106 protein-coding genes and 3 tRNA genes are annotated in these 113166 nt (G+C 62.8%); 72 read left to right on the top strand and 37 right to left on the bottom strand.

Features of this window, described 5'->3' with window-relative positions:
* Positions 1-139: 139 nt before the first annotated feature.
* A complete protein-coding gene (locus YY7_RS0108225; protein ID WP_028162826.1) occupies positions 140-1639 on the top strand; it encodes a bifunctional ADP-dependent NAD(P)H-hydrate dehydratase/NAD(P)H-hydrate epimerase in 1500 nt (499 codons plus the stop codon).
* A gap of 109 nt (positions 1640-1748) precedes the next feature.
* On the opposite strand, the gene YY7_RS0108220 is transcribed toward YY7_RS0108225, so the two are convergent.
* Entirely contained in the window at positions 1749-2834 is a 1086-nt protein-coding gene (locus YY7_RS0108220) for an enolase C-terminal domain-like protein (RefSeq protein WP_028162825.1), read from the bottom strand.
* Between the two features lie 18 nt (positions 2835-2852).
* Entirely contained in the window at positions 2853-4148 is a 1296-nt protein-coding gene (locus tag YY7_RS0108215) for a multicopper oxidase family protein (RefSeq protein WP_028162824.1), read from the bottom strand.
* 149 nt (positions 4149-4297) lie between these two features.
* Between YY7_RS0108215 and YY7_RS0108210 the strand changes: the two genes are divergently transcribed.
* The 3 genes from YY7_RS0108210 to YY7_RS0108200 all read left to right on the top strand — a co-directional run bounded on the left by YY7_RS0108210 (position 4298) and on the right by YY7_RS0108200 (position 6777).
* Positions 4298-4382 (top strand) — tRNA-Leu (locus YY7_RS0108210).
* A 156-nt stretch (positions 4383-4538) separates the two neighbouring features.
* Entirely contained in the window at positions 4539-5900 is a 1362-nt protein-coding gene (gene tig, locus YY7_RS0108205; RefSeq protein WP_028162823.1) for a trigger factor, read from the top strand.
* Positions 5901-6141: 241 nt separating this feature from the next.
* Positions 6142-6777 carry an ATP-dependent Clp protease proteolytic subunit gene (locus tag YY7_RS0108200; RefSeq protein ID WP_028162822.1) on the top strand — a complete coding sequence of 212 codons (636 nt, stop codon included), beginning with the start codon at positions 6142-6144 and terminating at the stop codon, positions 6775-6777.
* Between the two features lie 2 nt (positions 6778-6779).
* Here YY7_RS0108200 and YY7_RS60130 read toward each other — a convergent pair whose 3' ends face one another.
* Complete coding sequence (locus YY7_RS60130; protein WP_155255081.1) at positions 6780-7028, bottom strand: hypothetical protein; 249 nt, start codon at positions 7026-7028, stop codon at positions 6780-6782.
* Positions 7029-7207: 179 nt separating this feature from the next.
* On the opposite strand from YY7_RS60130, the gene clpX reads away from it, so the two are divergent.
* The 4 genes from clpX to YY7_RS0108175 all read left to right on the top strand — a co-directional run bounded on the left by clpX (position 7208) and on the right by YY7_RS0108175 (position 11989).
* A complete protein-coding gene (gene clpX / locus YY7_RS0108190; RefSeq protein ID WP_024506813.1) occupies positions 7208-8482 on the top strand; it encodes an ATP-dependent Clp protease ATP-binding subunit ClpX in 1275 nt (424 codons plus the stop codon).
* A gap of 307 nt (positions 8483-8789) precedes the next feature.
* Positions 8790-11213 (top strand): endopeptidase La, encoded by a 2424-nt coding sequence (lon, locus tag YY7_RS0108185; RefSeq protein ID WP_028162821.1) that lies wholly within the window; start codon positions 8790-8792, stop codon positions 11211-11213.
* A 111-nt stretch (positions 11214-11324) separates the two neighbouring features.
* Positions 11325-11729 carry a GFA family protein gene (locus tag YY7_RS0108180; RefSeq protein WP_028162820.1) on the top strand — a complete coding sequence of 135 codons (405 nt, stop codon included), beginning with the start codon at positions 11325-11327 and terminating at the stop codon, positions 11727-11729.
* A gap of 183 nt (positions 11730-11912) precedes the next feature.
* Positions 11913-11989 (top strand) — tRNA-Val (locus YY7_RS0108175).
* Between the two features lie 124 nt (positions 11990-12113).
* Here the strand turns inward: YY7_RS0108175 and YY7_RS56410 are convergent.
* Together YY7_RS56410 and YY7_RS0108165 are read right to left on the bottom strand one after the other, a co-directional pair.
* Positions 12114-12557: an NUDIX domain-containing protein gene (locus YY7_RS56410; protein WP_051396597.1), complete on the bottom strand. Its 444-nt coding sequence runs from the start codon at positions 12555-12557 to the stop codon at positions 12114-12116.
* A gap of 229 nt (positions 12558-12786) precedes the next feature.
* Entirely contained in the window at positions 12787-13149 is a 363-nt protein-coding gene (locus tag YY7_RS0108165; RefSeq protein ID WP_035689585.1) for a hypothetical protein, read from the bottom strand.
* A 183-nt stretch (positions 13150-13332) separates the two neighbouring features.
* On the opposite strand from YY7_RS0108165, the gene YY7_RS0108160 reads away from it, so the two are divergent.
* A complete protein-coding gene (locus YY7_RS0108160) occupies positions 13333-13623 on the top strand; it encodes a hypothetical protein (protein ID WP_028162818.1) in 291 nt (96 codons plus the stop codon).
* The gene (locus YY7_RS0108155; protein WP_028162817.1) at positions 13623-14483 is read left to right on the top strand and encodes a class I SAM-dependent methyltransferase; all 861 of its coding nucleotides are present in this window, start codon (positions 13623-13625) and stop codon (positions 14481-14483) included. The genes YY7_RS0108160 and YY7_RS0108155 overlap by 1 nt, the downstream gene beginning before the upstream one ends.
* A 178-nt stretch (positions 14484-14661) precedes the next feature.
* On the opposite strand, the gene YY7_RS56405 is transcribed toward YY7_RS0108155, so the two are convergent.
* The 5 genes from YY7_RS56405 to YY7_RS60125 all read right to left on the bottom strand — a co-directional run bounded on the left by YY7_RS56405 (position 14662) and on the right by YY7_RS60125 (position 17107).
* Complete coding sequence (locus YY7_RS56405; protein ID WP_028162816.1) at positions 14662-15231, bottom strand: hypothetical protein; 570 nt, start codon at positions 15229-15231, stop codon at positions 14662-14664.
* 52 nt (positions 15232-15283) lie between these two features.
* Positions 15284-15415: a hypothetical protein gene (locus YY7_RS64345; protein WP_283806993.1), complete on the bottom strand. Its 132-nt coding sequence runs from the start codon at positions 15413-15415 to the stop codon at positions 15284-15286.
* Between the two features lie 339 nt (positions 15416-15754).
* Entirely contained in the window at positions 15755-16159 is a 405-nt protein-coding gene (locus tag YY7_RS0108135; protein ID WP_028162814.1) for a hypothetical protein, read from the bottom strand.
* Positions 16160-16161: 2 nt separating this feature from the next.
* Complete coding sequence (locus YY7_RS0108130; RefSeq protein WP_028162813.1) at positions 16162-16644, bottom strand: hypothetical protein; 483 nt, start codon at positions 16642-16644, stop codon at positions 16162-16164.
* A gap of 289 nt (positions 16645-16933) precedes the next feature.
* Positions 16934-17107, bottom strand: a complete 174-nt coding sequence (locus YY7_RS60125) for a hypothetical protein (protein ID WP_155255080.1) — start codon at positions 17105-17107, stop codon at positions 16934-16936.
* A gap of 414 nt (positions 17108-17521) precedes the next feature.
* Here YY7_RS60125 and YY7_RS0108120 point away from each other — a divergent pair, with 414 nt between their 5' ends.
* Positions 17522-17812: a DUF1330 domain-containing protein gene (locus YY7_RS0108120; protein WP_028162812.1), complete on the top strand. Its 291-nt coding sequence runs from the start codon at positions 17522-17524 to the stop codon at positions 17810-17812.
* A 167-nt stretch (positions 17813-17979) separates the two neighbouring features.
* Here the strand turns inward: YY7_RS0108120 and YY7_RS0108115 are convergent, their stop codons facing one another.
* A complete protein-coding gene (locus YY7_RS0108115; RefSeq protein ID WP_028162811.1) occupies positions 17980-18348 on the bottom strand; it encodes a winged helix-turn-helix transcriptional regulator in 369 nt (122 codons plus the stop codon).
* Between the two features lie 126 nt (positions 18349-18474).
* Here YY7_RS0108115 and YY7_RS0108110 point away from each other — a divergent pair, with 126 nt between their 5' ends.
* A complete protein-coding gene (locus YY7_RS0108110) occupies positions 18475-19059 on the top strand; it encodes a glutathione binding-like protein (protein WP_028162810.1) in 585 nt (194 codons plus the stop codon).
* A gap of 437 nt (positions 19060-19496) precedes the next feature.
* On the opposite strand, the gene pepT is transcribed toward YY7_RS0108110, so the two are convergent.
* The 3 genes from pepT to YY7_RS0108090 all read right to left on the bottom strand — a co-directional run bounded on the left by pepT (position 19497) and on the right by YY7_RS0108090 (position 21651).
* Positions 19497-20768 (bottom strand): peptidase T, encoded by a 1272-nt coding sequence (gene pepT / locus YY7_RS0108100; RefSeq protein ID WP_028162809.1) that lies wholly within the window; start codon positions 20766-20768, stop codon positions 19497-19499.
* Positions 20769-20906: 138 nt separating this feature from the next.
* Positions 20907-21206: an HU family DNA-binding protein gene (locus YY7_RS0108095; RefSeq protein ID WP_027580650.1), complete on the bottom strand. Its 300-nt coding sequence runs from the start codon at positions 21204-21206 to the stop codon at positions 20907-20909.
* A 368-nt stretch (positions 21207-21574) separates the two neighbouring features.
* Positions 21575-21651 (bottom strand) — tRNA-Asp (locus YY7_RS0108090).
* Between the two features lie 363 nt (positions 21652-22014).
* On the opposite strand from YY7_RS0108090, the gene YY7_RS0108085 reads away from it, so the two are divergent.
* A complete protein-coding gene (locus YY7_RS0108085) occupies positions 22015-23382 on the top strand; it encodes an O-antigen ligase family protein (RefSeq protein ID WP_028162808.1) in 1368 nt (455 codons plus the stop codon).
* Positions 23383-23411: 29 nt separating this feature from the next.
* Here the strand turns inward: YY7_RS0108085 and YY7_RS0108080 are convergent, their stop codons facing one another.
* From YY7_RS0108080 to YY7_RS0108060, 5 genes are all read right to left on the bottom strand, one after another.
* Positions 23412-23612, bottom strand: a complete 201-nt coding sequence (locus YY7_RS0108080; protein ID WP_028162807.1) for a hypothetical protein — start codon at positions 23610-23612, stop codon at positions 23412-23414.
* Between the two features lie 96 nt (positions 23613-23708).
* The gene (locus YY7_RS51020) at positions 23709-24290 is read right to left on the bottom strand and encodes a haloacid dehalogenase-like hydrolase (RefSeq protein ID WP_051396595.1); all 582 of its coding nucleotides are present in this window, start codon (positions 24288-24290) and stop codon (positions 23709-23711) included.
* A gap of 49 nt (positions 24291-24339) precedes the next feature.
* On the bottom strand, positions 24340-25959 hold the full coding sequence (locus YY7_RS0108070; protein ID WP_155255079.1) for a hypothetical protein: 1620 nt from the start codon (positions 25957-25959) through the stop codon (positions 24340-24342).
* Positions 25960-25967: 8 nt separating this feature from the next.
* The gene (locus YY7_RS51015; protein ID WP_051396594.1) at positions 25968-26957 is read right to left on the bottom strand and encodes a UbiA family prenyltransferase; all 990 of its coding nucleotides are present in this window, start codon (positions 26955-26957) and stop codon (positions 25968-25970) included.
* Between the two features lie 357 nt (positions 26958-27314).
* A complete protein-coding gene (locus YY7_RS0108060) occupies positions 27315-27515 on the bottom strand; it encodes a hypothetical protein (RefSeq protein ID WP_028162805.1) in 201 nt (66 codons plus the stop codon).
* A 534-nt stretch (positions 27516-28049) separates the two neighbouring features.
* On the opposite strand from YY7_RS0108060, the gene YY7_RS0108055 reads away from it, so the two are divergent.
* The 26 genes from YY7_RS0108055 (at position 28050) to YY7_RS0107930 (ending at position 55013) form a co-directional block, all read left to right on the top strand.
* Positions 28050-28415 (top strand): NADH-quinone oxidoreductase subunit A, encoded by a 366-nt coding sequence (locus YY7_RS0108055; RefSeq protein ID WP_028162804.1) that lies wholly within the window; start codon positions 28050-28052, stop codon positions 28413-28415.
* Positions 28406-28996 (top strand): NuoB/complex I 20 kDa subunit family protein, encoded by a 591-nt coding sequence (locus tag YY7_RS0108050; protein WP_028162803.1) that lies wholly within the window; start codon positions 28406-28408, stop codon positions 28994-28996. Before YY7_RS0108055 ends, YY7_RS0108050 begins: the two co-directional genes overlap by 10 nt.
* Positions 28997-29007: 11 nt before the next feature.
* Positions 29008-29625 carry an NADH-quinone oxidoreductase subunit C gene (locus YY7_RS0108045; protein WP_028162802.1) on the top strand — a complete coding sequence of 206 codons (618 nt, stop codon included), beginning with the start codon at positions 29008-29010 and terminating at the stop codon, positions 29623-29625.
* 2 nt (positions 29626-29627) lie between these two features.
* Positions 29628-30824, top strand: coding sequence for an NADH-quinone oxidoreductase subunit D (locus tag YY7_RS0108040; protein ID WP_028162801.1), 1197 nt, complete (start codon positions 29628-29630; stop codon positions 30822-30824).
* Positions 30824-31783: an FkbM family methyltransferase gene (locus tag YY7_RS0108035; protein ID WP_028162800.1), complete on the top strand. Its 960-nt coding sequence runs from the start codon at positions 30824-30826 to the stop codon at positions 31781-31783. Before YY7_RS0108040 ends, YY7_RS0108035 begins: the two co-directional genes overlap by 1 nt.
* Before the next feature lie 11 nt (positions 31784-31794).
* Positions 31795-32406, top strand: a complete 612-nt coding sequence (gene nuoE, locus YY7_RS0108030) for an NADH-quinone oxidoreductase subunit NuoE (RefSeq protein ID WP_028162799.1) — start codon at positions 31795-31797, stop codon at positions 32404-32406.
* 41 nt (positions 32407-32447) lie between these two features.
* Complete coding sequence (locus YY7_RS57855; protein ID WP_165420951.1) at positions 32448-32612, top strand: hypothetical protein; 165 nt, start codon at positions 32448-32450, stop codon at positions 32610-32612.
* Positions 32613-32631: 19 nt separating this feature from the next.
* Complete coding sequence (gene nuoF, locus YY7_RS0108020; RefSeq protein WP_028162798.1) at positions 32632-33957, top strand: NADH-quinone oxidoreductase subunit NuoF; 1326 nt, start codon at positions 32632-32634, stop codon at positions 33955-33957.
* A 5-nt stretch (positions 33958-33962) separates the two neighbouring features.
* Positions 33963-34451: a hypothetical protein gene (locus tag YY7_RS0108015; protein WP_028162797.1), complete on the top strand. Its 489-nt coding sequence runs from the start codon at positions 33963-33965 to the stop codon at positions 34449-34451.
* Positions 34452-34455: 4 nt separating this feature from the next.
* On the top strand, positions 34456-36531 hold the full coding sequence (nuoG, locus tag YY7_RS0108010; RefSeq protein ID WP_028162796.1) for an NADH-quinone oxidoreductase subunit NuoG: 2076 nt from the start codon (positions 34456-34458) through the stop codon (positions 36529-36531).
* A gap of 10 nt (positions 36532-36541) precedes the next feature.
* Positions 36542-37612, top strand: a complete 1071-nt coding sequence (nuoH, locus tag YY7_RS0108005; RefSeq protein WP_028162795.1) for an NADH-quinone oxidoreductase subunit NuoH — start codon at positions 36542-36544, stop codon at positions 37610-37612.
* Positions 37613-37619: 7 nt separating this feature from the next.
* Positions 37620-38108, top strand: a complete 489-nt coding sequence (nuoI, locus tag YY7_RS0108000; protein WP_027575308.1) for an NADH-quinone oxidoreductase subunit NuoI — start codon at positions 37620-37622, stop codon at positions 38106-38108.
* A gap of 59 nt (positions 38109-38167) precedes the next feature.
* Complete coding sequence (locus YY7_RS0107995) at positions 38168-38806, top strand: NADH-quinone oxidoreductase subunit J (protein WP_028162794.1); 639 nt, start codon at positions 38168-38170, stop codon at positions 38804-38806.
* Positions 38803-39111: an NADH-quinone oxidoreductase subunit NuoK gene (gene nuoK / locus YY7_RS0107990; RefSeq protein ID WP_028162793.1), complete on the top strand. Its 309-nt coding sequence runs from the start codon at positions 38803-38805 to the stop codon at positions 39109-39111. The genes YY7_RS0107995 and nuoK overlap by 4 nt, the downstream gene beginning before the upstream one ends.
* 7 nt (positions 39112-39118) lie before the next feature.
* Complete coding sequence (gene nuoL / locus YY7_RS0107985) at positions 39119-41188, top strand: NADH-quinone oxidoreductase subunit L (protein ID WP_028162792.1); 2070 nt, start codon at positions 39119-39121, stop codon at positions 41186-41188.
* Positions 41188-42699: an NADH-quinone oxidoreductase subunit M gene (locus YY7_RS0107980; RefSeq protein WP_028162791.1), complete on the top strand. Its 1512-nt coding sequence runs from the start codon at positions 41188-41190 to the stop codon at positions 42697-42699. Before nuoL ends, YY7_RS0107980 begins: the two co-directional genes overlap by 1 nt.
* Positions 42700-42710: 11 nt before the next feature.
* A complete protein-coding gene (gene nuoN / locus YY7_RS0107975; protein WP_028162790.1) occupies positions 42711-44147 on the top strand; it encodes an NADH-quinone oxidoreductase subunit NuoN in 1437 nt (478 codons plus the stop codon).
* Positions 44148-44960 (top strand): biotin--[acetyl-CoA-carboxylase] ligase, encoded by an 813-nt coding sequence (locus tag YY7_RS0107970; RefSeq protein WP_028162789.1) that lies wholly within the window; start codon positions 44148-44150, stop codon positions 44958-44960.
* On the top strand, positions 44960-46630 hold the full coding sequence (locus YY7_RS0107965) for a ribonuclease J (RefSeq protein ID WP_028162788.1): 1671 nt from the start codon (positions 44960-44962) through the stop codon (positions 46628-46630). The genes YY7_RS0107970 and YY7_RS0107965 overlap by 1 nt, the downstream gene beginning before the upstream one ends.
* A 55-nt stretch (positions 46631-46685) precedes the next feature.
* A complete protein-coding gene (gene mce, locus YY7_RS0107960) occupies positions 46686-47090 on the top strand; it encodes a methylmalonyl-CoA epimerase (protein WP_028162787.1) in 405 nt (134 codons plus the stop codon).
* Positions 47091-47196: 106 nt separating this feature from the next.
* On the top strand, positions 47197-47472 hold the full coding sequence (locus YY7_RS0107955) for a DUF1467 family protein (protein WP_028162786.1): 276 nt from the start codon (positions 47197-47199) through the stop codon (positions 47470-47472).
* A gap of 259 nt (positions 47473-47731) precedes the next feature.
* Positions 47732-49627, top strand: coding sequence for a sigma-54-dependent Fis family transcriptional regulator (locus YY7_RS0107950; RefSeq protein ID WP_028162785.1), 1896 nt, complete (start codon positions 47732-47734; stop codon positions 49625-49627).
* A 276-nt stretch (positions 49628-49903) separates the two neighbouring features.
* Entirely contained in the window at positions 49904-50692 is a 789-nt protein-coding gene (locus YY7_RS0107945; protein ID WP_028162784.1) for an SDR family NAD(P)-dependent oxidoreductase, read from the top strand.
* A 144-nt stretch (positions 50693-50836) separates the two neighbouring features.
* The gene (locus tag YY7_RS0107940) at positions 50837-51898 is read left to right on the top strand and encodes a hypothetical protein (protein ID WP_028162783.1); all 1062 of its coding nucleotides are present in this window, start codon (positions 50837-50839) and stop codon (positions 51896-51898) included.
* Positions 51899-52046: 148 nt separating this feature from the next.
* A complete protein-coding gene (locus YY7_RS0107935) occupies positions 52047-53123 on the top strand; it encodes a 2,3-butanediol dehydrogenase (RefSeq protein ID WP_028162782.1) in 1077 nt (358 codons plus the stop codon).
* Positions 53124-53210: 87 nt separating this feature from the next.
* Positions 53211-55013, top strand: a complete 1803-nt coding sequence (locus tag YY7_RS0107930) for an NAD(P)/FAD-dependent oxidoreductase (RefSeq protein ID WP_028162781.1) — start codon at positions 53211-53213, stop codon at positions 55011-55013.
* 111 nt (positions 55014-55124) lie between these two features.
* Here the strand turns inward: YY7_RS0107930 and YY7_RS0107925 are convergent, their stop codons facing one another.
* Positions 55125-56363, bottom strand: a complete 1239-nt coding sequence (locus YY7_RS0107925) for an ABC transporter substrate-binding protein (protein ID WP_035689541.1) — start codon at positions 56361-56363, stop codon at positions 55125-55127.
* A 178-nt stretch (positions 56364-56541) separates the two neighbouring features.
* Between YY7_RS0107925 and YY7_RS0107920 the strand changes: the two genes are divergently transcribed.
* The 3 genes from YY7_RS0107920 (at position 56542) to YY7_RS0107910 (ending at position 59478) form a co-directional block, all read left to right on the top strand.
* Complete coding sequence (locus YY7_RS0107920) at positions 56542-57366, top strand: phytanoyl-CoA dioxygenase family protein (RefSeq protein ID WP_028162779.1); 825 nt, start codon at positions 56542-56544, stop codon at positions 57364-57366.
* A complete protein-coding gene (locus YY7_RS0107915; protein ID WP_028162778.1) occupies positions 57367-58392 on the top strand; it encodes an alpha/beta fold hydrolase in 1026 nt (341 codons plus the stop codon).
* 123 nt (positions 58393-58515) lie between these two features.
* Positions 58516-59478, top strand: coding sequence for a GntR family transcriptional regulator (locus tag YY7_RS0107910; protein ID WP_210164685.1), 963 nt, complete (start codon positions 58516-58518; stop codon positions 59476-59478).
* A gap of 8 nt (positions 59479-59486) precedes the next feature.
* Here the strand turns inward: YY7_RS0107910 and YY7_RS0107905 are convergent, their stop codons facing one another.
* The 4 genes from YY7_RS0107905 to YY7_RS0107890 all read right to left on the bottom strand — a co-directional run bounded on the left by YY7_RS0107905 (position 59487) and on the right by YY7_RS0107890 (position 63590).
* Positions 59487-60521 carry an ABC transporter permease gene (locus tag YY7_RS0107905; RefSeq protein WP_028162776.1) on the bottom strand — a complete coding sequence of 345 codons (1035 nt, stop codon included), beginning with the start codon at positions 60519-60521 and terminating at the stop codon, positions 59487-59489.
* Between the two features lie 11 nt (positions 60522-60532).
* Entirely contained in the window at positions 60533-62035 is a 1503-nt protein-coding gene (locus YY7_RS0107900; RefSeq protein WP_028162775.1) for a sugar ABC transporter ATP-binding protein, read from the bottom strand.
* 9 nt (positions 62036-62044) lie between these two features.
* A complete protein-coding gene (locus tag YY7_RS0107895; RefSeq protein ID WP_028162774.1) occupies positions 62045-63067 on the bottom strand; it encodes a sugar ABC transporter substrate-binding protein in 1023 nt (340 codons plus the stop codon).
* A gap of 118 nt (positions 63068-63185) precedes the next feature.
* Entirely contained in the window at positions 63186-63590 is a 405-nt protein-coding gene (locus tag YY7_RS0107890; protein WP_035689539.1) for a globin, read from the bottom strand.
* 438 nt (positions 63591-64028) lie between these two features.
* Here YY7_RS0107890 and YY7_RS0107880 point away from each other — a divergent pair, with 438 nt between their 5' ends.
* The 8 genes from YY7_RS0107880 (at position 64029) to YY7_RS0107845 (ending at position 72779) form a co-directional block, all read left to right on the top strand.
* Complete coding sequence (locus tag YY7_RS0107880; protein ID WP_035689538.1) at positions 64029-64409, top strand: DUF2946 domain-containing protein; 381 nt, start codon at positions 64029-64031, stop codon at positions 64407-64409.
* Between the two features lie 87 nt (positions 64410-64496).
* The gene (locus tag YY7_RS0107875) at positions 64497-66890 is read left to right on the top strand and encodes a TonB-dependent receptor (RefSeq protein ID WP_028162771.1); all 2394 of its coding nucleotides are present in this window, start codon (positions 64497-64499) and stop codon (positions 66888-66890) included.
* A gap of 47 nt (positions 66891-66937) precedes the next feature.
* Complete coding sequence (locus YY7_RS0107870; RefSeq protein WP_155255087.1) at positions 66938-68128, top strand: sialidase family protein; 1191 nt, start codon at positions 66938-66940, stop codon at positions 68126-68128.
* Positions 68125-68628 carry a TlpA family protein disulfide reductase gene (locus YY7_RS0107865; protein WP_028162769.1) on the top strand — a complete coding sequence of 168 codons (504 nt, stop codon included), beginning with the start codon at positions 68125-68127 and terminating at the stop codon, positions 68626-68628. The genes YY7_RS0107870 and YY7_RS0107865 overlap by 4 nt, the downstream gene beginning before the upstream one ends.
* Before the next feature lie 31 nt (positions 68629-68659).
* Complete coding sequence (locus YY7_RS0107860; RefSeq protein WP_028162768.1) at positions 68660-69187, top strand: copper chaperone PCu(A)C; 528 nt, start codon at positions 68660-68662, stop codon at positions 69185-69187.
* A gap of 210 nt (positions 69188-69397) precedes the next feature.
* Positions 69398-70717: a proline--tRNA ligase gene (gene proS / locus YY7_RS0107855; protein ID WP_028162767.1), complete on the top strand. Its 1320-nt coding sequence runs from the start codon at positions 69398-69400 to the stop codon at positions 70715-70717.
* 74 nt (positions 70718-70791) lie between these two features.
* Positions 70792-72072 carry a lipoprotein-releasing ABC transporter permease subunit gene (locus YY7_RS0107850; RefSeq protein WP_028162766.1) on the top strand — a complete coding sequence of 427 codons (1281 nt, stop codon included), beginning with the start codon at positions 70792-70794 and terminating at the stop codon, positions 72070-72072.
* An 8-nt stretch (positions 72073-72080) separates the two neighbouring features.
* On the top strand, positions 72081-72779 hold the full coding sequence (locus YY7_RS0107845; RefSeq protein ID WP_028162765.1) for an ABC transporter ATP-binding protein: 699 nt from the start codon (positions 72081-72083) through the stop codon (positions 72777-72779).
* Positions 72780-72844: 65 nt separating this feature from the next.
* On the opposite strand, the gene YY7_RS51010 is transcribed toward YY7_RS0107845, so the two are convergent.
* Together YY7_RS51010 and YY7_RS0107835 are read right to left on the bottom strand one after the other, a co-directional pair.
* Complete coding sequence (locus YY7_RS51010) at positions 72845-73138, bottom strand: DUF3551 domain-containing protein (protein ID WP_035689537.1); 294 nt, start codon at positions 73136-73138, stop codon at positions 72845-72847.
* A 139-nt stretch (positions 73139-73277) separates the two neighbouring features.
* Positions 73278-73574, bottom strand: coding sequence for a DUF3551 domain-containing protein (locus tag YY7_RS0107835; protein WP_028162764.1), 297 nt, complete (start codon positions 73572-73574; stop codon positions 73278-73280).
* A gap of 304 nt (positions 73575-73878) precedes the next feature.
* Between YY7_RS0107835 and YY7_RS0107830 the strand changes: the two genes are divergently transcribed.
* From YY7_RS0107830 to lpxB, 16 genes are all read left to right on the top strand, one after another.
* Positions 73879-74628, top strand: a complete 750-nt coding sequence (locus tag YY7_RS0107830) for an outer membrane protein (protein ID WP_028162763.1) — start codon at positions 73879-73881, stop codon at positions 74626-74628.
* Between the two features lie 766 nt (positions 74629-75394).
* Positions 75395-78841, top strand: a complete 3447-nt coding sequence (gene dnaE / locus YY7_RS0107815; protein WP_028162762.1) for a DNA polymerase III subunit alpha — start codon at positions 75395-75397, stop codon at positions 78839-78841.
* Positions 78842-79174: 333 nt separating this feature from the next.
* A complete protein-coding gene (locus YY7_RS0107810) occupies positions 79175-80173 on the top strand; it encodes a 30S ribosomal protein S2 (protein WP_028162761.1) in 999 nt (332 codons plus the stop codon).
* Between the two features lie 126 nt (positions 80174-80299).
* A complete protein-coding gene (gene tsf / locus YY7_RS0107805; RefSeq protein WP_028162760.1) occupies positions 80300-81223 on the top strand; it encodes a translation elongation factor Ts in 924 nt (307 codons plus the stop codon).
* Between the two features lie 66 nt (positions 81224-81289).
* Positions 81290-82006 carry a UMP kinase gene (gene pyrH, locus YY7_RS0107800; RefSeq protein ID WP_028162759.1) on the top strand — a complete coding sequence of 239 codons (717 nt, stop codon included), beginning with the start codon at positions 81290-81292 and terminating at the stop codon, positions 82004-82006.
* Between the two features lie 152 nt (positions 82007-82158).
* Positions 82159-82722, top strand: coding sequence for a ribosome recycling factor (frr, locus tag YY7_RS0107795; protein WP_028162758.1), 564 nt, complete (start codon positions 82159-82161; stop codon positions 82720-82722).
* 13 nt (positions 82723-82735) lie between these two features.
* A complete protein-coding gene (locus tag YY7_RS0107790; protein ID WP_028162757.1) occupies positions 82736-83494 on the top strand; it encodes an isoprenyl transferase in 759 nt (252 codons plus the stop codon).
* On the top strand, positions 83491-84339 hold the full coding sequence (locus YY7_RS0107785) for a phosphatidate cytidylyltransferase (protein ID WP_028162756.1): 849 nt from the start codon (positions 83491-83493) through the stop codon (positions 84337-84339). Before YY7_RS0107790 ends, YY7_RS0107785 begins: the two co-directional genes overlap by 4 nt.
* Positions 84340-84343: 4 nt before the next feature.
* Entirely contained in the window at positions 84344-85567 is a 1224-nt protein-coding gene (gene dxr / locus YY7_RS0107780; protein WP_028162755.1) for a 1-deoxy-D-xylulose-5-phosphate reductoisomerase, read from the top strand.
* Positions 85568-85609: 42 nt separating this feature from the next.
* A complete protein-coding gene (rseP, locus tag YY7_RS0107775; protein WP_028162754.1) occupies positions 85610-86761 on the top strand; it encodes an RIP metalloprotease RseP in 1152 nt (383 codons plus the stop codon).
* Between the two features lie 175 nt (positions 86762-86936).
* Positions 86937-89516 (top strand): outer membrane protein assembly factor BamA, encoded by a 2580-nt coding sequence (gene bamA / locus YY7_RS0107770; RefSeq protein WP_028162753.1) that lies wholly within the window; start codon positions 86937-86939, stop codon positions 89514-89516.
* Positions 89517-89548: 32 nt separating this feature from the next.
* Positions 89549-90616, top strand: a complete 1068-nt coding sequence (lpxD, locus tag YY7_RS0107765; protein ID WP_028162752.1) for a UDP-3-O-(3-hydroxymyristoyl)glucosamine N-acyltransferase — start codon at positions 89549-89551, stop codon at positions 90614-90616.
* On the top strand, positions 90616-91074 hold the full coding sequence (gene fabZ / locus YY7_RS0107760; protein WP_028162751.1) for a 3-hydroxyacyl-ACP dehydratase FabZ: 459 nt from the start codon (positions 90616-90618) through the stop codon (positions 91072-91074). Before lpxD ends, fabZ begins: the two co-directional genes overlap by 1 nt.
* A gap of 156 nt (positions 91075-91230) precedes the next feature.
* Positions 91231-92028 (top strand): acyl-ACP--UDP-N-acetylglucosamine O-acyltransferase, encoded by a 798-nt coding sequence (lpxA, locus tag YY7_RS0107755; RefSeq protein WP_028162750.1) that lies wholly within the window; start codon positions 91231-91233, stop codon positions 92026-92028.
* 19 nt (positions 92029-92047) lie between these two features.
* Complete coding sequence (locus YY7_RS0107750; RefSeq protein ID WP_028162749.1) at positions 92048-92905, top strand: LpxI family protein; 858 nt, start codon at positions 92048-92050, stop codon at positions 92903-92905.
* The gene (gene lpxB / locus YY7_RS0107745; protein ID WP_028162748.1) at positions 92905-94092 is read left to right on the top strand and encodes a lipid-A-disaccharide synthase; all 1188 of its coding nucleotides are present in this window, start codon (positions 92905-92907) and stop codon (positions 94090-94092) included. Before YY7_RS0107750 ends, lpxB begins: the two co-directional genes overlap by 1 nt.
* Before the next feature lie 103 nt (positions 94093-94195).
* Here the strand turns inward: lpxB and YY7_RS0107740 are convergent, their stop codons facing one another.
* Complete coding sequence (locus YY7_RS0107740) at positions 94196-94750, bottom strand: TetR/AcrR family transcriptional regulator (protein ID WP_028162747.1); 555 nt, start codon at positions 94748-94750, stop codon at positions 94196-94198.
* A 90-nt stretch (positions 94751-94840) separates the two neighbouring features.
* Between YY7_RS0107740 and YY7_RS0107735 the strand changes: the two genes are divergently transcribed.
* Positions 94841-95248, top strand: a complete 408-nt coding sequence (locus YY7_RS0107735; protein WP_155255077.1) for a hypothetical protein — start codon at positions 94841-94843, stop codon at positions 95246-95248.
* 491 nt (positions 95249-95739) lie between these two features.
* Positions 95740-97083 carry a carbohydrate porin gene (locus YY7_RS51000; protein WP_080663621.1) on the top strand — a complete coding sequence of 448 codons (1344 nt, stop codon included), beginning with the start codon at positions 95740-95742 and terminating at the stop codon, positions 97081-97083.
* A 95-nt stretch (positions 97084-97178) separates the two neighbouring features.
* Here the strand turns inward: YY7_RS51000 and gltA are convergent, their stop codons facing one another.
* On the bottom strand, positions 97179-98483 hold the full coding sequence (gltA, locus tag YY7_RS0107725; protein ID WP_028162745.1) for a citrate synthase: 1305 nt from the start codon (positions 98481-98483) through the stop codon (positions 97179-97181).
* 163 nt (positions 98484-98646) lie between these two features.
* Positions 98647-100071: a glutamate--tRNA ligase gene (gene gltX, locus YY7_RS0107720; protein WP_028162744.1), complete on the bottom strand. Its 1425-nt coding sequence runs from the start codon at positions 100069-100071 to the stop codon at positions 98647-98649.
* Positions 100072-100335: 264 nt separating this feature from the next.
* Here gltX and YY7_RS0107715 point away from each other — a divergent pair, with 264 nt between their 5' ends.
* A complete protein-coding gene (locus YY7_RS0107715; RefSeq protein ID WP_028162743.1) occupies positions 100336-102027 on the top strand; it encodes a glutamine--tRNA ligase/YqeY domain fusion protein in 1692 nt (563 codons plus the stop codon).
* A gap of 11 nt (positions 102028-102038) precedes the next feature.
* A complete protein-coding gene (locus YY7_RS0107710) occupies positions 102039-102431 on the top strand; it encodes a YybH family protein (RefSeq protein ID WP_028162742.1) in 393 nt (130 codons plus the stop codon).
* Positions 102432-102454: 23 nt separating this feature from the next.
* Here YY7_RS0107710 and glnA read toward each other — a convergent pair whose 3' ends face one another.
* Together glnA and YY7_RS0107700 are read right to left on the bottom strand one after the other, a co-directional pair.
* Positions 102455-103885 carry a type I glutamate--ammonia ligase gene (glnA, locus tag YY7_RS0107705; RefSeq protein WP_028162741.1) on the bottom strand — a complete coding sequence of 477 codons (1431 nt, stop codon included), beginning with the start codon at positions 103883-103885 and terminating at the stop codon, positions 102455-102457.
* A 115-nt stretch (positions 103886-104000) separates the two neighbouring features.
* The gene (locus YY7_RS0107700) at positions 104001-104183 is read right to left on the bottom strand and encodes a hypothetical protein (protein WP_028162740.1); all 183 of its coding nucleotides are present in this window, start codon (positions 104181-104183) and stop codon (positions 104001-104003) included.
* Between the two features lie 251 nt (positions 104184-104434).
* Here YY7_RS0107700 and YY7_RS0107695 point away from each other — a divergent pair, with 251 nt between their 5' ends.
* Positions 104435-104797, top strand: coding sequence for an SPW repeat domain-containing protein (locus tag YY7_RS0107695; RefSeq protein WP_063623362.1), 363 nt, complete (start codon positions 104435-104437; stop codon positions 104795-104797).
* A gap of 153 nt (positions 104798-104950) precedes the next feature.
* Here YY7_RS0107695 and YY7_RS0107690 read toward each other — a convergent pair whose 3' ends face one another.
* Positions 104951-106279, bottom strand: coding sequence for an MFS transporter (locus tag YY7_RS0107690; RefSeq protein ID WP_028162738.1), 1329 nt, complete (start codon positions 106277-106279; stop codon positions 104951-104953).
* A gap of 400 nt (positions 106280-106679) precedes the next feature.
* Here YY7_RS0107690 and YY7_RS0107685 point away from each other — a divergent pair, with 400 nt between their 5' ends.
* Positions 106680-108968, top strand: coding sequence for a ComEC/Rec2 family competence protein (locus tag YY7_RS0107685; RefSeq protein ID WP_028162737.1), 2289 nt, complete (start codon positions 106680-106682; stop codon positions 108966-108968).
* A gap of 9 nt (positions 108969-108977) precedes the next feature.
* Here YY7_RS0107685 and YY7_RS0107680 read toward each other — a convergent pair whose 3' ends face one another.
* From YY7_RS0107680 to YY7_RS0107660, 5 genes are all read right to left on the bottom strand, one after another.
* Positions 108978-109199 carry a hypothetical protein gene (locus YY7_RS0107680; RefSeq protein WP_028162736.1) on the bottom strand — a complete coding sequence of 74 codons (222 nt, stop codon included), beginning with the start codon at positions 109197-109199 and terminating at the stop codon, positions 108978-108980.
* Between the two features lie 140 nt (positions 109200-109339).
* Complete coding sequence (locus YY7_RS0107675) at positions 109340-109765, bottom strand: hypothetical protein (protein WP_028162735.1); 426 nt, start codon at positions 109763-109765, stop codon at positions 109340-109342.
* Positions 109766-110058: 293 nt separating this feature from the next.
* Entirely contained in the window at positions 110059-110760 is a 702-nt protein-coding gene (gene lexA / locus YY7_RS0107670; protein WP_028162734.1) for a transcriptional repressor LexA, read from the bottom strand.
* 201 nt (positions 110761-110961) lie between these two features.
* Positions 110962-112173 (bottom strand): molybdopterin molybdotransferase MoeA, encoded by a 1212-nt coding sequence (locus tag YY7_RS0107665; protein WP_028162733.1) that lies wholly within the window; start codon positions 112171-112173, stop codon positions 110962-110964.
* Between the two features lie 9 nt (positions 112174-112182).
* The gene (locus tag YY7_RS0107660) at positions 112183-112812 is read right to left on the bottom strand and encodes an HAD-IA family hydrolase (RefSeq protein ID WP_028162732.1); all 630 of its coding nucleotides are present in this window, start codon (positions 112810-112812) and stop codon (positions 112183-112185) included.
* Between the last annotated feature and the right edge of the window lie 354 nt (positions 112813-113166).

The raw sequence follows: 113166 nt of genomic DNA, 5'->3' as shown, positions 1-113166 counted from the left end.
CAAGGTTGGACCGACCGCCACATGATACCGAAGCCTGAAAAATAGGCAAACGGATGAATTGGTGTGCATTCATCGGCGGAAGATCGACGCGTGCCGGGCGAGATGCCTGCCGAAAAGGCTGATAGATCGAGGATTCAGCATGGAAGTCCTGACCACGGCTGAAATGGAACGCGCCGATCGGCTGACCATTGCCGGGGGCACACCTGGCTTTTCGCTGATGATGAGCGCGGGGCAGGCGGTCGCCGAAGCGGCCATGGACCTGCTCGAGGAGGGACCGATCCTGGTGGTGGCCGGCCGCGGCAACAATGGCGGCGATGGCTTTGTCGCCGCCGCCGAACTCGCCGCCCGAGGGCGGGAAGTCTCGGTCATCCTGTTGTGCGAGCGCGACAGCCTGAAGGGCGACGCGGCGCTGGCTGCACGCGGCTGGAAATATCCGGTGCTGCCGTTCAACCCGCAGGCGATCGGCAAGCCCGCGCTGATCATCGATGCGCTGTTCGGCGCCGGGCTCGACCGTCCCGTCAAGGGCGAACCCTATGACATGATCGAGGCGGTCAACGCGCATGACGTGCCGGTGCTTGCCGTCGACCTGCCGAGCGGCATCAACGGCACCACCGCTGCTCCGATGGGGATTGCGATCCGCGCCACCGAGACCGTGACCTTCTTCCGACGCAAGCCGGCGCATCTGCTGTTGCCGGGCCGGGTGCATTGCGGCCGGGTGCGCGTCGCCGACATCGGCATCGATCCGAAGGTGCTGGCGGAAATCCGTCCCGCAACCTTCGAGAACGTTCCGTCGACCTGGCAGCACGCGTTTCCGGTGCCGAAGATCGACGGCCACAAATATTCCCGTGGTCACGTCCTTGCCGTCTCCGGTGATATGGCCGCGACCGGCGCCTCGCGGCTTGCCGCGCGCGGCGCGCTGCGGGCAGGAGCGGGGCTGGTGACGCTGGCCTCGCCGAGCGATGCGCTGGCGGTGAACGCCGCCGCGCTCACCGCGGTGATGGTGCGCGCGGTCGACAATGCGATTCAGTTCGCCGACCTCTTGAACGACAGGCGGCTGAACACCAGCGTGATCGGGCCCGGCGCAGGCGTCGGCCCGCGCACGCGCGATTTCGTCCACACCGCGCTTGCGGCGAAGCGTAACCTGGTGCTGGACGCCGATGCGCTGACCAGTTTTGCCGATGCGCCGGAGCGGCTGTTCGAGGCGATCAGGGCGTCCCACGGTGCACAGGTGGTGCTGACGCCGCATGAGGGCGAGTTCCCGCGGCTGTTCAGCGATATCAGCAACAAGTATCCCGGTCGCTCCAAGCTCGAGCGCGTGCGCACCGCCGCCGAGCGCTCCGGCGCGGTGGTGCTGTTAAAGGGACCGGACACGGTGGTGGCCGCGCCCGATGGCCGTGCCACCATCGCCTCCAACGCGCCGCCATGGCTCGCCACCGCCGGCGCCGGCGACGTGCTGTCCGGCATCATCGCGGGGCTGCTCGCGCAGGGCACGGCCGCCTTCGAGGCCGCCAGCATCGGCGCCTGGATGCATGGTGAAGCCGCGGCCGAAGCCGGGCCGGGCCTGATCGCGGAAGACCTTCCCGAAACGCTGCCGGCGGTCTTCCGCCGCCTGTATGACGGGTTGCGGATTGAGTATTGAGGATTCGTAGGATGGGCAGTCGTAGGGTGGGCAAAGCGAAGCGTGCCCACCTTTCTTGCACCGCCCGTGAATGGTGGGCACGCTGCGCTTTGCCCACCCTACGGCGGCGCTACGTCACCTGATATTTCGCGACCGCCGGCTCGTTCCATTCCAGGCCTAAGCCCGGGCCGCGGGCGGTGACGGCGCCGTCGATGACCTCGGCCGGTTTTGCCAGGATGGCGCTGGAGAGGTCGAGGAATTCGAGCCAATGCGCGGTCGGCGTCACCGCGAGCACGTGGGAGCTGGCTTCCGCGAACAGATGGCTCGACATCGGGATCGAGGCGGCATCCGCTTGACCGGCGACCTGCAGCCAGCCGGTGACGCCGCCGACCTTCATCAGATCGGGCATGATGAAATCGCTGGCGCCGACCGAGAGCGCCTCGGCAAAGCCGCGGGGGAACCACCAATTCTCGCCGGCCTGGATCGGGATCGGTGAGTCCATCCGGACGCTGGCGTGGCCGGAGAGATTTTCCTGCGGCACGGGCTCCTCGACCCAATGCAGGTCGCAAGGAGCAAGGCGGGCGATGCGGCGTTTGGCCTCCGCCGGATCGAGCGACTGGTTGAAGTCGATCATCAAGGCGATGTCCGGCCCGATGACGGCGCGCACGCCCTTGACTACGCGCTCGTCATTGGCGGCATCACCGTCGCCGCCCTTGATCTTGATGCCGCGAAAGCCCTGGTCGAGTGAGCGGCGCAGCGCCCGCTCGTCGGCTGTCGGATCGACTACGCCATAGCTGTCATAGGCGGGGAGCGGACGCGCCGATCCGCCGAGCAACTCGGCGACTGGCTTGTTCGCGATCTGCCCCAGCGCGTCCCAACAGGCCATGTCGAGGCCGGAGACGGCCATGCCGACCAGACCCTGCCAGCCCAGCAGGCGGAATTTGGCGTCCATCGCCTTCATCAGGTCGAACGGGGCGACCGGCCGGCCGACGAGCTCGCGCCCGGTCTCCTCGACCAGATGAACCAGCGGTTTAAGTGTGAGGCTGGTGTAGGCGAAGATGTAGGAACGGCCGGTAACGCCCTGATCGGTTTCGAGATCGATCAGGACCAGCGGCCCGGAATCGATCAGGCCGAAGGCGTTCTTCACAGCACGCTTGAGCGGCACGACGACGGCTCGCGCCTTGATGCCGCGAATCGCTGGAACTGTTTGGCCCATGATCGTTTCCTCTTGTTCTTATTCGACACTGTACCATCGCACGAGCCGTGGCGCCGCCCAATCGGTCGCGAGCTGTTCGATGAGGTAGCGGCCGGCGTACTCGGCCTGAAAGGCGATGCGCTGGGTCTGGCCCGGTTCGATCGCGAGCGTGTCGAGCCAGAACGGCTTCCAGCCGTCGTCGAGCCGGTCGAGCAGGCGGAAGTGATGACCGTGGAGGTGAAAGACGGTGGCGATGGCAGCGCGGTTGGTGAGCGCCAGCACAACCGCGCGGCCGATCTTGGCGCGGAAGGCAGGCGGTGCGGAGGGGGTGAAGCTGGCCGGGCGCGTCCAGTCGGCCGGCGCGCCGAGGACCAGTTCGAACCGCTGCGCATTCTTGAGGTCAAGGTGCGCCGGCAGGCCATTGGAGGGAAGCGGAGGGGCCGATGGCTGCGGAGCGGCGCGCAGCGGAGCATCGCCGGAAAGCACGAGTCGTCCGACGGCGCGCGCCTCTTTGCCGTCATGGAGCAGGATCGATGCGGTCGCGGCTGTATCGACAAAGGCATCGGCGCGGCCGCCCGGCGCCAGCACGAGCGCGCCATTGCGCGCCGGGAACGGCTCGGCCGGCTCGCCGTCGATCGCCATGACGCGGACCTCGTGGCCTTCCAATTTCGCTGCGAGCACAGTGCGTTGGGAGGCGTTGATGAAGCGGAGCCGCAGGCGTTCATTGGCGCGTGCTGAGAGCTCGAATGAAGTCTGGCCGTTAACGGTATAGACCGGCGTCGCATCCTTGGCGTCCGTCCCCGGCGCAATGGCGGTGCCATCCGGCCGCAGCCGCCATTCCTCGATCAGGAGCACCTCGTCGCGGTCGGCGGAGACCCGCTCGGTTTCGAGGACGATCAGTGGCTTTGCGCGCAAAAGGCGCGGCTGGCCGTCATTCAGGAGGCCGGGGTCGCACAGGAAAGTGCCCGCATGGCGCAGTGGAAGCTGGAAGCTCTCTTTTGCCCCGGCGGCAAGCGGGGGGCGGGCGAGCAGGGGCTCGCCGGCGGGCGCGTCGTCGATTCCCCGGCAGTACACTGCAAGCGGCGCGGGGAGATCGTTGCTGAGCGCCACCTCGATGGTCTCACCGCGATTCGCCCTGATGTCCTCGCCTGGGAAAGACCAGATCGGCGTGGCCATGCCGCCCTGGCGCAGCACCAGGCTGTCGGCTCTCGCGGAAAGGGCAAGTGAACGGCGGGCTTGCGCCAAGGTTGCGGCGGGAAGCCCTGCTTCCAGCGCAGCAGCGCCCAGTCCGGTGAGCAGGGTGCGTCGATCGATCATCGGAAAAAGGCTTGCCATCGGCCCGATCCGGACCATTTTTGCACCTGTGAGTCCAGCGGACATTGAGCCGAGTGGACATCCGAAAAAGGCCATTTTTTTGCTGCGTGGGGGCAGGGCCATGCTATAAGCCGCCGCCCGCGGCATCGCGGCCGGAGATGATGCGCCAAGCGGGTGTGGCGGAACTGGTAGACGCGCTGGATTTAGGTTCCAGTGACGAAAGTTGTGGGGGTTCGAGTCCCTCCACCCGCACCAAGCGCTCATCCAGCGTTTGCATGATCCCTTTCTGGAGGGCCTGTCTCTTTATTTCGAGAGACGGGTCCGCCGAACCACCGGCGCAGGCGTTGAGCTACGCGTCGAACCATTGACACAGTCGCGCCAACCGAGGCGCGACAGAAGCGGAAGAAGAAGATGCAGGTCACCGAGACCCTGAATGAGGGACTGAAGCACGAGTTCAAGATCAGCGTTCCCGCCACCGACCTCGATGCCAAGGCGGACGCGAAGCTTGTCGACCTGAAGGACAAGGTCCGCATCAACGGTTTCCGTCCGGGCAAGGTGCCGGTCAGCCATCTCAAGAAGATCTACGGCCGCTCGGTGATGGCGGAGACCATCGACCAGACCATTCGCGACACCAACACGCAGATCTTCACCGACCGCGGCTTCCGCCTTGCGACCGAGCCGAAGATCACGATGCCGACGGAGCAGAAAGAGGTCGAGGAGCTGCTCGCCGGCAAGAGCGACCTCACCTACACGGTGGCGATCGAGGTCGTGCCGCCGATCACGCTCGCCGATTTCAAGACCTTCCAGGTCGAGAAGCCGGTCACTGATGTGACCGACGCTGATGTCGACGAGGCGATCAAGCGCATCGCCGACCAGAGCCGTCCCTATGCGGCCAAGAGCGAGGGCGCGAAGGCTGAGAACGGCGATCGCATCACCATCAGCTTCAAGGGTACCATCAACGGTGAAGCCTTCGACGGCGGAACCGGCGAAGGCATCCAGGTCGTGCTTGGTGCGGGCCAGTTCATTCCCGGCTTCGAGGAGCAACTGATCGGCATCGGCGCAGGCGAGACGCGCACGCTGAAGGTCACGTTCCCGAAGAACTATGCCAGCGAAAAGCTCGCCGGCCAGCCGGCTGAATTCGAGACCACGGCGACCGCGGTGGAAGCGCCCGGCGAAACCGTGATCGACGACGAGTTCGCCAAGACGCTCGGGCTGGAATCGCTCGACAAGCTGAAGGAAGCTGCGCGGGCGCGTTTGACGGCCGAGTTCGCCGGCGCGACGCGTCAGCGCGTCAAGCGAGCGCTGCTCGACCAGCTCGACGAGAACCACAAGTTCGAGGCGCCGCCGTCGCTGATCGACGAGGAGTTCAACTTGATGTGGAACTCGATCAAGGCCGAGATGGATTCCGCCGGCAAGACCTTTGCCGACGAGAACACCACCGAGGACGCCGCCAAGGAAGAGTACCGCAAGATCGCCGACCGCCGCGTGCGGCTTGGCCTGGTGCTGTCGGAGATCGGTGAGAAGAACAAGATCACGGTATCCGACGACGAGGTCGGCCGCGCCGTCATCGAGCGCGCGCGTCAGATGCCGGGCCGCGAGAAGGAGGTCTGGGACTTCTATCGCAACAACGCCCAGGCGCTCGCCCAACTCCGTGCCCCGATCTACGAGGACAAGGTGGTCGATTTCATCCTCGAACTCGCCAACGTGACCGAGAAAAAGGTCTCGAAGGAAGACCTGTTCAAGGATGAAGACGCCGAGAAAACTGCGGCGTAATCCCGGCACCTCGTGTTAATGATGAACGGCGAAACCGGCCCGGCGACGGCATTCCGTCGCTAGGCGGGACCAGCCGAATCGGTTTGAGTTGCCGCGTTCGGACCTAGCCATCTGTGCGGTCTTGCCGCCGCGAAAATGGCGCATATCTGAGCGCAGCTTAACGCAGTCCTGCATCACGGGACGACCGTCCGTCCGGGCCAGCCGGCGGACGTTCGGCCCCGCCAACTCCAGGGGTAACCCCATGCGCGATCCCGTTGAAACCTACATGAACCTCGTGCCGATGGTCGTCGAACAGACCAACCGCGGTGAGCGCGCCTACGACATCTTCTCGCGCCTGCTGAAGGAGCGCATCATCTTCGTGACCGGCCCGGTCGAAGATGGCATGTCGACGCTGATCGTCGCGCAGCTTCTGTTCCTCGAGGCCGAGAATCCGAAGAAGGAAATCTCGATGTACATCAACTCGCCGGGCGGCGTGGTGACATCGGGCCTTGCGATCTACGACACCATGCAATTCATCCGCCCGCCGGTGTCGACGCTGTGCACGGGGCAGGCGGCTTCGATGGGTTCGCTGTTGCTCGCCGCCGGCGAGAAGGACATGCGCTTCACGCTGCCGAACTCGCGCATCATGGTGCACCAGCCCTCCGGTGGTTTCCAGGGCCAGGCCACCGACATCATGCTGCACGCGCAGGAGATCCTGAATCTCAAGAAGCGGCTGAACGAAATCTACGTCAAGCACACCGGCCAGACCTACAAGGCCATCGAGGATGCGCTCGAGCGCGACAAGTTCCTCACGGCGGACGACGCGAAAGCGTTTGGTCTCGTCGACAAGGTGATCGACAAGCGTCCTGACGATCCGGCTGCAGCAAAAGCCGCGTAGTCTTACGGGATCGCTTGCGCGATTTTGGCGTTGACGACGAAATCCCTGTCGGCAAACTCAGGCGATTGCGGTGCAGTATGCCCCAACTTGGGCAGAAAGTTCCGCTTTCGCATCGCTGTGTCGCGTGGCAATCTCGCAACGACCGTGCGTTTTCGACAGGTTATCCACGTGCGGACGTTATAAATCACGGTATTGTCACGGTGCCCGGCAAGCACCCGGTTAGCGAATTCTTGATAGTCGGATGACAGCATGGTTGGCTCTGGCGTATCGGATGTAGTTGCGGGGGAGATTCGACTGAACCGCGATTCGCCGGATCAGTATTAAGTAGGGTCTTTTTTGGTACGGTTTTTGCTCTATCTACACCTAAAGCCCGGACAGTACCGGAATAGGTCGATGGAGCGACGGGTTCGAACGGCGGACGGAGATAAGAATGAGTAAGGTCGGCACGAGCGATTCCAAGAACACGCTATATTGCTCGTTCTGCGGCAAGAGCCAGCATGAAGTCCGCAAGCTGATCGCGGGTCCAACCGTTTTCATCTGCGACGAATGCGTCGAGCTCTGCATGGACATCATCCGCGAGGAGAACAAGTCTTCGCTGGTGAAGTCGCGCGACGGCATCCCGACTCCGAAGGAAATCTGCAAGGTGCTGGACGATTACGTCATCGGCCAGAGCCATGCGAAGAAGGTGCTGTCGGTTGCCGTGCACAATCACTACAAGCGGCTCAATCACCAGACCAAGCACAACGACGTCGAGCTCGCGAAGTCGAACATCCTGCTGATCGGTCCGACCGGCTCGGGCAAGACGCTGCTCGCGCAGACGCTGGCGCGCATCCTCGATGTGCCCTTCACGATGGCGGACGCGACGACGCTCACGGAAGCCGGCTATGTCGGCGAGGACGTCGAGAACATCATCCTGAAGCTGCTGCAGGCGGCCGACTACAATGTCGAGCGCGCGCAGCGCGGCATCGTCTACATCGACGAGATCGACAAGATCAGCCGCAAGTCGGACAACCCCTCGATCACGCGCGACGTGTCGGGTGAGGGTGTCCAGCAGGCGCTGCTCAAGATCATGGAAGGCACGGTGGCTTCCGTTCCGCCGCAGGGCGGCCGAAAGCATCCGCAGCAGGAATTCCTGCAGGTCGACACCACCAACATCCTGTTCATCTGCGGCGGCGCCTTCTCCGGGTTGGAGAAGATCATCTCCGCACGCGGCCGCTCGACCTCGATCGGCTTTGCGGCGCAGGTGCTCGCGCCGGAAGATCGCCGCACCGGCGAGATTTTCCGCCACGTCGAACCGGAGGATTTGCTGAAGTACGGTCTGATCCCGGAATTCGTCGGCCGCTTGCCGGTGGTCGCGACGCTGGAGGATCTCGACGAGACCTCGCTGAAGAAGATCCTGACCGATCCGAAGAACGCCCTGGTCAAGCAGTATCAGCGGCTGTTCGAGATGGAGAATATCGAGCTGACCTTCGCCGACGAGGCGCTTGGCGCGGTCGCCCGCAAGGCGATCGAACGCAAGACCGGCGCGCGCGGGTTGCGCTCGATCCTGGAGAGCATCCTGCTCGAGACCATGTTCGATCTTCCGGGCCTCGAAGGCGTGGAGGAGGTTGTGATCTCGCGCGAGGTGGTGGAGGGAACGGCCCGTCCGCTGTATATCTACGCGGATCGTTCCGACCGCGCGGTCGAGAGCAGCGCGAGCGCCTGATCGCGCTCGCGGGCGGCCGCTGAATGAACGCAAATACCGATGGCTACCGGATTCCCGGTGGCCATTTCGATGTAATTAATGCTGCGTGTTTATTCCGGATTTTCCGGTATTTCTAAGTACTTGACACCCCCATGGCCGATAGCCACCTAATGCTGTCGGTGATGAAGATTTACGTCTCAAGATTCGTCATCTGATATCTGAAACGAGCGGCCGATGGCCGAGCGACATTCGGATCATACAGGCACCTTGTGGTGGTTGCGCAAGCAAGCGGGCCGCGTGCAAGGGGGCACAACGAAAGGAATAGGCCATGACAACCTCAAAACCCCGGCCATCGATTGTCTACGGCGAAAGCCATTCTTATCCGGTGCTGCCGCTCCGTGACATCGTTGTCTTCCCGCACATGATCGTGCCGCTCTTCGTCGGCCGCGAGAAGTCGATCCGCGCTCTTGAAGAAGTGATGAAGAACGATGCGCTGATCCTGCTCGCGACGCAGAAGAATGCGTCCGACGACGATCCGGCGCCCGAGTCGATCTACGAGACGGGAACGCTCGCGAGCGTGCTGCAGCTCCTGAAGCTGCCCGACGGCACCGTGAAGGTGCTGGTCGAAGGGCTCGAGCGCGCACGCGTCGAGAAATACGCCGACCGCAGCGAGTTCTACGAGGCGACCGCCGTCGCGCTCGCCGACACCGACGCCAATTCGGTTGAAGCCGAAGCCCTGGCGCGCTCGGTCGTGTCCGATTTCGAGAGCTATGTGAAGCTGAACAAGAAGATCTCCGCCGAAGTCGTCGGCGTTGTTCAGGGGATCACCGATTTCGCCAAGCTGAGCGACAACGTCGCTTCGCATCTGGCGGTCAAGATCGCCGATCGCCAGGCGATCCTGGAGACGCTGTCGGTCACCCAACGCCTGGAGAAGGTGCTGGGCCTGATGGAGAGCGAGATCTCGGTCTTGCAGGTCGAGAAGCGCATCCGCTCGCGCGTCAAGCGCCAGATGGAGAAGACCCAGCGCGAGTATTACCTGAACGAGCAGATGAAGGCGATCCAGAAGGAACTTGGCGACGACGAAGGTCGCGACGAGCTGGCCGATCTGGAAGAGCGCATCAACAAGACCAAGCTGTCCAAGGAAGCGCGCGAAAAGGCGCAGCATGAGCTGAAGAAGCTGCGTCAGATGTCGCCGATGTCCGCGGAAGCGACCGTGGTGCGCAACTATCTGGACTGGCTGCTGTCGATCCCGTGGAACAAGAAGTCCAAGGTCAAGAAGGACCTGGAAGCCGCGCAGGCGGTGTTGGACTCCGACCATTACGGGCTCGAGAAGGTCAAGGACCGCATCGTCGAGTATCTCGCGGTGCAGTCGCGCGCCAACAAGCTGACCGGACCGATCCTGTGCCTGGTCGGGCCTCCCGGCGTCGGCAAGACCTCGCTCGGCAAGTCGATCGCGAAGGCGACGGGGCGTGAATTCGTGCGCGTCTCGCTCGGCGGCGTGCGCGACGAAGCCGAGATCCGCGGTCACCGCCGCACCTATATCGGCTCGATGCCCGGCAAGATCATCCAGTCGATGCGGAAGGCGAAGACCTCCAATCCGCTGTTCCTGCTCGACGAGATCGACAAGATGGGCGCCGACTTCCGCGGCGATCCGTCATCGGCGCTGCTCGAGGTCCTGGATCCCGAACAGAACTCGACGTTCAACGACCACTACCTGGAGGTCGACTACGACCTGTCGAACGTGATGTTCATCACGACCGCGAATACGCTCAACATTCCCGGACCGCTGATGGACCGCATGGAGATCATCCGGATCGCCGGCTACACCGAGAACGAGAAGGTCGAGATCGCGCGCAAGCACCTGATCCCGAACGCGCTCTCCAAGCATGGTCTGGATTCCAAGGAATGGTCGATCGATGACGATGCGCTGCTCTTGATGATCCGCCGCTACACCCGCGAAGCGGGCGTGCGCAATCTGGAGCGTGAGCTCTCCACACTCGCCCGCAAGGCGGTGAAGGAGCTGATGATCTCCAAGAAGAAGTCGGTCAAGGTCACCGAGAAGAACATCGAAGAGTTCCTCGGCGTGCCGAAGTACCGCTTCGGCGAAATCGAGAGCGAGGACCAGGTCGGTATCGTCACCGGTCTGGCCTGGACCGATGTCGGCGGCGAGTTGCTCACCATCGAAGGCGTTATGATGCCCGGCAAGGGCAAGATGACGGTCACGGGCAATCTGCGCGACGTCATGAAGGAATCGATCTCGGCGGCGGCGTCCTACGTCCGCTCGCGCGCGATCACCTATGGCATCGAGCCGCCGCTATTCGACAGGCGCGATATCCACGTGCACGTGCCCGAGGGTGCGACGCCGAAGGATGGACCGTCCGCAGGCGTGGCGATGGCCACCGCGATCATCTCGGTCATGACTGGCATTCCGGTCCGCCACGAGGTCGCGATGACCGGCGAGATCACGCTGCGGGGCCGCGTGCTGCCGATCGGCGGTCTGAAGGAGAAGCTCCTGGCTGCCGCCCGCGGCGGCATCAAGACGGTGCTGATCCCCGAGGACAACGCCAAGGATCTCACGGAGATTTCCGATGCGATCAAGGGCGGCATGGAGATCATCCCGGTCTCCCGGCTCGACGAGGTCGTCGCCAGGGCGTTGGTGCGGGTGCCCACACCGATCGTCTGGGAAGAGGAGACCAAGGTCGACGTCAAGCCCGACGCTGCCGAAGAGACCGGCGGCCTGACGGCGCACTGACCGGACCGGATTGCTTGAACAACGAACGGCGCCTTCGGGCGCCGTTTTTGTTATGGGAGTTTCGCGGAAGATAACGCGCCAGGACAAGCGGCAGGCAGAGAGGAGGGTGCCATGAAGATCGACGGACAATGCCATTGCGGCTTCGTGACCTTTGATGCCGATATCGATCCGGAGCGGGTCTCGATCTGCCACTGCACGGATTGCCAGACGCTGACCGGCTCGCCCTACCGCGTCACAGTGATCTGCGCCGGCGAAGCGATACGCCTCACGGGCAAATCGCCGAAAATCTATGGGAAGCCCGGCGACAATGGCCGGATCCGCTTCCAGCATTTCTGCCCCGAATGCGGTTCCCCGCTGTTCACGAGCGGCGAGGACGGTGGCCCTGAGGATTGGGGCATCCGCTGGGGCAGCATCCGCCAGCGCGACCAATTGCAGCCGCGGCGCCAAATCTGGTGCCGCTCGGCCGCGCCCTGGATCAATGATCTCAAGGCATTGCCGGGACTTCCGACTGAATGATGATAGCGTGTTCGAGCGAAGCATGCCCTCGGCGGACTTGATCCGGGGGTGGACACCGGTTCGCGTGAAGAAAACGCGTCAAAACAAGAGTCTAGAGCTTCGGTTCTGATTCAATCAGAACCGAAAATGCTGTAGTCGCCCACCTTGCGTCGCGGGGCAGGGCGAGGGTAAAGAAGCAGGCGAGGGCGGCTAGCTCAGCTGGTTAGAGCATCTCGTTTACACCGAGAGGGTCGGGAGTTCGAATCTCTCGCCGCCCACCAGCCTTCGCTCTGCGGGCTTCGGCTCGGCAAGCCGGAGCTTGGAGAGCGAAGGCGGACTGGTGCTGTTCGTCAGCGTTCATCCTTGTTCACCCGCGAAGATCAGCTTTTGTAGCGCAGGGCTGTTCTACTCTTGCGCCATGTCGGTCGCTTTGGCCTCCGACAAGAAGGCGTCGACGGCAAATTGGGCAAGCGGTGCGAGAGATTCCCTGATCTGACAGAGTTCGGCGAGCGTGAACGTCTTTAGCTTGCCCTCAGTAATCGTCAGCTCTTCAGAACAAATCGATCGGACGATAAATATCTCGGCGTGAAAGTGGCCACCGGTAATCGGGTGGTTTGAACCAACGCGGCGCGCGAGATGCTGGAAGCGCTCTGCCGGCAGATGGCAGCCCAGTTCTTCGTGGATCTCACGGGCGATACAGTCCCTGAAAGTCTCATTGCCTTCGCGTCGGCCACCAAAAAGGCTGATCTTGCCGGGATCGACGATACCGGGCTTGTCGTCGCGCAATTGCATGAGAAAGCGACCATCTGTATCGATCACGATGGCCGCGGCGCCTTCTCTCAAGCTCATAATGATCCTCGATGGTGCGCATGACCCATAGTTTCGCCGTCGCGGAGCCGCAACGGCTGGATTTCAGATGGGCAATGATAGCGCACCAGTCACAATTGAGCTCGCGCGAATGCGCTCTGCGCAGGCTTCGGCTCGGCGGGCCGAAGTTTCGCAGAGCGAAGGCGAATTGGTGCGGCAAGTTCGATGCCGCACCGACGCAGACTCAGCCTGCCGAAATGATATCCCGATCTCACGCCGTCTTGGTGAACATCGTCAGGATGCCATCGGCGATGTTGATGGCAACGACTTGCGACGACGTCACGCCCTTGGCCTTGAGCGCGGATACCGCCTGCGGCGTCGCGTCGATGGTCTTCCGAAGTGACTGCATGTCCTCGTCGCTCGTCTGCGAGATGATCTCATCGACTTTCGAGCGCACCGCCGGCTGCAGTTCCTTGACGTCGACAACCTGTATGGTCCGTATCACGGTGCCGGGCTCGGACTGAGCGGGCGGCGACTCCGCCCCACGTTGCGAGGGAGTTCCCTGCGCCAGCACCAAAGATGGTGTTCCGAGGCAGAGAGCTGCAATGATGGCGGATGCCGTAAAGATGCGCATGGTCATGCCTTTCCAGGTTGAAGACCAAACAAGTCCTATCCGGGAAATCTGGTAGGCATCTGCTTTTCATGTGGCCATTCGGTGAAAGCAATGCGGCCTCAATGCGCGGCGCTGCGCTCGCCGGAGGATTGGCGATGCGCCCAAGCGGGTGATATCATTGCATGAAAACCCCGGGAGCTGCCCATGCGAGTCTTTGTTGCCGCCGTGATGATCGCGCTGATGGCCGGATCGGCGTTCGCACAGAATGCCGTGCCGCAATATGGTGACATCGACAAGGAGAAGAGTCCGTCGCAGAAGGAGGAGGAGCGCAACGCCGAGCGCGCCTACAAGAAGTCGTTGCGCAACATTCCCGACAAGGCAGGGCCCAGCGATCCCTGGGGCGCTGTGCGCAGTGACAACGCGGCTCCGCCGGCCAGCCACACAACGCAGAAGAAATCCAAGACCGGCAGCGCCGCGAAGCAGGCACCGCAATGATGAACGCCGCCCTTGGCCACGAGCAGAACGCCGACCAGATCGCCTATTGGAATGGGCCGGGTGGCCAGCGCTGGGCTGACCGGCAAGCAGCGCAGGACGTCCTGTTGGCACCGGTCCTCGATATCCTGATCGATCGCGCCAGGCCGAACACAGGCGAGCGCGTCATCGACATCGGCTGCGGCAGCGGCGCGACCACCGTCGCGTTTGCAGGGAAGGTCGGGCCGTCCGGCCACGTGCTCGGCATCGACGTATCAGGCCCGATGCTCGAGCGGGCGCGACAACGCGTGACGCCGGGATTGTCGCTGGAGTACGCGCTAGCGGACGCAACGGTGTACCCGTTCGCTCCCGCAAGTTTCGACCTGTTGGCGTCGCGGTTCGGCGTGATGTTCTTTGCCGATCCCGCGGTGTCGTTTGCGAATATGAGGAAGGCGCTGCGATCGTCGGGGCGGCTTGCGTTCGTCTGCTGGCGCGAGCCGCGCGAGAATCCGTTCTTCATGGCGCCGTTGCAGGCCGCCTACAAGCACGTGCCAAAATTGCCGCAGCAGGGGCCCGAGGATCCCGGGCCGTTCGCGTTCGCCTCGGAGGAGCGTGTGCAACGCATCCTCGGCGCGGCCGGCTTTACGAATGTGGAGATGGAGCCGCGCCCGCTCTCGCTCGATGCCGCGATCGGCGGCGGCCTCGATGGCGCCGTGCAGGGCGCGCTCGAGATCGGGCCGGTCAGCCGGGCGCTGCAGGATCAGCCGCCTGAACTCCGCACCGCTGCCGCCGGTGCGATCCGCGAGGCGCTCGCGCCGTTCGTCAAAGGCAATTCAGTGATGCTGCCTGCCTCGATCTGGATCGTCACGGCAAAGGCTTCGTAGCAACTCGCCGCAATGACGAGGGGAGAGAGCTTGCGTACGTAACCGCTACGCCCGCTCTTCCCAGAAGAGTGAGCAAAATTCCAACGAATTGAAATCGTTGATATTTTCTAGAAAGTCAGTCATCAGTCAGTCAATCGCGTTCTTGGTACGTTTTTACGTTGCTAGGTTTCGCATTTCTCTACTTCTGGTCATCTGGCCGGCCCAACTGCTTGTTCCGGTTCTCGACGCGGGCCTTCATGGTCCTGGCGGTCGCCTTGGCCTGCACCCGGTCGTATTCCTGCGTCTGGGCGATATCGCTATGGGTCGCCGCGTGGCGGACGAACTCGAGCGGCACGCCGGCATCAATGGCCTCCGAGATCGCCCCAGAACGGCTGTCCATGTTCCAAACGTTGTCGGGGATGCCGCAGGTTCGGGCCACCTTACGCCACTTCCTGCGCCACTCACAGTCCGTCCAAGGCAGGCCGCTGGTGTCACAGACGATGACAGGACCCGAGGCCGGCAGGAGGTGGCGGTTCACCGACACTTTCTTGGTAACCTGATCGACAACAACAAGGGGCTGACCTCCGATCATCTCCCCGAACTCCTCCAGCACCATCGGTGCCAGCTTGAGGTCGACCTCCGTTTCCTTCCCCTTTTTGCTCGTGACGTGGCGGAGGATCAGGTTGTGATCAATCTCCTGCCACACGATGCCGGTGAACCGCAGTGCCCACCAACAACATCCTCCTCCAGACGCCGGCTCGTGGTTCATTTCCCGGAACTTGGGATGATCCCGTCAACCAGAACTCCTCGGTGATCGACGGTTACTTCGGTGGATCTCCGTCATCCGGACGCGCCAAATAATAGCGGATCTGGTTGCGAAGCTCCTTCACCTCGAGCAGGAGGTAGATGAGCAGGATGAAGACAAAGCACAGAAGAAGATCTGTATAGGTCATAACATCGCCCCCTAAAGAGAGCGCGGGGAACGGACAGGGCGCTGTCCGCCCCCGCGTCTTTCCATCGCCATGGGATTTTGTGGACATGGCGTGGAAAACTCGGCCGTGCTCCACCACGGCTGATTGGCGGCCTTGATGAGGCGACACCACGGAAATGGCGTCTGCTCATGCCGCCACGTCCAAAGGAAATCGCTCTTGTCAGCAAACACCTTCTCGAACTTCGCTTTCGGCAGCGCACGGCGACGTATGATCGGCGGCGTCTGCGCCATGTCAAACAACCAATAAGCGACGCACTCGCCCTCGGCGCTCCCAACAAGGAGCAGCGAGCCGTCATCGTGCTCAGCCCAGCACCCTTGCTCGAGCAAATCCTTCGCTGAGAGAACTGCCGGAGCGCTCATGCGTGTGCAGCTTCTTCCGGCGTGACGCTTGCGCTTGGCTGTTCTGCTGCTCAGCCCAACGGGCAGCGATCTTTAATTCTTTGTCGACGTCGAGATCGCGCTCCTTGACAAAGGAGTGCTTGTAGCCGAGCGCCGTGACCACGGCCATGATCGTGCGGTTCTGCGGCGATTTGGTTTCGCCGTTGAACCAGTTGTCGATGGTCGTCGTCGCGACGCCGGATAATTGATGCACCAGCTCGAGTTTTTTGATCAGGCCTTCATCCTGAACAAGCGTCCTGATCTCGTCGATCACCGGGTCTTTGTCGATGAAGCGGTAGGTCCGGTACAGCTTGACTTGCGCTGCCATGCTCAGGCTCTCCTCATCTGGCTTGCCGCCTTCGAGACGGGCGTCTTCTCGGTGGGAGGCGGCAATGACATCGCGTCGCCCTGCTGCCGCTCGCGCTGATGCGCTTCAAGCTGCTCACGTGCCTTCTGGGTCAGTTGATGCATTCCATGGCCGGCGGACTCGGTGATGCCTTGACGGCGCAGAGCGGTGAGGGCGGTATCGACGGCGTTGCTGGCCCTGTGCCCATGTCTCTCAATTGCGAGTTTGAGCCCATCAATACTCTGCGGCCCGGCCATCAGCGCCGTGATGATGATGGATTTTTGCGGTGGTCGCGGTGGAGCGTGTCGCTCTTCTCTTCCGTTTCGCTTGGCCGCGCCGCGAGGTGTCTTCAGCTTATCGAAGTCGAGGTGAAATCTCGCCACGCCTTCTGTGTGGTGAAGGAGGCGCAACACCGCGCCAAGCCTCGGCTCCTCTACTTCGATCATGATGGGAAAAAGAGTTGTCATTCGGTGTGCTCCCCGTTTGCGGAAGCCATCCCGTAAACCGCATTACAATGCTGTAAGGCAAAACAACTAGTGCTGAAGGTTCGTGAGTCTGGCGCTCGCGTACCGCTAGAGTCAATTAATCGGCCACAACCAGTCGACAATAAATAGATCATAAATAGAGAAGCAAAGCTCCGGCTTTTCCTCGGTGCGAACTCGGCGGCCGGGCATAAAGGTTTTTGGGTCCGAAATCATCAACAACCCGGCCGGCGCTAATCACGAAGCGCTATCGATATGTAGTCCGTGCCAGTGCTCACTTGACGATGCTCGCTTTCCATCCCTTCGAGTGAATGAAGGCGCGAGCCTCTTCGTCGGTCATTCCGACCAGCTTTTTGATGATCGGTGCCGCGCGCCGCACAACGCCGTCGGTTTCGAAGCCGGCGACGAAGTGCGGCGCGACGACGCGAACGAGGGTCAGTAGCCCCATTTGCCGACGGTGCGAGCGCAGCGGGCCTTGAACTGGCGTTTCACTTTGTTGTGCCGGCGGTGATCGCGTGCGGACCTAGACCGGCCACGCTTGCCATAGAATTTAGTTTTCATCGCTCCTTCCTTCTGATGCGCTCGCGAAAATGGTGCTGACGAGCGCGCCAGAAGGCTTTCGGTCTCGCTAGGTGCGAAGTCTATGTGGAAGATGTCCCAAAGAAATATTGATACCATTTAGTTAGGGTGTGTAGTCATAAAGCCGTGGATGTCAGGTTCTGACGAAAGCGGTCATCTTACGACCAGTCTCAGCATTACCGCTTGCCCTTAGCGGACATTTGATTTGACGCGAGTGGATGCAGCCCCCGATGCTGCCTCACTGGGGAGCGGCGTTCGATACAACTGGATCGGGAGACCGCAAATGGCGGCTTACATGATTTTTGACGTCGATATTCGTGACCCAAAGCAATACCAGGAATTCATGTCGGGTGTGAAGCCTGCGCTGGAGATGGCCGGAGGCAAATATCTGGCTCGAGGCGGAGCTCACAAGGTCTACGAAGGAGATTGGGAACCTCGCAGGATTGTCTTGTTGGAATTCCCGTCAATTGCGGCATTTGAGGCCTTTTACAATGGCGCAACGTACCAAGGACTCAAAAGCATAAGAGACTCTTGCAGCTCAGCGCGTTTGGTCGGCGTGGAGGGCCTCGGCTGATGGCTCGCTGGGCAGCACGTTTGGTATCCGCTGTTAGCCCCATGCAGCGGTTGGAGGATGTCTGCTATTCAGCCGCTGTCAGGGGAGAAGCAGACGTTCGGCGAACAGGCCAAAAATGACGCGAGTGACCCGTAGCAGACGTCTCGCCTATGTCGGACGCGCAGCCGTCAAACCTTGCGAGCGTCATACTGAAGACGATTGCGCTTGATTTTTTCTCTATGGGTTGCCGCCCAATCGGCCAGGTGTCGCACTGTCTTTGACAATGAAAGTCCGAGCGGAGTCAGCGCATATTCGACCTGCGGTGGCGCGCTGTGGCGAACGGTGCGTTTCACCATACCGTCTCGTTCTAGAGCCTTAAGCGTTCTGATGAGCATCTGCTGCGAGATGCCGCCGACTTTCCGCTTAATTGCATTGAAGCGCTGACCTCCGGTTCGAAGCGCGACGACCACTTGGATCGTCCATTTGTCGCCGACGCGGTTGAGAATTTCACTTACCGCCTTGCAGTCAGCTTCTGCCGGATCGGCGGTCACATCCATCTGACCTGCTCCTAAAAATATGCTTTTGACGGCTGTTTTTAAGTTACATAAATGGCTGTGGTCAACAATATGGACCTTGTCTCCGAACCGAGAGTCTCGAGACGGGTCTTCTGCGCGGAGACCGCCATGAACCTCATTTACTATCCGGCAGCGTGCAGCTTGGCCGATCATATCGCGCTCATCGAAGCCCGGCTTCCATACAAGCTGCTTGGCATCGACCGGGAGAAAAAGACCGAAGACGGTCGCGATCTCCTGTCGATCAATCCCAAGGGGTATATTCCAACTCTTCAGCTGGACGATGGAACGATCCTCACGGAGAACCAGACCATCTTGACCTATATTGCCGAGCAAAGCGGCAAGCTTCTGCCCAAGGAAGGCATTCTCAGGTGGCGGACGCTCGAGGCGCTCGCCTTCATGTCCTCCGAAATCCATGGAAACTACACCCCGTTCTTTAAGGACTTTCCGGAACCGGAAAAGGTGCGTGCCCGAGAAAAACTGAAAAAGGCTTTCGCCATCCTTGCAGATCAGATGGGCGAAAAAGCATTCTTGGTTAGTGATATGATGACGATTGCTGATTGCTATCTCTTCTGGGTCCTGAGGGTGGCACCGAAAAGCGGTGTCGAGCTGCGGGAAAATTTGCGGAGCTACTTCGATCGGATGAAGGCACTCCCCTCCGTGATCCAGGCGCTCGCTGAGGAGGGATTGAGCTGATCGGGCCCGGCCGGCGCATTTCCGGTGCCGGACATGCGTTTGGTGCGGAAAAGCGGTGAGTGAACCGATGTCTCCTGTTGGCCCAACTCGGACTTCTATTGAGGTCCGCTATTGCGCTGCTATCGGGGGCACAGCAGACGTCATACGCGCCCTGATCTGCGGCGCGGGTTTAGCAAGGGCAAGAGCGGCATGTTGCGTCGGGCGGCCGCAGCAGAACTTGTCTGACTCGGAGTGGCAAGCCCATGCGGTGCCTCTGGCGTTGCAGAGCGTGGCGATCTCTCCGACGCCGGTCAGGCAGCCCAGATTGAAGCCCATCTCGGTCGCCGGCTTGCCGATGTCGAAGGGGCAGCCGACGCAGTAGCCTTTATATATAGTCCCAGTCATTGCATCACCACGCCGCATCACGCGGCGATTTGTGGTGGAGATGACTGACTTACCTAAGCAATATCAACGCCGGCTCTTTGCTCCCAGATCATCGCGAGATGCACGATGGTCTGCACCGCCTTTTCCATGTCCTGCCGGCTCACCCATTCCAGGCGCGAGTGGAAGGCGTGCTCGCCGGCGAAGATGTTGGGGCAGGGCAGGCCCATGAACGAGAGGCGCGAGCCGTCGGTGCCGCCGCGGATCGAGGTCTTCACCGGGGTCAGGCCGGCGCGGCGGATGGCCTCGCCCGCGTAGTCGACGATCTCGGGGTGACGGTCGATCACCTGCTTCATGTTGCGGTACTGCTGCTTGACCTCCATGCGGTAGGTCGAGCGCGGATAGGCCTTCATCACATCCTTGACGATGGCCTCCAGCAGCGCCTCCTTCTCCTTCAGCCCGGCTTCCGTGAAATCGCGCACGATGAAGTCGAGCCTGGCCTGCTCCAGCGCGCCCGAGATCGCGATCGGATGCAGAAAGCCTTCCTTGCCTTCGGTGGTCTCCGGCGAGCAGGTCGTCTTCGGCAGCCGCTCGATGATCCCCGCGGCGATCTTGATCGCGTGCTCCATCTTGCCCTTGGCGAAACCGGGATGGGTGGAGACGCCTTCGATCGTGATGGTGGCGCCGTCGGCGGAAAAGGTCTCGTCCTCGATATGGCCGGCGGTCTCGCCGTCGATCGTGTAGGCGAAATCGGCGCCGAGTTTCTTCAGGTCGACCTTGTCGACGCCGCGGCCGATCTCCTCATCGGGCGTGAACAGGATCTTGATGGTGCCGTGCTTCACTTGGGGATTGTTAACGAGGAAATGGGCGGCATCCATGATCTCGGCGACGCCGGCCTTGTTGTCCGCTCCCAGGAGCGTGGTGCCGTCGGTTGTGATGATGTCGTTGCCGATCTGGTCGGACAGCGCTGGATGCTCGGCGGCCCGAATCACCTGCGCGGGGTCGGCCGGCAGCACGATGTCGCCGCCGCGATAGTTCTTGACGATCTGCGGCCGCACATTCCTGCCGGTGCAGTCCGGCGAGGTGTCCATGTGCGAGCAGAAGCAGAGCACCGGCACCTTCTTGTCTGATGTGGCCGGGATGGTCGCATAGACATAGCCGTGCTGGTCGAGGTGGGCGTCGCTGAGCCCCATCGCCTGCAATTCCGAGACGAGGAGGCGGCCGAGATCCTTCTGCTTCTCGGTGGAAGGGCAGGTCGGCGATTCCGGATCGGACTGGGTGTCGATCACGACGTAGCGCAGGAAGCGCTCGGTGACGGTGTGTTTGAAATCAAGCGTTGGAGCCAGCATGGTGACCGCAATTCCACGAGAGGGATTGGGCTGGCTCTATAACAGAAAAGCGCCACTCCGGGGGCTGCGTCGAAGAGCCGGAGTGGCGCTGACTGAACGAAGGGCTTGGCCGATCACTCGGCCGGTCACTTTGGCCGATCAGATGGCTTCTTTGAGTTCCTTGGCGGGGCGGAAGGCGACCTTCTTGCTGGCCTTGATGTGGATCTGCTCGCCGGTGGCGGGGTTGCGGCCCATCCGGGCGGCGCGCTTGCGCACCTGCAGGATGCCGAGGCCGACGATGCGGATACGCTCGCCCTTCTTCAGGTGCTTGGTGATTCGCGTCACGACGTCGGTCAGGATGCTTTCGGCCTGTTTCTTGGAGAGTTCCTGGTCTTCGGCGATCGCCGCCGCCAGATGCTTCAGGGTGATGGTCGCCGGGGTCGCTGCTTTCTTCGCCATGTGTGGCCCTCCTCGTGATGAACGGCTTAAAGAAGCGTTTTCGAACGAAGCGGATGCTGAATCGTTGGGGAAAACGCGTCGACGGGAGATCTGGAGCCCTAGGGGGTCTCGATGGCGAGGGTCCAGGAAACCCTGACATTTCAGGCCTTAGTCGATTCGGACCCTGACTGACTACGCCGTTTCGCCCGAAAATCAGGCGTTTCCTGCATCGAAACCGCAAAACCGCCAAACGTCGCAGCTACGAAACGGTTGTGCGAACGGGTCCGTTCGCAACAACTGAAGGCGCCGAGTTGCCGGCGGGAAGTTTGGCGAAGGGAGCGGATCGAAAGTCGAGCGCGGAGCTAACTGTTTGATACACATCGCCAAAATGGCGCGAGAGACGGGGCTCGAACCCGCGACCTCCGGCGTGACAGGCCGGCGCTCTAACCAACTGAGCTACTCCCGCGTGATGCGCAATTCCGCGAGACGTGGGGGACTTAAAGGGGCGGTCTTTTGAAGTCAAGGACGTTGAGATTCCCCGTGTCCTGCAGGGCTTTGCAGCGTGTTGATAGGGAATCAGCGGCGCTGCACGGAAGGCTCCGCGTTTCCTGCCCTGAGGCGACTCGCCGGGTTCCATCAGATGGCGGGCTGGAAAGCGCTTGGAGGTGCCATCGTGTTGCCACAAGCATAGAGCGAATTTACGTCGACTGGCGACCGGCGCGTGCTGCTACCTTTGGAATTGCGAGAACTGTCACGGAGTCGATATAGAGCTTTTCTGAGAACTCTTCTGATCGAGCTTCGACACTATCAGTTTCACGAGGGCCGGGCTTTGCAATCGGTATTGTTCGCCATCCTGCTATCTGCTGGGCCGTTTGCGGTGCTCGCGCACGGTTTCGCCGGGGCTGGCTCGACAATCACCGGTCTGCTGCTGGCCACGCCAATTGCTGCGCTGCTTCTTCTGGCGAGATGGCGTGAGTTCAGGCCCGACATTTGCGACGTGCTGTTCGTGCTGTTTTGTTGCGGCATCGCGCTCTCGTTCGCCGTCAACGGCGTCGCCGCGCCGAAAGAGGCCGCCCTTCTGGGGTTGTCGCTTGCGGCTTATCCCGCGATCAGGGTGAGCTCCCGTTGCGGCCAAGTTCCCCAAGCCTTCGTGGTTGTCACAGGCGCGATCGTGGCGGTCGGAGCCGTCGTCACACTGGTGGCGCTGCTTGGCCAATGGAACGACCACCATGGTAAACCGCTGGTCTTTGACGAGTACGACGCTGCGCCGGCGCAATTCACGACGTCGCTTGGCTTGCTGCTTCTGGCGCTGGCCTGCACAGAACTCAATTGGCGACGGACTGCATGGATCTCGATCCTCGCGGCCGTACCCCTGGTCATCTTCGCGGCGTCGATGGTACGCTACTCCTTCATCGTGATCGTGGTGGCGCTGCTCGCAGCGATGTTGGTCGCCAAGGCCGGCCAGCGCAAATTCATTGCCGTGATCGTGTGCGTCACGATCGCTTCGGTTGCGCTTGGCGCAGTCGTCAGGTCATCAACAACGCTCAGATTCGCCAAGCTCGCCGGAGCCGCGTTGGGTTTTCAGGTTGCTGAGCCGGGCAACGATGAATCGCCGGCGCCGCCGGTTTCGCCGCCGGCAAGTGCACTGCCAGCCCCCGCCGCATCAGGCCGCATCGCGACCGAGGCAGCTCCGCCAGTGCCGCCTCCGCCTTCGCAAGCCTCTTGTCCTTCGATCGACCTGGACAATTCGATCGTCATCCGGCAGCAGCTCTACAAGGACGCCTTCGCGTTGCTGCCGGAAGCGGGGCTGACGGGACTGGGACTGGACGGTTTCACCCAGCGGTCGTGCCTGAAAGGCTTCCAGGTTCACAACTCGATCCTGCAGGCCATCATCGAATTCGGCTGGCCGGCGGGTATCTTCCTCATCCTGTTGCTCTATCACGCGATGGGAACGCGGATGTTGTCGCTGGCGAGGATCAACCGCGAAGCCCGCTTCGTGCTGTGCAGCCTGGTATTCACGCTCATGCTGAGCATGGCGCATGGCAGGATCAGCAGGGACGTCGCCTTGTTCCTGTTTCTGGGATACGCCGCAAAGCTGCGAAGCAGTGCGCCCGATATTGAAGAGCAAGCCTGGGTAGACGGTCCGATCAATGCCATTCCGGTACCGGGTGTCGGCGCTCGCTTGACCGCCGCCTGACGGCGGAGACCGCCAGATTCTGGCCCAGACTAGAATTCGTAGAGGTCCCGGCCGCGGCGGGCTATCTCCCTGAGATCGGCCAATGTGCCGCGGACAGCGCTGCAGCAGCGGCATTCGATGACCGTGTCACCGGATGCGGCGGCCGGTCTCTCCAGCTTGATCGATAGGCTGCCGCAATCGGTGCAGACGATCTTGAAGCTGGAGGCGTATGTTTCCTGATGCAGATTCATCGGCGGCGAGGGTCCTACTGGCCCTCTCTATACGCGCCGAAATTTAAGCTTGGGATCGCAACGTCGGTTGCAATCGAACGATTGCGTTAGGGCTTGTTAACGCTGGCTGTCTGGCCGGGCGGATAAATCCAGCGTTGGCCGTCCCAGCGCCAGCGCGGCGTCACGGACCGATCGTCGCGTGTTGACGAGGATGATGCCGCTGGCGTGGGCCCAGACCGCGAGGTCGGATTTGCTGTCGCCGGCGTAGATGAAGCCTTCCGGAAATAGCTCGCGGAGCAACGCGGCCTTGGCCGGTCCCTTCAGGTTTCCCTTGCCATCGGAGGCGAACACCTGATCGAAGACGGGTAGGCGGAATGCGAGTTGGCCGGCGAGCACGGCGTCGGCGGCGGTAGCGAGCACGATCATGCGGCCGGCGGCCTGCTCCAGGCGCGCCAACGCGATGACCTCATGATGAAATTCGAGCCGATCCCAGTCGATGCGGTTGCGCAGCGCAAGCTGGCGCTTGAGCGCGGCGCGTCCTCGCAACAGCCATCTGGCGCAGGCGAGCACGATCAGCGGATTGCGGCGCAGGATCGAGAAGAAGCTCTTATAGAGGAGATCGCCCTTGATGAGCGTGCCGTCGAGGTCCAGCACCAGCGGCATCGATATCGGCAGGCCCAGCAGCGTATCGGCGGCCATGCGTGCGTCCCGCTGCTTCCGCGGTGTTGAGGCAACGTTCAGGGTAAGGTCAGTCACGCATCGCACTCAACTGGTTCGGAACCGTGCAGGCCACAATCTCGCGTCCGCCGCTCTGGCTTACCCTGCAGTCGCCATAGCCGAGATTGCTTGCGACGGCTGATCCGCTCTGATCGGAGGACGACACGATCAGCACCTGCGGCGCGCCGTGATTGGAGTTGCGGAATTTTGCGAGCTCAGCAGCGTCGCGCTCGCTTTCCCAGTCGGTGGTCGCCCGCAGGAAATCGTGCGACGATACATATTGCAGCGGGAAATAGCCGAAATAGCGGGTCGAGGGCAGCGTGGACGAGAGACCTGCGCCGCGGGCGGCCAGCGCCGCGGTCTGGGCCGCATGCAAAGTGGGGCGAATGCGCCAGGCGAACAGGGAGCTGTCGCGCTGGGCGATCAGATCGGCATTGACGAAGGTCCTGCCGGGGTTCTCGCGGCCGATCTCAAGCTCGCTTTCCAGCACCGGCGCCCAGCTCTTGTAGGCCGCCGTGCGGATCGCGGTCTGGCCGACCAGGCCGGCGATCGCGGCCAAGCACAGGATGCGCACCAGTGCTTCGCGTGGCTGGCGGCTCGCGATGAAGAGCACGACCGCGATCCAGCTATAGGGAGCGAGCCGTTCCGACAGCAGCGCCGAGCCGGTCTTCAGGTTGAGGAGCGACAGCAGCACGACAAGGACGAAGAAGATGGGCCAGGTCAGGTTGCCCGCCCGCAAGCGCCGCAGCGCCATGGCGCCGGTCACCAGCACCGCCGCCAGAAGCGGCGCCAGCGCCACCACTTCCCAGGCGGTGAAGGTGAAGAGGTGCGTGGCGGCAAGGATCCGGCGCAGGATCTGCGTGATGCCGCCTTCGCCGCCCGGCACCTCGCCGGGAATGTTCTGGTAGGCGAGGAGAAACCCTGCGATCAGGACCAGCACCGGCATGGCGGCCGCAGCGGACCAGACGCCATCGACGAGCAATCGTCGGCCGGCGGCGCGCGGGCCGGCGTGCTCCAGCGTGCGGAGCGCACGGGCGATACCGTCAGCCGCAAGCAGCAGGCAGGCCGCGACCACGGAGGTGATGTGGGTCAGGTAGAGGGCCGCCAGGAATAGTGCGGTGACGAAGAAGGTGAAGATGTCACCGCGCCCGCGCACCTTGCTCCAGAAGCTTGCGAACAAGAGGAATAGCGGCACGCCAAGGGCGAAATTGTAGAAGCCCCAATGGATGAAGACGCCGAAGGCAACCGGCAACAGCAGCAGCATCGGCAGCAGCGGCCGCTCGGTTTCCGTGCGGGACACCACAAAGGCGGCGGCAATCCAGATCAGCCCGTACAGGCTCAGAAACAGCGTGTTGGCGAGCAGCGGATTGCCGGTCAGCCGGATCAGGCCGGCGAGCAACAGATAGATCGCGGAGTTCGGCTCGATGCGCGAATTCCACTGGTAGAAGGAGGCGGCAGGCTCCTGCAGGACGCCACCCCAGCCGAAGCGGGCGATCAGATCGGCCTGTGCCAGATGCACCGGGCCATCCTGGGTCGGCACCAGCTTGACCAACCAGACCGGGCCGTCGAGCAAAAGCGCCAGCGCGGCAAAAGCCAGCGTCGCGACCGCGACGCCGGCGTAGTTTCGTGGGGCGCTCAGGGAGGCCGTCATCGACATGGTCACTGGCCCGTGCTGAGACGGATGAGGTCCGAACTGGTGAGGCTGTTGAGCAGCGGCAGGTCGACGAAAGTCAGGATGCCGAACAGCGCCATGGTGACGGCGGCGGCAATCAGCATGGACGGCTGCCGCATCAGCTCTTCGGGCCGCGCCGCCGCGGAGTCCGGGGTTAGAGCAAGCCGCATATAAGCGGCGAACAGCGCGATCAGGAACGGGATCGCGACGATGTATTCGATCCGGTACTTGATCAGGAAGATCGCCATCATGAACGCAAAGCCCTGGGCGTAGACGAGGCAGCTCGTCACCAGGCTCGAATGCGTATAGACGGCGAAGGAGGGGCGATAGGCGGCGAGGTTGGCGGTGCCGCCGGCCTCGACGATGGCGCGATGTTCGGAAACGCGCTTGGCGGCCATCAGGAAGGCGCCGCCGAACCAGTAGGCAAGCAGGATCGAGATCGGCGGGGCGATATGCGGGACCACCGCGAACCAGCCGAACAGGAAGCGCAGGGGATTGTTGAGGGACTCGACGATGACGTCGAGGAAGGCGCGATCCTTGGCGCGGATCGGGCGCACGTTGTAGATGACGCCGAAAGCGGCGAATACGGCGGCGGTGAGGGCGAAGCTCCGGCCGAGCTGGTTGGCGACGAGCAGGCCCACGCCGGTCAAGAGGATATACTGGGCGAAGACGATGCTGGGCGACATCGCGGTCTGCACTGCCGGACGCGCCCGCTTGGTCGGGTGCATCGCATCGAAGGGGGCGTCGAGCCATTCGTTGATGGTGTAGTTGGCGGACGACAGCGCCATGGCGACGAACAGGCAGGCGAGCAGGCGTTCTCCCACCGTCGCGTAGTCGACCGGTCCGGTCCCTGCCATGATCATCGCGAAGGCGACGCCTGGCACGATCAGCACGTGCTTGATCCAGTGATCGGGCCGGGCGATGGCGATGTAGTCGGCGAGACCCGCCGACGGCGGCGCGTAGTGGGTGACGGACATGCAATCCTCCAGGCTGCCTCTGTGCCGCATCGGGGCGGATGCGACGGAAGATGCCTTGGAAGGGCAGCGATCGTGCCGCAGTGACGAGGGAGGCCATCAGGGGGGCCGAAACCCAGGTAATGCGGTTAACGGCGGTAGCGGAGGCGGGGTTTTCGGGGTTTTCGGCCCGCCGCATAGGCCGTCGTGCAGCCGAATCCAGGTTGGCGGCGGCGAAAGGTGGGGGCGATTTTGCCAGCGCCTGCGCCGGATTGGTACAGGCTGTTCCAAACCGGGCGGCCTGTCAGCTTCGCAAGCCCACCAAAGAACAAAGCCGCCCGGAGGCGGCCTTCGGTGCCTTCTTGTCAGGGAATGTGCGGGTCAGCGGACCGTGGAGGTCCCCGAGCTGGTAATTGCCACCGGCTTGCCAGCCTTCACCACCTGGGTTTGGGCGGTCTGGGTGAACTCCGAATTGTTGCGCGCGGCGATACCCAAGGCTGTGACCGCAATGCCCGCCACCAGCGCGACCACCACGATCTTCAGGTGGGTCGAGCGATCCGCCGAGTGAATTGAGTGGTTCATCTGACGCCTCCGGGCGAACTTTGCCGCCGCCTGTCAGGAAGACAGGTAGCTTTAATCTGTTTCAGGATGGTTTCGCGGGTTCCCGAAATGGTTTCGTTGCTCGGCGGGATTGGTTTCGTGCGAAGCGTGTCTGAGCGCAGGAGGCCGGGGCCAAAGGAAAAAAGTCACAAATGACGGAGGATTCCTTGGGGATAACGCTGCCACAGGGGCGGCGGGCCAACATACCGTGTCGGCCGACAGGACCGCTGCGGTTCAACTAAACGAGAGGCGCGCAGAGACGGCCGGGCGATTATTGGCCACTGTGGATTTGAGCGATCGGGAGCTGCAAATCTGGGGCACGAACCTTCGAGGTCACGCGTTCTTCATGTGGGGCGAGAACGAGCATTCAACACCGGTTGATCGGAGGCGGCTCCGCCCGGCAGAGCTTTAAAATAGCTTGTCTTGCGCCCTCTGTTGCGCTGCGCTAAGGCTCAAGAATAATTCCAATGACACGAATCTGCGGCCGTCCGAAACCGCAGCAAGAAGGCACCGCCGATGAACGGCATCCTGCAGAATTATCTTCCACTTGTGGTGTTTATCGGGGTCGCGGGCGTGATCGGCCTGGCGCTCCTGATCGCGCCATTCCTGCTCGCATTCCAGCAGCCCGATCCGGAAAAGCTCTCCGCTTATGAATGCGGATTCAACGCTTTTGACGACGCCCGTATGAAGTTCGACGTCCGCTTTTATCTGGTGGCGATCCTCTTCATCATCTTCGACCTCGAAGTGGCGTTTCTGTTCCCCTGGGCGGTGGCGTTCGGCAAGCTGGGCGCGACCGGGTTCTGGTCGATGATGGTGTTTCTGGCCGTGCTGACGGTCGGCTTTGCCTATGAATGGAAGAAAGGCGCGCTCGAATGGGATTGAGCCCTACCGTCGCAACACCCCGGCCGGCGATCGCGCCGGCGCCCAAGGGCATCCTTGATCCCGCCACCGGCAAGCCGGTCGGCGCCAATGATCCGTATTTCCGCGAGATCAACCACGAGCTCTCCGACAAGGGCTTCTTCGTCGCGGCTGCCGACGACCTGATCACCTGGGCCCGTACCGGCTCGCTGATGTGGATGACGTTCGGCCTGGCCTGCTGCGCGGTCGAGATGATGCAGGTCTCGATGCCGCGCTACGACGTCGAGCGTTTCGGCTTTGCGCCACGCGCGTCGCCGCGGCAGTCGGACGTGATGATCGTCGCGGGCACGCTGACCAACAAGATGGCGCCGGCGCTGCGCAAGGTCTACGACCAGATGCCGGAGCCGCGCTACGTGATCTCGATGGGCTCGTGCGCCAATGGCGGCGGCTACTACCACTATTCCTATTCGGTGGTGCGCGGCTGCGACCGCATCGTGCCGATCGACATCTACGTGCCGGGCTGTCCGCCGACGGCGGAAGCGCTGCTCTACGGCGTCTTGCTGCTGCAGAAGAAGATCCGCCGCATCGGCACTATCGAACGCTAAGGTATTACGTCATGGACGACGCCAAGCTCGACGCCTTGGGGCAGACGATCGTTAGCGCGCTTCCCGGCGCTGCGAAGGCGCATTCGGTTGCATTCAATCAGCTCACGGTTGACGTGGACGCCGAGAAGATCGTCGACGTCGTCAGGCACCTGCGTGACGATCCGGCTCTCCGCTTCGTCAACATCACCGATGTGACCGCGGTCGATTATCCCGAGCGGGACAAGCGGTTCGACGTCGTCTACCACTTCCTGTCACCGACGCTGAACACACGGATCCGCCTGCGCGCGGAGGCCGACGAGAACACGCAGGTGCCCTCGATCATCGAGGTCTTTCCTGGCGCCGACTGGTTCGAGCGCGAGGCCTACGACCTCTATGGCGTGATCTTCACCGGCCATCCTGACATGCGCCGGCTGCTGACCGATTACGGCTTCGACGGCCACCCGCTGCGCAAGGACTTTCCGCTCACCGGCTTCGTCGAGGTCCGCTACGACGACGAGGAGAAGCGGGTGGTGTACGAGCCGGTGCGCCTCAACCAGGAATTCCGCAAGTTCGATTTCCTCTCGCCCTGGGAAGGTGCGGATTATCCGCTGCCCGGAGACGAGAAGGCGAAGGCGGAGCCGAAGGCCTGATCATGAACGAGCAACCGCAGAATCTGCGCAACTTCACCATCAACTTTGGACCGCAGCATCCGGCGGCGCACGGTGTGCTGCGCTTGGTGCTTGAACTCGATGGCGAGGTCGTTGCGCGCGTCGATCCGCATATCGGGCTCTTGCATCGCGGCACCGAGAAGCTGATCGAGCAGAAGACCTATCTGCAGGCGATCCCGTATTTCGACCGGCTTGATTACGTCGCGCCGATGAACCAGGAGCATGCCTTCTGCCTCGCGGCGGAAAAGCTGCTGGGGATCGAGGTGCCGCGGCGCGGGCAGTTGATCCGCGTGCTCTATTGCGAGATTGGCCGCATCCTGTCGCATCTGCTCAACGTCACCACGCAGGCGATGGACGTCGGCGCGCTCACCCCGCCGCTGTGGGGTTTTGAGGAGCGCGAAAAGCTGATGATGTTCTACGAGCGCGCCTCCGGCTCGCGCATGCATGCCGCCTTCTTCCGCGTCGGCGGTGTGCACCAGGACCTGCCGCCGAAGCTGATCGACGATATCGAGGCGTGGTGCGATCCGTTCCTTAAAGTGGTCGCGGACCTCGACACGCTGCTCACCGGTAACCGCATCTTCAAGCAGCGCAACGTCGATATCGGCGTGGTGTCGCTGAAGGAAGCCTGGGAGTGGGGCTTTTCGGGCGTGATGGTGCGCGGCTCGGGCGCGGCCTGGGATCTGCGCAAGTCGCAGCCCTATGAATGCTATGCCGAGATGGATTTCGACATCCCGATCGGCAAGAACGGCGACTGCTACGACCGCTACCTGATCCGGATGGAAGAGATGCGCCAGTCGGTGCGCATCATGAAGCAGTGCATCCAGAAACTGAAATCGCCCGACGGGCAGGGGCCGGTCGTGGTCGAGGACAACAAGATCGCGCCGCCGCGGCGCGGCGAGATGAAGCGCTCGATGGAAGCGCTGATCCATCACTTCAAGCTCTACACCGAGGGCGTGCACGTACCGGCCGGCGAAGTCTATGCCGCGGTGGAAGCGCCCAAGGGCGAGTTCGGTGTCTATCTCGTCTCCGACGGCACCAACAAGCCCTACAAGTGCAAGATCCGGGCGCCGGGCTTTGCCCATCTGCAGGCGATGGATCACATCTGCACGGGCCATCTGCTCGCCGACGTCTCGGCGATCCTCGGCTCGCTCGACATCGTGTTCGGAGAGGTCGATCGGTGATGGTGCAGCCGCCCATCCAGTTTGACCGCGCCTCAGGGGCTCTCGAAGGAGCCAACCTGTGGGAGCGGACGGCTGCGCTGGCGCTGTCGACCGGTTCGAAGATCTCCTCGCATTTTTCCCACATGGGCTACATCGCCTGCGCGAACCTGCTGCGCAAGACGCTGCCCGAGCGCAACATCGCCATCCGGCTCAATGAGGACGCGGTGTTCGAGTTTCCCTATGGGGACGGCTATTGGAGCAAGCTGCTCAACCGCTCCTACCATTACGAGGATGAGCTCGAACTGCTGTTCAAGGATTCCGCCGACGTCGACTACACGCTGATCGATTGCGGCGCCAATTACGGCTACTGGTCGGTGCTGGTTTCGAGCAAGCCGTTCGGTTCGCAAAAGGCGATCGCGATCGAGCCGTCGGGACAGAATTTTCCCAAGCTTGCGAACAACGCCGCGATCAACGGCAATCGCTTCGAGACGATGAAATGCGCGATCGGCGCAGGCAGGGGTACGGCAAAGCTCTCCGGCACCAAGCATGAGGCGTTCAGCATCGCCGGCGACCAGACCGGCGGCGAGGACGTGCCGGTGATCGCGCTCGACAATCTGCTCGACGACGGCAAGATCGCGCTGGACGGAAAATATCTGATCAAGCTCGACGTCGAGGGCGTCGAGATCGAGGCGATGAAGGGCGGCTTGCGGCTGATGCAGGGCGACAGCGTGCTGCTGTGCGAGGAGCATGGCAGCGATCGCAAGCACACCGTGTCGCGCTACATCCTCGAACAGACCCCGCTCAAGCTGATCGTCTACGATCCCAGCTCCAATCGCCTTGAAACCGTGACCGAGCTTTCGATCCTCGATCGCATCAAGGTATCGACCCATGTCGGCTACAACGTGTTCGGCACCGCAAGCGCCTTCTGGCAGGACCGGATCAACGCGCTGAATGCGAAGCCCGTTCGCCGCATGCAATGAGAGAGTAAGAAATGTCGGTCCGTCGTCTTGCCCCGAAGGAATTGCAGCCCGCGAGCTTTGCGTTCACGGAGGAGAACCTCGCTTTCGCCAAGCAGCAGATCGCGAAGTATCCGCCGGGACGTCAGGCCTCCGCTGTGATCGCGATCCTGTGGCGGGCGCAGGAACAGAACGAGGGCTGGGTTTCGGAAGCCGCGATCCGCACCGTCGCCGACATGCTCGAAATGCCCCACATCCGCGTGCTCGAGATCGCGACCTTCTACACGATGTTCCAGTTGCAGCCGGTCGGCAAGAAGGCGCATGTGCAGGTCTGCGGCACCACGCCCTGCCGCCTGCGTGGCGCCGGCGACCTGATCGAAGTTTGCCAGCATCGCATCAGTCACGAGCCCTTCGAATTGTCGAAGGACGGCAATTTCAGTTGGGAAGAGGTCGAGTGCCTCGGCGCCTGCGTGAACGCGCCGATGGTCCAGATCTGGAAGGATACCTACGAGGACCTGACCAAGGAGAGCTTCGGCAAAGTGCTCGATGGTTTCGCCGCGGGCAATCCGCCGAAGCCGGGTCCGCAGGTCGACCGTCAGTTCTCGGCGCCAGTGGGCGGGCCGACCACGCTGAAGGAAACCACATGAGGCCTGGTCTCGCATGGCAGCGGGCGGGAAGGGAGGTCGCGATGAAACACTGGCGTTACATCGCTCTCCACGCGGCGGTCGCTGCCGCGTTCATTTTCCTGCTGCAGCGCTACGGGCTGAACGCCTCGCTCGAATCCAGCCTGTTGTGGGCGCTGACCTTCGGCGGATGCGCCGCGGGGCTCGCTTACGCCCAGGCCAATCGTTGATGTTTGGAAAGTTCTAGGCATGCTCGACGACAAGGACCGCATCTTCAAGAACCTCTACGGTCTCCACGATTGGGGCCTCGAGGGCGCGCGCCGCCGCGGCGCCTGGGACGGCACCAAGGCGATCATCGACAAGGGCCGCGACTGGATCATCGCCGAGATGAAGGCGTCGGGCCTGCGCGGCCGTGGCGGGGCCGGTTTTCCAACCGGCCTGAAATGGTCGTTCATGCCGAAGGAATCGACCGACGGCCGGCCGAGCTATCTCGTGGTCAACGCCGACGAATCCGAGCCGGGCACCTGCAAGGATCGCGAGATCATGCGGCACGATCCGCATCTCCTGATCGAAGGCTGCCTGCTCGCGAGCTTCGCGATGAACGCGCATGCCTGCTACATCTATGTCCGCGGCGAATTCATCCGCGAGCGCGAGCATCTGCAGGCTGCGATCGATCAGGCCTATGAGGCTAGGCTGATCGGCAAGGACAACATCAACGGCTGGCCGTTCGACCTCTACGTTGCCCATGGCGCCGGCGCCTATATCTGCGGCGAAGAGACGGCGCTGTTGGAAAGCCTCGAGGGCAAGAAGGGCCAGCCGCGGCTGAAGCCGCCGTTCCCGGCCAATGTCGGCCTGTTCGGCTGCCCGACCACCGTCAACAACGTGGAGTCGATCGCGGTTGCTCCCGACATCCTGCGCCGCGGCGCGGCCTGGTTTGCCGGGATCGGCCGGCCCAACAATGTCGGCACAAAACTGTTCTGTGTCTCCGGCCATGTCGAGCGGCCCTGCAACGTCGAAGAGGCGATGGGGATTCCGTTCCGCGAACTGATCGAAAAGCATTGCGGCGGCATCCGCGGCGGCTGGGACAATCTGAAAGCGGTGATCCCCGGCGGTTCCTCGGTGCGCATGGTGCCGGCCGAGCAGATCATCGACACGCCGATGGATTTCGACTCCTTGAGCAAATTGCGCTCGGGCCTCGGCACCGCGGCCGTGATCGTGATGGACAAGTCGACCGACCTGATCCGGGCGATCGCGCGCATCTCCTATTTCTACAAGCACGAGAGCTGCGGCCAGTGCACGCCGTGCCGAGAAGGCACGGGCTGGATGTGGCGCGTGCTGACCCGCATGGCCGAAGGGCGCGCCCACAAGCGCGAGATCGACATGCTGCTCGAGGTGACGAAGCAGGTCGAGGGTCACACCATCTGCGCGCTGGGCGACGCCGCGGCTTGGCCGATCCAGGGCCTGATCGCGCACTTCCGTCATGAGATCGAAGCGCGCATCGACCAATATTCGCACAAGGCTGACATTGATGATGTCGGCGTGCTCGATCCCGCGCACATGGTGGCGGCGGAGTGATGGTAATGTCGCAACCAAGCTTCTGGTGGCAGAGATACGGGACGCTGGCGCAGATGGCGCAGGCGGCCGTGGCGCTGCTCGGCTTTGTTGCGATCCTGTTCCAGATCAACGAGCTGCGCACCGGCAATCGCGCCTCCAGCGCGCGCCAGGCGTTTCTTGGCTACACCGATCTTGCCTTCAAGAACCCGAAATATGCGCAGCCGGATTATGAGCGGATCAAGGCGGGGAGCCAGGAGGACCAGGTGCAGTACGAGAGCTTCGTCTCGTACTTTCTCTATGCCTGCGAGGAGGCGATGTCGGCGTTTGCCAATCGGCGCGAATGGGCGGCTTCCTGCGACTACGATTTGAGGCCGCATCTGCCGTTCCTCTGCGCCAAGATTGGCGCCGAGCCGGCCTATCTCGCGACCTACAGCGCCGACACCCAGCAATGGGTGAAGGCTTCACTGAAAACCGCCAGCGTCGTGCCGCCCGACTGCAAGCTGGGAAAGACGTAAAGAAATGACCAAACTGATCATCGATGGCAAAGAGATCGATGTGCCGCCGGAATACACGCTGCTCCAGGCGTGCGAGGCCGCCGGCGCCGAAATCCCGCGCTTCTGCTACCATGAGCGGCTGTCGATCGCCGGCAACTGCCGGATGTGCCTCGTCGAAGTGAAGGGCGGCCCGAAGCCGGTCGCAAGCTGCGCCTGGGGCGTGCGCGACTGCCGTCCGGGCCCCAAGGGCGAGCCGCCGGAAATCTCCACCCGCTCGCCGATGGTGAAGAAGGCGCGCGAAGGCGTGATGGAGTTCCTGCTGATCAACCATCCGCTGGACTGCCCGATCTGCGACCAGGGCGGCGAATGCGACCTGCAGGACCAAGCGATGGGCTATGGTGTCGACACCAGCCGCTTCGCCGAGAACAAGCGCGCGGTCGAGGACAAATATCTGGGCGCGCTGGTCAAGACCTCGATGAACCGCTGCATCCAGTGCACGCGCTGCGTCCGGTTCTCCGCGGAAGTGGCGGGCGCCCCGGAAATGGGCGCGACCGGCCGCGGCGAGGACATGGAGATCACGACCTATCTGGAGCAGGCGCTGAGTTCGGAACTGCAGGGCAATCTGGTCGACATCTGCCCGGTGGGCGCGCTGACCTCCAAGCCCTACGCCTTCGTGGCGCGGCCCTGGGAGCTCGGCAAGACGCAGTCGATCGACGTGATGGATGGCGTCGGCTCGGCGATCCGGGTCGATACCCGCGGCCGCGAGGTGATGCGGATCCTGCCGCGCATCAACGAGGCCGTGAACGAGGAGTGGATCTCCGACAAGACCCGTCACATCGTCGACGGCCTGCGTACCCAGCGGCTCGACCGGCCCTATATCCGCGAGAACGGCAAGCTCCGCCCGGCCTCATGGCAGGAAGCCTTCGCAGCGATCGCGGCCAAGGCCGGCCGCATCGACGGCAAGCGGATCGGTGCCATCGCCGGCGACGTTGCCGCGGTCGAGGAGATGTTCGCGCTGAAGGAGCTGCTGGCGAAATACGGCTCGTCCAACCTTGCCGTGCAGGGTGGCGATGCCTTCGATCCGAAGGCGGGCCGCGGCAGCTACATCTTCAATCCGACGATTGCGGGCATCGAGCGGGCGGACGCGCTCCTGATCATCGGCTCGACCCCGCGCAAGGAAGCCGCGATCATCAACGCGCGGATCCGCAAGCGCTGGCGGACCGGCCAGCTCAAGATCGGCGTGATCGGTGCCAAGGCGGACCTGACCTACGACTACGACTATCTTGGCGCCGGACCGGAGACGCTTGCAGCTCTCGCTGCCGGCAAGCATTCCTTCGCCGACGTGCTCAAGAATGCCAAGAACCCGATCGTGCTGGTGGGCGCCGGCGCGTTCGCGCGCCAGGACGGTGCGGCGGTGCTGGCGCAGGCGGCGAAGCTCGCGGTCGATTTCGGCGCGCTGAAGGACGACTGGAACGGGTTCGGCGTGCTGCACGATACCGCCTCCCGGGTCGGTGCCCTCGACGTCGGCTTTTCGGGCGGCGCCGGCGGCCTCAATGCGACGCAGATGACGACCCCTGGCACGCTCGACGTGCTGTTCCTGCTCGGCGCCGACGAGATCAAGGTGCCGGACGGGACGTTCGTCGTCTATATCGGCACCCATGGCGACCGCGGCGCGCACCGCGCCGACGTGATCCTGCCGGGTGCGGCCTACACCGAGAAGTCCGGCATCTACGTCAACACCGAGGGCAGGGCACAGATGGCCGCCCGCGCCGCGTTCCCGCCCGGGGAAGCGCGCGAGGACTGGGCGATCATTCGCGCGCTCTCGGACGTGCTGGGCAAGAAGCTGCCTTACGATTCGCTGGCTGCCTTGCGCCAGGCGCTGTTCAAGGCGGTGCCGCATCTGATGCGGATCGACCAGATCGAACCGGGCAAGGCCGACGATATCAAGGCGCTTGCGTCGAAGGGCGGAAGCGCCGACAAGGCGGTGTTCCAGAGTCCGGTCGAGGACTTTTACCTGACCAACCCGATCGCCCGGGCGTCCGCCGTGATGGCGGAATGTTCGCGCCTGGCCTCGGCGCGGATGCTGACGGCAGCGGAGTGAGCGTGATCTGATGGCTGATTTCTTCGCAAGCTCGTTCTGGACCGGTTTCCTGTGGCCGCTGATCATCATGCTGGCCCAGAGCGTGCTCCTGCTCGTCGTGCTCCTGATCGCGATCGCCTACATCCTGCTCGCCGATCGCAAGATATGGGCGGCGGTACAGATCCGCCGCGGCCCCAACGTGGTCGGGCCCTGGGGATTGCTGCAATCCTTCGCCGACCTCCTGAAGTTCGTGCTGAAGGAGCCGACGATCCCGGCCAGCGCCAACAAGGGCGTGTTCCTGTTGGCGCCGCTGGTGTCCTGCGTCCTCGCGCTCGCCGCCTGGGCGGTGATCCCGATGAATTTCGGCTGGGTGATCTCCGACATCAATGTCGGCGTGCTCTACATCTTCGCGATCTCCTCGCTGTCGATCTACGGCATCATCATGGCCGGCTGGTCGTCAAACTCGAAATACCCGTTCCTGGCGGCGCTCCGCTCCGCGGCGCAGATGGTGTCCTATGAAGTCTCGATCGGCTTCGTGATCATCACCGTGCTGCTCTGCGCCGGTTCGCTCAATCTCTCCGCGGTGGTCGAAGCGCAGAACACCCGCGGGCTGGCCCACCTGATCGGCCTGCCGCAGCTCACCATCCTGAACTGGTATGTGTGGCCGCTGTTGCCGATGTTCGTGGTGTTCTACGTCTCGTCGCTGGCGGAAACCAACCGCCCGCCGTTCGACCTCGTGGAAGCGGAATCCGAACTGGTCGCGGGCTTCATGGTCGAATACGGCTCGACGCCGTATCTTCTGTTCATGCTTGGCGAGTATGTCGCGATCACCACGATGTGCGCGCTGGCGACGATCCTGTTCCTCGGCGGCTGGCTGCCGCCGGTGGCGCTGCCGCCGTTCACCTGGATCCCCGGCGTGATCTGGTTCGCGCTGAAACTCTTCTTCATGTTCTTCCTGTTCGCGATGGCGAAGGCGATCGTGCCGCGCTACCGCTACGATCAACTGATGCGGCTTGGCTGGAAGGTGTTCCTGCCGCTGTCGCTGGTGATGGTGGTGGTCGTTGCCGCTGTGCTGCAGTTCGCCGGCATCGCGCCGAAGTGAGGCCGTCATGAATATCAACGCAACAGCCCGCTCGCTTCTGCTCTCGGAATTCGTCTCGGCGTTCTTCCTCGCCATGCGCTATTTCTTCCAGCCGAAGCCGACCATCAACTATCCCTTCGAGAAGAACCCGATCTCGCCCCGCTTTCGCGGCGAGCATGCGCTGCGCCGCTACCCGAACGGCGAGGAGCGCTGCATTGCCTGCAAGCTGTGCGAGGCGATCTGCCCGGCCCAGGCGATCACGATCGAGGCTGGGCCGCGCCGCAACGACGGCACCCGCCGCACCGTGCGCTACGACATCGACATGGTGAAGTGCATCTATTGCGGCCTGTGCCAGGAGGCCTGCCCGGTCGATGCGATCGTCGAAGGACCGAATTTCGAATTCGCGACCGAGACTCGCGAGGAACTCTACTATGACAAGGCCAAGCTGCTCGCCAATGGCGACCGCTGGGAGCGCGAGATCGCAAAGGCGATCGAGCTCGACGCGCCATACCGCTGAGGTGAGGGCATGATCCTTCAGAACATTCCCACGTCATTCCGGGGCGCGGAGGCTCGCCGATGATCCTTCCCGCACTGTTCTTCTACCTGTTTGCCGCGGTCTGTGTGGCGTCGGCGGTGATGGTGGTTGTGTCGCGCAACCCCGTCCACTCGGTGCTGTATCTGATCCTGGCCTTCGTCAACGCCTCGGGCCTGTTCGTGCTGATGGGCGCCGAGTTCCTGGCGATGATCCTGATCGTCGTCTATGTCGGCGCGGTCGCGGTGCTGTTCCTGTTCGTGATCATGATGCTCGACGTCGATTTCACCGAGCTTCGCGAGGGCTTCCTCGAATACCTGCCGGTCGGCCTTGTGATCGGCGGCATCTTCATGTTCGAGCTTCTCTTGATAGCCGGCGCCTGGGTGATCAATCCCGCCGTCACCAAGACGATCACCGCGGCGATCCCGACCAACGTCTCCAATACCGAGGCGCTCGGGCTCGTGCTCTACACGAAGTACATCTTCTACTTCCAGATCGCGGGGCTCGTGCTGCTGGTCGCGATGATCGGCGCCATCGTGCTGACGCTGCGCCACAAGGCGAATGTCAAGCGGCAGAACATCACCGTGCAGAACGCGCGCACGCCGGAAATGGCGATGGCGCTGCGCAAGGTGACGTCGGGGCAGGGGCTGCAGGAAGCTGATGCGGCGGAGTGGGTGAAATGACGATCGGGCTCGGACACTATCTCTCGGTCGGCGCGATCCTGTTCACGCTCGGGATCCTCGGCATCTTCCTGAACCGCAAGAACATCATCGTCATCCTGATGTCGATCGAATTGATCCTGCTTTCGGTCAACATCAACCTGGTGGCGTTCTCGACCTTCCTCGGCGACATCGTCGGCCAGGTGTTCGCGCTCCTGGTGCTCACGGTGGCGGCCGCGGAAGCCGCGATCGGGCTTGCCGTCCTGGTGGTCTATTTCCGCAACCGCGGTTCGATCGCGGTTGAAGACGTCAATCTGATGAAGGGCTAACGCGCCGATGTACCAGGCAATCGTCTTCCTGCCGCTGCTGGGCGCCATTCTCGCAGGGCTCATCGCGATCGTCGGCGCCCATGCGCGCAACCCGAGCGGCGACACCGTCGAACATCACGACGATGCGCATGGCGATGCCCATGCCTCCGCGGCCCACGATGAACATGCCCACGGCGATCATGGCCACGACGACCACCACGTGAGCGAGCCGCCGGCCGCCGGCTCACGTGCGGCCGAGCTGATCACGACCGGGCTGTTGTTCGTCTCCGCGGCGTTGTCCTGGTTTGCGCTGGTCGACGTCGGCTTCCTGCACCACGACGCCCGCGTCCCGCTGTTTCCCTGGATCACTTCCGGCGACCTGCAGGTCTCCTGGGCGCTACGGATCGACACGCTGACTGCGGTAATGCTGGTCGTCGTCAACACCGTGTCCTCGCTCGTGCACCTCTACTCCATCGGCTACATGGACGAGGACCCGAACCGGCCGCGCTTCTTCGCCTATTTGTCGCTGTTCACTTTCGCGATGCTGATGCTGGTGACCGCGGACAATCTGGTGCAGATGTTCTTCGGCTGGGAAGGCGTGGGCCTGGCGAGCTACCTGTTGATTGGCTTCTGGTATCAGAAACCGACAGCAAATGCCGCCGCGATCAAGGCGTTCGTCGTCAACCGTGTCGGCGATTTCGGCTTCTTGCTCGGCATCTTCTCGATCTTCGCGCTGATCGGTTCGACCGATTTCGACACCATCTTCGGCGGCGCCGGGGGCCTGACCGGCAAGACCATCAATTTCTTCGGCTGGCATGTCGATGCGCTGACGCTCACCTGCGTCCTGCTGTTCATGGGTGCAATGGGCAAATCGGCGCAGTTCCTGCTGCACACCTGGTTGCCGGACGCGATGGAAGGCCCGACGCCGGTCTCGGCGCTGATCCATGCCGCGACCATGGTGACCGCCGGCGTCTTCATGGTGGCGCGGCTGTCGCCGCTGTTTGAGCTGGCGCCGAACGCGCAGGCCGTGGTGATGTTCTTCGGCGCGACCACCGCGTTCTTTGCCGCGACCATCGGCCTGGTACAGAACGACATCAAGCGCATCGTCGCTTATTCGACCTGTTCCCAGCTCGGCTACATGTTCGTGGCGATGGGAGCGGGGGCCTATTCGGTCGGCATGTTCCATCTGTTCACCCACGCCTTCTTCAAGGCGTTGCTGTTCTTGGGTTCCGGCTCGGTGATCTACGCGATGCATCACGAGCAGGACATCCGCAACATGGGCGGGCTGTGGCGCAAGATCCCCTATACCTATGCGGTGATGGTGGTCGGCACGCTCGCGCTGACGGGCTTCCCGCTGACCGCCGGCTACTTCTCCAAGGACGCGATCATCGAGTCGGCCTATGCCTCGCATAATCCGTTCGCGTTCTACGGCTTCCTGCTGACGGTGTTCGCCGCCCTCCTGACCTCGTTCTATTCCTGGCGCCTCATCTTCAAGACCTTCCACGGCACGCCGCACGACGAGGAGCACTACGAGGCCGCACATGAGAGCCCGATCTGGATGCTGATCCCGATCGGGGTGCTCGCGGTCGGCTCCTTCCTCGCCGGTTTCCCGTTCAAGGAATTGTTCGCGGGTCACGGCATCGAGGAGTTCTTCCGCGAATCCGTGAAGATGAACCCGCATATCATCGAGGAAATGCACCACATCCCCGAGAGCATCGCCTTCCTGCCGACGGTCATGATGGTGCTGGGCTTCCTGATCGCGTATCTCTTCTACATCAGCCGGCCCTATCTGCCGGTTGAGCTCGCCAAGCAGCAGCCGATGCTCTACCAGTTCCTGCTCAACAAGTGGTATTTCGACGAGCTGTACGATCTGATCTTCGTGCGGCCCGCCAAGTGGATCGGTTACACGCTCTGGAAGAAGGGTGACGGCGCCATCATCGACGGCTTCGGGCCGGATGGCGTGTCGGCGCGTGTGCTCGATGTCGCCCGTAATGCTGTGAAGATCCAGACCGGCTATCTCTACCACTACGCCTTCGCCATGCTGATCGGGGCTGCCGGCCTGATCACCTGGTTCATGTTCGGCCTGGGAGGCCAGTGATGACGACCTGGCCCATCCTTTCCGTAGTTACCTTCCTGCCGGCGCTCGGCGCGCTTCTGGTCTATCTGCTCGCGCGGGGCGGGGACGAAGCGGCGAACCGCAACGCCCGCTGGATTTCGTTCTGGACCACGCTGATCACCTTCCTGATTTCGTTGATCCTGGTGGTGCGGTTCGATCCGGCGAACGCCGACTTCCAGTTCGTCGAGAAGGCGTCGTGGCTCGCCACCGGCATCAATTATCACATGGGCGTCGACGGCATCTCGCTGCCGTTGCTGATCCTGACCACCGCAGTCATGCCGTTCTGCATCATAGCGAGCTGGAAATCGGTCACGCAGCGCGTGAGCGAATACATGATGGCGTTTCTGATCCTGGAAACGCTGATGGTCGGCACCTTCTCGGCGCTCGACCTCGTGCTGTTCTACCTGTTCTTCGAAGGCGGCCTGATCCCGATGTTCCTGATCATCGGCGTCTGGGGCGGGCCGCGCCGGGTCTATGCCTCCTTCAAGTTCTTCCTCTACACGCTGCTCGGCTCGGTGCTGATGCTGCTTGCCATCATGGCGCTGTACTGGAACGCGGGTACGACCGACATTCCGACCCTGATGCACACCGCCGTGCCGTACAACCTGCAGAAGTGGGCCTGGCTCGCGTTCTTTGCCTCCTTCGCGGTGAAGATGCCGATGTGGCCGGTGCACACCTGGCTGCCTGACGCCCACGTCGAAGCGCCGACCGCGGGCTCGGTGATCCTTGCGGCAATCCTCTTGAAGATGGGCGGCTACGGCTTCCTGCGCTTCTCGCTGCCGATGTTCCCGCTGGCGTCGCACGACTTCGCGCCGCTGGTCTTCGCGCTGTCCGTCATCGCCATCATCTACACCTCGCTGGTGGCCCTGATGCAGGAGGACATCAAGAAGCTGATCGCCTATTCGTCCGTCGCCCATATGGGCTTCGTCACCATGGGCGTTTTCGCCGGGACCATGCAGGGGGTCGCCGGCGGCGTGTTCCAGATGATCTCCCACGGCATCGTCTCCGGCGCGCTGTTCCTCTGCGTCGGCATCGTCTACGATCGCATGCATACCCGCGAGATCGCCGCCTATGGCGGCCTGGTGAACCGGATGCCGCTCTATGCGCTGGTGTTCATGGTCTTCACCATGGCCAATGTCGGCCTGCCCGGCACCAGCGGCTTCATCGGCGAATTCATGACGCTGCTCGGCACGTTCAAGGTGTCGCTGCCGACCACGGTGCTTGCCACCACCGGCGTGATCCTGTCCGCGGCCTACGCGTTGTGGCTCTATCGCAAGGTGGTGTTCGGCGCGCTGGTCAAGCCGTCCTTGATGAGCATCAAGGATCTGACGGCGCGCGAATGCCTGATCCTGTTCCCGCTGGTGGCGCTGACCATCCTGTTCGGCGTCTATCCGAAGCCGGTGCTCGATATGTCCGAAGCATCGGTCCAGCAGCTCGTCAATAATTACAACACCGCCGTGACTGCCGTGAAGGCAGCCGCGCTGCTCCAGTAAGGCCTTAACCCATGAGCTTCTCGAGTGCAGGTTATCAGTTGCAGCCGGTGCTGCCCGAGCTCGTGCTTGCGGTCGGCTCGATGGTGCTGTTGATGATCGGGGCCTATCGCGGGCAGGGGACGACGCGGTTCGTGACCACGCTTGCGACGTTGCTGCTCATCCTCACCGGCGTGCTCATACTGATGCTGCCGTCCGGTAAGCTCGTCACCTTCGGCGGCAGCTTCATCGTCGACGACTTTGCCCGCTTCCTGAAGATCCTCGCGCTGATCGGCTCGGCGGCAACGCTGATCCTGTCGACGGAATTCCTGTCCGATCCGTCGCGTCGCATCTTCGAATATTCGATCCTGGTGCTGCTCTCGACGCTCGGCATGATGGTGCTGATCTCAGCGGGCGACCTGATTGCGCTCTATCTCGGGCTCGAGCTGATGAGCCTTGCGCTCTACGTCGTCGCCGCCAGCCACCGCGACAACGCCAAGTCGACCGAAGCCGGACTCAAGTATTTTGTGCTGGGCGCGCTGTCCTCGGGCATGCTGCTCTATGGCGCCTCGCTGATCTATGGCTTCACCGGCACTGTCAATTTCGCTGGCATCGCGGCGGCTGCGACGACCGGCACACCCGGCATCGTGTTCGGGCTGGTGTTCCTGCTCGCCGGCCTCTGCTTCAAGGTCTCGGCGGTGCCGTTCCACATGTGGACGCCCGACGTCTATGAGGGCGCGCCGACGCCGGTCACGGCGTTCTTCGCTTCCGCGCCGAAGGTCGCGGCGATGGCAGTGTTCACCCGTGCGACGCTGACCGCATTCCCCGGCATCGTGCCGCAGTGGCAGCAGATCCTGGTGTTCGTCTCCATCGCCTCGATGGCGCTCGGCTCATTCGCTGCGATCGGGCAGAAGAACATCAAGCGCCTGATGGCCTATTCCTCGATTGGCCACATGGGCTTTGCGCTGGTCGGGCTCGCCGCCGGCACGGTGGAAGGCGCGCAGGGCGTGCTGATGTACGTCGCGATCTATGTCGCGATGACGCTCGGCTCGTTCGCAATCATCCTCGCGATGAAGCGCAACGGACAGCATGTCGAGCAGATCAGCGATTTCGCAGGCCTCTCGCGCACCAATCCGCTGCTCGCCTTCTTCTTCGCGATGCTGTTGTTCTCGCTCGCCGGCATTCCGCCGCTCGCGGGCTTCTTCGCCAAGTGGTACGTCTTCGTCGCGGCGATCAAGGCCAACCTGTTCACCCTCGCCGTGATCGGCGTGCTGACCAGCGTGGTGGGCGCCTACTACTATCTCGCCATCATCAAGACGATGTATTTCGACGAGCCGGTGGGTAAGCTCGATCCGGTCCGGATCGAATTGCGCGGGGTGCTGGCGGTCGCGGGCCTCTTCAACATCTTCTTCTTCGCTTATCCAGGACCGCTGGTCAGCGTTGCGACCGCCGCGGCGAAGTCACTTTTCTAGATGCCGTTTGCACTTGGTCATCGCGCCACTTCCGCCGGCTACAGGCTAGCCGCCTTTGACCAGGTCGGCTCGACGAATGCGGAGGCTCTGGTCCGCGCCCGTGACGGCGAGCGCGGACCGATGTGGTTCGTGACGACTGAGCAGACGGCGGGGCGCGGCCGACGGCAGCGGACCTGGATCGCCCCACGCGGCAATCTCGCCAGCAGCATCCTTGAGGTCATGGACGTCGCGCCCGCGGTCGCGGCGACGCTCGGCTTTGCCGCGGGGCTGTCGCTGGAGGCTGCGCTGCAAAAGATCAGCGTCGAGGCGGCGCTGCGTCTGGGCGGGACGGATGCGCTGAAGTTCTCCCTGAAATGGCCGAACGACGTGCTGGCCGGGAACAAGAAGCTCGCCGGCATCCTGCTCGAGGCCGAGATCGTCGCGGGCGGCCGCCTTGCCGTCGTGGTCGGCATCGGCACCAATGTCGTGGGGGCGCCGGAGGGCACGCCGACGCCCGCGACCTCGCTGGCCGCTCTTGGCGTCCATGTCGGCGCCGAGGAGCTGTTTACCGCGCTTTCGGAGGCCTGGGTGGAATTCCGCGGCGTCTGGGACAACGGCCGCGGTTTTGCGGAAATCCGCAGGCTTTGGCTCGCGCGTGCGGCCCGGCTGGGGGAGAATGTGGCGGTCCAGACGGGGAACGCTATTCTCGAAGGCACGTTCGACACCATCGATGAGACAGGTTGCATGATTATCCGGCTGCCCGACGGCAAGCACGTCCCCGTAACCGCAGGCGAGGTCTATTTCGGTACGGCGGCCTCAGTAGGATCTGCCTGATGGCGCGGCCGGATGAACTGACCTTTGCGCCGCTCGGCGGCGTCGGCGAGATCGGCATGAACCTGTCGATCTATGGGCTCGGCAATCGGCAGCAACGGTCCTGGCTCGCGGTCGATCTCGGCGTCTCCTTCGGTGACGAGGAGCATCTGCCCGGCATCGACCTGATCATGCCCGACATCTCGTTCCTGGAGAAGGAACGACAGAACCTGATGGGCCTGGTGCTGACGCACGCCCATGAGGACCACTTCGGCGCCATCATCGATCTCTGGCCGAAGCTGCAGTGCAAGATCTACGCGACGAAGTTCAGCGCGGCGCTGTTCGAGGCCAAATGCGCCGCCGAGCGCAACCCGCCGAAAATCCCGATCACCGTGGTGCCCTCGGGCGGGCGCGTCGATATCGGCCCGTTCAACGTCGAATTCATTCCGGTCGCGCATTCAATTCCTGAGTCGCATGCGCTCGCGATCCACACCGAGGTCGGCACCGTCCTGCACACCGGCGACTGGAAGCTCGACCCGACGCCGACCGTCGGGCCGCCGACCGATGAGAAACGCTTGCGCGAGCTTGGCGACGCCGGCGTGCTGGCGCTGGTCGGCGATTCCACCAACGCGGTACGCGACGGGCGTTCGCCCTCGGAAGCCGAAGTGTCGAAGACCATCGCCGGGCTGGTCAAGGGCGCGAAGGGCCGCGTCGCGGTGACGACCTTTGCTTCCAACGTCGCACGCATCAAGGCGGTCGCCGATGCGGCGCGGATCGCGGACCGCGAGGTCGTGGTGGTCGGCCGCGCCATGGACCGCGTGGTCCAGGTCGCGCGCGAGACCGGCTACCTCGACGGCGTGCAGAATTTCCGCGGGCCCGATCTCTACGGCCACTTCCCGGCTGACAAGGTGCTGGCGATCTGCACCGGCAGCCAGGGCGAGCCGCGCGCGGCGCTGGCGCGGATCGCCAAGGACGATCATCCGGAGATCACGCTCAACAAGGGCGATTGCGTGATCTTCTCCTCCCGTACCATTCCGGGTAACGAGAAAGCAGTTGGCTCGATCATCAACGACCTGGTCGAGCAGGGTATCGAGGTCATCACCGACCGCGACCATCTGGTCCACGTCTCCGGCCACCCGCGCCGCGACGAAGTGCGCGACCTGCTGTCCTGGGTGCGGCCGCAGGTTCTGATCCCGGTACATGGTGAAGCGCTGCATTTGCACGAGCACGCCAAGCTTGCGCGTGCTGCGGGCGTGCCAAAAGTGATCGAGTGCCGCAATGGCGACTTGGTCAAGCTCGGGCCCGGCGAGCCCGGGATCATCGCCGAGGTGCCCTCAGGGCGGCTCTACAAGGATGGCATCATTCTGGAGGACGCCAAGTCGCGCGCCGTGGTCGAGCGGCGGCGGCTGGGATTTGCCGGCTGCGCCTTCGTCGCGATCGTCATGACGGCGCAGGGGGAACTGGCCGAAGATCCGGAGGTCGACCTGGTCGGCGTGCCGGAGAAAAACAGCGTAGGCGAGGTGCTCGACGAGATCGTGTTCGATGTGGTGGTATCGACCGTGGAAGGCCTGCCGCGGGCCCGCCGGCGCGACCCGGATGCGGTCGCGGAGTCGGTCCGCCGCGCAGTGCGCGGGACCGTGAACGAGCATTGGGGCAAGAAGCCGATTTGCATCGTTCACGTGCTGACGGTCTGACGCCGGTTCGGCACGGCGGCGACAAGAACAAGCGTAACTGCGAGGGACAGACAACATGCTGGGCCGGCTCAACCACGTCGCGATAGCGGTCAAGGACGCCAAGAAGGCGGCCAAGATCTACGGCGCGGCATTCGGCGCCGAGATTTCGGATGCAGTGCCGTTGCCGGAGCACGGTGTCATCACCGTGTTCGTGACCTTGCCCAACACCAAGATCGAGTTCATCGAGCCGCTCGGCGATGCTTCGCCGATCGCAAAATTCGTCGAGCGCAATGCCGACGGCGGCATCCATCACGTCTGCTACGACGTGCCCGACATCATCGCCGCGCGCGACCGGCTGATCGCCGAAGGCGCGCGCGTGCTCGGCGACGGCCAGCCCAAGATCGGCGCCCACGGCAAGCCAGTGCTGTTCTTCCATCCGAAGGATTTTTCCGGCGCGCTGGTCGAGATTGAGCAGGAGTAGCGCCTGATCGGTTCTGATTGCATCAGAACCGATCAGGCTCTAGCTTTTGTCTCGACGCGTTTTCTTGACGCGAACCGGCATCCACTTCGCTTGAAAACGCTACGGCATGGCTTACAGCATCTCAACCGCGTTCGCGATCTACTTCGTCTTGTGGTGGGTCGTGCTGTTCCTGACGCTGCCGTTCGGCGTGCGCAGCCAGCACGAGGAGGGCGGGGGCGTCGAAGGCACCGATCCCGGCGCTCCGATCATGGCGCGGATGGGCCGCAAGCTGCTCTGGACCACGCTGATCTCGGCGGCCATTTTTGCTGTTGCGATGTGGGCCTACAACGCCGGCTATCTCAGCATCGAAAGATTGTCGAAGTTGATGGGAACGCCGTTCTAGCGCGCGTTGTTTTTTGACTAGTCCACTGACTTTCGGCCTGTTCCTCATGGGAAGGATGGGCGCTTCGGTCTTGGGCCTTCCGGCACGGTCCGGTCTATTTGAGATGTTGCTGTGCGAGGCGGCGGACACAGGCGCTTGATGCGAACTGATCCGCTGGAAGAAGCGTGTTTACATTCGACAAAACTCGTGCAGACTTGCCCGGCCTGGGAAAAAAGAGAAAATATGGCCGTGGCCGTTGGGAGGCAGCGCGGATTGTCGCATGTTTTCGCATTCTGACCATATCCGCGAAATCGAAAGCGTCAGTCTCGGCGCGGCAACCAACCGTGATGATATTGTCGTGCAGAGCTGGCTGCGCTGCATCAACCAACACCGGCTCGATCCGGCACAGGCTTGCGAAGCCTATATCGTTCCCGATACCGAGTTGCGTGAGCACCGTCAGCAGTCGGAAGTACTGATATCGATCGCGCGCTCGGGACTTGAGAACCTGTTTCGGCAGGTCGCCGGCCAGAACTATGTGTTGCTGCTCTCGGACCGCCAGGGCGTGACGGTCGAATTTCTTGGAGATCCGCTGTTCGACAATAATCTGCGCAAGGCGGGGCTCTATCTTGGCTCAGAGTGGTCGGAATCCCGGGCGGGTACCTGCGCCGTAGGCGCCTGCATCGAAAGCGGGGATGCGCTAAGCATTCATCAGACCGATCATTTCGACAATACGCACACGCCGCTGTCCTGCACTGCTGCGCCGATCTACGATGTTCGCGGTGCGCTCGCGGCGGTGCTGGACATTTCGCTCCTGAGTTCTCCCATCAAGAAGGCGAGCCAGAATCTCGCTTTGCACCTGGTCACGGCGACCGTGCGGCGTATCGAACTGGCCAACTTGATGGCGCAGGCAAGCCGGGAGTGGGTGCTGCGCTTCGCCCGATCGCCGGAATTTCTGGACGTCGATCCGGAGGCGGCCATTTCCATCGACGGATCTGGACGCATCATCGGGATGACCAATGGTGGTGCCAAGATCTTGGCACGTTCCGTGAGCCGCGACTGGCGCCAGCCCGACGATCTGATCGGGCAGCCCATTTCGCGCTTCTTTGAAATTGATATCAACGACTTGCCGAATCTGACACGACAACGCCGCACGCAGGATCGCCTCGTCTTTGCCCGCGACGGCAACGCGCTGTTTGCCCATGCGATCGAACCGAACATCGCCGTGCGCGCCCCCGCAAGCATCAGGCACGAGATTCCCGCCTCGTTGCGCGATCTCGGCCGAGGCGATCCGCAAATCGCGTCACTTCAGGTCAAGGCTGCAAAACTTGCCGCAAAGCCGTTGTCGATCCTCATTCAGGGCGAAACGGGAACCGGCAAGGAATATCTCGCCCGTGCGATCCATGACAGCAGCGCCGTCAAGGGCAGGTTTGTCGCCGTCAATTGTGCGGCGATTCCCGAGCAGTTGATCGAAGGCGAACTGTTCGGCCATGTTCCGGGGGCTTTCACCGGGGCCAATACCAAGGGCCGCAAGGGTCTGATTGAAGAGGCTGACGGCGGCACGTTGTTCCTCGACGAGATCGGTGACATGCCGCTGCCGCTGCAGAGCCGGTTGTTGCGTGTGCTCGCCGAGAAGGAACTGATGCCGATCGGTGCGACCCGTCCGAAGCCGGTCGATGTTCGCGTGATCTCCGCCTCCCACCGCATGATCGAAACGCTCGTGAGGGTAGGGTCCTTTCGTGAGGACTTGTTTTACCGGCTGAACGCCGCAACGCTGTTCTTGCCGCCGCTCAGGGAGCGATCCGACTTTGCGTGGCTGCTGGGCAAGATCATGGAGAGGCATCGGGCGAAGGAAGATTCTCTGGTGGTGTCCCCGGCAGCGCTCGATGTGCTTGAGACATACGCCTGGCCTGGCAACATCCGTGAATTGGACAATGTCATCTCGGTTGCCGCGGCGCTCTGTCAGAACGGCGTCATCGAACCTCACGATCTCCCGGATGCTTTGCTGAAAACGACCCGCGTCGCAAAGGCGAAAGAGCCGCATTCGCAGAAGACGATGCTGGAAACGATGCTTGCGGCCTGCGGCGGAAATATTTCGGAAGCCGCGCGCAGGCTGGGTGTCGACCGGTCCACCGTTCATCGTCAAATCAAGCGATACGGTTTGAGCCAACGTACCTGACGCTGTCGCGGTGCGACTGCAACAGGTGTGGCATCTGTTGCAGGCCGTGCAACAGTAGCGACCGCTGTTTCGCTAGAGCATTTTCGGTTCTGATTGAATCAGAACCGAAGCTCTAGATTCTTGTTTTGACGCGTTTTCTTCACGCGAACCGGTGTCCACTTCGCTCGAAAACGCTCCAGAAAACGAAGGATTCTTCGGGTTTTGCCGTTGGCACGGCGATTGCTCCTTTCATTTGCAAGCATTCGTAAGAGTGCAACAGCAAATGGGAGGATTTTCATGCCATTCGATCTCGAGGGGCGCGCGATTGTCGTGACCGGATCCGGCCGCGGCATCGGCGAAGCCATCGCACGCGGTCTTGCGGCGGATGGGGCGCTGCTGACGATCGCGGACATTGACGAAGGCAATGCTTCCACAGTCGCGGAAGGAATTCGCGCCGCAGGCGGCAAGGCGATTGCCGTCCGCGTCGATGTCACCAGCCGCGACAGCGTCAAGGCCATGATCGCCGCGACGGTGAAGGCGCACCGCAAGCTGGATGTGATCTTCAACAATGCGGGCATAGCGCAGACGAAGCCGTTCCTGTCCATCACCGAGCAGGATTGGCGCAGGGTTATGGATACCAACGGTCTCGGTGTTCTCATCTGCATGCAGGAGGCGATCAAGCAGATGATCGCGCAGGGCCACGGAGGCAAGATCATCAACACCGCCTCTATCGCGGGCAAGCAGGGTTATGAACCGCTCGCTCATTATTCGGCCAGCAAGTTCGGCGTCGTGGCGTTGACGCAGGCGGCGGCCCGCGCTTTCGGAGCGCAGAAGATCAACGTCAATGCCATCTGTCCGGGTGTCGTGGCGACGGACATGTGGAAGCTCATCGACAAGGGCTTCAAGGACGAGGGTTTGACCTCGCGCGACAACGAAGCCTTCGAGACGTTCTCTGCCGGGATTCTGCTCGGGCGTCCATCCGCGGCGGACGATCTCTGCGGTGTTTCCCGGTTCCTGGCGTCATCCGCATCCGACTACATGACCGGCCAGAGTCTCGTCGTCGACGGAGGCATGGTTCTTATCTGAGGTCGCGAAGAAAAATCATCACGCTCTATTGCGTTTTTGAGCGACGTGAAAAGCGGTTCGCGCGAAGAAACCGCATCAAAACAAAAACCAAAACCCCGGCTTGATTCCATCAGCGCCGGAAAGGCTCCAGGAGGGGAAACAAACATGCAGTATGCGATCGAGGTTGCGCCATTACGACTTAATTCGTCGATCAAGGGATTGGCGTTGGTCTACGGGCTCACGATACTTTCGTGTTTCATCGTCAATCTGATCGTGAAGGCGATGCCGATCGGACCATGGAGCAGCGATCAGATCAGCCAGATGTTCTGGCTGGATAACGTCACCTGGCAATTGCTCAGTCTGTGGTGGGCCCTGCTGTCAATCGTATGTTGCGGCTGGCCGTTTGATCGGATCAAGAACAATCTCGCGCGCGGATTTGTCATCGTTGCAGCTTCGTGGATGCTGGGCTGGTTATCGGCAAAGTCGATCTACTGGAGCGGGCTTGGCGCCGATTGGATATTTCCGATCGTCGGATGCATCTTCTTCTTTCTGGCGTTCTTTTCATTCACGGGTGAGAACTGGATCGTGGCGGGTATGCCGCCGTACCGGCAGTTTTTCATTCTGCTGGTTCTGATCGGCTTCTGCACCTATCTCGTTACGAGTTCGGTGGTGCGCTGGATACCGGCCTGGTGGTTTCCCTTCGTGCAGATGGGGGCCGCTACGGGGCTGCTCGCATACTGGACGCGGGGTATGAAACAACCGGGTCGCGGGTTTACGCAGATGGCGATCCTCTTCCTGACCGTGCTGCTCTGCCTATGGGTCAGCCGCTATTTGGGGCTGTGGGATTCCGCCAAGCCCGGCGTCGGGAATTTCTGGTCCATCGGATACTTCACCGACGATCAATACTGGCTGTTGTGGTTCATGGTCGCCTGTTCGGTTACCTATGGCGTTTTGATCCCCATTCACAACTGGCCGTTCTCCCAGATTCCCATGCCGTGGGGTGGATTGGCGGCGTCCAGCTTTTGCCTATTGCTCGCCTATCTGGTGACGAAACTCTTGTTCGACCTGATCGGGCCGGTTTTCGGCAACATCAGCGAAGCCTTCACCTACGGCTACATGGGCACGCACTGGTCCTTCATAGTTCCGATGCTGTTCGGTTACGGGCTGGCCGAGCCCTATCTCTGGAAGGGACAGAGGACACCAGGCTCATGGGATGATGTCCCGTGAGGATGAGAGAGAAGCCGAACCGGGCAACTCGCGATCATAGCCGGTCCAGGCAAATTTCCTTCCATGACCTCCAGCCCGGCATGAACCGGACCAGGCATTGAAGCCGAATGCAGCAAACCACAAACGCAAATAGTTACAGGAGGAAAGAATGAAAGCCTTGCGATTTCATGCAGCCAAAGATCTGCGTCTCGATACGATTCCAATACCGGCGGAAACGCCAGCCACGGGTCAGGTCCTGATCCGGAACCGCTTCGTCGGCATCTGCGGCACCGACCTGCACGAGTATGCCTACGGGCCGATCTTCATCCCCGTCGAACCGCATCCGTTTACAGGTGTCAGCGGGCCGCAGGTTCTCGGTCACGAATTCGGCGGCGTGGTCGAAGCGGTCGGGAAGGGGGTTACTTCGGTGAAGCCGGGCGATCGCGTATCGGTTCAGCCGTTGATCATGCCACGCGCCGGCGATTATTTCGCCGACCGCGGTCTCTTCCATCTCAGCCCGCAACTTGCATTGGCGGGGTTGAGTTGGGTGTCTGGCGGAATGGCGGAATATGCCCTGCTCAACGAATACAATGTTGAGAAGATTCCAGACGAGATGACTGATGAGGAAGCCGCGCTTGTCGAGCCGACAGCGGTGGCCGTCTACGCCTGCGACCGCGGTGGCGTGACAGCAGGCAACAGCGTGCTGGTCACCGGCGCAGGCCCAATCGGGATACTGACGCTGCTGGCTGCGCGGGCGGCGGGTGCTGCTCAGCTTTTCGTTTCAGACATCAACGACGCGCGATTGAAATTCGCCAAGTGCATCTTGCCTGACGTCGTCACCATCAATCCGAAGCGCGACAATCCCGGCGATGTGGTCCGCTCGCTGAGCGAAGGGAATGTCGGTTGCGACGTCGCGATCGAATGCGTTGGCAACGAGCAGACTCTCAAGGCCTGCACGGACGCGGTGCGGAAGCAGGGGGTGGTGGTGCAGACCGGTCTTCATCCCCACGAAAATCCGCTCGACTGGTTCCAGGTCACGTTCAAGGACATCGATATACGGGGATCGTGGGCCTATCCCACGCATTACTGGCCGCGTGTCATCAGGCTGATCAGCACCGGTCTGCTGCCGGCGAAGAAGGTGGTGACCAAGAAGATCACGCTGGATCAGGCGGTCGGAGGAGGCTTTGACGTGCTGCTCGATCCCGCCGGTCAGCATCTGAAAATCCTGATCGATCTGACGAAATAGCTTCTGCGAAAGGCGCGGGCGCTCGCCATGCATGGCGAGCGCCCGCGTTGACTGATGTTACCAAAATACAAGAGAGAGGAGACGACTATGCTGGACAATAGCCCTCACACCAAGGTGGAGGCTGCCCTCGGTAAGCTGGAGGACGCGCTCGCCGGCGGCGAGATCGATGTTGCGGTGAATCTGTTTCAGGCCGATTGCTACTGGCGCGATCTCGTGGCCTTCACCTGGAACCTGCGCACCATGGAAGGTCAGGGCCAGGTTCGCGAGATGTTGACGGCGCAGCTCGCCGGCATCAAACCCCGCCATTTTCGTCAGGACGCAAGCAATCCCGCGAGCGAAGTCGACGGCGTCGCGGACGGCTGGTTTGAGTTCGAAACCGAAGTGGCGCGCGGCTACGGCCATATCCGGCTGAAGAACGGACTGATATGGACGCTGCTCACAACCATGACGGAGCTGAAAGGCCACGAGGAGCCGAAAGGGTCGATGCGGCTCATGGGAGCCGAGCACGGCAGCGATCCTGCTCGCAAGACCTGGAAGGAAAAGCGCGAACAGGAGATCGCCGAGCTCGGCGTCAAGACGCAACCCTACGTCGTTATTGTCGGCGGCGGTCAGGGCGGCATCGCCCTTGGCGCACGATTGCGGCAGCTCGGCGTGCCGACCATTATCGTCGAGAAGAACGAGCGGCCGGGCGATAGCTGGCGCAAGCGCTACAAGTCGCTCTGCCTGCACGATCCGGTCTGGTACGACCACTTGCCCTACATCCCGTTCCCGGAGAACTGGCCGGTGTTCGCGCCCAAGGACAAGATCGGCGATTGGCTGGAAATGTACACGAAGGTCATGGAGCTGAACTACTGGAGTTCCACGACGTGCAAATCCGCCAAGTACGACGAGAAGGCAAAGGAGTGGACGGTCGTCGTCGAGCGTGGCGGCAAGGAGATCGTGCTGAAACCGAAACAGCTCGTGCTGGCGACCGGGATGTCGGGCAAGGCAAACATCCCGAAGTTCAGGGGACAGGACGTTTTCAAGGGCGAGCAGCAGCATTCGTCGCAACATCCGGGGCCCGACGCCTACAAGGGAAAGAAGGTGGTTGTCGTCGGGTCCAACAACTCCGCCCACGATATCTGCGCGGCGCTCTGGGAAGCCGGGGCGGATGTCACGATGTTGCAGCGCTCGTCGACCCACATCGTGAAATCGGACTCGCTGATGGAAATCGGCCTTGGCGATCTCTATTCCGAGCGTGCCGTCGCCTCGGGCATGACGACCCGCAAGGCGGATCTGATTTTCGCCTCGCTCCCCTATCGCATCATGCACGAATTCCAGATCCCGATTTACAACGCCATTCGCAAGAAGGATGCGGAGTTCTACAAGCGGTTGGAAAAGGCAGGCTTCATGCTGGATTTCGGCGACGACGAGTCCGGCCTGTTCATGAAATATCTGCGCCGCGGCTCGGGATATTACATAGATGTCGGAGCCTGCGATCTCGTTGCCGATGGAAGGATCAAGCTGGTGAGCGGCGTGAACGTTCGCGAGCTCAAGGAGCATTCCATCCTGTTGGATGATGGCCGCGAGCTGGACGCGGATCTGATCGTTTACGCCACCGGCTACGGCTCGATGAATGGTTGGGCTGCGGACCTGATCTCCAAGGACGTGGCCGACAAGGTCGGCAAATGCTGGGGACTTGGCTCCAACACGACCAAGGACCCTGGTCCGTGGGAAGGCGAACAGCGCAACATGTGGAAACCGACGCAACAGGAAGGTCTGTGGTTCCACGGCGGCAATCTGCACCAGTCGCGCCACTACTCCCAGTATCTTTCGTTGCAGCTAAAGGCCCGAAAGGAGGGACTTGCGACGCCGGTTTACGGCCTGCAGGAAGTCCATCATCTTTCCTGAGGTTCATTTGCGCGGGTGGCGTGCGGCGATTTCTGTCGCCGCACGCGAAGCGAGCCCGGGTTTCCTCCCTCTCCCCGTTCTTACAGGGAGAGGGGGCGCCCGAGCGCTAGGCTAGTTCGTCTCGCTCGCGGAGCGGCGTCCGGATATGACGTCGCCGAAGCGCTCCCAGCTTTCGCCCTTGAAGCGAATGAGCTGCAGGTCCTGGATCGGGCCGAAATCGTTGGCGCTCGTGTTCATCTTGATGCCCGGCAGCAGCCCGTCAAGCTCGACGTCCTTCAGCGAAGCGGCCTGCTTCATGACGTTCTCGCGCGTCAGATTGTCGCCGCAGGCTTTCAGGACATGGACCAGCGATTGGGCGGCTGAATATCCCGTCAGCACCAGCACGTCGGCCCGATTTCCCCTCGGATAATACTTCGTCAGAAACTGGTCGAAACGGCGGATGCCGGGATCGTCCTTCCACTGGGCGTCGGTCGCATCCTTCAGATAGGTGGCGGATACGATGCCCTGGCCGTTCTCCAGGCCGGCCGGTTTCATCACGCTCGCGACCGAAATCGAGACGCTGGTCATGACGTGCATGGGCTTCCAGCCGATTTCCGCGATCTTCTTGATGGCTTGCGCTGCAAACTTGGGAGTCGCGAAGTTGACGATGACGTCGACATTGGCTGACTTCATCTTCACGATGTGCGAGTCGATCGTCGGCTCCGAGGTCTCATAGCTCTCCTCGGCGACAATCATCGAGCGAGCCTTGTCGCCCAGCCCGTCCCGGAAGCCTTTCATGAAGTCGACGCCGGAATCGTCATTCTGGAAGAATACGCCGATCCTGGCGTCGGGCTTTTCGTTCAGTACGTATTTCGCGAAGCTGCGGGCTTCGCTCTGGTAGTTCGGCTGCCAGCCCGTGGTCCAGGGGAAGTGCTTCGGGTCGTTCCACTTGGTGGCGCCGCTGGAGACGAAGAGATGCGGCACTTTTTTCGTGTTCATGTATTTGTGGATGGCGCTGTTGGTCGGCGTTCCCAATGCATGGAAGATCAGGAGCACTTCGTCGCTTTCGACCAGCTTGCGGGCCTGCTCGACCGTCTTCGGCGGTGAGTAGGCGTCGTCATATGAGATGAAGTTGATCTTGCGGCCGTTGATGCCGCCCTGTTCGTTGATCATCCTGAAGTAGGCCGCCTCGGTCTCGCCGATGACGCCATAGGCGGACAGCGGCCCGCTATAGGGCATGATGTTGCCAATCTTGATCTCGGTATCGGTGGCGCCGACGTCGTATTTCTTCTGCGCCGAGGCCGTGCTGGTTGCGGCAAGCACAGCGACGGCCGCGAAAAACACCCGCCGGACGGTATGGCTCAATGACATTCCAACTCTCCCTAGCTTGCGCGGGCCGCTTTCTTCGCGCGGCCTCATTGGATCGGTCCGGCCGGACCGTCATGCTGGAGGGTTGACCGGTCCGAACTTGACGCGATATCCTGCCATCAATGTACATTGAATGCAATGTACATCATAAGAGGGTAGGGAAGAACAAGGGGAGAAGGAAATGCCGAAGGTGTTGTCGCCTGCGCAAATCGAAGGCTTTTGGAAAGATGGATATGTCGCTCCCATCCGCGCGATATCGACCGAGCAAGCGGCTTCGATCCGCGCGAAGCTTGAGGCGTTCGAGCGAACCATCGGCGGTCCGCTCAGCGGGTCGCTGCGCGGACGGAGCCATCTATTGTTCACCTGGCTGAACGACTTGATCCGCGAAGAGCGGATCGTCGATGCGATCGAGGATCTCTACGGCGAGAATATCCTGTGCTGGGCGAGCAGTTTCTTCATCAAGGAAGCGGAAGATCCATCATTCGTGTCATGGCACCAGGACTCCACCTATTGGGGCCTGTCGAGCCCGGATGTCGTCACCGCATGGGTTGCGCTGTCGGAGAGCAACAAGGCGAACGGCGCCCTGGAAGTCGTGCCCGGCACGCATCTGCAGGATCAGATCCCGCATCGCGATACGTTCTCCAAGAACAACATGCTCACGCGCGGACAGGAGGTTGCGGTAGAGGTCGATCCGAAAATGGCGGTCATGCTCGAACTCGAGCCGGGCGAAATGTCGTTGCACCATGTGCGCCTGATCCACGGCTCGGCGCCCAATCCGTCGAAGCGTCGCCGCATCGGCTTTGCGATCCGCTACATGCCGACGTCGGTGCGGCAGCTCGAAGGGGAAGACAGCGCCTCGCTGGTGCGTGGCGTCGATACTTACCGGACCTTCGAGCACGAACCGATTCCAAGCCGCGACATGGATCCGGTGGCGGTCGAGTTTCATCGCAAGCAGCACGAACGTTCGGTGAAGATCCTCTATAAGGGCGTGAAGGTGCCGGCATAGATGCACCCTCCCGTGCAGCCCGGCTGGATCGATGCACCGCACGGACGGCTAAGCCTGCCGCGCCTTGTATTGGAGAGCGGTGAAGCGATCGAGGACTTCGAGCTGTCCTATGCCGTCCATGGCGACATCGATGATCGTTCGCTTCCGGTCATCGTCGCCCTCTGCGCCATCGGAAGCAGCCACCACCGGCTTGATTTCCTGATCGGGGAGGGCCGGGCGCTCGATCCCGGCCGGGCCAGGATCTTCGCGATCGATGCAATCGGCAACGGCCTGAGCAGCTCACCGTCACTGTCGCGTCGGCAGCCGCGGCTGAACTTCCCTCGCTTCACCATCCGCGACATGGTGAACAGCCAGAAGCTGCTGATGCAGCATCTCGGCATCGAAACCGTCGATCTCGTGATCGGCGCCTCGATGGGCGGGATGCAGGCGCTGCAATGGGCGGTTTCCTATCCCGATATTGTGCGGCAGGTCGTGGCCATGACGCCGATGGCGAAGACGACCGCCTGGTCGGGCGCCGTCAACCATGCCGCGCGGCTTGCCCTGCAAAGCCATGCGGCGGACCCGAATACATGTGCGGACCAGCTTCCGAACCGCTGGGAAAGCTGGAGCGCGGTCATGCAGCTTCTCGGCGCGCGGACGCCGCAGCATATTGACAGGCAGTTCAGCGGTCCTGATGAGATCAGGCGCTGGTTGTCGGATCGTACTCGGCTCTGGCTGGAGCAGGGGTTCGATCCGCTCGATTGGATCTATCAGTCCTTCGCGTATGACGGCCATGATGTCGGTGATACGCCAGGCTTTCGGGGAGATACGATCGCCGCGCTGCGATCGATCCGGGCGCGGACGCTGATCGCGATCCCGCCGCTGGACCTCTACAATCCGACGGAAGCCGGCCGCTGGGCGGCGCAGCACATCGCCGATTGCGAATTGGTGGAGGTAATGTCGGATGCCGGCCACCAGGTTGCCAGTGCAACCGATCCAGCCGCCGCCTCCGAGCTGAACCGGCGGATAGGCACCTTCCTGCGATGAAGGTATATCTTCGCGAAGCGCTGTTCGCCGGTTAAGTTCCGGCGAAGTCTGCAACCAGACGTTGGGAACATGAAAGCGTCACCGCAAGCCGCCGCTGCTGCCGAAGCATTCGAGAAGACGTCGATGCAACGGGATGCATTTCTGTTGCTCAAGGACATGATCGAGCAGGGGCGGATTCGGCCCGGTGAGAAATTGCTGGAAGTGCAGGTCGCCAAAGCCTTCGGCATCAGCCGTTCACCCGCCAGACATGCGTTGCGGGCGCTGTGCGAGGCGAAGATCGTCCATCCATTGGAGGGGCGGGGTTACCAGGTCGCCGGCCGTCCGAAGGCGGAGCATGTCGGGCAGATCGCCTCGCTTGGCGAATCGCGGATCGCTCCGTTGCCGCAATGGGAACGGGTTTACAAGAAGGTCGAGCAGGAACTCTGGATTCGCGTGCTGTTCGGATCGCTCAGGATTACCGAGGCGGCGTTAGCTGACTTCTTCAATGTCAGCCGCACCGTCGCCCGCGATGTCCTTGCCCGCATGCACAGCGTGGGGATGGTCGGCAAGGACGGGCTCGGCCATTGGATTGCGCCGCATGTGTCGTCGGACAAGATCCGCGAACTGTTCGAGATGCGTGCGATCCTCGAGCCGGAGGCGCTGATGCGCGCCGCGCCGCTGGCGCCAGCGGCGGAACTCGGACGCATGCATGCGGACCTGCGGCGTGCGATATCAAACGGTCCGGTCGAAATCGGACCAGTCGGGCAACTCGAAACTGACCTCCACATCAATCTGCTGGACCATTGTCCCAACCGCGAGATCGTCAAGGCGCTGCAGAGAACGCATATCCTGTTTGTGCCGAGCCTTTATCTGCTCGACTCCAGCCTGAGCGTTCCGCAGGGGACCATGCACGATGCCCTGGAGGAGCATCTCGCGATCGTCGAGCGGCTCCGTCGCGACAATGTCAGCAAGGCCGCCAGATTGTTGCGCGAGCATCTGCGCTCCGCAGCAACACGCTGGCTCGAGCGTTTCGAGATTTTCTCGAAGGCGGACCGGTCGCCGCTGCCGCCTTATCTGTCTCCGTTCAAGGATACGGGTTCGAGCTGATCCGCACACTATTCCGCAGCCCGTGCTCGCAGCCGCTGCGCATAGACATTGATGACGAGTGCGGCGAGCAGGATCAGGCCGCGGATCAGGATCTTCAGGAAGCTGTCGATATTGACGTGGTCGAGGCCGTTGTTGAGCACGCCTAGCACGAACAGTCCGACAATGGTGTTGCCGATGCCGCCGCGGCCGCCGAACAGGCTGGTGCCGCCGACCACCACAGCGGCGATCGAATCGAGCAGGTAGGTGTCGAATTCGTTCTGCTGCGCGCTGCCGAAATGCGCGACGCCGAGCATGCCGGCGATGCCGGAGCAGACTGCTGAGATCACCATCACGCTGCCGAGGATCAGCTTGACGTTGAGCCCGGAATATTCCGCCGCTTCGCGATTGCCGCCGACCATGTAGACGTAGCGGCCGAAGCGCGTGTAGGTGAGCACCAGGTGGCCGGCGAGCAGCATCACCGCCGCGACGATCACGATCCATGGAATGCCGCCGATCGAGCCGGAACCAAGCGTCGTGACCAGGTCGGGCACCTTGTAGGCGATCTGGCCGCGCACCAGCAGCGCCGAGATGCCGGCCGCGATCTGCATCATCGCCAGCGTCATGATGAAGGAGGGGATGCCGATCACGGTCAGCCCCAGTGCGTTGACGAGGCCGAGCAGTGCGCAGAGCGCCAATGACAGCATGATCGCCGCCCAGCCCGGCAACGGTACATTGGCGATGTTCACATAGGATTCCTGCAGCGTGAAATAGGCAACGGCAATGCCGGTGACGTTGGCTATAGCGGCGATCGAGAGGTCGATCTCGGCGCACAGAATCACGAAGGTCAGGCCGACGGCGATGATGCCGGTGACGGAGACTTGCGTCAGGATGTTGCCGAGATTGTCGAGGGTCGCGAAGGAGGGGCTCGCGATTGCGAAGAACCCGCTCAGGCAGATCAGTGTCAGGAACGGCGCGATGTTGCGCATCTGCGAGCGCAGGATCGCAGCCGCGCTGCGCTGTCCGCCGCGATGCACCGTTGCAGTCACCCCTTCGCTGCTTGCCATGCTGTTCTCCGTCAGGCCGCCTCGAGCAGGCGGTCCTTGCTGACCACCTCACCCGCAAATTCGCGCACCACCGCGCCGCGTTTCATGACGATGATGCGATCGGCAAGCGACAACACCGTCTCCGGTTCGGTCGAGAGCACGATGATGGCGAGCCCTTTGGCGCTGAGCTCGCGGACGATGTTGATGACATCGTTCTTGGCGCCGACATCCATGCCGCGGGTCGGCTCACACAGCACCAGCACCCGCGGCGGATAGCTCAGCCACTTTGCCAGCGCCACCTTCTGCTGATTGCCGCCCGAAAGCATCCCGAGGTCGAGCTCAACCGCCGCCGGGCGGATCTGCAATTGCTCGACCTGCCGGGCGGCAATCGAGCGCTCGCGCGACGGCTTGAGCAGAAGTGCAGATATACGGTCGAGCACGCTGATCGAGATGTTCTTGTAGACCGGCTCCTGGTGAAACAGCATCGCGCGTCGGCTCTCGGGGACAAAGGCGATTCCGGCGCGCCGGGCCGCGGCCGTGCTGCGGAAGGCTGTGCGGTTGTCGTCGATGACCACCGTGCCGCTATCTGGCTTGATCTTGCCAAACAGGACCCGCGCCAGTTCCAACTGACCGCATCCCATGAAGCCGTAGATGCCGAGCACTTCGCCGGCGCGTACCTCGAACGAGACGTCCTGGACGCTGCGTGCGAGCGACAGTGCGTCGGCTTTCAAGACCACAGGGCGGTCACCGCGCGGCGGCAGCGTGATGTCATGCGCATAGGTCTCTTCCAGCGCCTCGCGGCCCTTGCCGATCATCGCTTCGATCAGTGCGGCCTTGCTGGTCGCGGCGGCTTCGGTTTCGTGGACCTTCCGCCCATTGCGGAACACCGTCACGGTGTCGGAAATGCGCAGGATGTCCTCGATGAAATGGGAGATGAAGACGATGCCGGTGCCCTCGTCGCGCAGCCGTCGCAAGGTCGCGAACAACCGCTCGACCTCGGGCGGGGAGAGCGCGGAGGTCGGCTCGTCCAGAATGATGATACGGGCGCCGGAAAAGAGCACGCGGGCGATCTCGATCAGTTGCTGCAGGCCGATCGGCAGATCGCCGAGCCGCGTCATCGGATCGACGTCGATTCCGAAGCGCGCAAGCTGCTCGCCCGCCTCGCGCGCCATTCTCCGCCATTGAACCAGGCCGAAACGGTTGGTCGGCTGTGTCCCGAGAAAGACATTTTCGGCGACGGAAAGATCGGGCGCGACGCTCAACTCCTGATGCACCATGGCGACACCAGCCGAATGCGCGTCGCGCGCGGAGCGGAAACGAGTTTCGCGTCCGTCGAGTGCGAAGTGGCCGGAGAATTCGGGATGCACGCCGGCGATGATCTTCATCAGCGTACTTTTTCCAGCGCCGTTTTCGCCGACGAGACCGTGGATCTCGCCGGCGTAAAGCGCGAAGTCGACCCCACGAAGCGCTTCGACACCGCCGAAAGCCTTCGTGATCTCCTTCAATTCGAGGATCGGTGAGCGTCCCTGTGGCATGCGGGCGGCTCAGATCAGAAAATGATCCTCCATCCATTGCATGCCGGCGGCATTGGCTTTGGTTACCACCGGGCCGTCGGTCACCACGCTCTTTGGAATGCCCTGTCCGCTCTTCTCGCCCGCGGTCACCGCGGCGACGCCCGCGATGATGGCGCCGCCGTGGATGCGGCAGGATGGATTACGGACGGTCGCGAACATGCGGCCTTCGCTCACCGCCTGGATCGCCGGCGGCATGGCGTCGACCCCGCCGATCAGGATGTTGGTGCGGTTGCGCGCCTTCATGATGTTGTAGGCGGCGAGCGCCATGTCGTCATTGTGGAAGAAGGCGGCGTCGATCTGCGGGTATTTGGTGAGATAGGTCTCCCACAGACGCGCGGTCTTGGAGACATCCCAATCGGCCGGCTGGGTGTCGAGCACCTCGATGTTCGGATACTGCTTCACGACTGCGTTGAAGCCCTTGGCGCGGCCCTGCGCGCCGGTATGGCCGAGCGCGCCTTGCGTCATGATGATCTTGCCCTTGCCGCCGATGGCGTTGACGAGCGCCTGCGTCACCGAGGACCCCATGAATTCATTGTCCGGGGCGAGGAAGGAATGGACGTTGATCTGATCGAGCGGAGCGATCAGCGTATCCATGTCGATGACGGGAATGCCGGCGTCAATCATCTTCTGCACCGGCTGGGTCAGCGTGCCGATGCCGAACGCCTGGATGGCGACGAAGTCCCATTTTTGCGACGCCATATTGTCGATCGCGGCGCGCTGCTTGACCGCATCGAGCTGGCCGTCGAACCATGTGACCTCGACGTTGAAGAGCTTGCCCCAATATTCGGCCGCCTGTTTGCCTTGCGCGCACCAGGTGGCCTGCAGGCCGGCGTTGGAGAATGCAGCCTTCAGCGGTTTCTCGGAACGTCCCACTTCCGCCGCGAGCGCGGGGCTCACGCCAATTCCGCCGAGCAGCGCAGCCGCTGCGCCGCCGGCTGCCGCCGTCTGAAGAAGATCGCGCCTGGTCCTTGAAGATGTGTCCTTCCCTGGCATCGCACGCTCCCTGATGTCTGTTCTTGGCGCCGTCGGCGTCTGTTGCACGCGCCGCGGATCGGGGAAAGTCTGTCACAATCGGAGCGTTCATGCCAACGGTTCCGCTTCCGCGGCTGCGCTAGGCGACGTCAGGAATCACCATGCTTTCGATTTCGCGCAGCAGTTTTTGCCACGCAGCATCGATCTCGGCTGTCCACTCCACACCAAGAATTTCCTGGAGCGTGCCCGCGATCACGGCGAAGAACGCGACGAATAAATCTCGGGGCGTGCCGTAAGCATCGTGCGAGGCGACCTCGCATTCGATCATCCGGAAGTTGCCGCGCCGCTCGCCGGCGAAATCGAGAATCGCTTCGATCGTCAGCGCCAGCATCGAGCCTTTGACGAGCTCACTGCCTTCGGTGCGAAACATTGCGACGGTTTCGGGATGCGCTTCGAACAAGCGACGATAGATCAGCGGTGTCAGATCATCGCAGCGCGCCGCCGCAAGTTCGAAGCTGCGCTCGATCGGATTTGCCGATGACATGATCAGCGATCGCGATGGCCCAAAGAAAAAAGAGCAGGGCTCCTAGCCCTGCTCGAGGAATTGTGTCGACCCTATTTCCCCAAAAATTCGGATTTGATCTTGATTGATGGGGTGACGCTGCTTCTGCGCGCCGGGCTCCTCCCGAGACTTGGACCACCAGACCGTCCGCCCTGTGGCTGGCCTGAGCCTGAATTGGTAGACCATCTTTTTTGTTTTGTCATCAATTTCAGCAACGATTGTTCAAAATTCGAGCAGTTTGCGAAATGATTGGGATTTCGCCACTATCGGTTGTAAATCCGCGTTTAAGACCCGCCGCGGGGTACGAAAGTAGGGGTATGGGGGTGCCGATCCGAACCCGATTATTCCTTGTGCCGGGACAAAAAGGCGGCGTTTCCGCTCTCGACTCCGGCCGGACGCAGTGATTAGTTCCGCCATCGGATGGGTTTTGCGATGCGCCGGCGGCTGAAGAATTTTCTGCCCGTTTTCCTGATTGCGCTGATGGTGCAGATCTTTGCGCCGATCGCGGCCTGTTGGGCGGCCGGAATCGCCGCCTCCGATCCGCTGGCCGCCGCCATCATCTGCCATGACAACAGCGCCGGTTCCGGCGAAACCGACCCTGGCGGACCGCACGTCCGCGACGGCTGCTGCTCGATCTGTAATGTGCTGCAGACCGGCACTCCGGTCGATCCACCCGAGATGACCGTCGGCGTTATCGAGCGGTCGCCCGAACAGGTGGCATGGCTCGATTTCGTCTCCCGTCTGGCGGATGTCCGGGCACGCTCCCACGCGCAGGCGCGCGCCCCACCATCGATTTCCTGACTGCCGTTCGCTGCCGGTTAGGCCTTCGCTGCGCCGGTTGACGTCGTCCATCAAGCCGGCCGCAGAGCCGGTGTCAGGAATTTCTCAATGTTACGCCTCGCTTACCTGAGCGGTGCCGGCACAATGGTGCTCGGTGCCATGCTCGCCACCGATCCATCACCGGCTACGGCGCAAACCGCCTTGCCGCCGGTCAACGTGGAGGCTCCCCGAGAAGCCCGCGCCAAGCCGGCGAAACCGAAGCCGGCGGGACGCACGCTCGCCGCCCGGCCGCGGGTGACGCCGCCAAGGACCACCGCCATCCCGACCGTCGTGGTGCAGCGCGACGTCACGCCCACGGTTCTGCGCGACGGGCTGAACCAGGCTCCCAGTGGCCAAACTCAAACCACCGTCGACCGCAGTCAGTTCGACAATCGGCCGGCGTTTTCGGTCGGAGACGTGCTGCGAGAGAGCCCCGGCATCTCGATCAAGCAGGGCAACGGGCCGCGCGACGTCGGCATTTCGATCCGCGGATCGAATGCCCGCAACGGCTTCGGGATTCGCAACCTCGTCATCTTCGAGGACGGCTTTCCGGTCACTCAGCCGGACGGACTGTCGCGCAGCGACCTGATCGATCCGCACGCCTATGGCGCGATCGACGTGATCCGTGGACCGTCCTCGGCGCTCTACGGCAACTACGCAACCGGCGGCGCGCTGAATTTCCGGACGCGGCCGGGCGGTACGATCGACGGTGTCGAATACGGCGTCGACGGCGGCAGCTTCGGTTACCTGAACAACTATCTGGCTGCGGGCAAGAAGGTCGGCAATTTCGAGGGCTCGCTGTTTGCGAGCGATGCGCGCGGCGACGGTTACATCACCAATAGCTGGTTCAACACCCAGACGGTGAATTTCCTCGGCACGCTGCAGGCCACGCCCGATGACCGCTTCACCGTCAAGTTCATCAACAACGACTTGAGCGCGCGGCTGCCGATCCGGCTGTCGCTGAATCAATATGACCAAAACCCGTTCCAGCGCGGCTGCGTCACCGGAGCCACGGCCGCGCTTGGCTGCGCAACGGTGCCGCTGTTCAACAATGGCTTCAACGCAGCGGCGGGAGTCGACAGGGAGACTGCGCTGCAGGCAGGCCTCGCTCGCAACGATCGCCGCACCATCGTTGGCGGCCGCTGGGAGCACGATTTCGACAACCAGACCACCTGGCGCAACCAGTTCGTATTCGACGACCGCAACATCAACCAGCCCACCGGGGCGACCAGCGCGATCGGCGACTTCCCGTCCTACAATTATATGAGCGACGTCACGCGGCGCGGCGAGATCCTTGGCATGGAATCGACCACCTATTTCGGGGGTTGGTACAACACGCTCGTCGCCTCCAGCGACACGCGCAATGTCGCGCCGGGCGGCAACGCCACGCTCGGCGCGCTATCCAGCAATCTCTACAGCGATACATCCAACTACGGCGTTCGCGCGCGACAGGAACTCAAGCTCAACCCGCAGCTCACCGCGATTGCGGGCATTGGCTGGGAAACGACCAACCTCAAGGGAAGGAACACGGCGTACACTTATACGGGGCCGATACCGATCACGACGACGATGGTGACGACCGCCGATCGGCAATTCCAGAACACCGCGCCGGAGCTTGCGCTTCTCTATAGGCTGAACAGCGAGTGGCAATTCCGCGGCAGGGTGGCGACCGGCTACGGGACGCCGCAGGTCAGCAATCTCTTCGTGCTGCCGAACGGCCAGAACGGCAACAATACAGGGCTGCAGGCCCAGAAAAATCTCGGCTATGATCTGGGCTTCGACTGGACGCCGAACAGCGCGCTCAGGCTGAGCGCCACCGGTTTCTACGAGTTCTTCAAGGACGAACTGGTGACGCAGGCAACGCCAGTCGGAGCACCCAATGCGAGCTATACGTTCAATGCACCGCGATCCGAGCATCGCGGCGTGGAGCTTGCCGTCGACTGGCGTTTCTATTCGGGCTGGCGGCTGACGGCAGCCTACACCTATCTCGATGAGATCTACACGGAGTACATCGAGAACATCACCAATGGTGCGGTGTTCGGCTTCAACCGCGCGGGCAACAAGATCCCCGGCATCTCGCCGAACGAGTTGACCGCACGGCTTTCCTACGACCAGTTGTCTGGGCCGCTGCGAGGGCTCGGCGCGTTCGTGGAAGTGCAGTGGAAGGACTCCTTCTACATGGACAACACCAACCTCCTGAAGGCGCCCGGCTATGAGCTGGTCAACCTCAATGTCCACTATGGCACCGACCTGGTCTCGGACTACTTCAAGGCGGTCAACTTCTACCTCGAGGTGCGGAACGTCTTCGACCGCACATACGTGGCTTCCGCCAACAACATTGGTGACACGGTAACGGCGGCGGGCATTCAAAACCCCGCGAGCGTGCTGGCCAACACCACCGGCTCGATCTATGCCGGAGCGCCAAGAACGTTTGTGGCCGGCATGAAACTGGCGTTCAAATGAGGTGCGTTGTCATGAGGGATCTCAGAGCTATCCTTGGCGCTGCTGCCATGGCGGCCGTCTTCACGCTTTGGCACGGCGGTGCATTCGCGCAGATGAACCATCAGCACGCATCGGAAGCCGCGTGCGAGGAAACGCTCCTGCGCTGCGCGAGCAAGGTCACGCCCGCGTTCGCTGCCGACGGCACGCTTTGGCTGGTGTGGATGGCCGGCGGCCAGATCTCCGTTGCAAGTTCGAAGGACGACGGAAAGACCTTTTCCTCGCCGGTACAGGTCACGCGCGAGAGCTTAAATCTGGATTGGGGACCGGACGCCCGTCCGAAGATCGCCATCGATGGCAAGGGACGGATTGTGCTGGCGTTCTCGATCTTCAGGGACAAGGCCTTCAACGGTCAGGTGCTCGCGACGCAATCGACCGATGGCGGCAAGAGCTTTGCTCCGTTGCGCCCGATCACCGCTGATAACGAGAGCCAGCGCTTCGAGGCCATTGCCTTGGAGCCTGACGGCACCGCGTTCGCGGCATGGCTCGACAAGCGCAACCGCGTGCCGGCGCGACAGAACGGCAAGCCACATGATGGCGCGGGCCTGTTCTTCGCGACATCGAAGGATGGTGGTTCGACTTACTTGGACGCGCAACTCGTCGCCGACAACACCTGCGAATGTTGTCGCCTTGGCCTGGCCCTGGATGGCCACGGCCGCCCGGTGATCGTATTCAGGAACATCTTTGAAGGCGGTGTCCGCGATCATGCCGTCGTCACCTTCTCAGGTTCGGCCTCGCCGGGGGAGGTTCACCGCGTCAGCCGGGATGACTGGCAGATCGCAGCCTGTCCGCACCACGGACCGAGCCTGTCAATCTCGCCGAATGGAACCTATCATGTCGCCTGGTACACGAACGGCAAGGCGCGCAAGGGGCTGTTCTATGCGCGCTCGACCGACGGCGGAAAAACCTTCTCGAATCCGCTGCCGGTCGGCGAGCCCAGCCGAAGCCCGTCGCGGCCGCAGGTCATCGCCGGACCGGAAGGGCTTGTGATGGTCTGGAAGGAGTTCGACGGCGAGAAGACCGAGGTGAAGCTGATGACGTCACAAGATGATGGAGCGACCTGGTCGACATCCAGGGCGATCGCCAGCACGACCGACAATTCCGACCATCCGCTGCTCGTCTCGGACAGCCGGCGAGTCTATCTCTCCTGGATGACGAAGGCCGATGGATATCGTTTCCAACCAATCGAGAGACAGCCATGAAACGCGAACTGCTTGCCGCAGCATTTCTGTTGGGGACGCTTTCCGCCGCAGCAACCGCTGATGACGCCGAGCTCAAGTCATTCGAACGCGGAAGCTGGCAGCAAATTCTGCGTTCACACGCCGGTCGTCCGACCCTGGTTCATTTCTGGGGCGTGACCTGTGGTCCGTGCAAGGTCGAGTTGCCCCAGCTCGGCAAGTTCATGAAGGACCATCCTGGAATCGATGTGGTCACGATCAGTGCGGACCTGGTGCCCAACCTCCCGGAGGCGACGCAATCGATGCTGCAGAAAGCCGGGCTCTCCGCGGCCGAGAACTGGATGTTCAGCGATGGCTTTGCCGATCGGCTGCGATTTGAAATCGATCCGGCCTGGCAGGGCGATATTCCGCGCACGATGCTGATCGCGCGCGGCGGCGCAGTCACCACCATCGAGGGAGCGGCCGAGATGCCGGAGCTCGACAAATGGGCACAAGGACAGGCCGCGACGACGGGATCAAGATAACAAGTCAATCTGGAATACGGGATAGAACAACATGAAGAAACTCTCTTCCATCATTACGCTCGCTCCTCTGCTGGCCGTCTTGTTCGGCGTCCCGGCGCAGGCCGAAGACATCAAGGCCGGCGATCTCGTCATCAGCCAGGCCTGGAGCCGCGCGACGCCGAGCGGCGCGAAGGTCGCTGGCGGCTATCTCACGATCGAGAACAAGGGCTCGTCACCGGACCGGCTGGTGGGGGCCTCCGGCGACATCGCCGGCAAGCTCGAGGTGCACGAGATGGTGACGGAGAACGGCGTGATGAAGATGCGGCCGCAGGACAAGGGCCTCGCGATCGAGCCCGGCAAGACCGTGAAGCTCGCGCCCGGCGGCTATCATCTGATGATGTTCGACCTGAAGCAGCCGCTGAAGCAGGGCGACAAGGTGCCGGTCACGCTCGAATTCGAGAAGGCGGGCAAGGTGACGCTGTCGCTCGATGTGCAGGCTGTCGGAGCACAGGCGCCGGGCGGCGAACAGGGCGGCCACATGGAAATGAAGAAGTCGCACGATCATTCCGGCAGCAAGTGAGGCAATGGAGCCGTTGGGTGGGCCAGATTTAGTGTGAACGGCTGGTAAGGTTCGCTTTACCCAGCCCCGGCGATCTCATTACAAATCGGCGCAACGCCCGCAAATCGGCTTATTTGGCGGCTTTTTCGCAATTCCCGGCCTTGTGTTTTCGCACCCGATCCGGTTTCACTGCGTTTCTCTTGCCTCCTCAACTGATTCCTGAGTGCGCCCATGCGATTGTCGCGGTTTTTCCTGCCGATCCTGAAAGAAAACCCGAAAGAGGCGGAGATCGTCTCGCATCGCCTGATGCTGCGCGCCGGCATGATCCGGCAGGAGGCCGCGGGCATCTATGCCTGGCTGCCGCTCGGCTTCAAGGTCCTGCAGAAGATCGAGCAGATCGTGCGCGAGGAGCAGGACCGCGCCGGCGCGCTGGAACTGTTGATGCCGACCCTGCAACTCGCCGACCTCTGGCGCGAGAGCGGCCGCTACGACGCCTACGGCCCCGAAATGCTGCGGATTGCCGACCGCCACAAGCGCGAGCTGCTTTACGGGCCGACCAACGAGGAAATGATCACGGAAATCTTCCGTGCGTATGTAAAATCGTACAAGAGCCTGCCGCTCAATCTCTACCACATCCAGTGGAAGTTCCGCGACGAGCAGCGCCCGCGCTTCGGCGTGATGCGCGGCCGCGAATTCCTGATGAAGGACGCATATTCCTTCGATCTCGACGAGGCCGGCGCGCGGCGCGCCTACAACAAGATGTTCGTGGCTTACCTGCGCACGTTTGCGCGGATGGGGCTGAAGGCGATCCCGATGCGCGCCGAGACCGGGCCGATCGGCGGCGACTTGAGCCACGAATTCATCGTGCTGGCGGAGACCGGCGAGTCCGGCGTGTTCTGCAATCGCGACGTGCTCGATTTGCCGATTCCGCCCGATGACGTCGACTACGACGGCGATCTCACTGACATCATCAAGCAATGGACCTCGGTCTATGCTGCGACCGAGGACGTCCATGATGCTGCGCGCTTCGAGAGTGAGGTGCCGGCGGAGAAGCGGGTCAACACCCGCGGCATCGAGGTCGGCCAGATCTTCTATTTCGGCACCAAATATTCCGACACCATGAAGGCGCTGGTTGCGGGGCCCGACGGCGCGGAAGTGCCGATCCACGGCGGCTCCTATGGCGTCGGGGTCTCGCGGCTGGTCGGGGCCATCATCGAGGCTTGCCACGATGATGCCGGCATCAAATGGCCGGAGGCGGTTGCGCCGTTCAAGGCGGCGATCCTGAACCTGAAGCAGGGCGATGCCGCCGTTGATGCTGCCTGCGAAAAGCTCTACGCGGATTTGAAGGCCAAGGGCGTCGACGTGCTCTATGACGATACCGACCAGCGCGCCGGCGCGAAATTCGCCGCCGCCGACCTGATCGGCATCCCCTGGCAGGTCCTGGTCGGCCCGAAAGGCCTGGCCGAAGGCAAGGTCGAGATCAAGCGGCGCAGCGACGGCACGCGCGAAAACCTCACGCTCGACGACGCGCTTGTGAAGATCGCGGGATAGCGTTTATCCACCGCATCCGCGTGCGGTTGGCCAGTCTGGCCACATTTGGCCCCGAATCATGGGATTATCGACACATGGATGAGGCCATGACCGAAAAAGTCCGTACCCCGCCTTTTGCGCCCTTCGAATGGCTGCTGTCCGGACGTTACCTGCGGGCGCGTCGCAGGGAGGGTTTCATTTCCGTCATTGCCGGCTTTTCCTTTCTCGGCATCATGCTCGGCGTCGCCACGCTGATCGTGGTGATGGCCGTGATGAACGGTTTCCGCAAGGAATTGCTCGACAAGATCCTCGGCCTCAATGGCCATCTCCTGGTCCAGCCGCTGGAATCGCCACTCACCGACTGGAAGGATGTCGCCGAGCGCATCAGCCAGGTGCAGGGCGTCCGGCTTGCGGCGCCGGTGGTGGACGGACAGGCGCTGGCGTCCTCCGCCTTCAATGCCTCCGGCGTGCTCGTGCGCGGCATGCGGGCGGAAGATCTGAACAACCTGTTCTCGATCGCGAAGAACATCAAACAGGGCAGCCTCGAGAATTTCGACGAAGCGCAGGGGGTCGCGATCGGCCGCCGCCTGGCCGATCAACTATCGCTGCATGCCGGCGACAGCATCACGCTGGTGGCCCCGCGCGGTGCGGTGACGCCGATGGGGACGACACCGCGCATAAAGCCTTACAAGATCGCGGCGGTGTTCGAGATCGGCATGTCCGAATATGACTCGGGTTTCGTGTTCATGCCGCTTGCAGAATCGCAGGCCTATTTCAACCGCAACAACGACGTCACCGCGATCGAGATATTCACCACCAATCCCGATCGCATCGACACGTTTCGCAAGACCGTGACGGAAGCCGCGGGACGGCCAGTGTTCCTGGTCGACTGGCGGCAGCGCAACTCGACCTTCTTCAACGCGCTGCAGGTCGAGCGCAACGTGATGTTCCTGATCCTGACCATGATCGTGCTGGTCGCGGCGCTCAACATCGTCTCCGGCCTGATCATGCTGGTAAAGGACAAGGGACAGGACATTGCGATCCTGCGCACGATGGGCGCCTCGCAAGGATCGATCATGCGCATCTTCCTGATCACGGGCGCCTCGATCGGTGTCGTGGGCACCATCGTCGGCTTCCTCGTGGGTATGCTGATCTGCGTGAACATCGAATCGATCCGGCAATTCCTGTCCTGGCTCACCAGCACCGAATTGTTCGACCCGACGCTCTACTTCCTGTCGAAGCTGCCGGCCGAGATCGATTTCGGCGAAACCACGGCCGTCGTCATCATGGCGCTGACGCTGTCGTTTTTGGCGACGCTTTATCCGTCGTGGCGGGCCGCGCGGCTCGATCCCGTCGAAGCACTGCGCTACGAATGAGGGCTGAGATGGCGGAGGGGGCGCAAGATGTGCCGGTCATCTATCTCCACGACATCAAGCGCCAGTACCGGCAGGGTGAGGCGACGCTGACGATTCTCGACGGCGCCAAGCTCGCGCTGTGGCCGGGACAGTCCGTGGCGCTGGTGGCGCCGTCCGGCTCGGGCAAATCGACGCTCCTGCACATCGCGGGTCTGCTCGAGACCCCCGACGACGGCGAAGTCTACGTCGGAGGCACGCCGACGTCGCAAATGTCGGATATCGACCGCACCCAGATTCGCCGCACCGATATCGGCTTCGTCTACCAGTCGCACCGGCTGTTGCCGGAATTCTCCGCGCTGGAGAACGTGATGCTGCCGCAGATGATCCGCGGCCTCAAACGCTCCGAGACCGTGAAACGCTCGACCGAGATATTGTCCTATCTTGGTCTCGGAGACCGTATCAAGCATCGGCCGGCCGAGCTTTCCGGCGGTGAGCAGCAGCGGGTCGCGATTGCGCGCGCAGTTGCGAACGCGCCACGGGCGCTGCTGGCCGACGAGCCGACCGGCAACCTTGATCCGCAGACTGCTGACCACGTCTTCAACGCGCTGATGCAACTGGTGAAGGCGACGCGGGTTGCGATGCTGATCGCGACCCACAACATGGACCTTGCCGCCCGGATGGACCGCCGCGTGTCGCTGGCGAACGGGCAGGTGGTCGAGCTTGATTAGAGCACGTTTCTCCTCGCGACAAACGCGAAGCGTTTGCGCGGAGATCATGCTTAAACAAAGGTCTCTCAGTAGACCCGGCGATATCGTTTGTGACGCCGCGGTGACGAGTCGACATACGCGTTGGCCGCGTAAGGATAAGGGTAGGCGTTGGCCGCGTAAGGATTGATCACGCACTGAGCCGCCCGGCCCGACGCGGACATCGCGCATTGGGGCAGCGAGGTGTAGCTGCAGTCGTAATAGGTGACGGGGCCGTAGACATGCAGGCAGACCGGATAATTCGGGTCATAAGTCTGCGCGCGGGCGGATGACGCCGCCGCGACCGCGCCAAGCGTCAGGATCGCCAACATCGGAATGCGCATCGGTTCCTCCCGCGTCAGGACGACTATTCCGTCCTCCCATCGCTAACCCCGCTCGGAACAGAGTATTCGCGGGCGGGACCGTCAAGTCACGTTCCCGCGCCGATCATTTGGTCTTCGCGGAGCGGACGTGCACCCCGACTCAATCGTTGAAAGGCTCGAAGAAGGGGATTGCGGGCGGGGGCGGCGGCAGAGGCCGGCGCGAAGCCCGCGGACCGTTGCCGCCGCCGGCATAGAAGGGATTGGGTATGCACCACAGGAAGCGCCCGGACGCCGTTGCCTGGCACTGCTCATAGCTGGTGAAGGTGCAGTTGCTGAGCCCGGGCTGTTCGTTCCCCTGGATACAGAATGGATAGCGCGTGCCGACCGCTGCGGCCGGCGCGGTTCCAAGGGCGCCGATCGCGGCGGCCGCGGACAAAACCAGGATTACGTTGCGCATCTCTTCTCCTTGATCGCAGCTCGTCGCTCGTTCGCTCGTCACCCGATCCAAGCCGTACAACCGAGACGACGTCAAACAAATATGCAACACAAGGAGTGTGGCGAAGGCCGAATTGTGAATTTTTTGAGGCAGGGGAACGGTACGATCTTCGGAGGCTAAGTATAAGTAATACAACATTAACTCACGTTTTCGTCAGAATCGTTTCGCCGTATCTGTTGCAGCCAAGTTACAGCAATTTTGAGGAACCCTGTTTATTGAGGCGCGTGAAGGCCGTGGGGTCGTCACATCTGGAACGGGAAATAAAATGAAAAAGGTTTTGCTTGTAACGGCGAGCTTGGTCGCCCTTGGCGCCGCTGCGCCCGCGGTCGCTGCGGATCTCGCTGCGCGTCCTTATACGAAGGCTCCGCCGGTGGTTGCCGCCATCTATGACTGGAGCGGCTTCTACATCGGCGTCAACGGCGGCTGGGGTTCGAGCCACAACACCTGGACCAACAGGTCGGAGTTTGGTTTCGGCGTCGGTGAAGGTTCCCATGATGCGACCGGCGGTACGGTCGGTGGCCAGCTCGGCTATCGCTGGCAGGCGGGCAACTGGGTGTTCGGTGTCGAAGGCCAGGGCAACTGGGCCGACTTCAGCGGCTCGAACGCCAGCCTCCTTGCTCCTGCTCTCTCCAACCGCACGAAGATCGACGCCTTCGGTTTGATCACCGGTCAGGTCGGTTACGCCTGGAACAACGTGCTGCTCTACGCGAAGGGCGGTGCTGCGGTCACCAACAGCAAGTACCAGGGCCAGGTCCTTGGCTTGACCATTGATAGCGTCGAAAAGACCCGTTGGGGTGGCACCGTTGGCGCTGGCCTCGAATTCGCCTTCGCTCCCGGCTGGTCGGCCGGCGTCGAATACAACCATCTGTTCCTCGACACCGAGAGCCACACCTTCGTCAGCCCGATTCTCGGCGTCACGCGTATCGACGACATCAAGCAGGACGCCGACCTCGTCACCGTCCGCGTGAACTACAAGTTCGGCTTCGGCGGCGCTCCGCTCATCGGCAAGTACTGATCCTCGCGAAACCAACGCGGCACAATCAGCCCCGGGCGATCTGCCCGGGGCTTTTTTCTTGGCTTGCCTGCGATCGGCTCCTGATCATTCTCGGCGCGCGGCGCGAAAATGACGCGATCGCGGCGCATCCCCAGCGCCAGGCTGAAATCCGACGTGCAATGTCCGAGATGCGAAGCCGGTTACCGCCGCATCGAGGTCGATTCGCTTCCCGGTCAGCCGGGGGAATTCCGTTGCCTCGTCTGCAATGAAATCCTCGAGCGCTACAGCGAGGAGCCCTACGTCGCTCACAGGCTGACGGTCCAACCGGAAAAAGTGTTCGGATGACCTTGCTGGTTGCGGCCGCGCATTAACCACCCGCTTCATTCGCGTTCGATTCTCCGCGGCAGCCCGACGGCTCGGCCTTGACTCCATGAACAAATAAGGAACAATGTTCCTCGTATGTTCTCATCAAGGAGACGGCCGATGTTGAAGATTTTCGTCGAAGAGGCGGCGGCGCTGGCATCGATCACGCTGTTCATTGGAATGATCGCGGTCTGGGCGCAGTTGATTCCGCAGTTCTGAGTGGGAGGAGGGCGCATCGATTTCGTCGGCCGCCATCGGTTGCCATCCCTTGGGGAAAAGCGGGACGCCGCATCACGATGGCGCGTTCGGCGTGGACTCCGGGGATCGGACGCTTCACCATTGAATGGCGAGTCGGGATCGGCGGCCATGTGCCCAGGCCCGGCGGTTGCGTTCCTCCACCAAACCAAGGCCGTTCGAATCACCCATGCCCAGTGCCGGATTCGTCCATCTTCACGTTCATTCGGCCTATTCGCTGCTGAAGGGTTCGATCAAGATCGCCAAGCTCGGCGAGCTCGCCAAGGCGGACCGCCAGCCGGCGCTGGCGCTGACCGACACCGACAACATGTTCGGGGCGCTGGAATTCTCCGACAAGATGGCCGGCTATGGCATCCAGCCTATTGTCGGCTGTGAACTCGCGATCGATTTCGGCGACGTCGATCCGAATTCGCGCAGTGTGCTGGCCGGCGCTCCGGCCCGAATCGTGCTGCTCGCCGCGCGCGAACGCGGCTATCGCAGCCTGATGCGGCTGAACTCGCGGGCGTTCCTGGAGACGCCCGTCCACCAGTTGCCGCATATCAAGTTCGACTGGCTGACGGACGATGCCGAGGACCTGATCGCGCTGACCGGCGGTCCGGACGGGCCGATCACGCTTGCGTTCGCGGCCGATCAAGCGAGCCTTGCCGCCACGCGTTGCGACCGGCTGGCAAGCCTATTCGGCGACCGCCTCTATATCGAGCTGCAGCGCCACGGCATCGACAAAGAGCGCCGCACCGAGGCCGGCCTGATCGATCTTGCCTATACGAAGGGGCTGCCGCTGGTTGCGACCAACGAGCCCTATTTCGCGAGCACCGACGACTACGAGGCCCACGATGCGCTGCTGTGCATTGCCGGCGGCCGGCTGATCGCAGAGACCGATCGCGAGCAGCTCACGCCCGACCACCGCTTCAAGACACGCGCCGAGATGGCGGTGCTGTTTGCGGATATTCCTGAAGCCCTGGCGTCGACGGTCGAGATCGCCGAGCGCTGCTCGTTCCGGCCAAGGACACGCAAGCCGATCTTGCCGCGCTTCACAGTCGGCGCCGGATCGGCCTCCGATGCGGCAAGCGAGGAGGCGGCGGAGCTGATGCGCCAGGCCGAGGAGGGGCTCGCGAGGCGTCTGCGGATCCACGGCTTGTCGCCGGGCATCACGGAAGAGGACTATCAGAAGCGTCTCGCCTTCGAGATCGACGTCATCAACCGCATGAACTATGCGGGCTACTTCCTGATCGTCTCCGACTTCATCAAATGGGCCAAGGCCCACGACATCCCGGTCGGGCCGGGCCGTGGCTCCGGCGCAGGCTCGCTGGTTGCCTGGGCGCTGACGATCACCGATCTCGATCCGATCCGATTCGGGCTGCTGTTCGAGCGCTTCCTCAATCCCGAACGCGTGTCGATGCCGGACTTCGACATCGACTTCTGCCAGGATCGTCGCGGCGAGGTGATCTCCTATGTGCAGGAGCGCTACGGCCGCGACCAGGTGGCGCAGATCATCACCTTCGGTACGCTGCAGGCGCGCGGCGTGCTGCGCGACGTCGGCCGTGTGCTGCAGATGCCCTATGGCCAGGTCGACAAGCTAACCAAGCTGGTGCCGCAAAATCCCGCCGCGCCCGTGACGCTGGCGCAGGCGATCGAGGGCGAACCCAAGCTGCAGGCTTTCCGCGACGAGGATCCGGTGGTCGCGCGCGCCTTCGATATCGCGCAGCGCCTGGAAGGTCTGACGCGGCACGCGTCGACCCACGCCGCCGGCATCGTGATCGGCGACCGCCCCTTGAGCGAGCTCGTGCCGCTCTACCGCGATCCCAAATCCGACATGCCGGTGACCCAGTTCAACATGAAATGGGTCGAGCCGGCGGGGCTTGTGAAGTTCGACTTCCTTGGCCTGAAGACGCTGACGGTGCTTGATGTCGCCGTGAGGCTGCTCAAGCAGCGCGATGTGCATGTCGATCTGGCTACGCTGCCGATCGACGATGCCAAAAGCTATCAGATGCTGGCGCGGGGCGATGTGGTCGGCGTGTTCCAGGTTGAAAGCCAGGGCATGCGGCGCGCGCTGATCGACATGCGGCCGGACCGTTTCGAGGACATCATCGCGCTGGTGGCGCTGTATCGCCCCGGCCCGATGGCCAACATCCCGACCTATTGCGCGCGCAAGCACGGCGACGAAGAGCCGGAATATCTGCATCCGATCCTGGAGCCGATCCTGAAAGAGACGTTCGGCGTCATCATCTACCAGGAGCAGGTGATGCAGATCGCGCAGCAGATGGCAGGCTACACGCTCGGCCAAGCCGACCTGTTGCGCCGCGCCATGGGCAAGAAGATTCGCGCCGAGATGGAGAAGCAGCGCGAGATCTTCGTCGCCGGCGCAGTCAAGAATGGCGTGCCGAAAGGGCAGGCGGAGACGATCTTCGAGTTGCTCGCCAAGTTCGCCGACTACGGCTTCAACAAGAGCCACGCCGCGGCCTATGCGCTGGTCTCCTATCAGACCGCCTATATGAAGGCGCATTATCCCGTGGAGTTCCTGGCAGCGTCGATGACGCTCGAACTCAACAATACGGACAAGCTCTCCGAATTCCGTGCCGAGGCACAGCGGCTGGGGATCAAGGTCGAGCCGCCCGACGTCAATCGTTCCGGCGCAACGTTCGATGTCGGCGACAAGACGATCTACTACGCATTGGCCGCGCTGAAAGGCGTCGGTCTGCAGGCGGTCGAGCAGATCGTGGAGGAGCGGCGCAAGGGGGCCTTCACATCGCTGGCCGATTTCGCGGCGCGCGTGAGCCCGCGCGCAATCAATAAGCGCATCATCGAAAGCCTCGCCGCCGCCGGCGCCTTCGATTCGCTCGACCCGAACCGGGCCCGCGTCTTCGCCGGCGCCGATGCGATCCTCGCCGCCTGCCAGCGGAGCCATGAGGCCGCGACATCGGGCCAGAACGATATGTTTGGCGGGCTTTCGGACGCGCCGAGCATCGTGCTGCCGCAGGTCGAGCCGTGGCTGCCGGCGGATCGGCTGCGACGCGAATATGACGCCATCGGCTTCTTCCTGTCGGGTCACCCGCTCGACGACTACGCCACGGCCTTGAAGCGATTGCGCGTGCAATCCTGGGCCGAGTTCTCGCGCGCGGTCAAAACCGGTGCGACCGCCGGCAAGGTCGCGGCAACGGTGGTGTCGCGCATGGAGCGGCGCACCAAGACCGGCAACAAGATGGGCATCATGGGCCTGTCCGATCCCACGGGCCATTTCGAGGCGGTGCTGTTTTCCGAAGGATTGGCGCAATACCGCGACGTGCTGGAGCCGGGCGCAGCCGTGCTGCTGCAGCTCGGCGCCGAGCTGCAGGGCGAGGACGTCCGCGCCCGCGTGCTGCATGCCGAGCCGCTCGATGCCGCAGCCGCCAAGACGCAAAAGGGCCTGCGCATCTTCCTGCGCGACACCAAGCCGCTGGACTCGATCGCCAAGCGGCTTCAGCCGGGCAACGGCACCGGTGGCGACGTCGCGCTGGTGCTGCGGCTCGATCTGGAGACCGAGGTCGAATTCAAGCTCGAAGGCCGCTTCCAGGTATCCCCGCAGATCGCCGGCGCAATCAAGGCGGTGACCGGCGTCGAGATGGTCGAAACGCTGTGAGCGCCGGATTGCGGATCCGACGCCACCGACGGCGCGGCGGATTGCATTCTTCACAGATTCGGTTGTTGAACCGAGATAAGTGATTGCTGCCATTGGGAAATGGTGTCGCCGCCGAGATGTCGAGGAAATGGGCGTGCCAATCGTCGCCAATCGCCTAAGGCCGCCAAGCCCCCCCAAATCCGCCCATATTTCCTTGCTTCTGGCGGAAATCGCGCTATACAGCGCGCCATCTCACACGGAAACATGGCTCTAGAAGGCCGTCCGGTGGCAGCCGGGCCGACAAGGCTCGCTTGCTCACACGTTTCCGGAGGAACCAACCGGAGAATCAAAACGATGTCGGTACCCGATTTCACTATGCGTCAGCTTTTGGAAGCTGGCGTGCACTTTGGCCACCAGGCCCACCGCTGGAACCCGAAAATGGCGGAGTACATTTTCGGCGCCCGCAACAACATCCATATCATCGATCTCGCCCAGACCGTGCCGATGCTGCACCGTGCGTTGCAGGCGGTCAGCGATACCGTCGCCAAGGGCGGCCGTATCCTGTTCGTCGGCACCAAGCGGCAGGCGCAGGACGGGGTCGCGGATGCGGCCAAGCGCTCGGCGCAGTATTTCGTCAATTCGCGCTGGCTCGGCGGCACGCTGACCAACTGGAAGACGATCTCGGCCTCGATCAAGCGGCTGCGCCATCTGGACGAGGTGCTCTCGTCCGGCGAAGCCAATTCCTACACCAAGAAGGAACGGCTGACGCTGCAGCGCGAGCGCGACAAGCTTGACCGTTCGCTCGGCGGCATCAAGGACATGGGCGGCCTGCCCGACATGATCTTTGTGATCGACACCAACAAGGAAGACATCGCGATCCAGGAAGCGCAGCGGCTCAACATCCCTGTCGCCGCGATCGTCGACACCAATTCGGACCCGAAGGGCATCACCTATGTGGTGCCGGGCAATGACGACGCCGGCCGGGCGATTTCGCTCTATTGCGACCTGGTCGCGCGGGCCGCGATCGACGGCATCTCGCGCGCGCAGGGCGATGCCGGCATCGATATCGGCGCCTCCGTCCAGCCGCAACAGGAAGAACTCCCGGCGCCGTCGGCGACGACCGGCTTCCAGGGTCTGCCGGGGCCGCGTGGCACTGCCGACAACCTCAAGAAGCTCACCGGTGTGTCGGGCACGATCGAGAAGAAGCTCAATGACCTCGGCGTCTTCCACTACTGGCAGCTCGCCGAGCTCGATCACGACACCGCCCACAAGATCGGCGAACAGGTCGGTCTGCCGAGCCGTGCCGACGCTTGGGTCGCCCAGGCCAAGGCGCTTACCGCGGAAGCGGAATAACCTGAACGGCCGCGTGGCCGGATCTTTCCGGCCAGCGCTTCAATTCCCAGATCAAGGCATTCCCTGTCGCTGACGGCGGCGCCCTAAGGGCGCCGCCGCGCTTCACAGGCAAGAAGGAATTCAATGATGGCAACGATCACAGCAGCGATGGTCAAGGACCTGCGCGAGTCGACCGGCGCGGGAATGATGGATTGCAAGGCGGCGCTGACCGAGGCCGCCGGCGACATGCAGGCCGCGCAGGACTGGCTGCGCAAGAAGGGCCTGTCGAAGGCCGCCAAGAAGGCCGGTCGCGTTGCGGCCGAGGGCCTGATCGGCGCCCTGACCCAGGGCACCAAGGGCGTCGTCGTCGAGGTCAATTCCGAGACCGACTTCGTCGCGCGCAACGATCAATTCCAGGGCCTGGTCAAGATGGTCGCCCAGGTCGCGCTCGAGGTTGGCGCCGACGTCGAGAAGATCAAGGCGGCCAAGGTCGGCGACGTCACTGTTGAGGCTGCGATCAACGATGCGATTGCGACCATCGGCGAGAACATGACGCTGCGCCGCGCGGCTTCGCTCGAGGTCGGCAAGGGCGTGGTGTCGAGCTACGTCCACAACGCAGTCACCGAGGGCGCCGGCAAGATGGGCGTGATCGTGGCGCTGGAATCGGCCGGCAAGACCGATGAGCTTGCCGTGCTCGGCCGCCAGCTCGCCATGCATGTCGCCGCGGCCAACCCGCAGGCGATCGATCCCGCCGGGCTCGATCCTGACGTCGTCCGGCGCGAGAAAGATGTGCTGGCCGACAAGTACCGTCAGCAGGGCAAGCCCGAGAACGTGATCGAGAAGATCGTCGAGTCCGGCCTGAAGACCTTCTACAAGGAAGTCTGCCTGCTGGAGCAGGCTTTCATCCACGATAGCGGAAAGTCCGTGGCGCAGGCGGTCAAGGAAGCTGAGGGCAAGGTCGGCGGTCCGGTGAAGATTGCCGGTTTTGTGCGCTATGCTCTTGGTGAGGGAATCGAGAAGCAGGAATCCGATTTCGCAGCCGAAGTCGCGGCGGCCAGCGGCAAGAAGTAACCGCGTGGGTCGAATGGTTCCGGCGCCATCGTGCCGGAACCTGCTTGCGCGGGATGAGGGAGCATCATGGCTGAGCCGGTCTATCGTCGCGTGGTGATCAAGCTTTCAGGCGAATACCTCGCCGGCAGCCAATCCTTCGGCATCGACCAGCCCACCATCGACCGCATCGCCGACGACCTGATCGCGGCGCGCCATCTCGGCACCGAGATTGCGGTCGTGGTCGGCGGCGGCAATATGGTACGCGGCGTGCAGGTGTCGTCCCATGGCGTGTCCCGCACCACCGGCGACACCATGGGCATGCTGGCGACCGTCATGAACTGCCTCGCGCTGGAATCGGCGGTCGAGCGCAAGGGCACACCGGCGCGCACCCTGTCAGCCTTCGTGATGCCGGAAATCTCCGAATTGTTCACCCGCAGTGCGGCGCACAAATACCTCGCCGAGGGCAAGATCATCCTGCTCGGTGGTGGAACCGGCAATCCGTTCTTCACCACCGATACCACCGCGGTCCTGCGCGCGGCCGAGATCGGCGCGGACGCGGTCTTGAAGGCCACCAATGTCGACGGCGTCTACAGCGCCGATCCCAAGAAGGACCCATCGGCCAAACGTTTCGATCGCCTGACGCATTCGCAGGCGATCGCCGGCGGTTACAAGGTCATGGATGCGACCGCATTCGCGCTTGCCCGCGAGACGTCGCTGCCTATCATTGTGTTTTCGATCGCCGAGCCTGGTTCGATCGGCGCCATCCTGCGCGGCACGGGCCACGGTACGGTCGTCGCCGGCTGACGCTTGGGCGTTGCGGCATGGCGGTTGGTTTCACGAGCATGATCCGGAAAAGTGGAAGCCGGTTTTCCGCAGAGATCATGCTCAAACGAAGTGATTAGATCGTGATCCGATCCGACGTGATCGGACGCTGATGCAGAGGAAGGGAGAGCGTCATGCCCACGCCTGGTTTTGACATCAACGAAGTAAAGCGCCGTATGCAAGGTGCGACCCAGTCCCTCAAGCACGAATTGGGCGGCCTGCGTACCGGCCGTGCCGCGGCGTCGATGCTGGAGCCGGTCCAGGTCGAGGCCTATGGCTCGCACATGCCGCTCAACCAGCTCGCCACTGTCAGCGTGCCCGAGCCGCGGCTGCTCTCGGTGCAGGTCTGGGACAAGACGATGGTCAAGGCGGTGGAGAAGGCGATCGTCGATTCGAATCTCGGCCTCACGCCCGCGACCGAAGGCCAGGTGTTGCGGCTGCGTATTCCCGAACTCAACGCCGAGCGGCGCAAGGAACTCGTCAAGGTCGCGCATAAATATGCGGAAGCGGCCAAGGTGGCGGTCCGCCATGTCCGCCGCGACGGGCTCGATGTCGTCAAGAAGCTCGAGAAGAATCACGAGATCTCCGAGGACGATCAGGAGCGGCTCGCCGCCGAGGTGCAGAAGGCGACCGACGGCGTGATCGCCGAGATCGATCAGTTGCTGGCGGCCAAGGAAAAGGAAATCCTGACCGTTTGATTGGACAGCGCCAATGTCGAACGCCCCCGCACCTGCAACTGCCGGACCGGATCGAACCGGCAGTCCGTTGCATGTGGCGATCATCATGGACGGCAACGGGCGCTGGGCGGCGGCACGCGGCCTGCCGCGCGCGGAGGGACATCGGCGCGGCGTGGAGGCGTTGCGCCGGGTGGTGCGGGCCTCGCACGAACTCGGCATCCTCTATCTCACCATCTTCTCGTTCTCGTCGGAGAACTGGTCGCGTCCGGCGACCGAGATCGGCGATCTCTTCGGCCTGTTGCGCCGCTTCATCCGCAATGATCTGGCGACGTTGCACCGGGACGGGGTGAGGGTGCGCGTCATCGGCGAGCGCGAGGGACTCGATCCGGATATCTGTGCGCTGCTCAACGAAGCCGAAGAGCTGACCAGGGCAAACACCAAGCTCAATCTCGTCGTCGCCTTCAATTATGGCTCGCGCCAGGAGATCGCCGGCGCCGCGCGGCGGCTGGCGCGGGAGGTGGCGGAAGGAAGGCGCGATCCCGCATCGATCGATGCCGACACACTCGGGCAATATCTCGGCACGCCCGACATTCCCGATCCCGATCTGATCATCCGCACCAGCGGCGAACAGCGGCTGTCGAATTTCCTGATGTGGCAGGCGGCCTATAGCGAGCTTGTGTTTGTGCCGATCCATTGGCCGGACTTCGACAAGGCGGCGCTGGAAAGTGCGATCGCCGAATACGCCAGACGCGAGCGCCGCTTCGGCGGTCTGGCTGCGAAAACCGCATCGTGACCCAAGATAAAGCCGCACCCGCGGCAAGAAGCGAGCCGTCCTCGCGCAATCTCTTGATGCGCATCATCGCCGCGCTGGTCTTGGCGCCGGTTGCGATTGCGATCGCCTATGCCGGCGGTGTTCTCTGGACGCTTCTGGTCACGCTCGCCGCGATCGGCCTCTATGTCGAATGGCTGATGGTCATCGGCGCCGGACACACGCTGCGCGTGACCGTGGCCGGTGCGCTTGCGCTGGCGGCTGCTGGGCTCTGTCTCGGGGCAGGGCGGCTTGACGCCGCGCTATCGGTGCTGGCGATCGGGCTGATCGTGATCGCTGTGATTTCATCCGAGCAACGTCGGTGGACGATCGCTGGATTTTGTTACGCCGCCGTCGCGGAAGTCGCCTCGGTCCTGCTGCGGCAGGATCCGGAAGAAGGCTTTGTGGCGCTGCTGTTCGTGTTGTTGGTCGTCTGGGCGACCGACATCGGCGGCTATTTCGCCGGTCGCAGCATTGGGGGCCCAAAACTCTGGCCGCGGGTCAGCCCGAAGAAGACCTGGGCGGGCGCGGTCGGCAGCTTCGTCGGTAGTCTCGTCGTCGCGGCGGGTTTTGCGGTGTTCGGCCTCGGCGCGGTTGTGCCGCTGCTGATCTTGGGCGCGGTGCTCTCGGTGGTTTCCCAGTTCGGCGATCTCTTCGAGTCCGCGGTGAAGCGGCGGTTCGGCGTGAAGGATTCCAGCCATCTTATTCCCGGCCATGGCGGGCTGATGGACCGGCTGGACGGCTTCGTCGCCGCGGTTGCCGTTGCCGCAATTTTCGGCTTCTTGCGGGGCGGCGCGGATGGCGTCGGCCGCGGTCTTATGGTTTGGTGAGAAAATGAGTGCTGTCCCATTGCGAAACAACAAGGCTGCGGCCTCCGCGGTCCGCACGGTGACCGTGCTGGGCGCCACCGGCTCGATCGGCGACAGCACCATGGACTTGCTGCGCGGTGCGCGCGACCGTTTCCGCGTCGAGGCGCTGACCGCCAATGGCAATGCGCAGGCCCTGGCCAAGCTCGCCCGGGAATTCAACGTGCGTTTTGCGGCCGTGGCCGATCCGAGCAAGCTGTCCGAATTGAAGGATGCGCTGGCGGGCACCCGGATCGAATGCGGCGCCGGCGACAGCGCGATCATCGAGGCGGCCGCACGGCCGGCGGATTGGGTGATGGCGGCGGTCAGTGGCGCAGCGGGCCTGAAGCCGGCGCTCGCGGCGGTCGATCGCGGAGCGACGGTCGCGCTCGCCAACAAGGAATGCCTGGTCTGCGCCGGCGATTTCTTCATGCAGCGCGCGCTGAAGGCGGGCGCCTGCATCCTGCCGGCGGATTCCGAGCATAACGCACTGTTTCAGGCGCTGAGCTCCGGCAATCGCGAGGAACTGGTGCGGGTGATCATCACCGCTTCCGGCGGGCCGTTCCGCACCTGGGCTCCCGCTGACATCGAGCAGGCTACTCTGGAGCAGGCGCTGAAGCATCCGAACTGGAGCATGGGTCAGAAGATCACGATCGACTCAGCCTCGATGATGAACAAGGGGCTCGAGGTGATCGAGGCCTCCTATCTGTTCGCGCTGACACCGGATCAGATCGACGTGCTCGTGCATCCGCAGTCGATCATCCATGGCATGGTGGAATTCTCGGACCGCTCGGTGGTCGCGCAGCTCGGCACGCCCGACATGCGCATCCCGATCGCGCATTGCCTCGGCTGGCCGGACCGGATCGTCGGGCCGTCGGCCAAGCTGGACCTGGCCAAGATCGGCCAGTTGACCTTCGAGGCGCCGGATTTCGAGCGGTTCCCGGGGCTACGGCTGGCTTACGAATCGTTAAGGACCGGTCGGGGCGCGACCACGGTATATAATGCGGCAAATGAGGTGGCGGTTGCCGCCTTCATCGCCGGCAAGATCAAGTTCGGCGCGATCGCGCGGCTGGTAGAGGCGACCCTGGACGACTGGATCAGGTCCGGCAATCTGGCGCCTCTGACATCGGCAGATGATGCGATTTCCGTTGACCATAACGCGAGAAATAGGGCTGCCTCCCTATTGCCTCAAATTGCCTTAAAGGCATCTTAGAGGGTTGGAACCGGGCCTGTTGCCCTGGTTGAGGGGAACTGAATGACCGAGTTTTTCGTACATGGTTTCAACACGTTGAGCCACGGGCTCGTCGGTTATGTGGTTCCCTTCCTGTTTGTCCTGACTATCGTCGTCTTCTTTCACGAGCTCGGCCATTTCCTGGTCGCCCGCTGGGTCGGCGTCAGGGTGCTGACCTTCTCGCTCGGCTTCGGGCCGGAGCTGTTCGGGTTCAACGACCGGCATGGCACGCGCTGGAAGCTCTCCGCGATTCCGCTCGGCGGTTATGTCAAATTCTTCGGCGATGACAGTGAAGCTTCCACGCCCTCGACCGAGACCCTGTCGGGCATGACGGCGGAGGAGCGGAAGGGCAGCTTCCATCACAAAAAGGTCGCGCCGCGCGCGGCGATCGTCGCCGCCGGCCCGATTGCCAATTTCATCCTGGCGATCGTGATCTTCACCTGCCTGTTCACCTTCTTCGGCAAGCCGAGCACCACGGCGCAGGTCGATAAGGTCGAGCCGGGAAGTGCCGCGGCGGTCGCCGGTTTCCAGGTCGGTGACGTCATCACCGCGATCGACGGTGCTACGATCGGCAGCTTCTCGGACATGCAGCGCGTCGTCAGCATCCACGGCGGCGATCAGCTCACTTTCACCGTCAAACGCAGCGGTTCCACGATCCAGTTGCAGGCGACGCCTGAGCTTCGCGACATCAAGGATCCCTTCGGGAACACCCACCGGCAGGGCATCCTGGGAATCACCCGCGCCACCGCTCCGGGCGAGCAAGTGACCGAGCGGGTCGATCCCGCCACCGCGCTCTGGCTCGGGGTGAAGGAGACCTGGTTCGTGGTCGATCGGACACTGTCCTATATCGGCGGTGTGTTCACCGGGCGCGAGGCGGCAAACCAGGTCGGCGGGCCGCTTGGGATCGCGCGAATCTCGGGCCAGGTCGCCAGCATCGGCATTGCCGCTCTGATTCACCTTGCCGCCGTGCTCTCGATCTCGATCGGGCTTCTCAACCTGTTCCCGGTACCGCTGCTCGATGGCGGTCACCTTCTGTTCTATGCGGTCGAGGCGATCCGCGGCCGGCCGTTATCTGAACGCGCTCAGGAAATGGGGTTCCGAATCGGCCTCGCTCTGGTGCTAATGCTGATGGTGTTCGCGACCTACAACGACATTCTCCATCTCGCGGCATCGTGAAACGGCTTTTTTGTGGCGTTGCCTAACGGCAACGTCTTGGAATGAAAATGGAATTGCACAGCCGTCAGTCGGTTGCCGACGTAACAAAATTGGCTACAAGCTGTGCAGCAAGGTTGGGAATCTGCCGGTCCGTTGGGGAACGGGCCGGCCGTGGAATGATAAGGGCGCGGTGCGCATGATTGTTGGAATGCGAGTGCGGGGGGGCTTGCTTGCCGCTCTGATCATGTTCGCTGTGCCGGTAGCTGCCTCGCTGGCGGCAATGTTTGTGTCTGCGCCTGCCGTTGCGCAGACGGTGGAGACGATCACGGTGGAGGGGAACCGCCGTGTCGAGGTCGAGACCATCCGCTCCTACTTCAAGCCGGGTCCGGGCGGGCGCCTGAGCCAGGCTGACATCGACGATGGCCTGAAGGCGCTGATCGAGACCGGCCTGTTCCAGGACGTTCGAATCACGCCCGCCGGCGGCCGGATCGTCGTCACCGTGGTCGAAAACCCCGTGATCGGCCGCATCGCCTTTGAGGGCAACAAGAAGATCAAGGACGACCAGCTTTCGGCTGAAATCCAGTCGAAGCCGCGCGGTACCTTCTCGCGCCCGATGGTGCAGTCCGATGCCCAGCGTATCGTCGAAATCTACCGCCGTTCGGGCCGCTATGACGTGCGCGTCAACCCGGAGATCATCGAGCAGCCGAACAACCGCGTCGACCTGATCTTCACCATCACCGAAGGCCAGAAGACCGGTGTCCGGTCGATCGAGTTCATCGGCAACAATTACTATTCCTCTTATCGCCTGCGCGACGTCATCAAGACCCGCGAATCAAACCTGCTGAGCTTCCTCGGCGGCGCCGACACCTACGATCCCGATCGGGTCGAGGCCGACCGCGACCTGATTCGCCGTTTCTACCTCAAGCACGGCTTCGCCGACGTGCAGGTGGTGGCCGCGCTGACCGAATACGATCCCGAAAAGAAGGGCTTCCTCGTCACCTTCAAGATCGAGGAGGGACAGCAGTATCGGGTGGCGTCCGTCAGCTACCAGTCTTCGATCGCGACGCTGGATCCGAACTCGCTGAGCTCGTTCTCGCGTGTTTCCGTCGGCTCGCTCTACAACGCCGAGGCGCTGGAGAAATCGGTTGAGGAAATGCAGATCGAAGCCTCGCGGCGCGGCTACGCCTTCGCCGTCGTGCGGCCGCGCGGCGATCGCAATTTCGAGAATCACACGGTCTCGATCGTGTTCGCCGTGGACGAGGGCCCGCGGACCTATATCGAGCGTATCAATATTCGCGGCAATACCCGCACCCGCGACTACGTGATCCGCCGCGAGTTCGATCTCTCCGAGGGTGACGCCTACAACCGCGCCCTGGTCGACCGCGCCGAGCGGCGGCTGAAGAACCTCGACTTCTTCAAGAGCGTGAAGATCACCACCGAGCCGGGCTCGTCCAGCGACCGCGTCGTCCTGGTCGTCGATCTCGAGGAGAAGTCGACCGGCGACTTCTCGGTCTCGGGCGGCTATTCGACCACCGACGGTGCGCTCGCCGAAGTCAGTATCTCGGAACGCAACTTCCTGGGACGAGGCCTGTTTGCGAAGGCGTCGGTGACCTACGGACAATATGCGCGCGGCTACTCGCTGTCGTTCGTCGAGCCGTATTTGCTCGACTATCGCGTCGCGCTCGGTCTCGACCTGTACCAGCGCCAGCAACTCGCAAACAGCTACATTTCGTACGGTACCGAAACGCTCGGCTTCAGCCCGCGGCTAGGCTTCAGCCTGCGTGAAGACCTCGCGTTGCAGCTCCGCTACTCGATCTATCAGCAGAAGATCAGCCTGCCGTACCAGCTCGCGAACTGTAACAACAATCCCAACAACGGCCTGCTTGCCTTCAACCCGTCGCCGGCCTTCGCGCAACTGAACGGAATTCCCGCGGGAGGCACTGCGACGGCCGGGGGCCAGAGCGCCACCGACAGCTCCGGACTCGGCCTGTGGTGCTACAGCGACGGCGAAGCTTCGCTGCCGGTTCGCAAGGAGTTGCAGGGCGGCAAGACGCTCACGTCGGCGCTCGGCTACTCGCTCAACTACAACACGCTCGACAACAACAAGAACCCGACGGACGGCCTGCTGGTCGACTTCAAGCAGGACTTCGCCGGCGTCGGTGGCGACGTCAGCTACATCAAGTCCGCGATCGACGTGAAGTACTACACCCCGCTGGTCGCCGATATCGTCGGCCTGATCCATGCCCAGGGTGGTATTCTCAACCAGGTCGGCAACGATCAGATCCGGATGCTCGACCACTTCCAGATGGGTCCGAACCTGGTCCGCGGTTTTGCTCCGAATGGCATTGGTCCGCGCGACATCAACCCGTTCGGCACGATGGACGCGCTCGGCGGCACCAAGTACTGGGGCGTGTCGGCGGAATTGCAGATGCCGTTCTGGTTCCTGCCGAAGGAAGTCGGGCTCAAGGGGTCGATCTATGCTGACGCCGGTGGTCTCTATGACTACAAGGGACCGACGTCGTGGGCGCAGACGGCCGAGGTCAACGTGCCGGGCTGCATTCCGCCAACTGTCGGCAATGGGGTGGTCCCGTCCAATCCTGGAACCTGCCTCGGACTGCAGTACGATAATGGTAACGTCGTCCGCACCTCGGTCGGTGTCGGCCTGATCTGGCAATCGCCGTTCGGTCCGCTGCGGTTCGACTACGCGGTCCCACTTACCAAGGGTCAGTTCGATCGCGTGCAGCAATTCAAGTTTGGCGGCGGAACATCGTTCTAACCGCGATCGTCGGCCGCACTGCGACGGATGGAATGGCGCTGCCGATCTTCTTCAAGAGTCCCCCTTCGTCGACGCTGGCTGACATCGCCGCGTTGACGAAGGCGCATTTGGTCGATCCCGCCAGGGGCGATCATGTGATCAAGGGGCTTGCCTCGCTCGACGAGGCTGGCCCGATGCATCTGACGTTTTTCGACAATCTCAAATATGTCGACCAGCTCGCCGCAACCAAGGCCGGTGCTTGTCTGGTCAGCCCGCGCTTCGAGGCGGACGTGCCTGCCCATGTGGCCGTGTTACGGGCCGCAAAGCCGTTCCACGCCTTCGTGCAACTGGCCCGGCAATGGCACAGCGACGCGCTCAGGCCGGGCTCGTGGTTCGGTGTCGAAGGCATCGCGCCGTCGGCGATCATCGACCCCACGGCGCATCTGGAGGACGGCGTGATCGTCGACCCGTTGGCCGTGATCGGGGCCAGGGTCGAGATCGGTTCGGGGACTGTCGTCGGGGCGGGCGCCGTGATCGGGGCCGATGTCAAGATCGGACGCGACTGCAATGTCGGCGCCAAGACGACGATCCAGAACACGCTGATCGGCAACAACGTGCTGATCCATCCCGGCTGCAACATCGGCCAGGACGGCTACGGCTTCATCTTCTTCGGGCCCGACGGCCATCTGAAGGTGCCGCAGACCGGTCGGGTCCTGATCCAGAACAATGTCGAGATCGGCGCTGGTTCCACCATCGACCGCGGTAGCCTGCGCGACACCGTGATCGGCGAGGGTACTAAAGTCGACAACCAGGTCCAGATCGGCCACAATGTGACCATCGGCAGGCACTGCTTGCTGGCGGCCCAGATCGGGCTCGCAGGCAGCCTGACCATTGGCGACAATGTCGCGCTGGGCGCCAAGGTGGGCATCAACAACCATCTGAAGATCGGCGACGGCGCCCAGGTCACCGCGATGAGTGCCGTGAAGGACGACATTCCAGCCAACGGCCGCTGGGGCGGTCACTTTGCCAAACCGACCAAACAGTGGTTTAGGGAGATCCTTGCGGTGGAGCGCCTGGTGCGTGACGGTGCGCCGAATTCGAAAGGCGAGGAAAGGGAGTGATGGAGGAGTCACCGGTCAGGTTCGAGCTTGTGGACATCAACGACATCCTCAAGACGCTGCCGCACCGCTATCCGATGTTGTTGATCGACCGGGTCATCAACATCCGCGCCGACTATAGCGGCATCGGCGTCAAGAACGTCACGTACAACGAACCATCGTTCCTCGGGCATTTTCCCGAACGTCCCGTCTATCCCGGCGTGATGATGATCGAGGCCATGGCGCAGACTGCCGGCGTGATCGGCATCAAGTCGGTGGAGGGCACCGAGAAGCCGCGCGCGGTCTACTTCCTCACCATCGACAAGTGCAAATTCCGTAAGCCTGTGATGCCCGGCGACACCATCGAGTACCACATGCGCTCGATCGGCCGCCGCAAGACCATGTGGTGGTTTCACGGCGACGCCAAGGTCAACGGTCAGATCGTCGCCGAAGCCGATGTCGGCGCGATGCTGACGGATTGATCGGCTCGGCGCGCCTTCAATCTTCGTCCCGTGTACCGCGCGCTGCAATATGCAGTCATGATACGTCACTGGACATGCCGGGCAATGTCGCGCTAACAGCCGGAAAATTCGATTGTTTAGCGCGCTTGCGCATCAACCAGTAGCGGGCCTGTCGTAATGAGCATGATCGATCCCACCGCGCGGATTGCGGATGGCGCCGTGATCGGCGAGGGCACCTCGATCGGCCCCTATTGCATCATCGGCCCTAACGTCGCGATCGGCGCGAACTGCAAGCTTGATGCGCATGTGACCGTCTCCGGCCATACGTCGATCGGCGCGGAGTGCGTGATCTCGCCGTTTGCAGTGTTGGGCGGGCCGCCGCAGGATCTGAGCTACCGCGGAGAACCGACGCGGCTTGAGATCGGCACCGGCTGCACCATCCGCGAAGGTGTGACGATGAACATCGGCACGGTGAAGGGCGGCGGGCTGACGCGCATCGGCGACCGCGGCTATTTCATGAACAACAGCCATGTCGGTCATGACTGCATGGTCGGCAATGATGTGATCTTTGCGACATCAGCCACGCTTGGCGGTCACTGCGAGATCGGGGACTTCGTCTATATCGGCGGGCTCTCGGCCGTGCACCAGTTCACCCGGATCGGGCGACAGGTGATGGTCGGCGGCGTCTGCGGCGTGCGCGACGACATCATCCCGTTCGGCCTCGCCAACGGCCAATATGCCGTGCTCGAAGGTCTCAACATCATCGGCATGAAGCGCCGCAAGTTCACCAGGGAGCGGCTGGTGACCGTCCGCGCCTTCTACCAGAAGCTATTCCATGGCGAGGGCGTCTTCGCCGAGCGATTGGCCGCGGTGCAGCCGCTGGCCGCCGAGGATCCGGCGATCGCCGAAATCCTCGCCTTCATCGGCAAAGGCAAGCGGCCGCTCTGTCTTCCGGCTGTCGACGGCAAGCACTGACGCGAGGGGCGCCCGAGCCATGACGTCAGCGGCTCCAGCGATTTCCTCTCCGGTTGGCGTCATCGCAGGCGGCGGCGCCATGCCGTTTGCGGTCGCGGAGTCGCTCGCCAAACGCGGTATCGCGCCGGTGCTGTTCGCATTGCGCGGCGCGTGCGATCCGGTCCGTGTCGAGGGGTTCCGCCATCGTTGGATTTCGGTCGGCCAGCTCGGGCGGGCGACCAGATTGTTTCGCGAGGAGGGCTGCCGCGACCTGATCTTCATCGGCACCTTGATGCGGCCGGCGCTGTCGGAAATCCGGCTGGATCTGAAGACGCTCCGTGTTCTCGCAAACGTCATCCGCGCGTTTCGAGGCGGTGACGATCATCTGCTATCGGGGGTGGGCCGCATTCTCGAGCAGGATGGATTTCGCATGGTCGGGATCAAAGATGTCGCCCCGGATCTGCTGATGCCCGAAGGTTGCATCACGCGCACGACGCCGGCCGTCAACGCCAGCGCCGACATTGCAAGGGGGCGCGAGGTGCTTGCCGCGCTCAGCCCGTTCGACATCGGCCAGGCTGCGGTTGTGATCGACGGGCATGTGGTCGCGGTCGAGGACATCGAGGGCACCGACGGGCTTCTGGCGCGTGTGACGCGGCTGCGTGCCGACGGCCGCATCCGCGCCCCGAGCGGTCGCGGCGTGCTGGTGAAGGCGCCCAAGAGCAGCCAGGATCTGCGCTACGATCTGCCGACAGTCGGGCCGCGCACAGTCGAGGGCGCCGCGAAAGCGGGTCTTGCCGGGATTGCCGTCATTGCCGGCAATACGCTTGCCGCCGAACCGCAGGCGATGATCGAGGCTGCGGACGCAAGACTGCTGTTCGTCGTCGGTGTGCCAAGCTGATGCACGGCCGCGCCCCAGACATCACGCGCAAGATCTTCCTGATTGCGACGGAGGAATCCGGCGATCGCCTCGGGGCGGCGCTGATGAAGGTGCTGCGCCAGCGGCTCGGCGATGCCGTGCAGTTTGCTGGCGTCGGCGGCCGCATGATGGCGCGCGAGGGCCTCGCGTCGCTGTTTCCGATCGAAGAACTTTCGATTGTCGGCCTTGCCGCTGTCGTGCAGCAGTTGCCGAAAATCCTGCGATTGATCCGGCACGCTACGGATGCCGTGATCGATGCGGCGCCGGACGTGCTGGTCATCATCGACAGCCCCGACTTCACCCATCGCGTCGCCCGTCGCGTCCGGGCGCGCAATCCTACCATTCCGATCGTCGACTATGTGTCGCCGTCGGTCTGGGCCTGGCGGCCGGGCAGGGCGCGCGCGATGCTCGGCTATGTCGATCACGTGCTGGCGCTGTTGCCGTTCGAGCCGGAAGAATATCGCAAGCTGCGCGGGCCGCCCTGCAGCTATGTCGGCCATCCCCTGACCGAGCAGTTTGCCTCGCTGCGGCCGAACGACGAGGAAGCAAAGCGGCGCGATGCGCAGCCGCCGGTCCTGCTGGTGCTGCCCGGGAGCCGGCGCAGCGAGATCAGGCATCACCTCGCGCTGTTCGGCGAAACGCTGGCGCAATTGCGCGCAAGCGGCGTTGTGTTCGAGCCGGTCCTTCCGACCATGCCGCATCTGGAAGCTGTGATCCGCGAGGGTGTGCAGGGCTGGCAGATCAAGCCGCAGATCGTGGTCGGCGAGAGCGAGAAGCGCGCCGCGTTCAGGATCGCACATGCCGCGTTCGCCAAATCCGGCACCGTGACGCTGGAGCTGGCGCTGTCAGGCGTTCCGATGGTGACGGCCTACCGCGTCGGCGCCATTGAGGCCTTCATCCTGCGCCGCGCGATCCGCGTGCCATCGGTGATCCTGGCCAATCTCGTGATCGGCCGGGAGGTGATCCCGGAATTCCTGCAGGAGAACGCGACGCGCGAAAAGCTGTCGCAGGCGCTCGGCGAGGTGCTCGCGGATTCCGCGCTGCGCCGCAGCCAGATCGAGGCCTTCGCCACGATGGACGCGATCATGTCGACCGGCGACCAGCCGCCAAGCGTTCGCGCCGCCGACATCGTGCTGGCGACGATGCGGAACGGCCGGCAGACGAATTAGACTAAGCACGGCGTTTCAGGCGTTGTAGTCCGGCCAGTCAATCGCGTGCTGTCCGATAGACTGCCGGCAGGCAAACGGTCGCTTTCACGGATCTGGCCAGTGACTACGCACTTATAGCCTTGGCGAAGCTAAGAACATGCGTGGTGACGAGCCGGCGCATGTCGTCGGGGTCCGAGGCTGCCTCGCGCAGGCCGCGCAGGCCGTATACCAGAACACGGGCGAGATCCGCCGGGGTCGCCTCCAGATGCGAGTTGGTGACCGCGTCGGAGATCAGCTCGGTCACCAGAGCCTGGAAGTTCGCATAGACCTGCCGGACCGCTGGGAAGCGCAAATCGAACAGATCGGCGGCGTCCGGATGCATGGCCGCCAGTTCCACTCCGTGCAGGCCCCAAGCGAGGCACGCGTGCAGCAGCTTGGATTCAAGGTTCGGTAGCGTCGACAGAACAGCGGCGATCTCGGTCAGCTTGCGCTGATCCATGTGTGCGATCACCCGATTGAAAGCGGCTTCCTTGTCTGGGAACACGAGATAAAGAGCGGGTCGGGACATCCCCGCTTTAACGGCGATGTCGCCCATGGTGGTGCGCGCGTAGCCGTAACGGGTAAACACCTCGGTCGCGCCGTCCAACGCCCGCTCTTCCTTTGATCTATTCAGCGCCATCGCGCCAAATTCCTCACTGATCAATGTTGCCAGTTTGACTGTCTGACATTAATACGAAAATTGTCAATTTGTAGGGAGATTTTCGTGGAAATGAACGAACTCACGAAGGAAGCCTTGGACGCTGCGGAGCGCGCGGTCGGCGAGGGTCCAGTGGTGATGATCAATCTACTTTGGTTCCGCAACGCTCCCGACTACCCCGCTGGGTTCGAGGGCGCCAAGCCGAACGCCCGCAGCGCCTATTATGAAGGCTATGCGAGTGCTTTCAGGACAACAGCCGAAGATCTCGGCGTCGCCTCCCAGGTCGTTTATGCGGGCAACCGGCTGAACGGACTGCTCGCCGGGCCGAACGATGATTGGGACGACATCGTCGTCGTGCGCTATGAGCGTTTCGCCGACCTTAGAAAGATCGTGGAAAGCGACGCCTACGACCGAACCGCCACCCCGCATCGGCTCGCCGGGATCGCCAACTGGCGCTTCTTCGCCACTCGAGGTCGATGATATCGGAAACGGCCCCCGCCGCTGGTGTGGGGCGCATAGAGCATTTTCGGTTCTGATGGAATTAGAACCGAAGCTGTGGATTCTTGTTTTGACGCGTTTTCTTACGCGAACCGGTGTCCACTTCGCTCGAAAGCGCTCTAGTCGAGCTAGCCGTCATTCACGGGCCTCTTTCAGCACGCCGGCGCGCATCAGCCCCGTCGTCATTCATCCATTGAGCTCCCGGACTAACCGATCAGATCTCCATCGGCCCGCTTAGACCATGCCTCGCCTTCAGCGAGGGCTGCTTGTTGCTGTTGCGACTTAGTTGCATAAAGCTTGCCTAGTGGAACCGCCTGTGTCAGTCCTGACTGCGAGTAACTCGCAACTGGGGTGGGGCGACTGTGGGAGTGAGGCGTCAGATCGGGGATTTGGGGGAGGTCTGCAATGGAATTGCGAATGCATCGCAATTGCATCTTCTCGGTCCCCATCGACCATTTCGGGTGTCAGTCGTGATGGGCTTGGCGGCTGCGCTTCTTGTTTGCGCGCCTGCTGTCGCTGACGATTCTGCTTCGCCGAGTGGCATTCCACCGTCGTCGATCGCGACCAGCCTGCCGGCCGAAGGCGATCCCACCGGCGTGCGCAAATGGCTCGCGGAACGCGGGATCACTTTTGGGCTGATCTACACCGGCGAAGCGTTGCGCAACCTGTCCGGAGGCGTGCGGCGCGGTGGGCTCTATGAGGGCAAGCTCGAGGCCTTCGTCGCGGCCGACCTGGAGAAGCTCGCGGGGTGGTCAGGGCTGGGTTTCTTCGCCAACGCCTTCCAGATTCATCATACGGCGGGGCTGCGCGACCAGCATTTCGAGAGCCTGATCACGATCAGCAACATCGAGGCTGTGCCGTCGACACGGCTGTCCGAGCTATGGCTGGAGCAGAAATTGTTCGACGATCGCTTCAGCATCCGCCTCGGCCAGCTTGCGGCGGACACCGAGTTCTTCGTCAGCGACTACAGCAAGACGCTCATCAGCAGCGATTGGCCGACAATCGCCGGTGGCAATTTGCCAAGTGGCGGTCCCGCTTATCCTCTCGCAACGCCGGGCATCCGGCTGAAATTCGATCCCAGCCCAAGCTGGACGACCCTGGTCGGATTGTTCAACGGCGATCCGGGCGGGCAGGCGACCGTCAATCGCGCCGGCACCAATTTCCGCGTGAACGATCCGCCCTTGCTGATGGGGGAATTGCAGTATCGCTACAATCAGGACAAGGATTCGCGCGGGCTGGCCGGCACGCTGCGGCTTGGCGGATGGCACCACTTCGGGATGTTCGCGGACATGAGGTTCGACGATGCCGGCCTATCGCAGGCGAGCCCGTTCAGCAGCGGGAACGCTCGTCTGTTTCGCGGGTCGAGCGGCATCTACGGCATCATTGATCAGCAGATCTGGCGCCCCGAGGGCGGGGATGCCGCAAGCGGCATCGCCGTGTTCAGCCGGATCTCGGGCACTCCATCGGATCGCAACCTGATCGACTTCTTCGTCGACACCGGAATCGTGTTCTCAGGACTGCTGCCCGGCAGACCCGACGACAAGTTCGGAGCGTCGTTCATCTGCGCGCATATATCCGATCGGGCGCGCGCGCTCGATCGCGACATCATCGGCCTAACTGGAGTCCAACAGCCGCTTAGAGATTTCGAGCTCACGATTGAGCTCTCCTACCAGGCTCAGATCAAGCCAGGCTGGACGCTTCAGCCGGTCTTCGAATACATCGTCCATCCCGGTGGACACGTTCCCGATCCGGTCTTGCCGAATTCGCCGGTGAAGAGCGGGGCGCTGATCGGCGTACGCAGCACGATCGCGTATTAGCAAGCGGTCATCGGTGGAGATCGCAGCCCGCCGCAAACGAAAACGGCGCCATCAGAACGATGGCGCCGTCTGAAACTTCGCAGAAAGCTTGAAGCTTACTTCCGCTTGTCGATCGGGACGTATTCGCGGCGGGCGACGCCGGTGTAGAGCTGGCGCGGACGGCCGATCTTCTGCTGCGGATCTTCGATCATCTCGCTCCACTGGCTGATCCAGCCGACGGTGCGGGCGACCGCGAACAGCACGGTGAACATGTCGACCGGGAAGCCCATCGCCTTCAGCGTGATGCCCGAATAGAAGTCCACGTTCGGATAGAGCTTGCGGTCGATGAAGTACTGGTCGCTGAGCGCGATCTTCTCCAGCTCCATCGCCACCTTCAGCATCGGATCGTCGCCGTGGCCGGTCTCCTTCAGCACGGCATGACACATCTTCTGCATGATCTTGGCGCGTGGATCGTAGTTCTTGTAGACGCGGTGGCCAAAGCCCATCAGGCGGACTTCGCTGTTCTTGTCCTTCACCTTGGCGATGAAGTCCGGAATGTTCTCGACCTTACCGATGCCGTACAGCATGTTCAGCGCGGCTTCGTTGGCGCCGCCATGCGCCGGGCCCCACAGACAGGCGATGCCGGCCGCGATGCAGGCGAACGGGTTGGCGCCCGAAGAGCCGGCGATGCGTACCGTGGAGGTCGACGCATTCTGCTCGTGGTCGGCGTGCAGGATGAAGATCTTCTCCAGCGCGTCGGCGAGCACCGGGTTGATCTTGTATTCCTCGCAAGGCACGCCGAAGCACATATTGAGGAAGTTCTCGGCGAACTTCAGCGAGTTCTTCGGATACATGAAGGGCTGGCCGATGGTGTATTTGTAGGCCATCGCCGCCAGCGTCGGGATCTTCGCGATCATGCGCATGGAAGCGATCATGCGCTGCTGCGGATCATTGATGTCGGTGGAGTCGTGGTAGAACGCGGCGAGTGCGCCGACGGCAGCGACCATGATCGCCATAGGATGGGCGTCGCGGCGGAAGCCCTGGAAGAAGCGCGCCATCTGTTCGTGCACCATCGTATGATGGGTGACGCGGTAGTCGAAATCCTTCTTCTGCGCCGGAGTCGGAAGCTCCCCGTAGAGCAGGAGATAGCAGGTCTCCAGGAAATCGCCGTGCTCGGCGAGTTGCTCGATCGGATAGCCGCGGTATTCGAGGATACCGGCGTCGCCGTCGATATAGGTGATCTTGGACTGGCAGCTCCCCGTCGAGGTGAAGCCCGGGTCGTAGGTGAACACGCCGGCCTGGTTGTACAGCTTGCCGATGTCGATGACATCAGGACCGACGGTGCCACTCAGGATCGGGAAATCGTAGGTCTTGTTGCCGATCGTGAGGGTAGCTGTTTTGCTGCTGGATTGTGCGTCCATCGTGTAGTCCCCGATGAATTTGTTGCGAAAATCGAGCCTGCCCGGGTTGCCGTTTCTACGGCGGATGTCGGGACAAGCCGGATTGTCTAGAAGGCCTCGCGGAATGCGTAGCTTATTGCCCTGTGCGCTGCAAGGTGGACCCTCGGAGGGGCATGGCAGGGGCTTACGCAGCCGACTGATCGCCCAGCCGGGCAAGACTTTCCTCCCGCCCCAATACCGCCAGGACATCGAAAATACCCGGCGAGGTGGTGCGTCCCGTCAATGCCACCCGGAGCGGCTGAGCGACGGCGCCGAGCTTGAGATTGTTCTGCTCCGCGAAATTCCGCATGGCGGCTTCCGTGGTCTCCAGCCGCCAGTCGGTGACCGTCTCCAGCGCCGCGCGAAGCTTGCCGATCAGCGCGCGCGTTTCCGGCGTCAGCAGCGCGGCGGCCTTTGGCTCGATCTGGATCGGCCGGTCGGCGAAGATGAAAGAGGCGCCCGCGATCAATTCGATCAGCGTCTTGGCGCGCTCCTTCAGGCTCGGCATCGCCCGCAGCAATTGCGCACGCGTCTCCTCGTTGAGCTTGGCTTTGATGGCGGCGCCGTCGGGAACGTAGTCCAGCACGTTCTCGAACTGCGTCACGAGAGATTGATCGTCGCTGTGCCGGATATAGTGGCCGTTGAGGTTCTCCAGCTTGGCGAAGTCGAACCGCGCCGCTGAACGGCCGATCGACGGCAGGTCGAACGCCTCGATCATCTCCTGCGTGGAGAATATCTCCTGGTCGCCATGGCTCCAGCCGAGCCGGACCAGGTAGTTGCGCAGCGCCGCCGGCAGGTAGCCCATCGCCCGGTAGGCATCGACGCCGAGCGCGCCGTGGCGCTTGGAGAGCTTTGAGCCGTCGGGGCCATGGATCAGCGGGATATGGGACATGCTCGGGATGTTCCATTCCAGTGCGTCGTAGATCTGCTTCTGGCGCGCGGCGTTGATCAGGTGATCGTCGCCGCGGATGACATGTGTCACGCCCATGTCGTGGTCATCGACCACCACCGCGAGCATGTAGGTCGGCGTGCCGTCGCCGCGCAGCAGGACGAGGTCGTCGAGGTTCTCGTTCTGCCAGACCACGCGGCCCTGGACCTGATCCTCGATCACGGTCTCGCCGGTCAGGGGCGCCTTCAGCCGGATCGTGGGTTTCATCCCGGCCGGCGCGTCGGCCGGATCACGGTCGCGCCACATTCCGTCGTAGAGGCGGGTGCGGCCCTCGGCGCGCGCTTTCTCGCGCATGGCGGCAAGTTCCTCTGCCGTGGCGTAGCAGCGATAGGCGCGCCCGGCGGCGAGCAACTGCTCGGCGACCTCGCGGTGGCGGGCGGCGCGGCTGAACTGGTAGATGACCTCGCCGTCCCAATTCAGCTCGAGCCAGGTCAGGCCATCCAGGATGGCCTCGATCGCCTCCTTGGTGGAGCGCTCGCGGTCGGTGTCCTCGATCCGGAGCAGCATCTTGCCGCCGTGCTTCCTGGCATAGAGCCAGTTGAACAGCGCGGTGCGGGCACCCCCGATATGGAGGAAGCCGGTCGGCGAGGGGGCGAAGCGTGTGACGACGGAATCAGACATGACCGGATGCGAACTCGGGCTTGAACGGCGCTGGTGTATAGCAGGAACAACGCATAACTAAAGCCTTGGCCTTACCAAAGCCTTGGCTGTCCACTTGGGCTGTCCCAAGGCAGCCTCGAAAGCGGCAGCCTCGAAAGCGGTGGCCTCGAAAGCGGGCTTGGCGGGCCGGGGCGAATTTGGCAGAAGGGCGGCTGATCCCTTTTTTGAGCATGATCTTTCGGGAAAGCGGCTTCCGGTTTTCTGGACCATGCATAGGAACCCTCGATGACGACAGAACCAGTGGCGGCAGAAGCGGCGGAGACCGGACGCGATTTCATTCGCGACATCGTCCAGGCTGACCTCGCGTCAAAGACGCACAGCCACGTCGTGACGCGCTTCCCGCCGGAGCCGAACGGCTACCTGCACATTGGCCACGCCAAGTCGATCGCACTTAACTTCGGCATCGCGCAGGAGTTTCCCGGCCACTGCAACCTGCGCTTCGACGACACCAATCCGACCAAGGAGGAGCAGGAATATATCGACTCGATCCAGGCCGACGTGCGCTGGCTCGGCTACGACTGGGGCGATAACCTCTATTTCGCCTCCGACTATTTCGAGCGCCTCTACGAATGGGCCGAGGAACTGATCAAGCAGGGCGATGCCTATGTCGACGACCAGAGCCAGGAGGAGATTCGCCTCGCGCGCGGCACGCTGACCGAGCCCGGCAAGAACTCGCCCTATCGCGACCGCTCGGTAGAGGAGAACCTCGACCTGTTCCGCCGCATGAAGGCCGGCGAGTTCCCGAACGGCGCGCGCGTGCTGCGGGCCAAGATCGACATGGCCTCGGGCAACATCAACATGCGCGACCCGGTGCTGTACCGGATTCTGCACGCACACCATCCGCGCACCGGCGACACATGGTCGATCTATCCGAGCTATGACTATGCCCACGGGCAGTCGGACGCGATCGAGGGCGTCACGCACTCGATCTGCACGCTCGAATTCGAGGATCATCGCCCGCTCTATGAATGGCTGCTCGACAAGCTGCCGGTGCCGTCCAAGCCCAGGCAGTACGAATTTGCGCGCCTGAACCTGACCTATACGCTGCTCTCCAAGCGCGTGCTGACCCAGCTCGTGCGCGAGGGACATGTCGCCGGCTGGGACGATCCCCGCATGCCCACGATTGCAGGCTTGAAGCGGCGCGGCGTGCCGCCAGCGGCGATCCGCGAGTTCATCAAGCGGATCGGCGTGGCCAAGTCCAACAGCGTCGTCGACGTCGGCATGCTGGAGTTCTGCATCCGCGAGGAGCTGAACCGCACCGCGCTCCGGCGCATGGCGGTGCTGCGGCCGCTCAAGGTGGTGATCGAGAACTATCCGGAAGGGCAGGTTGAGGAGATCGAGGCGATCAACCACCCCGACGATCCCACGGCCGGCACCCGCAAGATCGCCTTCGGCCGCGAGCTCTATATCGAGCGCGACGACTTCATGGAGAACCCGCCGAAGAAATTCTTCCGCCTCTCGCCGGGCACCGAAGTGCGGCTACGCTATGCCTATTTCATCAAGTGCACCGGCGTCATCAAGAACGACGCCGGCGAGGTCGTCGAGCTGCGCTGCACCTATGATCCCGCGACCAAGGGCGGCAATGCGCCCGACGGCCGCAAGGTGAAGGCGACCATGCACTGGCTGCCGGCGGCGCAGTCGAAACCGGCCGAGATCCGCATCTACAACCAGCTCTTCGCGACGCCCAGTCCGGACGCCGGCAACTTCGCCGCCGACCTTAATCCGCAGTCGCTGGAAGTGCTGACGGACGCGCGCATCGAGCCGGCGATCGCCGAGAGCAATTCGAACGAGGTAATGCAGTTCGAGCGCCAGGGCTATTTCGTGCGCGATGCCGACTCGACGTCGGACAAGATGGTGTTCAACCGCACCATTGGACTCCGCGATACCTTCGCCAAGGAAGTCGGCGGCAAGAGCTAGGGGCGGGCGAGATGCAGGGCGAAGCCGAGGAGATCGTCTCCGCCATCATGGCAAAATGGTCCGCCGGCTTCAGCAGGCTGGATGCCGCAGCACTCGCTTCGCTCTATTCGGAGCGCGCGTTCTTCTTCGGCTCCAATCCGACGCTCTATCGCGGCAGGGAAGGGGTTGCGGCCTACTTCAACGGCCTGCCGCGATGGCGCTCGCCGACCGTTCAGTTTTCCGATGTGCGCGCCGCGCAGGTCAGCCCTGATCTCATCAACATGGCTGGCACCGCGTCATTCTTTCTGGGCGAGAGTGATCCCACGCTCTCAGTCAAGATCACCTGGGTCATCGTTCGTGAAGACGGCGACTGGAAAATCGCCAGCCATCACGTTTCATCGAAGACGCCGCTGATTGACCAATAGGCCGGTCACCCGGGCGGTCGTCGCTAGATGTCGTAATAGAGGTGGAACTCGTACGGATGCGGGCGTAGCCGGATTGGATCGACCTCTTTCTTCCGCTTGTAGTCGAGCCAGGTTTCGATCACGTCGGCGGTGAAGACGTCGCCGCGGAGCAGGAAGGCGTGATCGCGCTCGAGCGCGTCGAGCGCCTGGTCCAGCGATCCGGGCGTCGACTTCACATCCTTCGCCTCGGCGGGCGGCAGGTCGTAAAGATTCTTGTCGATCGGGCTGCCCGGGTCGATCCGGTTGTTGATGCCGTCGAGGCCGGCCATCAGCATCGCGGAGAAAGCCAGATAGGGATTGCACGAAGGATCCGGCGAGCGGAACTCGACGCGCTTGGCCTTCGGATTCGGCGAATACATCGGAATGCGGCAGCAGGCCGAGCGGTTGCGCTGAGAGTAGACCAGGTTGATCGGGGCCTCATAGCCCGGCACCAGGCGCCGATAGGAGTTCGTGGTGGGCGCGCAAAGCCCGCACAGCGCCCAGGCGTGGGTCAGGAGGCCGCCGATATAGTAGCGGGCAAGCTGGCTCAGCTCGGCATAGTCGCCCCTGTCGTAGAACAGATTGGTCTCGCCCTTCCATAGCGACTGGTGAACGTGCATCCCTGAAGCGTTGTCCTCGAACAGCGGTTTGGGCATGAACGTCGCGGTCATGCCATGCTGCTTCGCGGTGTTCTTCACCACGTATTTGTAGATCATCAGATTGTCCGCCATGCGCGTGAGCGTGGTGAAGCGCATGTCGATCTCGTTCTGGCCGCCGGTCGCGACTTCATGGTGATGGGCTTCGATCTGGATGCCGAGTTCTTCCATCGTCAGCACCATTTCGGCGCGGAGATCCTGCATGCTATCGGTGGGGGGAACGGGAAAGTATCCTTCTTTCGGGCGCGGCTTGTGGCCCAGATTCGGCACTTCCTCCTTGCCCGTGTTCCAACTGCCTTCACCGGAATCGATTTCGTGGAAGGCGTAATTGATGCCCTGTCCGTAGCGGACGTCGTCGAACACGAAGAATTCCGCCTCCGGACCGAAGTAGCTCGTATCGGCGCGCCCGGTGCCCTTCAGATGGGTCTCGGCCTTCTGGGCGATGTAGCGGGCATCGCGGCTGTAGGATTGACCGGTCACGGGATCGCGGATGTTGCAGATCAGGACCAGGGTCGATGCCAGCGAATACGGGTCGAGGAAAGCCGTGGTCGGATCCGCGACGACAAGCATGTCGCTTTCCTGGATTTCCTGAAAGCCGCGGATCGATGAGCCGTCGAAGCCAATGCCCTCGCTGAGAGCATCGATACTCGCCGCGCTCGGCGGGACGGAAAAATGCTGCCACACCCCCGGCAGGTCGGTGAAGCGCAGGTCGATCATCTGCACCTTCTCATCGGTGATCGCCTTCACGAGATCTTCGGCTGTCGTACATCTGGGAAACATGGCTTCGCTCCTGTCATGGAGAGCCGGTCACTAGAGGTCATGTTGTCGCTCCGCCGCGTGTTAAAGCGGCTTGCGACGAATCCTGCGCCACGTTCGCGGTTGCCGCACCGGAGCGTCAGCTTTGGTGCGGCCCGCGCATCAGCTTCATGGCGTCTTCGATATGCCGCCAGGTCTTGGCGAGTTCGACCTCGCCCTTTGCCTCGAGCTCGATGGCATTCTGCGCAGCTTCCGCAATGGCCTTGGCGCCATGTGCTTCCAAGAGCTGCCGCGCATAATCGTGGATTTCGATTTCTCGCATGGCGCCATGCTCCTCTCGTTCTGGACGCAACCTTGAATTCCGGTCGGGCCGAGAGCCGTAGACGTTGACACCTGATTGAGCGCAGCAGTTTGCATCCTGCTGCGGCGCACTTGCAAGCGTGCTTTCCGGCTGATGGGCGGCGGGAAGCGGCTCCGGAACACGGAGAGCCGCAACACAACGCAGGTCAGGCGGGATGTCTTTCCGGCGCCGCGCCGCGTGACCATATGCATGGGAGAGGGGAGGTGAGCGTCATGCGCATTCAACACTGGCAGGACGTTGCCAGCTTGTTGGTGGGTGTGTGGCTGGTCGGGTCGCCGTTTGCCCTGGGCTTCGGCGGAGCGGCCGTCTGGATCACCATCGCGCTTGGGTTGGCTGTCATCCTGTTTGCCGTCGAGGCGTTTGTCATTCCGTCCTATCTGGAGGAATGGGGAGAGATGCTGCTCGGACTGGCTCTGCTCTTGGCACCGTGGACGGTCGGCTACGAGCAGGTCTCGGCGACGGTAAGCAGCGTGCTGTCGGGCATGCTGGTGATCCTCTTGGCCGGCTGGGAGCTGCTGACGGATCGTGATTTCACCGCCTGGTGGCACGATCGCTGGCATCACCGCGCCGGCTGAGAAGGCAGGTTTGGCCGAGCCATCGGTCCGACCGCTACGCGGTAGCGGCCGGCGCGAGGGTATTGTTGCGGCAGAGGTGTCGACCCACTCCTGCCGGATGTTGGATTCCCCCGCCACAGGGCTTGGTAGCCCCGCGGCAACGGCTATTGGGCGTCACGATGCGGTTCTCGGTTCGACCTGCTCCCAGATGCTGGTCTTGTTCGTTTCCGGCATCAGGAAAACGGCGAGCACGAAGCAGATCGCAGGAACTAGGATCGGATAGATCAGCGCGTAGCCGACGCTGCCAGTGGCGGCGAAAGCCGCCGAGGTGATGAACGGCACCAAGCCGCCGCCCCAGCCATTGCCGATGTGATACGGCACCGACACCGACGTGTACCGGATTCTGCTGGGGAAGAACTCCGCCAGGAACGCGCCGACCGGCCCGTACACCATCCCGACGTAACAGACGAGGATGAAGATGATGAAGATTGCGATCGGATAGTTGATGTTTCCGGGCTGCGTGACCGTTCCGAGCCACAGATACAGCGGATAATAGGTGATGGCGGCAAGCAGCATGCCTCCCAGGATCACCGGTTTGCGGCCGATCAGGTCCGACAGCCAGCCAAAGAAGATCAGGCTCGGCGTCGCAAGTAGCAGCGCAGCCCCGACGATGTACGACGAGGTCAGCGCGTCCACCTTGGAGACCTGCTGCAGGAAGTACAGCGCCCAGAACTGACCGCTGTACCACACCACGCCCTGTCCGATCAGGACGATGATGGCGATTCCGATGTATTTGATGTTCGAGCTAAGGAACGCCTCCTTCCAGGGATTCCTGGTCATCTGCCCGCGGGCCTTGATCTCCTGGAAGATCGGCGTCTCCTGGAGCTGGAGGCGGATGTAGATGGCGATGGCCACCAGCAGGAATGACAGCAGGAACGGAACGCGCCATCCCCATTCGTTGAAGGCCTGATCGCCGAAATAGATCCGGGTCAGAATGATCACGGCCAGCGACACCACGATCCCGAGCGTCGGCGAGGTCTGGAGCCAGCCTGTGTAGTAGCCGCGTCTGTCGTCGGGCACATGCTCGGCAACATAGGTGATGGCGCCGCCATATTCGCCACCGAGGCACAGGCCCTGGATCATGCGCAGCCCGAACAGCACGAACGCGGCGGTGAGACCGATCGACTGGTAAGTCGGGATCAGGCCGATCGCGCCCGTTCCCAGTCCCATTCCGGTGAGCGTGATGAGGAACGTGTACTTGCGGCCGACCCGGTCGCCCATCCATCCGAAGAGGAATGCTCCGAGCGGACGGATCAGGAATCCTGCAGTGAACAGGGCGATCGTGCTCAGCAGGGCTGCGACGGGGTGGGATTGTTCGAAGAACTTGACCGACAGAACGGCGGCCAGGCTGCCAAAGATATAGAAGTCATACCATTCGATGATGTTTCCGACCGACGCGGCAACGATCACCCGGCGAAAATCGCTCGGTACTTGAATTGCCATGTGCTGCTCCTTCGGTTCAAAGGCTTCTCCTCGCGTTTTTCAGCGCTCTGTTCGCTCGCGGAGTGCGCGTGATGCGTGACGCTACAGGCCTGATTTGCGAGTTGCGTCCGCAACGCCGGTCTCAGGGAAGCCTTGAACCACCTGAGAAGGGCTCCAGCGGTCTTCGAACCGCGAGCCACCACTGCCTCTTTCCCATCTGTCCGGGTGGAGGCGTCACGGTAGTCTAATCCTCAATGGGACTGTGGCCTTATGAGACTTTCGGCTCAATCGGGCTTGGAGCGCTAAGATCGGAAACGCGCCGGCAGGGCGTTCTTTCCTCCGTATTCCGCATCTGTTCCGCTATCCCGCGGATACCCGGTTCCGGTAGCTTTGTTGAAGCAGGAATACTCCAGGGCGCAGGATGTCGGACGAGGGCAGGACGCCGGGCGGCAGGCGCGGCTATGCCGGCACCTGGCCGCCCCGCGAGGCGGTGGCGCCGGCGGGTGGGTATGCCCCGATCGGCGTCGGCGCCTGGCCGCCAATCGTCGGGACGTTGCGCCAGTGGATCCGGGCGGAAGCGGGCGCCGGACGGCTTCTGCCCTGGGTGCCGGTCGCGTTCGGCTGCGGCATCGCGCTTTACTTCGCCGCCGACCATGAGCCAGTGCTGTCGGTCGCGGCAATCGTCGCCATCGCGCTATGCGCTGTCGCGTTCCTGCTCAGGCGGCGGCAGGCGTTCGCTGCCGCCGTCATCATTGCCGCCGTTGCGGCGGGTTTTGCGGTTGCCACCTGGCGCACCGCGCGGGTCGCACATGGCGTGCTGGCGCGGCCGATGTTTTCGGTGTCGCTCACCGGATTTGTCGAGACACGTGACATCCGCGAGCGTACCGACCGTTTCGTGCTGCGCGTCGCGAGCATCGAAAGCCAGCGCGGCGCGCCGAAGCTCGAGCGTGTCAGGCTGTCGGTGAAGAAGGGCACTGCCCCTGAAGTCGGCAGCTTCGTCGAATTGAAGGCACGGCTGCAGCCGCCGCTCGCTCCCTTACGGCCCGGCAGCTACGATTTCAGCCGCGATCTCTATTTCCAGGGCATCGGCGCCTCCGGTTTCGTACTCGGCGCGATCAAGACGACGGCGTCGCCGGAAGGCCGCGGATTTGCGCTGCGCTATGCGGCGTTCATGCAAGGCATGCGCGATGCGATCGATGCGCGGATCCGCAACGTGCTCGAAGGCGACAATCGCGCGATCGCGACCGCACTCCTGACCGGCCGGCGCGATGCGATCTCCGAGCCGGTGAATGATGCGATGTTCATCTCGGGGCTCGGCCACGTGCTCTCGATCTCGGGCTATCACATGGCGGTGGTCGCGGGCGTGGTCTTCTTCGCAGTCCGCGCCTTGCTCGCACTGTTCCCGGTGCTCACTGTGGGCTTTCCGATCAAGAAATGGTCCGCCGCGGCGGCGCTGGTCGCTGCCGCCTTCTATCTGCTGCTGTCGGGTGCGGAGGTCGCGACCCAGAGATCGTTCTTCATGACGGCAGTGGTGCTGATCGCCGTCATGGTCGACCGCCGCGCGGTGACGTTCCGGACGCTCGCCGTCGCGGCCATGATTGTGCTCGCGATCGCGCCGGAAGCGCTGGTTCACCCCAGTTTCCAGATGTCTTTTGCGGCGACCCTCGGGCTGGTGGCGCTGGTGCAGATTGGCATGCCGCATCTGTTTGCCGCGCCCGATCATTCCGCGACCGCGCGGATCGCGCTGTGGGGCGGGCGCGAGATTGCGATGCTGCTGCTGGCCTCGCTGGTAGCGGGGCTGGCGACCACGCCCTATGCCGCCTTTCACTTCCATCGGGTGGCGCCCTTCGGCGTGCTTGCCAATCTGGCGGCGATGCCGGTGGTGTCGGCGCTGGTGATGCCGGCCGGGCTCCTCGGCTTGCTGGCGATGCCGTTCGGTTTCGACGGCGTGTTCTGGGCGATCATGGGCAGCGGCATCGACTGGATGATCGTAGTTGCGCAATGGGTCGCCGCGCTGCCGGGCGCAGTCGGCCACGTCAGTGCGTTCGGGATCGGCCCGCTGATCGCCGCGAGCCTGGGCGTCATCCTGCTCGGGCTGTTGCGCACGCCGCTGCGCTTCGCCGGCGCGGCGGTGCTTCTCATTGCGGTGGTCTGGGCGGTGAGGGCGCCGCAACCCGACATCCTGATTTCCGGCGACGGCCGCAATGTCGCCGTCCGCGGCGGTGACGGGCGGTTGCACCTGATGCGGACCGCGAAGGACGCGTTTCTCGCCAAGGAGTGGCTTGCCGCGGATGCCGATGCCCGCACTGCAAGCGACCCGTCGCTCACGGAGGGCGTCTCATGCGATGAGGGCGGCTGCGTGACCCCGGCCGCGGGCGGCGCGTTCATCGCGCTCACGCAGCGATCCGAGGCGCTCGCGGACGATTGCGAACGGGCGGTGCTGATCGTGACCGCACGGCCGGTGCCACAAGGCTGTGCGGCGGCGGTCATCGATGCCGAGCGCCTGCGGCGGCAGGGCGGGCTGGCGCTGCGGCGGAACCGGAACGGCTTCGTCATCGATGCGGTCAAGCCCGCCGGCCTCGACCGGCCGTGGTCGCCTGCGGTGTCAGGCGAAGGCGAACCCGAGACCACGATCCGGATCCAAGGGGCACCCGCGCCGCGCGCCATCGATGCGACCCCGTCCGAGTCCGACCTGCAGCCGGAAGACTGAGCGCTCCCGTCAATCTCCACCGGCGTTGGCCGGCAGCTCGAAGGCGCCGAGCCGAAATTCGTCCGGACCGCCCGAATGCGACGGCACTTGCACGAGCGTGAAGCTCGCATCCGGAAATCGCTCCCAGATCGCGAGATCTTCCGCTGCGACGGTGAGCCAGCCGAACCTGAACATGTATCGGCCGGGCTGGGCCACCCGTCCGGCTTTTTGCCATGTGATCTTGGTGACCACCGATCATGCCCCTTGCGAATAGTTCAACAAAAAACCGCATGCGCCCCGGGGATGGCCTCCGGGGCCGCTCGAATACTTTGCTTTTCACCCGCGGCAACGTCCCGCCGGCCGGGACCGGCGGCGCACGCTGCCCGAAGCTCTCAGCCGATGAACAGCGGGTTCGGCGCGGGGCGCTGCTCGACCGCCTTCGGTGCCGGCTCTGCAACATGATGCGTCACTGGCAATTGCAGCACGGTCGCCCGCTGCCCTTCGCAGAGCTGGGTCACCAGCACATGGCTGCCATCGGGGAATTCGATCGCGTCGTGATGACGATCCCGAATATGCGCATCGATCTGGTTGAACTTGCCGACACGGAAGCCGGTCGTCTTGGTCCAGATCCAGCGATTGTCGTAACGGACGTTATCGGCGAACGCGAGTTCGGTCCCGGGAAGCATGCAGACTGCGACCGTCGGATCGCTTTCCGAAGCGAAGCCGCGGGTCGAGGTACCGCGGAAGGTGGTGGTGATAAGCGTCTCTCCAACCTGGGCGGGACGCGTCGCCACGGCGTGCAGGCTATAGTCACACATCGGATTGCTCCTCATTCGAGATAGCCGACCCGTGCCTGGGAAGAGGCGCAGGCCTCTATCAGAGTGGACGATAACTTATAAGCCTCTGCTCCGTTCTTGGCATTTGTACGGCCCGCGCCCTCCAGCCGTTCACAAACACGATAGGAGGCGCTGCCGCACATCTCCTTGCACCGAGAGTGCCCCGGCGAACTTACCGGGGCTCTTATTCTAATCACTCTAAATCGTTCTTGTCAGTGTCCTTGAGGGCAGAGCACCCACCAAAGTACCAGACGAGCTGCTGCGTCCTCGTCGGCTCAGTACTTGCGATAAAGCCCGATCAGCTTGCCCTGGATCCGCACCCGGTTCGGCGGCAGGATGCGGACTTCGTAGGCCGCATTGGCAGGCTCAAGCGCGATTGACGCGCCGCGGCGACGGAAGCGCTTCAGCGTCGCCTCCTCCTCATCGATCAGCGCCACCACGATGTCGCCGGTGTTGGCGGTGTCGTTACGCTGGATCAGCGCCATGTCGCCGTCGAGGATGCCGGCCTCGACCATGGAATCGCCGCGTACCTCGAGCGCATAGTGCTCGCCGGAGCCGAGCATGTCGGGCGGCACGCTGATGGTGTGGCTGCGGGTCTGCAGCGCCTCGATCGGCGTACCCGCCGCGATCCGGCCCATCACGGGAACGGCGACGGGACGGTTGCCATCGTCTTCGGCCACGGCCGCGCTGGTCGTGCGCTTGCCGAGCGTGCCCTCGATGACGCTTGGCGTGAAGCCGCGGCGACCGTTGCCGGCGGCGGAGAGCTCGGGCAGCTTGATCACCTCGATCGCGCGGGCGCGGTTCGGCAGGCGGCGGATGAAGCCCCGTTCCTCCAGCGCCGTGATCAGGCGGTGGATGCCGGACTTCGAGCGCAGGTCGAGCGCGTCCTTCATCTCGTCGAAGGAAGGAGGCACGCCGGCCTCTTTCAGCCGTTCGTTGATGAAACGCAGAAGTTCATACTGTTTGCGCGTAAGCATCGCGAGCATTCCCCCGGTTGGTAGCGTCGTTCGATCCGAGACTTGAGAAGAGCTGATCTCGGGAGTCTCGCACTCCCATTCGTAGACAGCGAGTTTCGAAACAAATCATGAACGGACACTATATGTTCGATATGTGTTCCGCAACCACTTAATTTCTGGTGAACGCGACCAGAGATGCTCCGGCGGGTGTTGGTCGCGACGTCATTCGGGCAATCGGAGAATGTCGCAAGGCGCGCCTTTTGCTGCGGCTGGCGCGAATGGCGGACGGATCACAAGTGCCTGCGCCGCAGTGAGATTCCCAAGCAGCGAACTGTCCTGCTTGGTGACCGGCGTTGCGATCAGCGTGCCGTCGTCGCGCTCTTCGAGTAGCGCACGAAGATAATCTTCGCGCTGATCGTTGGCGGCGAGATCGCGGCCGAGCAGGGCGCTTTCCGTCACGTGATGAATCGCCGAGCGGCCGAGCAGGGCCCGAATCAACGGCACCAGGAACAGATAGGCGCAGACATAGGACGACACCGGATTGCCGGGCAGGCCGATCACTCGCATCGCGCCGAGCCGGCCATGCATCATCGGCTTGCCCGGCCGCATCGCGATCTTCCAGAACGCCATGGTCACGCCCTCGGCCTCGAGCGACGGTTTGACGAGGTCATGGTCGCCGACCGAAGCGCCGCCGGTGGTGATGAGGATATCGGCGCCCGCGGCATGCGCGCGGCGGATGCCGTCGGTGGTGGCGGCAACCGTGTCGGCGGCGACCCCCAGATCGATCGCTTCAGCGCCTTCCGCACGCGCCATCGCCCGCAGCGCATAGCCGTTGGAATAGACGATCTGGCCTGGACCCGGAGAGGTGCCCGGCATCACCAGTTCGTCGCCGGTCGCGAGCACGGCGACCTTCGGCCGGCGCCGCACGGGGAGTTCCGGATAGTTCATTGACGCCGCCAGCGACAACGCGCGGTCGGTCAGGCGGCTTCCGCGCCTCAGCAGCACGTCACCCTCGCGGAAATCGACGCCGGCGGGTCGGATATGCCGCCCGGCGACAGCGGCCTCGGTGATGGTGATGTGATCGCCATCGACCCGGGTGTCCTCCTGGATCACGACCGCATCAGCGCCGGCGGGAATGACGCCTCCGGTGAAGATCCGTGCCGCTTCCCGCGGACCAAGTTCCCGATCGAACGGCCGGCCCGCGGCGACTTCGCCGATCACCTTCAGCCGCGCGCTCAAGTCGGCGGCGTCGGCGGATCGCACCGCATAGCCATCCATCGCCGACATCGCCAGTGGCGGCTGAGTACGCTTTGCCGCGACGTCACGGGCAAGCGTGCGGTGATAGGCGGCATCGAGCGCGACCATCTCTTCCGGCAATGGTTCCGCGCCGGCGAGGACCGCGGCTAGCGCATCGGCGACCGGCATCAGGGCCACGGGCAACTCCTAAATTCCGAGCGCGACAAGCGCGTTCGTCACATCATCCGGCGATGTGACGTGAATGGCCGTGAGACCTATCGCCCGTGCGCCGCGAATGTTCTCTGCGGAATCGTCGAAGAACACGATGCGTGAGGCCGGCACGCCGATCGCCTTTATCACGTAATCATAGGCGTCCGCGTCAGGTTTCCGTAGCCCGATCGTCGAGGAGAAGAAGATCTGGCGGAAGTGGCCGAGCACGTCCGAATAGGCTGTCGAGAAATGCTCGATATGGGGCGGATTGGTGTTCGAGAAAGCATAAAGCGGCAGACGCGTCTTGGCGCGCGCCAGGTGCTCGGCGATTCCCGGCATCTCGCCGGCGAAGATCGCGTTCCAGCCTTCCAGGAACTGGGCGTCGGAGATGCCGATGCCGAGCGACTGCCGCAAGCTTGCGAAGAAGGCGGCGTCATCGATCTTGCCGACCTCGTGATGTCTGTAACTCTCGTCCATCACAAAGCGGGTGGCGAGCTCGCCGGGCTCGCAGCCGGCATGGCCGGCCCAGGTGGTCATCACCTTGCCGAAATCGATATCGAGCACGACGCGGCCGAGGTCGAACAACAGGACGTCGGCGCAGCCGGGGGAAAGGGACGGTTGAGTCATGGCGGTGGTGATGTACGAAAATCCCGAGGGGCCGGCAATGTCTTCGATTGTATCAGCCAGGCGGGTCACACACACACCGATGTCGTCCCCGCGAAGGCGGGGACCCATAACCACAGGGAGTTGTGGTGGCGCGAGCAAGCAATGGTAGCGGAGCACACAGCAAAGTCCTGTGGTTATGGGTCGACGAGGGGAACGTCCGATTCAATTTTCAAACAGCTTGAGGATGTGAGTCCACATTCTCGCGGCGCATTGCGCCCGAGCTTTGCGTTCGTTTCACCCTCTCATCGAACAGAGGGCGCAGGGAAAGCCGGGTGCCGGTTGCACCCATGGGTCCCGTGCAACAAAAAGCACGGG

This window comes from Bradyrhizobium elkanii WSM2783 (assembly GCF_000472865.1).
GTDB classification, from domain to species: Bacteria; Pseudomonadota; Alphaproteobacteria; order Rhizobiales; family Xanthobacteraceae; genus Bradyrhizobium; species Bradyrhizobium elkanii_A.
Note: the sequence above shows the minus strand (reverse complement) of the source record. Positions and strands in the feature narration are given on the sequence as shown.

Bases quoted from the DNA above. Each gene is read 5' to 3' on its own strand.
- YY7_RS0107920 (WP_028162779.1), top strand. From the start codon at position 56,542: ATGCCGAAGGTGTTGTCGCCTGCGCAAATCGAAGGCTTTTGGAAAGAT.
- YY7_RS0107870 (WP_155255087.1), top strand. From the start codon at position 66,938: ATGGCGGCCGTCTTCACGCTTTGGCACGGCGGTGCATTCGCGCAGATG.
- YY7_RS56410 (WP_051396597.1), bottom strand. From the start codon at position 12,557: ATGAGCTTGAGAGAAGGCGCCGCGGCCATCGTGATCGATACAGATGGT.
- gltX (WP_028162744.1), bottom strand. From the start codon at position 100,071: ATGTCTGATTCCGTCGTCACACGCTTCGCCCCCTCGCCGACCGGCTTC.
- lpxB (WP_028162748.1), top strand. From the start codon at position 92,905: ATGCACGGCCGCGCCCCAGACATCACGCGCAAGATCTTCCTGATTGCG.
- YY7_RS0108040 (WP_028162801.1), top strand. From the start codon at position 29,628: ATGAACGAGCAACCGCAGAATCTGCGCAACTTCACCATCAACTTTGGA.
- YY7_RS0107880 (WP_035689538.1), top strand. From the start codon at position 64,029: ATGGGTTTTGCGATGCGCCGGCGGCTGAAGAATTTTCTGCCCGTTTTC.
- YY7_RS0108225 (WP_028162826.1), top strand. From the start codon at position 140: ATGGAAGTCCTGACCACGGCTGAAATGGAACGCGCCGATCGGCTGACC.
- YY7_RS0108050 (WP_028162803.1), top strand. From the start codon at position 28,406: ATGGGATTGAGCCCTACCGTCGCAACACCCCGGCCGGCGATCGCGCCG.
- clpX (WP_024506813.1), top strand. From the start codon at position 7,208: ATGAGTAAGGTCGGCACGAGCGATTCCAAGAACACGCTATATTGCTCG.
- YY7_RS0107935 (WP_028162782.1), top strand. From the start codon at position 52,047: ATGAAAGCCTTGCGATTTCATGCAGCCAAAGATCTGCGTCTCGATACG.
- YY7_RS60130 (WP_155255081.1), bottom strand. From the start codon at position 7,028: ATGCTGTCATCCGACTATCAAGAATTCGCTAACCGGGTGCTTGCCGGG.
- nuoL (WP_028162792.1), top strand. From the start codon at position 39,119: ATGTACCAGGCAATCGTCTTCCTGCCGCTGCTGGGCGCCATTCTCGCA.
- YY7_RS0108095 (WP_027580650.1), bottom strand. From the start codon at position 21,206: ATGGCGAAGAAAGCAGCGACCCCGGCGACCATCACCCTGAAGCATCTG.
- nuoI (WP_027575308.1), top strand. From the start codon at position 37,620: ATGAATATCAACGCAACAGCCCGCTCGCTTCTGCTCTCGGAATTCGTC.
- YY7_RS0108180 (WP_028162820.1), top strand. From the start codon at position 11,325: ATGAAGATCGACGGACAATGCCATTGCGGCTTCGTGACCTTTGATGCC.
- nuoK (WP_028162793.1), top strand. From the start codon at position 38,803: ATGACGATCGGGCTCGGACACTATCTCTCGGTCGGCGCGATCCTGTTC.
- YY7_RS0108080 (WP_028162807.1), bottom strand. From the start codon at position 23,612: ATGAATCTGCATCAGGAAACATACGCCTCCAGCTTCAAGATCGTCTGC.
- YY7_RS0107950 (WP_028162785.1), top strand. From the start codon at position 47,732: ATGTTTTCGCATTCTGACCATATCCGCGAAATCGAAAGCGTCAGTCTC.
- pepT (WP_028162809.1), bottom strand. From the start codon at position 20,768: ATGCTGGCTCCAACGCTTGATTTCAAACACACCGTCACCGAGCGCTTC.
- YY7_RS0107900 (WP_028162775.1), bottom strand. From the start codon at position 62,035: ATGCCACAGGGACGCTCACCGATCCTCGAATTGAAGGAGATCACGAAG.
- YY7_RS0107875 (WP_028162771.1), top strand. From the start codon at position 64,497: ATGTTACGCCTCGCTTACCTGAGCGGTGCCGGCACAATGGTGCTCGGT.
- YY7_RS51010 (WP_035689537.1), bottom strand. From the start codon at position 73,138: ATGCGCATTCCGATGTTGGCGATCCTGACGCTTGGCGCGGTCGCGGCG.
- rseP (WP_028162754.1), top strand. From the start codon at position 85,610: ATGACCGAGTTTTTCGTACATGGTTTCAACACGTTGAGCCACGGGCTC.
- YY7_RS0108120 (WP_028162812.1), top strand. From the start codon at position 17,522: ATGGCGGCTTACATGATTTTTGACGTCGATATTCGTGACCCAAAGCAA.
- fabZ (WP_028162751.1), top strand. From the start codon at position 90,616: ATGGAGGAGTCACCGGTCAGGTTCGAGCTTGTGGACATCAACGACATC.
- YY7_RS0107810 (WP_028162761.1), top strand. From the start codon at position 79,175: ATGTCGGTACCCGATTTCACTATGCGTCAGCTTTTGGAAGCTGGCGTG.
- YY7_RS0108045 (WP_028162802.1), top strand. From the start codon at position 29,008: ATGGACGACGCCAAGCTCGACGCCTTGGGGCAGACGATCGTTAGCGCG.
- YY7_RS0107995 (WP_028162794.1), top strand. From the start codon at position 38,168: ATGATCCTTCCCGCACTGTTCTTCTACCTGTTTGCCGCGGTCTGTGTG.
- nuoN (WP_028162790.1), top strand. From the start codon at position 42,711: ATGAGCTTCTCGAGTGCAGGTTATCAGTTGCAGCCGGTGCTGCCCGAG.
- YY7_RS0107700 (WP_028162740.1), bottom strand. From the start codon at position 104,183: ATGCGAGAAATCGAAATCCACGATTATGCGCGGCAGCTCTTGGAAGCA.
- YY7_RS0107715 (WP_028162743.1), top strand. From the start codon at position 100,336: ATGACGACAGAACCAGTGGCGGCAGAAGCGGCGGAGACCGGACGCGAT.
- lpxD (WP_028162752.1), top strand. From the start codon at position 89,549: ATGGCGCTGCCGATCTTCTTCAAGAGTCCCCCTTCGTCGACGCTGGCT.
- YY7_RS64345 (WP_283806993.1), bottom strand. From the start codon at position 15,415: ATGACCTATACAGATCTTCTTCTGTGCTTTGTCTTCATCCTGCTCATC.
- YY7_RS0108215 (WP_028162824.1), bottom strand. From the start codon at position 4,148: ATGGCAAGCCTTTTTCCGATGATCGATCGACGCACCCTGCTCACCGGA.
- YY7_RS0107940 (WP_028162783.1), top strand. From the start codon at position 50,837: ATGCAGTATGCGATCGAGGTTGCGCCATTACGACTTAATTCGTCGATC.
- YY7_RS0108015 (WP_028162797.1), top strand. From the start codon at position 33,963: ATGTCGCAACCAAGCTTCTGGTGGCAGAGATACGGGACGCTGGCGCAG.
- YY7_RS0107750 (WP_028162749.1), top strand. From the start codon at position 92,048: ATGACGTCAGCGGCTCCAGCGATTTCCTCTCCGGTTGGCGTCATCGCA.
- YY7_RS0107835 (WP_028162764.1), bottom strand. From the start codon at position 73,574: ATGCGCAACGTAATCCTGGTTTTGTCCGCGGCCGCCGCGATCGGCGCC.
- YY7_RS0107860 (WP_028162768.1), top strand. From the start codon at position 68,660: ATGAAGAAACTCTCTTCCATCATTACGCTCGCTCCTCTGCTGGCCGTC.
- YY7_RS0107685 (WP_028162737.1), top strand. From the start codon at position 106,680: ATGTCGGACGAGGGCAGGACGCCGGGCGGCAGGCGCGGCTATGCCGGC.
- YY7_RS0107930 (WP_028162781.1), top strand. From the start codon at position 53,211: ATGCTGGACAATAGCCCTCACACCAAGGTGGAGGCTGCCCTCGGTAAG.
- YY7_RS0107970 (WP_028162789.1), top strand. From the start codon at position 44,148: ATGCCGTTTGCACTTGGTCATCGCGCCACTTCCGCCGGCTACAGGCTA.
- YY7_RS0107980 (WP_028162791.1), top strand. From the start codon at position 41,188: ATGACGACCTGGCCCATCCTTTCCGTAGTTACCTTCCTGCCGGCGCTC.
- YY7_RS0107845 (WP_028162765.1), top strand. From the start codon at position 72,081: ATGGCGGAGGGGGCGCAAGATGTGCCGGTCATCTATCTCCACGACATC.
- YY7_RS51015 (WP_051396594.1), bottom strand. From the start codon at position 26,957: ATGTCCGTCACCCACTACGCGCCGCCGTCGGCGGGTCTCGCCGACTAC.
- YY7_RS0107910 (WP_210164685.1), top strand. From the start codon at position 58,516: ATGCAACGGGATGCATTTCTGTTGCTCAAGGACATGATCGAGCAGGGG.
- YY7_RS0108055 (WP_028162804.1), top strand. From the start codon at position 28,050: ATGAACGGCATCCTGCAGAATTATCTTCCACTTGTGGTGTTTATCGGG.
- YY7_RS0107675 (WP_028162735.1), bottom strand. From the start codon at position 109,765: ATGTGTGACTATAGCCTGCACGCCGTGGCGACGCGTCCCGCCCAGGTT.
- YY7_RS0107945 (WP_028162784.1), top strand. From the start codon at position 49,904: ATGCCATTCGATCTCGAGGGGCGCGCGATTGTCGTGACCGGATCCGGC.
- glnA (WP_028162741.1), bottom strand. From the start codon at position 103,885: ATGTTTCCCAGATGTACGACAGCCGAAGATCTCGTGAAGGCGATCACC.
- YY7_RS0107955 (WP_028162786.1), top strand. From the start codon at position 47,197: ATGGCTTACAGCATCTCAACCGCGTTCGCGATCTACTTCGTCTTGTGG.
- YY7_RS51000 (WP_080663621.1), top strand. From the start codon at position 95,740: ATGGGCTTGGCGGCTGCGCTTCTTGTTTGCGCGCCTGCTGTCGCTGAC.
- YY7_RS56405 (WP_028162816.1), bottom strand. From the start codon at position 15,231: ATGAACCACGAGCCGGCGTCTGGAGGAGGATGTTGTTGGTGGGCACTG.
- YY7_RS0107895 (WP_028162774.1), bottom strand. From the start codon at position 63,067: ATGCCAGGGAAGGACACATCTTCAAGGACCAGGCGCGATCTTCTTCAG.
- YY7_RS0107965 (WP_028162788.1), top strand. From the start codon at position 44,960: ATGGCGCGGCCGGATGAACTGACCTTTGCGCCGCTCGGCGGCGTCGGC.
- YY7_RS0107690 (WP_028162738.1), bottom strand. From the start codon at position 106,279: ATGGCAATTCAAGTACCGAGCGATTTTCGCCGGGTGATCGTTGCCGCG.
- gltA (WP_028162745.1), bottom strand. From the start codon at position 98,483: ATGGACGCACAATCCAGCAGCAAAACAGCTACCCTCACGATCGGCAAC.
- YY7_RS0107865 (WP_028162769.1), top strand. From the start codon at position 68,125: ATGAAACGCGAACTGCTTGCCGCAGCATTTCTGTTGGGGACGCTTTCC.
- YY7_RS0108155 (WP_028162817.1), top strand. From the start codon at position 13,623: ATGAACGCCGCCCTTGGCCACGAGCAGAACGCCGACCAGATCGCCTAT.
- YY7_RS0107695 (WP_063623362.1), top strand. From the start codon at position 104,435: ATGCGCATTCAACACTGGCAGGACGTTGCCAGCTTGTTGGTGGGTGTG.
- YY7_RS0107660 (WP_028162732.1), bottom strand. From the start codon at position 112,812: ATGACTCAACCGTCCCTTTCCCCCGGCTGCGCCGACGTCCTGTTGTTC.
- proS (WP_028162767.1), top strand. From the start codon at position 69,398: ATGCGATTGTCGCGGTTTTTCCTGCCGATCCTGAAAGAAAACCCGAAA.
- YY7_RS0107735 (WP_155255077.1), top strand. From the start codon at position 94,841: ATGAACGAACTCACGAAGGAAGCCTTGGACGCTGCGGAGCGCGCGGTC.
- YY7_RS0108165 (WP_035689585.1), bottom strand. From the start codon at position 13,149: ATGCGCATCTTTACGGCATCCGCCATCATTGCAGCTCTCTGCCTCGGA.
- tsf (WP_028162760.1), top strand. From the start codon at position 80,300: ATGGCAACGATCACAGCAGCGATGGTCAAGGACCTGCGCGAGTCGACC.
- YY7_RS0107740 (WP_028162747.1), bottom strand. From the start codon at position 94,750: ATGGCGCTGAATAGATCAAAGGAAGAGCGGGCGTTGGACGGCGCGACC.
- YY7_RS0108130 (WP_028162813.1), bottom strand. From the start codon at position 16,644: ATGACAACTCTTTTTCCCATCATGATCGAAGTAGAGGAGCCGAGGCTT.
- lon (WP_028162821.1), top strand. From the start codon at position 8,790: ATGACAACCTCAAAACCCCGGCCATCGATTGTCTACGGCGAAAGCCAT.
- frr (WP_028162758.1), top strand. From the start codon at position 82,159: ATGCCCACGCCTGGTTTTGACATCAACGAAGTAAAGCGCCGTATGCAA.
- YY7_RS51020 (WP_051396595.1), bottom strand. From the start codon at position 24,290: ATGGCCGCCGATACGCTGCTGGGCCTGCCGATATCGATGCCGCTGGTG.
- tig (WP_028162823.1), top strand. From the start codon at position 4,539: ATGCAGGTCACCGAGACCCTGAATGAGGGACTGAAGCACGAGTTCAAG.
- YY7_RS0108220 (WP_028162825.1), bottom strand. From the start codon at position 2,834: ATGGGCCAAACAGTTCCAGCGATTCGCGGCATCAAGGCGCGAGCCGTC.
- bamA (WP_028162753.1), top strand. From the start codon at position 86,937: ATGATTGTTGGAATGCGAGTGCGGGGGGGCTTGCTTGCCGCTCTGATC.
- YY7_RS0108110 (WP_028162810.1), top strand. From the start codon at position 18,475: ATGAACCTCATTTACTATCCGGCAGCGTGCAGCTTGGCCGATCATATC.
- YY7_RS0107710 (WP_028162742.1), top strand. From the start codon at position 102,039: ATGCAGGGCGAAGCCGAGGAGATCGTCTCCGCCATCATGGCAAAATGG.
- YY7_RS0108200 (WP_028162822.1), top strand. From the start codon at position 6,142: ATGCGCGATCCCGTTGAAACCTACATGAACCTCGTGCCGATGGTCGTC.
- nuoH (WP_028162795.1), top strand. From the start codon at position 36,542: ATGGCTGATTTCTTCGCAAGCTCGTTCTGGACCGGTTTCCTGTGGCCG.
- YY7_RS0107905 (WP_028162776.1), bottom strand. From the start codon at position 60,521: ATGGCAAGCAGCGAAGGGGTGACTGCAACGGTGCATCGCGGCGGACAG.
- dnaE (WP_028162762.1), top strand. From the start codon at position 75,395: ATGCCCAGTGCCGGATTCGTCCATCTTCACGTTCATTCGGCCTATTCG.
- YY7_RS0108115 (WP_028162811.1), bottom strand. From the start codon at position 18,348: ATGGATGTGACCGCCGATCCGGCAGAAGCTGACTGCAAGGCGGTAAGT.
- YY7_RS0107915 (WP_028162778.1), top strand. From the start codon at position 57,367: ATGCACCCTCCCGTGCAGCCCGGCTGGATCGATGCACCGCACGGACGG.
- YY7_RS0107790 (WP_028162757.1), top strand. From the start codon at position 82,736: ATGTCGAACGCCCCCGCACCTGCAACTGCCGGACCGGATCGAACCGGC.
- YY7_RS57855 (WP_165420951.1), top strand. From the start codon at position 32,448: ATGAAACACTGGCGTTACATCGCTCTCCACGCGGCGGTCGCTGCCGCG.
- YY7_RS0108060 (WP_028162805.1), bottom strand. From the start codon at position 27,515: ATGAACCACTCAATTCACTCGGCGGATCGCTCGACCCACCTGAAGATC.
- nuoE (WP_028162799.1), top strand. From the start codon at position 31,795: ATGTCGGTCCGTCGTCTTGCCCCGAAGGAATTGCAGCCCGCGAGCTTT.
- mce (WP_028162787.1), top strand. From the start codon at position 46,686: ATGCTGGGCCGGCTCAACCACGTCGCGATAGCGGTCAAGGACGCCAAG.
- YY7_RS0107925 (WP_035689541.1), bottom strand. From the start codon at position 56,363: ATGTCATTGAGCCATACCGTCCGGCGGGTGTTTTTCGCGGCCGTCGCT.
- lpxA (WP_028162750.1), top strand. From the start codon at position 91,231: ATGAGCATGATCGATCCCACCGCGCGGATTGCGGATGGCGCCGTGATC.
- YY7_RS0108070 (WP_155255079.1), bottom strand. From the start codon at position 25,959: ATGACGGCCTCCCTGAGCGCCCCACGAAACTACGCCGGCGTCGCGGTC.
- YY7_RS0108160 (WP_028162818.1), top strand. From the start codon at position 13,333: ATGCGAGTCTTTGTTGCCGCCGTGATGATCGCGCTGATGGCCGGATCG.
- lexA (WP_028162734.1), bottom strand. From the start codon at position 110,760: ATGCTTACGCGCAAACAGTATGAACTTCTGCGTTTCATCAACGAACGG.
- nuoG (WP_028162796.1), top strand. From the start codon at position 34,456: ATGACCAAACTGATCATCGATGGCAAAGAGATCGATGTGCCGCCGGAA.
- dxr (WP_028162755.1), top strand. From the start codon at position 84,344: ATGAGTGCTGTCCCATTGCGAAACAACAAGGCTGCGGCCTCCGCGGTC.
- YY7_RS0107850 (WP_028162766.1), top strand. From the start codon at position 70,792: ATGGATGAGGCCATGACCGAAAAAGTCCGTACCCCGCCTTTTGCGCCC.
- YY7_RS0108035 (WP_028162800.1), top strand. From the start codon at position 30,824: ATGGTGCAGCCGCCCATCCAGTTTGACCGCGCCTCAGGGGCTCTCGAA.
- pyrH (WP_028162759.1), top strand. From the start codon at position 81,290: ATGGCTGAGCCGGTCTATCGTCGCGTGGTGATCAAGCTTTCAGGCGAA.
- nuoF (WP_028162798.1), top strand. From the start codon at position 32,632: ATGCTCGACGACAAGGACCGCATCTTCAAGAACCTCTACGGTCTCCAC.
- YY7_RS0107830 (WP_028162763.1), top strand. From the start codon at position 73,879: ATGAAAAAGGTTTTGCTTGTAACGGCGAGCTTGGTCGCCCTTGGCGCC.
- YY7_RS60125 (WP_155255080.1), bottom strand. From the start codon at position 17,107: ATGGGGCTACTGACCCTCGTTCGCGTCGTCGCGCCGCACTTCGTCGCC.
- YY7_RS0107890 (WP_035689539.1), bottom strand. From the start codon at position 63,590: ATGTCATCGGCAAATCCGATCGAGCGCAGCTTCGAACTTGCGGCGGCG.
- YY7_RS0108135 (WP_028162814.1), bottom strand. From the start codon at position 16,159: ATGGCAGCGCAAGTCAAGCTGTACCGGACCTACCGCTTCATCGACAAA.